Raw genomic sequence first — 115,343 nt, forward strand, 5'->3', positions numbered from 1 at the left:
ATCGGGTTCGAACCGATGACCTATACCTTGGCAAGGTATCGCTCTACCAACTGAGCTAATGTCGCTTAAATCTTTAATTTGGAGCGACATATCGGGTTCGAACCGATGACCTATACCTTGGCAAGGTATCGCTCTACCAACTGAGCTAATGTCGCGTCAATCTTTTTAACAAGCTTAATTGCTAAGTCAACCAAAGGTATCGTCTTTCACCTTTCGCAACTGAGCTAATGTCGCTTAAATCTTTTAATCTACAGCATTTGGTAATGCTATAAATTGATATTTGGAGCGACATATCGGGTTCGAACCGATGACCTATACCTTGGCAAGGTATCGCTCTACCAACTGAGCTAATGTCGCTTTATTTTTCCAGCCACTTTTGCTTTTTAACATTGACTAAAGGTATCGTCTTTCACCTTTATCAACTGAGCTAATGTCGCTTTGAAACTTAACACCAACGAGACCGCTAGTAAAAAGTTGAGGCCGCATTATAGGAGAATTTCATCTCTTCGCAACCCCTTCTTGAAAATATTATGCTGTTTGCTCAAATTTTAAATACTTTCTCACGATAAAACTGCAATTCAGCGATGGATTCTTGAATATCAATCAGTGCCTGATGGGTGCCACGCTTGCTAAAACCCTTCATGACTTCTGGCTGCCAACGCTTAACAAGCTCTTTAATCGAACTCACGTCAATATTTCGGTAGTGGAAGTATTCTTCTAACTCGGGCATATGACGATTCATAAACCGACGGTCTTGGCCAATACTATTACCACACATAGGCGATGCACCTTTAGGCACATATTGCGACAAAAATGCAATTGTTTGCTCAATGGCGTCTGCTTCACTGTATTGACTGGCTTTAACTCGCTCAATTAAGCCTGACTCACCGTGATGCTTAATATTCCAATCATCCATCACCGAAAGTGCTTCATCACTTTGATGAATAGCAATAACTGGACCTTCTGCAACAATATTAAGTTGAGAGTCTGTCACTATGGTCGCGATCTCAATGACACAATCCACACTGGGATCTAACCCTGTCATTTCCAAATCAACCCAAATTAGATTGTTTTCATCCGCAGCCATAAAGATACCTTATTAATCCTGTGTGCCTAAAATCAGGCTTTTTTGTTCTAGACCGTGTATCATACTGCTTTTTTAACAGACACAAAATAACCTTCTACTGTTGATGACAATACTGTGAGTAAAAAGAAACCATTAAGTCAGGGTCAGCGCCGCCGCATGCGCGCCAATCAAGAAAAACGATTGCAGAGGCGTGCCGATGAAAATCAAGCACCAGAACTACAAGATAGTTCACTTGGTCCAGAACTGCTTGGCACCGTGATTTCACGCTTTGGGCAGCACGCGGATGTAGAAACCGAAGCAGGCGAATTAGTTCGCTGCAACATTCGTCGTAATATTCAAAGCCTTGTCACAGGCGATAAAGTCATCGCGCGATTAGCGCTTGAACAATCAAGCACCATTGCCGGTGTTATTGAAGCTGTACATCCTAGACACTCTTCATTGTCGCGCCCAGACCTCTATGATGGCATTAAAATTATCGCCGCCAACATAGACCAGATCTTAATCGTTTCCTCTGTGGTACCCAGCTTTACCACACAAATTATCGATCGCTACTTAGTCGCTGCAGAAGACACGGGGATCAGCCCGGTCATCATTCTGAATAAAGTGGATCTCATTACTGATGAAGAAGCCGCATCTATCGATGCTGCATTGGCTCGGTATCAAGCTATCGGCTATTCCGTTTATCGCGTCAGCAGTAAAACCGGTGAAGGGGTTGAGCAAATACAAGGCTTGCTAAATGATAAAGTGAGTGTATTTGTTGGACAATCAGGCGTGGGGAAATCGTCGCTTATCAATGCCTTGATGCCAGATGCTGAGCTTATAATCGGTGATGTGTCTGAAAACTCTGGCCTTGGCCAACATACAACGACCACGGCTAAATTACTCCACTTCCCAAGTGGCGGTGATTTAATTGACTCACCAGGCGTGAGAGAGTTTGCCTTGTGGCATTTACCTGCCGAGAGAGTCGGCTGGTGTTTTGTGGAGTTTCGCGACTATTTAGGTACGTGTAAATTCCGAGATTGCAAACACAAAACCGACCCTGGGTGCGCGATTACTCAAGCGTTTAATGCAGGCGAGATAAGTGAAGATCGTTATAATAATTATCATCGCATCATTGATAGCTTAGATGAGCAGCGACATGCTCGTCACTTTCGCAGCGAAGACGATTAACCCTATTTGACCCAAACGCGTAATATAAACGCTATGCACTATATGAAAGGATAAGAGAGTGGACAAAGTTAAAATTGCCCTACAGTATATTTTGCCCAAACACCTTGTTTCGCGACTTGTAGGTAAACTTGCCGCTGCCGAACTTGGCACTATCACCACCAGCGTGATCACTTGGTTCATCAAGCAATATAAAATCGATATGAGTGAGGCTGCTCGCAGCGAACCATCCGCCTATCGAAGTTTCAATGAGTTCTTTACCCGAGAATTAAAACCAGGTATTCGTCCTATTTGTCCTGATGACGACTATATTGTACATCCTGTAGATGGTGCGGTAAGTCAACTTGGCCCCATCAAAGAAGGACGAATTTTTCAAGCTAAGGGACATGAATATTCGTCACTTGCACTTCTAGGCGATCAAGCGGAAGATGCTAAACGTTTCGAAGATGGCGATTTTGCTACCATCTACCTAGCGCCCAAAGATTACCACCGGATACATATGCCGATAAAAGGCACCCTATCAAAAATGACCTATGTGCCTGGTGAACTCTTTTCAGTTAACCCATTAACGGCGGAAAATGTACCCGGTTTGTTTGCACGTAACGAGCGTGTGGTCGCCATTTTTGAAACCGAAATTGGCCCAATGGCCATGGTACTTGTTGGCGCTACCATCGTTGCCAGTATCGAAACGGTTTGGGCAGGAACAGTCACGCCGCCAACAGGTAAAAAAGTGTTTACCTGGGATTACCCAACAGACGGCCCGAATGCGTTAACTTTGGATAAAGGCGCTGAAATGGGACGTTTCAAATTAGGTAGTACTGTGGTTATGCTATTTGGTAAAGATGCACTTGATGAGTTTGCCGATGGTGTCGAGCCAAAAGCGGTCACCAGAATGGGGCAAGCATTCGCTAAAATAAAGGATTAACAACTCAATTGAACAAGCCGTCGAATCAACATTCAGGTTTAATTGAATTACATATTGCTGTGCTGCTATTTGGTGGCACAGCATTATTTTCTAAACTTATCCCGCTTTCGGCGCTTGATATCACCCTACTACGCTGCGCTGTCGCAGCCGTTGTTCTCGCCCTTATCGTTAAACTAAGTCAGCAATCACTAAGTTTAAAAAATTGGCGAGAATACGCTATCGCGGTTGCACTCGGCATTGTGGTAAGTTTGCACTGGGTGACCTATTTCGCCTCAATGCAGATGTCTTCTGTCGCTATCGGCATGATCGCCTTTTTCACCTACCCGGTTATGACAGTACTGATTGAACCTGTGATTAATCGCACCCGAATTGAAAAGGTCGATATTTTAAGTGGCTTAGCTGTTCTCATAGGGGTCAGCTTGCTTATCCCTGAAGCCAGTCTTGGCAATGAAGTCACTCTAGGGATTGTCATTGGTGTTATCTCAGCTTTTTTATTTACCGCCCGCAACCTGATGCATAAACGTTACTTCTCCCAATATAGTGGCGCAAAAGCAATGTGTTACCAGACCGCTGTCGCCGTGTTGTTTCTGGCACCTTGGCAACAAGCGCCGCTTGCATCCATTGAAACATCGACTTGGGGGCTAATTCTATTACTTGGCGTGATATTTACTGCCGCTCCCCATGCACTCTTTGCCGCCGCACTGCGACAATTAAGTGCCAAAACCGTTGGCCTAGTCTCCTGCTTACAGCCATTTTACGGTACCGTACTCGCACTGCTTATCCTCAATGAAGGCGTTGATACAAAAACCATTATCGGTGGCTTACTAGTCGTTGCGACCGCTATTTTTGAAACTCAGCGTGCCCATCAACATCAGCGTTCTAAAGGCTAACAATTAGGTTTACTGACAAGCCCATTGAGCGAGTACCCATTGCATAAGATCTTTCGCACAAACTTCGCGCCCTTATTGTATAAACTCACCGACTTAGCATTTCTTTATTAAGCCAATAGTATAAACTTGTATGCAATCACTTTAGTTGCCATACAAATCATCAATTATGTTGCGGCTTTTTATCGTTTTATTCAGTTTATATAGCTCCACCCTACTAGCTAACTCTCCTTTACAGCTAGACAAACGCTTGGGCGTGACACCTCAAAACCAGGCCAATGTGTTATCAATTGATGATCAAATCGCCCAACTGCAGCTGCAATTAAAAGAACAGCAAATGCTCGCGAGAAGTTATCAAGCAAGTATGGATAACTACCCTGAGCAAAAACAAAATCTTAAACAGCAGCAACAGCAAGCCAAAACGCCGCAGCAGTACAATCGTCACCAAGTGTTAAGTCAACAAGCATCTTTGGCTTATTTGCGACTATCTGAACTAAAGGAAATAGACAGTAATTTAAGTACTGAGATCACTGCCCTATTGCAACGTCATGATCAGCTTCCAACGCTCATCAACGACACTAGACAGCAGTTAAACCAACATAAAAAAACACCTCTTGATAGTGGCAATGCGGTTGATAACCGCCTGCTAACCATACAACGTCAGTTGCTAATGCAAACTGTCGATACCCTTGAGCTTGAGCTAGCGAGCAGCCAAAAAAGAACCGATTTAAGCCGCTTGCAGCAACTTGTGGTGCGAGAACAGCTGGCACAGCAAGAAAACACCATTGAATCGATCAACTACCAAATAAGCCTAGAAAGGCAGCAGCAGACCAATGCAACGATCGCCGCCATTCAAGTGGCTGATGATCATTTAGATGATCCGCAGGTTGTGTTAATAAACCAGCAGAATCAACAGTATGCCAAGCAACTGCAACAACTGACACTCGATACGAATGAAGTCGTAAAACAACAGGAGCAGGCAGAAGCGCAGTATCAATTACAAGCCAAGCAGCTGACCAATATTCAGCAGCAAATTGGTCTAATTAAGCTCAACTCTGCCTTTGGTGAACGCTTTTTACGCATTCTCCAATCACTACAAAGACCACCCAGTTTAGATAAACTCAATAACAAAATTGCCAATGCCCGATTAGCACGCTATCAGATAGAGCAAGATCAAACCTTGCATACTCAACTCGATGATATTGATGCACTCGATAATGAAGTGGCTGATAAATTGCTATTGGCACAAAAGAAGCTGCAACAACAACTACTGGATAACTATGATCTGTACGTCAGTGAGCTGGCTGATCTTCGGATTGTTTATGAGCAGCTCAATCAACAATATGTGCAGTTAAAGAATACCCTTAATGAACACCTATTTTGGATTGCTAATGCCAATAGTATTGATAAGGCTTGGTTTGCCGATCTAATCCAAAGTAGCCGCTGGTTTATCCAGCAAGCGCCATGGCAACAACTGCGCGAATCCATCGATGAACAGAGCCAATTCTGGTCATGGTGGGTGATTATTTTTGTGCTGTGCTTAGTCTTTCAAGATATTCTGTCACCTAAATTCAGTGGCAGTTTAAACCGCAATATCGCCCATGTCGGTAACGTTACCCAAGATAAATTCAGCTATACATTAAACACACTGTTTAGCACCATAGGCTATAGCATCATCAAGCCAATACCTGTGGTTCTTGCCGGCGCCATCTTTTATCTATCTTCACACAACTTTGTCTCTGCGATGGGCATGGCGATTCTCGCAATCGGCTTGATGTTTTTGCTATACCGCTTCGCATACTTACTGGCCGATGATAACGGATTGCTGATTGGCCACTTTAAGGCCCATGCAACCACGATTAAAGCTGGTCAGCAAAAATTACGTTCTCTTACTTTTATCGCCATTCCTGTAGTTGGCGTGCTTGGCTTTACTGAGGTGTTAGACACATCGCTGATTAGAAATAGCCTTGGCCGTGGGGCTTTTATTCTGTTTGCCATCATGTTGACGCTCTTTTACAAAGATCTACTCAATGTCTCTAAGCACGACTCTCATTATCATCAAGATGATAAAAACAAACGCCTGCTGCAAAAGCTGCTTTGGGCCATATTACTGCTGACACCATTAGTGTGTGCGGTGCTAGCATTTAGAGGCTACTACTACACCGCATTCCAAGTGTTACTGCAGTTACAGCTGTCGCTTATTTTATGGTTAAGCTTCATGTTGCTGTACCAACTGATTAAACGTTGGATGTTAATTGAACGCCGTCGTATTGCCTTTGATCGCGCTAAAGCCAAACGGGCAGAGATCATCGCCCAGCGGGAAAAAGAGGAAGAAACCGTTAACCCTAATAGCGAGCAAATGGAGTATGAAGAGCCGGTTGTTGATCTAGAAACTATCTCTAGCCAGTCATTAGGGTTGGTAAGATCCATCTTATTGCTCGCTTTTCTGGCCAGCCTAGTTGGCCTATGGACTCAAACCCACACGGCACTATTTTCGTTTTTGGACGGCATTACCCTGTGGACCAGCAACAGTGTGGTCGACGGTATTACCGAAACGGTGCCCATCACCCTCAAATCCCTGCTGCTTGGATTAATCATTGTTGGCTTCTCACTTATGATTGCCACCAATCTACCGGGTTTACTTGAGTTAACGATCCTACAAAGGCTTGATCTAACCCAAGGGACGGGCTTTGCAATCACCACGGTGAGTCGTTACTTGGTAGTGTTTATTGGCACGCTAACCGGGTTTTCTACCTTAGGGGTGGAATGGTCCAAGTTACAGTGGCTTATTGCGGCACTTTCCGTTGGTCTCGGCTTTGGCCTACAAGAGATCTTCGCCAACTTTATCTCTGGTCTGATTATTTTATTTGAAAAACCGGTACGTATTGGTGATACCGTCACTATTCGCGATTTAACTGGTACCGTCAGCAAGATTCAAATTCGTGCCACAACCATTATCGACTGGGATCGTAAAGAGATCATTGTGCCTAACAAGGCGTTTATTACTGAGCAATTAATTAACTGGTCATTATCAGACCCCATAACCCGGGTGATTGTTTATGTTTCCGTGGCTCGGGATTCTGATCCCGCCCGTGTTGAAGCATCATTGTATCAAGCCGTCAAAGAGTGCGATGAAGCCTTGCTGACACCAGAGCCAGAAGTATGGTTTGCAGGGTTTGGTAAACATACTCAAGATTACGAAGTCCGCGCTTATGCCAAAGATATGAATACCCGTTGGCCACTGCGTCATATCCTGCATAAGAAAATCAGTAAGAAACTACAGGAGAACAACCTTGAGTTGGCTTACCCACAACTGGAAGTGCATGTAAAAAATCCGCAGACAAAAGATGCTCAGAGCATTTTGCGTAGTTGATTAATAAACAAAAGGTGAATTAGACGTGCTTGTATTTGCTCACAGAGGCGCCAGTGGCTATGCACCCGACAATACGCTTAGTGCAATGCGTAAGGCCATTGAGCTCAATTGCCAAGCCATTGAATTAGATGTGCAAAATGCCGCAGGCGATTTAGTGTTGTTTCATAATCGCTGGCTTGACGACGAAACTAACGCCAGTGGATTAATTGAGTCGTTAGATAGTGCTGGATTGTCTAACGTGCAAATTAACGGTGAACCTTTAGCAAGCTTATGGCAAGTATTAGTGCTATTTCAAAAGCTGGACACGCTAATCAATATCGAGCTCAAAGGGATGAACACCTTAACGCCATTTTTACAGCTCTACCCCAAAATCATTCAAACCCTTGGCTATAGCCACGATAGGTTACTGATTTCATCATTTAACCATAAATTTTTACAGCACATTAAACAGCACATTCCACAAGCTCAGATCGCCCCGCTAATTGAAGGTATCCCACTTGATAACGCAGCTGTCGCCAGCCAATTACAAGCAGTGTCTATTCACTTAGATATCAACTTTATTGATGCAGAAATCGTGGCTGATGCCCACCACAGAGGCCTTAAAGTTTACGTTTATACCGTGGATAAAGTTGAAGATATAACCGCTATGCATCAACTTGGTGTAGACGGTATATTTAGCAATTATCCTGACAAAGCTGCGCAAGTTATCGCATCTTTGCCCCCAAACACTGAGGGCTAGTGAACAGCTTCAGTTGTATTTAAGCTCGCTTATTTACCGTAGCGTCATCTTAAAATCACGATTGATGATTTTTTTGTGCCCAGATACCGATAAATATAAAAATAGCGACTAAAATCAATAATAAGTACAGTGATGACAGCTGACTCAGCATGCTAGCCAACCATGGCGTCGCAGCAATGATTAACAGGCCAAAGCCAAATGCATTAATGAGAATAAAAATAGCCGTGCGTAAGATGAAATTTCTACCGATCAGTTTTCGGCGTAATGCGCGATTAATATCGCCGCCAAAAACAACTAAAAAACACGCAATAATGGCAGTAGAAATCTCAGTTAACCAAGGATATAGCTCTTTAGCTAATTGATTAATTAATGAAAGAAAGTGCTCCATAGGCCGGTCCATGTATCTAAGTCTAGGGAAAGAATATAGGGGGAGACAAGATGGGACACAAGCTACTATTGCTTACTAGTGATAATCAGCGCTATCGTGAGTTACTCAGTTCCTGTCATTTACCAAACCTAACCTTGTTGGGAGATGAGCCTGCAAGTATTTATCAAGCGGACATCTGGCTAGCCGAACCGCCACTTGCTGCCCCATTGATAGGCCATGCCAAAAACATCAAATGGATGCAGTCTACTCATGCTGGCGTAGACTCTTTGGTTAAACCTCGGCAACGAAGAGACTACCAACTTACCAATGTAAGAGGTATTTTTGGCCCATTAATGAGCGAATATCTTTTTGGGTATTTACTTGCCCATCAGCGACATCATCACAAGTACAAAACCCAGCAAGCGGAAAAAATCTGGTTACCGGCTAATTTTAAATCGTTACAAGGACAGCGATTACTGTTATTAGGCACCGGCAATATTGCTAAGCATCTAGCACAAACAGCCAAACACTTCGGTATGCTTGTTACCGGAATAAACCGGGGTGCTAAACCGACTAAAGGCTTTGATGAAGTCGATACCTTGGCAAACCTGTCCCAGCACCTCCCCCAAGCCGATGCTGTTGCCTCTATTTTGCCAAGTACCCCCTTCACTCGCGATGCGTTAAATGCACAGACCTTGAGTCTCATGAAGCAGGATGTGATCTTATTTAATCTCGGCCGCGGTGATGTGTTAGATCTTGACGCACTGTATCAACAACTTAAATCGACCCCTTCGCAACAAACAGTATTAGATGTGTTTAATCAGGAGCCTTTACCTCAAGAACACCCTATTTGGAGCTTAGATAATGTCGTAATTACCCCGCATATCGCCGCGCCAAGCTTCCCCGAGCAAGTCGTGGAAATCTTTGCTAATAACTATCACAAACTGATCAAAGGCGAGGCACTGTCCCATGAAGTCAACTTCGAGCGTGGTTATTAGGTAACATCAAAGGCAAGCGAATTCGCTTGCCTTAATCACCTTTTATGGCACGGTGAATTCACTCAGTAATGATCACAATCTCATTTGTCAGCTGAACTTGAAACCCATCACAACTTTTAATAACACAGCTAATGACTCCGGATTAATTACTATAACCGAGAGTTATTAGCATTGAGAATCGTTTTCATTTATACTTACAGCATCGAAATCAACAGAGTGTTTAAGATGTACGTTTGTCTTTGCCATGCAGTAACAGATAGCCAAATCAAAGAAGCCGTTAGCCAAGGTGATATGACCCTTGCTGATGTGAAAAAACGTCTTGGTGTTGGCAGTCAATGTGGTAAATGTACCAAAATGGCTACTCAAGTCATTGCCGCCCAGCTTGATGTCGAACCTAATTATTACGAAGTGGCATAATCCAGCACCAATATATAACTGGGATATCAGCAAGTATTAACCTAACTCAGTCACCTCTGTGGATAGTTTAAACACTTGATTTAGTCTTCATTGCACTATTGAGCCACTAAAAAGCCACCCACAAAAAAAGCTGCCTCGGCAGCTTTTTTGTTAGCGGTGAAAACCTATATACTCGGCTCACCTTCTCCTAGCTCAACGCGGTCAACTCGCTGCAGGCCTCTAGGTAATTTAGCACCACGACGGCCACGCTCACCACGATAATGCTCTAAATCATTAGGCTTTAAGGTTAGCTTACGTTTGCCTGCCCAAAGGGTGACTGCGGTGTCTTCTGGCAATACATGTAAATGTATCAGCAACTCTTCGCGACTCTTAGCCCTATCACTAGGGATGCCGATAATCTTATTACCCTTACCTTTAGCCAATTGCGGCAGTGCATCTAAGGAGAATAGCAACATACGTCCTTCATTGGTGATGGCCAAAATGGACTCTGCTCTCGATTTATCCACGCGTTGAGGCGCCAACACTTTTGCATTGGCCGGTAAGCTCAATAATGCTTTACCCGCCTTATTCCGCGACACCATGTCTTTGTAGGCGCCAACAAAGCCGTAGCCTGCATCGGATGCTAATAAGAAGTATTGCTGCTCATCACCAATCACCACGTGCGAGATGGTTTCCCCTGCCGACAAATTAAACCGTGTTGTGATAGGTTCGCCTTGGCTACGTGCAGACGGCAAAGTATGCGTATCGGTCGCAAATGCCCGCCCTGTTGTACCAATAAATACACTAGCATTGTTGCTTCGCCCGGCTGCCGCACACAAAAAGCTATCACCGGCTTTATAGGACAAGGCACTTGGATCAATATCATGGCCTTTGGCACAACGTACCCAGCCTTTTTCAGACAGTACCACTGTTACCGCTTCTGCTGGGACTAACTCCTGCTCTGTTAACGCCTTAGCTTCGCTACGCTCAACCAGTGGCGAACGGCGATCATCACCGTATGTTTCACCATCTTGCTTAAGCTCTTTCTTGATCAACGTCTTCATGCGGCGATCTGAGCTCAACAATAGCTGTAACTTATCTCGCTCTTCTTCAAGTTCGCTCTGCTCTGATTTAATCTTAAACTCTTCAAGTTTCGCTAAGTGACGTAACTTTAAGTCTAAAATAGCATTCGCTTGTAACTCGGTTAACGAAAAGCGCGACATCAACTCGGCTTTAGGATCATCTTCATTACGAATGATTTCTATCACTTCATCAATATTCAAAAATGCAATCATTAACGCATCAAGAATATGCAAGCGAGCTAGCACTTTATCTAAACGGAACTCTAAACGACGACGCACAGTGGTCATGCGGAAGGTCAACCACTCGGTCAGTAGCTGCTTGAGACCTTTCACTTGAGGACGACCATTAAGCCCCAGCACATTGAGGTTAACGCGGAAGTTTTTTTCTAAATCTGTCGTCGCAAACAAGTGGGTCATTAGCTGTTCTATGTCGACACGATTTGAACGTGGAACCACCACAATACGCACAGGGCTTTCATGGTCTGACTCATCACGTAAGTCGGCCACCATAGGCAGTTTTTTCGCCTGCATCTGCGCAGCAATTTGTTCGAGCACTTTGCTGCCACTGGCTTGATGCGGCAGTGCAGTAATAACGATTTCACCGCTTTCATTATGATAAACCGCTCGCATCTTAATAGAACCACGGCCAGTATCATAAATTTTAGCGATATCTTTGGCCGGGGTAATAATCTCTGCTGCAGTCGGATAATCAGGACCTGGTACCAGCTCCATTAATCTTGCTAAATCAGCTTTAGGGTTATCAAGCAGCTCAACGCAAGCATTAACGAGTTCCCTGGCATTATGAGGCGGCACATCGGTCGCCATACCTACGGCGATACCTGTAATACCATTGAGTAAAATATGCGGCAGCCTTGCAGGTAGAACCGTTGGCTCCTTCATGGTGCCGTCAAAGTTTACCCCCCAATCAACCGTACCTTGACCGAGTTCAGTAAGTAATACTTCAGAGAATTTAGATAGGCGTGCTTCGGTATAACGCATCGCAGCAAAGGATTTGGGATCATCGGGTGCACCCCAGTTTCCTTGGCCATCAACTAAGGGATAACGATAAGAGAACGGCTGAGCCATTAACACCATAGCTTCATAACAAGCACTATCGCCATGGGGGTGGTATTTACCTAACACATCACCGACGGTACGAGCCGACTTTTTATGCTTCGACTGAGCTGATAATCCAAGCTCGCTCATGGCATAAACGATACGGCGTTGAACCGGCTTTAACCCGTCACCAATATGTGGCAATGCACGATCCATAATGACGTACATTGAATAATTTAAGTATGCATTCTCAGTAAAGCGTCGCAGGGGCATTTGCTCCACCCCATCTAAGCTTAAATCTATCGCATCACTCATTAATAAATACCCTGTTATTTAGCCGTATCAGACTCAGAATCTTGGCTTTTTTTGTAATAAAGGCGATAAATATTGCCTTTCAAGTCATCCGAAATATACATTGCACCATCAGGCGCGGTCACAAGCGAGTGTGGCCTAGCGACTGGAAACTCACCATCAAGAAAACTCACAACGGTACTGCGCTTAACCACTTCGTTATTTTCAATGGTTAACATCACCACTTGGTAACCAATTTTGCTAGAACGATTCCAAGAGCCGTTTTCCGCAACAAACATCTGTTGTTGATACTTCTCAGGAAATTGCTTACCACTATAAAAATGCATACCCGTAGGTGCTACATGTGCAGGTAGCTCATACTTAGGTAAGGTAATTTTTAGATTTTCTGGTCGCTCATAAGCAGGCTCTTCCACCGTGCTCGCATGTAAATAAGGAAACCCGAAGTGGGCACCAACTTGCTCTACACGGTTTATTTCATCCGGCGGAATCCTATCACCCATCCAGTCGCGGCCAAGGTCAGCAAACCACAGCGCGTTGTCTGTCGGTGACCAATCAAATCCGATAGCTCGACGAATACCAGTCGCGATTTGTTCGGTTTCACCGGTTTCCACATCAAGGGCAATAATGCTCGCAAATGGGTCTGGCGCTTCGCAGACATTACACGGCGCGCCAATTGATACATATAAACGGCCATCGGGGCCAAAATGCATGGCACGGCGGCTATTATTGGTTTGCTCTGGCAAGCGGTCATATATTTCTTTACCGCGCCCTGGACGGCGTAAACGGTTTTCAATATCTATGTAGCGTAAAATTTTCTCTTCAACCGCGACATAAAGATCGCCATCTCGAAAAGCAATAGCTTCGGGATTATCTAAATTTTTAGCTATCACATAACGCTTGTCTACGCGACCATCTGCATTATTATCAACTAAAGCGGTTACTGTGCCTTTTTTGTAAGAACCAACAAACAGCGTACCTTTATCGCCTAAGGCTAATTGTTTGGCATCCCCCACTTCTGAAGCATATAAAGTTAGGCCAAATCCTTTTGTCACGGTGATCATCATTGGTTGGCCTTTTGCCAATGCCACTGCGGGCGCCCCCAGCAACATGCCTACCGCCAACAAGATACCGCTTTTACAACTTGTAGAAATCAATTTCAACATCATCAAATACCGCGCAATAGATATTATAACTGCGCCAAATCACCCTTCTCTTCTAACCAAACTTTTCTATCACTAGAACGTTTTTTAGCTAACAACATATCCATTAACGCTAACGTATCTTCCGCATCATCAACTGTCAGTTGAACTAGGCGTCGTGTATTAGGATCCATGGTCGTTTCTCGCAATTGTAATGGGTTCATCTCACCCAACCCTTTAAAGCGAGTCACTTGGATCTTTCCTTTTTTCTTTTCAGCCGCAAGGCGATCTAAAATGCCTTCTTTTTCTGCTTCATCCAGTGCGTAAAACACTTCTTTACCAATATCGATACGAAACAGCGGTGGCATGGCGATATAGATATGGCCATTTTCCACCAGCACTTTGTAATGCTTCATAAACAATGCACAAAGCAAGGTAGCGATATGTAATCCATCCGAGTCAGCATCCGCCAATATACAGATTTTGCCGTAACGTAACTCTGAAATATCTTCACTATCGGGATCGCAGCCTATCGCCACCGAAATATCATGAACTTCTTGCGACGCTAACACTTGTGATGCATCCACTTCCCAAGTGTTTAAAATCTTACCTCGAAGCGGCATAATTGCTTGAAACTCGCGATCACGTGCCTGTTTCGCACTGCCGCCCGCCGAGTCACCCTCCACCAGAAACAGTTCACCGCGCATTGGGTCTTGGCCGCTGCAATCAGTCAATTTTCCTGGTAAGGCAGGCCCTGAGGTGACTTTCTTTCTTGCTACCTTTTTTGCCGCTCTTAATCGTTTTTGTGCATTGTTAATACACATATCAGCCAACAACTCAGCTTGATCTGTATGTGTATTGAGCCACAAACTAAATGCGTCTCTAACAATACCAGAGACAAAGGCTGCACTTTGACGACTAGATAGCTTTTCTTTTGTCTGTCCCGCAAACTGTGGATCTTGCATCTTAATTGATAGAATAAAGCTGCTGCGGTCCCAGATATCTTCAGGGGTTAATTTGATGCCGCGAGGGATGAGGTTGCGGAATTCACAAAACTCTCGCATCGACTCCAGCAACCCTTGCCTAAAGCCATTAACATGCGTCCCACCTAAGGGGGTTGGAATCAAGTTTACATAGCTTTCATTAAGGTAATCGCCGCCTTCAGGCAGCCATGTAATTGCCCAATCGACCGCTTCTTCATTACCTTTTAAACTGCCGACAAAAGGCTCTTGCGGTAACATCACAGCGCCATTTACCGAGGACTTTAAATAGTCGGTTAAGCCGCTTTCAAAAAACCACTCTTGAACCTCCCCTGTTTGCTTGTTGTTAAACTTGATCCGCAGTCCCGGGCAAAGTACCGCTTTGGCACGCAACAAATAAACCAATTTAGGGATAGAAAAGTTAGCAGAATCGAAATAACTCGCCGTTGGCCAAAAGTGCACTCGCGTACCGGTATTGCGTCGACCGCAGGTTCCTGTAACCGTTAACTCTTCAACTTTATCACCATCAGCAAAGGCCATTTCGTAGACTTGACCGCCGCGCCTAACGGTGATCTCAACACGGCTAGACAGCGCATTAACAACCGAAATACCTACACCATGTAAGCCGCCTGAAAACTGGTAGTTTTTATTAGAGAATTTACCACCAGCATGTAATTTGGTGAGAATCAATTCAACACCTGGAATACCTTCCTCAGGGTGAATATCCACCGGCATGCCACGGCCATCATCCGTCACCTCAAGCGAATTGTCTTTATGCAACACCACTTCAATTTTTGACGCATGGCCTGCTAAGGCTTCATCGACACTGTTATCGATAACCTCTTGCCCTAAATGATTTGGGCGACTGGTATCGGTATACATACCTGGGCGACGTTTAACAGGGTCTAGTCCATTTAGGACTTCAATTGCATCAGAGGTATATTGGTTTGTCATAGCACACACAATTTATCGTTATTCAGGCCATGTTGCGGCCCTACATGTCTATTTGTCAAGAAACAGGAAATCACAAATCTCAGCCATCTTATCAGAATATCCGACAAAACTGTGGTCTCCACCTGATTCAACAACTAACTTACAGCAATGATACTTATCTACCGCTTGGCGATAATCGAGTACTTCATCACCACTTTGTAGTAATACAAAAAAGCGGTCAGGATGCACAATAACTTCAGTATTAAACTCAGCCACTTGCGCTTTATGTATTGGCAGCACTTGATAATGCTCATCGGTATACGGGTTATGCTGCGGACCGATAAACTCATCAAACAATTCAAACGGTTTAACCGCAGGGTTAATTAGCGCGGCTCGACCGCCATATTTTTCAGCTAAATAACTAGCAAAATACCCGCCTAAAGAAGAGCCAATGTAGCATACCGGTTCACCGACTTGCTTAGCTTTCTCGACAATATCAATCAGCATATTCATGGCTGACTGAGGGCAAGAAGGTAATTGGGGCTGAACTAAATGAAGATTGGGAAAATGAGTATGGATATACTGCGCAGTCACTAAGCCTTTGTCTGACAAAGGCGAACTATTAAAGCCATGAATGTAAAGCAGCATAGGTCCTCAGAGATTATCAATATCGTGCTCTATCATACAGCTAAGCAACGGTTGTTATTATCTTCTTCAGGTAAATGCTAACACTGGCAGGCTATTTCACCAAATTATCCGCAGGTTAAGCCTAGGCCGTGTTGAGCTTTCACGGTTAAATTTTTTCGAGATACAAGTTTTTTAATCACGATGAGTAGCAAGTGGCTAATTGTTTGCCGCCTAGCATGCTAAGCTAAAATCAGCTCGAAAGTTCTGTCTCCCCTAATAACCACTCGCCTCGTTATCAGGTGAAAACTTGTTACCTGGAACGCGATAAACATTGGTTAAGATATCGCCATTGGCTTTTAGCTCAAGTAAACGGTAGCCAGGTTGTTGGGCATCCAGTGCGAAATAAGAAGACTTAGGCTTAAACTGGATACAGGTCGATGGCGTCGCCATCAATTTAATCGCGCCAGAACCACCTTGGTAAATATCATCGAGCTGTTGGTGAACATGTCCCCATAACAAGCCTTTCACTTGGGGGAACTGACTCACAAAGGCTAAGAACTCATCACCATTGTCCATACAGTGCTGATCAAGCCACTTACAACTAACCAAAATAGGATTATGGTGCATTACCAGTAAGGTATGTTTTTCAGGTTCAGCAGCAATGGCCGCAGCAATAAGGTCCATTTCCGCGTCTGACATATGCCCGCCTGGCTTACCACGCACTGTGGAATCGAGCATGATAATTTGCCATTGGCCGACAATAATGCGTTTATCACCAAATACTGACTCGCCCTGCATATTTAAATGCATGATGCGGGGATCATCATGGTTACCGGGCAAGTAATGACAAGGTAAATGCAGTGGTGCGATAGCATTGACAAAGTTATGGTATGACTCAGCAGAGTAATCTTGACTGATATCCCCTGTCGCCAACATCAAATGGGCAGGATAGTCGACGGCTTTAATGGTATTGAGAACCGCATCAAGGCTATGGGCGGTATTCACGCCTAGCAGCTGTGCTTCTGGATCGGCAAACAAGTGAGGATCGGTCACCTGCACCAGCCTTACACTGCCACTTTCAGCGATAGGATAAGAGATAGCCTCTTTCAAAACATCAAAACCTTAACTGTTAGATGGATAAACAACGCGTGGATGATTGTCTATCTTTAATAGTTCTTCAAGAAAAGCATTTACTTGGTACTTTTCATCCCGATGATACATACGTATATTTGGATAATCATATACCGGACGCAAACGATAAATCTGTCGACTAGTTAACACTTCTGCTAATTTAGCATCGTGATAGATGCGTACCGTCACCTTTGGTGACGCTATATACTCATTATCAGCCACTTTTCTCGATAGCTCGATTAACTGGGTATATTGAGTGTTTTCCAATAATCGCACATCAAGCTGACCAAAGTCCCCTGCCACACACCATGAGTCTCCCGGCATGACCTCTGCGGGTAACCAGGCTAAGATATTGAAATAATTACGACCACACAAAGCAAGAAACCGATTGACATCAACGCGGTATTTTTCTTTTTGGGTATATTTCAGTTTCAAATTGACTCACTTATTCTTGAGCGAAGCATAGTTTAATTGCAGCCATTGTAACCCAATCACAGTAGAAGCATTATTGATTTGCCCGCTTTTTACCATTTCATAAGCATGCTCTCGACTCACAACATGCACTTGAATATCTTCATGCTCATCAGCTAATCCATGGGTACCAGTGGCTTGACTGGCATCAACTTGCGCATAATATAAGGAGAACTTTTCACTTGTGCCACCGGGACTGGCAAAAAATTCGCTAATTAAACGTAAATGGCTTCCAACAAGCCCCGACTCTTCCATTAATTCTCGTTGTGCGACCTGCTCGGCTGTTTGCCCCTTATCAATCATTCCGGCCACCAGTTCAAATAGCCAAGGAGTTTTATTGGCATCAAACACCGGAATTCGTATCTGCTCAATCAGCACCACTTGGTCAGTAACAGGATCATAAGGTAACACCACAACCGCGTGACCACGCTCAAATACTTCACGACGTACGATGTCGCTCCAGCCACCATCAAAAAGACGATGCCTAAAACGATACTCCTCCATAGTAAAAAAGCCTTTATACAGCGGTTTTCGCTCCAACATTTCTACATCTTCACTACTAAACTTGTTTTGCATAAGTAAACTCCTGAACTGGTTCCCCGTGCTACTTTACACTCAAATCGGTCCAATACCGCAGAATATGCCGTGCAAATTGAAAAAAAGCAGACATAAAGTCAAAAACTGTTACACTTCGTAGTTGACTTAAAATTGGTTAATTTCTTAATATCTTAACTCAATAAGTTTAGATGTATCGGGAAGCGTCGGGAAGCGCAAACCGCTTGGCCTACAGAAGGAAATAAGGCTAAGCATCACTTAACTCTATTTAAGTATATTGCTCCTCCATTAGGGGGGTTATGTCTAAGAAGGACAGCTAATGAAATTTAAGATCCGCTCTTTATGTGCAGCCATTACCCTTGCTGCCTCGGCTACTGCCGTTCAAGCCGACGATTTACTGCAGATATATCAACAAGCGCTAACCAGTGACCCTGTTGCACTGCAAGCCCAGGCTCAACGTGATGCCCTTTATGAAAAAATCGAAGAAGGTCGCGCACCACTATTACCTACATTAAGTGCTAATGTTGGCTATGGAAAACGTTGGACCGATGTTGACGCTAGTGAATATGGCAGCGGACTCAATGCTGGCGTCACGTTAAATCAAGTGGTCTACGACCATAGTGCGTGGGTTGGACTTAGCTTAGCAGAGCTGGCCGCTTCGCAAGCAGACGCAGCATATGCATCAACGCTACAAACGCTGATTATCCGTGTTACAGGTGCCTACTTTGATGTCCTTTCAGCCAAAGATAACTTTGAATTTAAGGGTGCTGAAAAACGAGCGATTGAACGCCAATTAGAGCAAACTAAACAGCGTTTTGCTGTTGGTCTAACTGCGATCACCGATGTCCACGAAGCCCAAGCTCAATATGACTTAGCCCGCGCTGATGAGATTTTAGCAGAGAACCAGCTCATCAATAGTTATGAAGCACTGCGGGAAATTACCGGTATTGCCCATGAGTCTATTGATATTTTAGATACCGACCGTTTCGGTGCTGTTAAGCCTTCACCTGCTAACCCAGAAGAATGGTTGAAAATGGCAGAAAGCAGCAGTGTTGATCTACTAACCACGCGTATTGGTAAAGATATTGCCCAAGAAACCATTAGCTTGTACAAAGCGGGCCATATGCCTTCGCTTAACTTGAGTGCAGGTTATACCACCAATCTTGAGCAACGCAACCAAAATGGCGGCTTAGGTGACTATGACAATGCCAATGTCGCACTTGAGCTAAGTATTCCTATCTTCCAAGGCTTCAAGGTCACCTCACAAGTGAACCAAGCACAATACCAATATGTGGAAGCCAGTGAGAAAATGGAACAAACCTACCGTAAAGTTGTAAAAGATGTACGTAACAACTTTAATAACGTAGGGGCGTCGATTAGCTCGATCCGCGCTTATGAGCAGTCTGTAATCTCTTCAGAAAGTGCGTTAAAAGCAACTCAAGCAGGTTTTGAAGTCGGTACGCGTACAATCGTTGATGTTCTTAACCGTACCCGTGATTTATATGACTCTAAGCGTCAACTATCTAATGCACGTTATGGATACATCAACTCGATTTTGGCGCTAAAACAAGCAGCTGGTACGCTAAGCGAAGATGATGTCATCGCCATTAACAACGGCTTAAAGGCTCCTGAAGCGGTTCAATAACGATTAAGCTTCACCTAGAAGCCATACGCTTCATATAAAAAACCGCCATAAAGGCGGTTTTTTTATAAACTCAATAACACTTAGAAAGTCAGCTCAACACCCGCAAAGTAGCCTTTAAACTGGTTATTGGCGGTGACGCCATCAAAATTACTGACGTCAAACTTAAAGTCACGGTAGCCGACGCGAACTTTAGTATCAAAACCTGTGCCATCAAACTGCCAGCCTAAGCCCAGCGAGTAATCATACACACTGGTTTCATCCACACCGATCATCACATCGGCAAATCCGTACAAGCCAAGGCCTGGGATACCTACCTGTGCATCGGCATAGGCCATAACAATACCCGTGCTTAAATCTTTTTCGGCATAACGTACGCCAACACCATTTTGGTCTAGCTGATTAACTCGATAAGAGCCGTGCATTTTTTTGTATGCCGCCCCTAAGTCAAGCGCTACCATGTCATTATCAAGCAACTCATAGTAAAGAACAAAGTCAGTATTGCTAAGATCAGTATTGGTTGAGATATTGCCACCAAACTCTTGACCATCAAACTTCATTACATTGTTACCAATTGATGCTTTACCACTAGCATCTAAGCGATTTTCACGTAATTTAAAGTTAGGTAAAATGGGAATACCATGTTCAATCGCAACCCAGACGCTACCTTGAGAGTCTGAGTCATAATTGAAACCTTGCTGAGGCTGTCCATTTTCAGCAAACGTACCACTAGTATCTGCTTTCCAATAATCACCACCCACCTTAAAGCCGATCAGTGATGCTGCTTGAGCAGAGGTTGCTACCATACTGCCTAACAAAGCACATGCTAATATCGTTTTTTTCATTACTTAACCTTGCGTTAATAAGTTAGTTAAATCAATCACCGCGGCATTTGCACGCGAGATATAGTTTGCCATCACTAAAGAGTGATTAGCGACAATTCCAAAACCTGATCCATTTAAGATCATTGGGCTCCATACCGGTTGTTGGGTCTCTTCCAATTCACGAATAATTTGTTGCAAACTCACCGTCGCGTTTTTCTTAGCCAGCACATCGGCAAAATCCACTTCTACGGCTTTCATGAAATTCAACAATGCCCATGTCGCCCCGCGGGTTTCATAAAACACATCATCAATTTTCCACCAGCTGGTTTTAATTTGTTGGCTACTAAAATTGGGCGTAGACTGGCTCGCTACACTGTCCCCCGCTAAATCTGTATTCAGCCTATCTTGACCCACACTTGCTGATAAACGTTGCGACATGCTACCTAAACGCTTTTGAACTTCTTTTAGCCACTCATTGAGATTGTCAGCTCTAGCATAAAATTGTGCATCAGGATTATTACTATCAAGCATGCGAGCGCGATATAGACTAAGCAACTTAATCGCATCTCGATACTCACTCTCTGCACTAGGTATCAACCAGCTGGTATGCTCAATATTAAGCTTTGAATGGGCCGCCAATAGGTCAGCATCAGCGGTAGATTGTGATTGCGAGCGACTGAACTCCTTGCGCATAATCAAGGCTAAATCTCTTACCTGCTCTATGGCACCAAATTCAAAAGCTGGCATGTTATCCATAAATACAGAAGGTGGCATGACGTCATTCGATAACCAACCGCCACTTTTATTTAAAAGAGTCTCAACCGTCATGATTAATGAGGTCGTGGTTGCATAACCCACCACCTTTTCACCATTTGGACTTTGATAATGCTGCGTGTCTAATACATCCGGCTCAACACTCCACCAAACACTGATCAGATAGCCCACAAAAAATATCACGGCTGCAATGCCAGCGCCTTTTTTCCATGTCATCTGCATAACCCAACTCCTTAATGATGGTGATGATGGTGATGGCCCTCACCTTGCTTGGCCATCTCTTGCTTACTCACAGGTAATGATATTGGTAATTGGCTACCGTCATTAAAATGTAGAACAAGTTCAACATTTTGCCCCACAGGCAATTGATGCTTCAGCCCCATCAGCATCACATGTTCACCCGACTCATTTAAAGTTAATCTGCCGTGCATTGGTACACTAAAGCTTTCTACTTGGCGCATTTTAACCACACCATTTTCTTCTATAACTGTATGCAGCTGTGCTTCTTTAGCAAAAGTGACATCAACACTCACTAATGTTAAGTCGGGTCCATGATTTTCCAGCGTAAAATAGGCGGCAGTGTTAGGTACACTCGGTGGCATCGCCCGAACAAATCCCTCTACCAAAGCGACATTGGCCGAAGCCGAAAATGAAATACAAGATATCAACAAAAACTTAAACAGCTGTTTGAATTTTAGTTCCAATGTCTTAAACTCCTTTTTAGACCCATTTGCCACTACGGAATTTTTGCCAATGAGTACGATTCAAATTAAGGACGAACACGGGGTAAGGATCATCACGATCAATCGCCCTGAAAAACGTAACGCGCTAAACTTAGAAATGTATACCGCCCTGAGAGAATACCTCATACAAGGTGATGCAGACAACGCAATTAACGCCTTTCTTATCAAAGGACAGGATGATTGCTTTACCGCGGGTAATGATGTGGCCGATTTTCTAAAAAATAGTGACTTAGGGCCAGAACATCCCGCATTTAAATTCTTATTTAGCCTGCTGGATCTCAAAAAACCATTGCTTGCTGCGGTATCTGGTCCGGCTGTAGGTATCGGTACGACCTTGCTTTTGCATTGTGATCTTGTTTATGCCGACGAGAGCGCAAAATTCCAATTACCGTTTACTAATCTCGCGCTTGTTCCCGAGGCAGGATCGAGTCTATTGCTGCCTCATTTAATCGGTCACCAACGAGCCGCAGAGCTATTATTATTGGGTGAGAGTTTTGATGCGCAACAAGCGAAAACTTTCGGAGTAATTAATGATGTGGTTGCCAATGCGCAGCTTCAAGAGGTCGCCCTACAGCAGGCGAAAAAAATTGCCGCTAAACCACCTCAATCAATTCAGGCGACCAAGGCCTTGATGCGCCCAGATACAACCGCCTTACATGCAAAAATGACCGCAGAGTTAAAAGAATTTGCTGTACGCTTACAAAGCGATGAGGCCAAAGCACAATTCAAAGCATTTTTAAATCGTTAGCAACAATATCGGTCCAGAGCTAGTCAACTTGGCTAGCTTTACCGACTCCCCATGCCGCAAGTATTAATAAAGCCACCGGCCAAATTAACGAAAAACCCGCAAACATCATTACTAAAGCGACACATACACAAACAGCAGAAATCAACGCCACCAGGCTAAATGCTAACGTCACCCAAATGAGAACAATTAAGAGTACGCCGGACGTCATTGCGATACTCCACAGGCTTAAATCCTGTATATAAAGTGACTCTACACCGAGGTAAAGTGTGGGTAATTGCCAGTATTCGACGGTTGCAAATAACAAAGCAACAGCGATTAACAATAACAATATGGTTAGAAAACCATTGCCAAACTTATTCAATAGAATCCTTTTCACTTTCTAATCCATTAGCCAATTCATTGGTTTAATACTTACTTGGTGCTTGCCACTTCGGCATCACCAAAGCCAACACAAAATACACAAGTAATACGAATGCTGGGTTCATAAGTGTGGCGATTGCCCATGCCACTCGAGTCCATTTACAAGACCAGTCAAATTTATCAGCCATCGCTGCCGCGACACCACAAACCAATCTTTTTGGGTCAGCTAACCGTGCAACAACGTCATCAATACTCATTTTTCTCTCCCGATTCTTTTATCAATACCGACTTACGACTCTACAAGCCTAAACCACCTTAATGTCATTAATATGCTGGCACTAACGATGAAACCAATCACAGGTAACAACAGTAAGGTGGCCAAATCTGTCATCAAACTCATGCTTACTCCTTAACCATTGCACTTGTAAGGACAGCGTCTTGTTCATCTTCACTTGCAGCGACTTCAACATTTTGAGATTCAAATAAAGTCTCAGAAAGTTGTGCTTGGATTGACAAGCTCAATTCACGTTGAGCAACGTTCATCACTTCCTGCATTTGTGAGGCTAAGTTGTTTTCTAGACCGGCGGTCATTTCAGCAACTAAGTTATCATTGGCTTGCGCACTGAAACTGCTAGCTAACAATCCTGTTAATGTTAACGATACTAGTGCGACTTTCTTTACTGTTGAGTTAATCATGGTGTTTTCCTTTTCCATTAATGATTGATTACAGATTAACTAATACAAAGGGTGTGCCAACTTTTATAAAAATATTTAAACCATTGAATTTAAATAAAAATAAGCCTTTTAAGTTATAATTTGGAAATTTTGGGGGTTGTGATGATTTTCACCTGTTAGTGAAAATCGCTACCCACTAGTCATTTTCACTAATCAAACCTTTTTCATCGCAAATGAGGTAAGCAAAATGGCAATAAAAAAGCCCCAACGGCTAACCGTTGAGGCTTAATAATTACCATAAAACAATGAAATTATTGCTTATTCATCGCTTCCCTAGCTTTATATACGACTTCAATCCCAGGCTCTGTACCATGGCTGTTTTCACTTAGGTAACGGCGCCATGCTCGCGATCCAGGCTGGCCTTGGTACAAACCAGTCATATGACGGGTGATATGATTGAGCTTACCGCCATTGGCCAAATGTTTCTCTATATAAGGAATCATTTTCTGCAAAACGTCATCTCGGCTTAACAGCGGGGTATCAGCGCCACAAAGCTGACTATCTACCCCTGCCAGTAAATAAGGGTTTTGATAGGCTTCGCGGCCAACCATTACCCCATCTAAATGAGTTAAGTGAGTTTGACATTCGGCAAGGGTTTTCACCCCACCATTAATAGAAATGTTTAGCTGTGGAAAATCCTGCTTTAATTGATATACCCGCGGGTAATCTAACGCTGGGATCTCCCTATTCTCTTTCGGGCTTAAACCGTTCAACCAGGCTTTACGCGCATGAATAATAAATACATCACAGCCAACCTCTTTAACCGTATCGACAAATGAGGTTAAAAATTCATAGCTATCTTGCTCATCTATCCCAATTCGAGTTTTTACTGTTACAGGGATATCAACAACATCCTTCATGGCTGCAACACACTGAGCCACCAGCTCAGGCTCAGCCATTAAGCACGCGCCAAAACGACCATTCTGTACACGATCGGATGGACAGCCGACATTGAGGTTGATTTCATCATAACCTCGCTCTGCTGCTTGCTTGGCACACACGGCTAAATCATGCGGATTAGATCCCCCAAGTTGCAGGGCAAGAGGGTGCTCTTCTTGGTTATATGCTAAATAATCACCTTTACCATGAATGATTGCGCCAGTGGTTACCATTTCTGTATATAGCAGCAGCTGCGACGACATTAAGCGAGCAAAATAACGATAGTGCTTATCAGTCCAATCCAGCATTGGGGCAATCGAGAAAGTGCGATTGATTGCAGTATCCGAAGGTAGTGACGACATAAAACCAAGTTCCAATAAGTTACACAAACACCGAAAACCGGCGCGGCCGCGCATTTTACACCGCACAAGGTAAAATGAACACTGTTTGTCCTGTATTTGCCCAAAAGCCTTGATTACGGTAATACTATTGGTTAACCAATTACGCAGGATTCAATATGTGTGGACGCCTTAATATCATAGCAGACCCACTTGTTCACATCGTCAGTGATGCGCTTGGTGTAAACTTTAATACCCAAACAAGTCTAGATTTAAGGCCCAGCGAGTCCATTGCAGCTATCGCTGCCAAAGCAGATCAACTCGTTCAAGTAAACTGCCATTGGGGAATTCAACCAAGTTGGTCTAAAAAGCTCATTATTAATGCCAAAGTTGAAACTGCTGCGACAAAGAAAACCTTCTCCCATGCGTACCAATATGAGCGCCTGGTGATCCCCTGTAGTGGCTGGTTCGAATGGTCGACATTGAACAACTCCAGTGGCAAGAACAAATACCTGTTCACCCATAAGCAACACAAACCGCTATTTATGGCGGGACTGCAACTTTATGATGAAAAACAGCAAGCGAAAGTCGTCACCCTAACAACATCACCCAGTGAGTTATGCGGCCAGTACCATCATCGTATGCCGCTGCTCATTCCCTCTTTTCATTGCCGTGACTGGTTAGCTGCAGACCCAAAATCTGACTCAATTGACTTTACCACGCAAATGAAAAATTGGCTCACAGTAACGGCGGCTTAACCAACGCCGCACAATCCAAACAAGCTTAACGCGCATAACATCATCCTGAGTATTGCACTTGTCATCTATGTTGATGCAATTGTCACTTGTACAGTAAAGCGAGTAACAGCTTTCAGCGCTAATGCTATACAAATCAATAAAGTGGTCACATTTGCTTGCAATGATTAGTGTTATTACTTCACTTGTATGTGCTATGGTAAACAGCACTCAAACAGCTTTCCTGTAAAATTTCGCCTAAGCTTAGTGTTCGGCCCAATAACACTGATGCCGGCAAACAATAATGGATGAGGCTTTCAAACCCATGAATGTAAATTTTATTAACCCGTTTCTAGAATCCCTGCTCAATGTACTCAGTACCATGGCCAATATGACCTTAGTCCCCGGCAAGCCAAACTTAAAAACCGGAAATATTGCCAAAGGTGATGTGTCAGGGTTAATAGGTATGGTGGGGCCACAAACCAAAGGCTCTATGTCCATTACGTTTGAACAAGACCTCATTTTTGAAATCATGCAGAATATGCTGGGTGAACGACCAGTAAAAATTGACAGTGAAGTGACAGACTTAGTCGGCGAACTCACCAATATGGTAACAGGTGGTGCAAAAAATTTATTGGGCCAAAAAGGTTATGAGTTTGAAATGGCTACACCTGTAGTTGTTGCAGGCGTGGGCCATCGTATCGCGCACAAATCAGAAGGTAAAAAAATTATCATGCCTTTTATCCATGATAAAGGAACAGCCTATATCGAAATCTGTTTCGAATAACTTTACCAAACCAATAAAGAGAGGCGCTGCCTCTCTTTATTTAAAAAGGTTGATTCACCATCACCCAGAATTGATTACCTTCTTCACCCACGGCTAACTCAGTCCGCACAACCACACTTTCAACTTCGAAACGCACACCCGCACCTAATGTCCATTTCATATCCTTGTGTAATTCATCCATCGAAAAGTCATCAGCAACCTGTCCGGCTTCTGCAAAGACAGTCCACTGCCACCACGGGATATCATAGAGGTTAAATACCGGCAGCGTTTGCAAAGGCTGCCATTTGGGTAACATCCGATACTCTCCACGATACAGCAACGCACTACGACCAAAGAATCGGCCACCACTATAACCACGTAAATAGTTAAAACCACCTAGCGTGATCCCAGAAAATGACGGCGGGCGATGAAATTCGCCATCGCTTTGCTCATTCCAAGTTGGCGTGTCTGCGATGTAAAAATCAAGCGCAATAATTTGATTATTAAACCAGTCATTTTCGCCTAACGCGAAAAAGGCACTTTGTTCAAACTCCCACGTGGTCCAACTTTGACGATCATCTGCGCCAAAATCACGGGTAAAGGTCAAACTTGTGCGGCCACCACGGGTACTATTCTTGCCATTATCACGATTATCCCAATCAAGCTTTAACTTCACACCACGGGATTGGGAGGGTAAATACTCATAACTTTGTAGTTCTTGAGTTTCACTAAACGGGGTTATCTGAATACTCGTCACCCCAGACTCTAACGGATTCCAACTTAATGCCTGAGTTTGAGGCATTAAACTGGCCACCGCCCCATGAGCGCCTCGCCCCCACGGCAACACATATTTCATATGCAATTTGGCATAACTTTCTTCGCCTTGGGTAACAATGCGCTGCGCCGCTTGATGACTAGGTTCATGATGAGCAGGCAAGTTCTGCTCATCAATAAAATAGATACCTTCTTTGTAACTTGCGCGATAGTACTCTGCCGAAAATAACCAGCTATCCAGTGTTGGTAACTGATAATTATTCGCCCCGAGAAAGGTCACCCAAGAATCATTTTTACTGTATAAACCTATACCTAACAAAGAGGCTTGTGCTTGACCTGCATGTTTAAGCACCCCTGCACCACCAATGGTTGTACTTAGGGTTTCAGTAGAAAACACAAAAGGAACGGCGACGAACTCAGGATCATAACTATGCTTATCACCAATAGAGTCACTGGCAGAGCTAACATTAATAGGCTCGATTGCATCGGTATTAACTTGGGCATTTTGAGCCCAAGCAGGCGATAACATCAACGAACAAGCAACGCTAAAATAGGTTGCCAACTGGACAATCTTCAAACTACTTATTCCTACCGGTATTCACTCCCTTGCTAAACGCCGGTACAACAGAAAAATTACGTTACTTTGTTAATCCATGCAAACAGCAACACGTGGCGTTAATTTAGTGACTAATTCATAGGCGATGGTACCAATATGTTCAGCAACCACTTCTACGGGTAAATCGCTGCCCCACAATTGTGCCGCATCCCCAACCTTGTCACTGGCATCAATACCTAAATCCACAGTCAACATATCCATGGAAACTCGACCCACTATGGGCACTAAGCGGCCATTAACCCAAACCGGAGTTCCCTCTGGGGCATTTCGTGGATAACCATCTCCATACCCAATGGCAACAACCCCCAATAAAGTATCTTTCTTTGCCCGCCAATAACTACCATATCCAACCGGTTCACCCGCTTTATGTTCTCTCACAGCAATTAACTGACTCATCAATTGCATAGCAGGTCGCAAGCCATGATTAGCGCCTAAATCACCAACAACGGGGGACACACCACATAATGCGATCCCAGGCCTAATCCAATCAGCTTGCGTTTGAGGCCAATATAGGGTCGCCGCAGAATTGGCAAGAGTTCGCTCTCCATTTAACCCCTGTGTTAATTGTTCAAACTTGGCAAGTTGATCAGCGGTCATCGGATTTTTAGGCTCATCGGCACAAGCAAAGTGGGTCATCAAGTGAATCGGTTTCGCAACATTTGGACACGCCAGCAACCGAGCATACATCTGCTTAAATTGCGACACACTAAAACCCAATCTATGCATGCCAGTATCAATTTTCATCCACACAGCAACAGGCTTGGTTAGCTTTTCATTTTCCAGCATCTGCAGTTGCGATTCATGGTGCACGACAGTATCAATATTATGAGTCACCAACTGATGCAGATCATGTTGACGGAATATACCTTCAAGCAGGAGCAATTTTGCTGTCACGCCACCTTGGCGCATTGCTAAGGCTTCTTCAAGGCGAGCAAGGCCAAAACCATCAGCCATTGAGACACTGCGGGCAACATTAAGTAGGCCATGACCATAACCGTTGGCTTTTACCACTGCCATTACACGGCTATTAGGTGCCAGCTGACGTAAACGCTGCAAATTGTATTGCAACGCATCACTGCTTATTTCTGCTCTAGGAAAGGGTTTCAAACATTAACCTTAAATTGATAAAGGTGCCCTTAGGGCACCTTTGGTTTAACTAATAGCTTCAATCTTCTAAACGAAGGCTAACCGATAACAGCACCCATTAGGACGATATGAAACAAAATTAATCTGCTTTAACTATATGGCAGGCTAATCTTCTTCAAATTGTGGGCCTGCATAGTTATCAAATCGAGAGAACTGCCCTTGGAAAGTCAGTCTAACACGCCCAATTGGACCGTTACGCTGTTTACCAATAATAATCTCTGCAGTGCCTTTATCTTCAGAATCATCGTTATACACTTCATCGCGATAAATAAACATGATCAGGTCGGCATCCTGCTCAATAGAACCAGATTCACGCAAATCTGAGTTTACTGGGCGCTTATCGGCACGTTGCTCCAATGAACGGTTTAGCTGAGAAAGTGCGATAACAGGGATCTCTAACTCTTTGGCCAAGGCTTTTAATGATCGAGAGATTTCTGCAATCTCCAAGGTACGATTATCTGATAGCGCTGGAACTTGCATCAGCTGCAAGTAATCGATCATGATCATCGACAAGCCACCATACTCACGGGCGATACGACGTGCTCGGCTACGTACCTCGGTAGGAGTTAGGCCTGAGCCATCATCAATGTACATTTTGCCTTGTTCTAGCATAATTCCCATGGTGGAAGACACGCGAGCCCAATCATCATCATCCAGCTGACCTGTACGAATTTTAGTTTGGTCAACTCGGCCGAGTGAGGCCAACATACGCATCATGATCTGCTCAGACGGCATCTCCAAACTAAAAATCAATACCGGCTTATCTTCGTGCAGCGCCGCTTGCTCACACAAGTTCATCGCAAAGGTTGTTTTACCCATCGACGGACGTGCTGCAACAATAATTAAATCACCTGACTGAAAACCTGCAGTCATGTTATCTAAATCGCCAAAACCACTTGATACCCCGGTCACACCATTATGGGGGTTATTATAAAGCTCTTCGATTTTATCTACGGTTTTTTCAAGGATCGTCTTGATCCCTTCAGGGCCTTCATTGGCATTGGCCCTTTGTTCTGCAATTTTAAATACTTTACTTTCAGCTAAATCCAGTAGCTCACTTGAATCACGCCCTTCAGGGTTAAAACCAGCATCGGCAATTTCATTGGCAACTTTGATCATCTCGCGCACAACCGCGCGTTCACGCACGATATCAGCATAAGATAAAATATTACCCGCACTAGGCGTGTTCTTAGCTATTTCACCTAAATAAGCAAAACCACCAGCATCTTCAAGCTGATCTTCAACTTCAAGCTGTTCTGATACGGTAATAAGGTCAATGGGTTGCCCTGCTGCCACTAAGGATTCCATGGCCGTAAAAATCATGCCGTGAGCACGAGAATAAAAGTCGTCTTTAACCACTTTCTCGGCTACTTTATCCCATGCATCGGAGTCGAGCATTAACCCACCCAGTACAGATTGTTCAGCCTCGATAGAGTGCGGCGGCATTTTTAATGCATCGACCTGCATATCTCTTTGTTTTTTCTTAGGTTGAAAACCACCCTGCTGTGACATTTACTCTCCAGAACCCCAACAATTAGGCAAAATATGATATAAAACCATTCCAATAATAACAGGCGAATTGCACGCCCAACACTTTTTAGCCAACCACAAGGAATTACTATGCGCAATGCACTGTTTCCAGCATTGATGCTGTCATCTGGTCTACTGCTGACACCTCAGGTTGCTCAAGCCGATGAAGGCCAATGGCAACCCTATCAAATGCCTTCTATCGCACCTCAACTAAAAGCACGCGGTATTGATATTCCAGCGAAGCAGCTTGCCGATCTCAGTCAGTACCCAATGAATGCGGTAGTCGGATTGGGTTATTGTACCGCCAGTTTTGTTTCGCCCCAAGGGTTAGTTGTGACCAATCATCATTGCGCCTATCGCGCTGTACAATTTAATAGCAAAAAACAACATAACTACCTAGCTGAAGGTTTTCTAGCAAAAAATTTCGAGCAAGAGTTATCCGCAGGACCTAACGAGCGTTTATACATAACCGAAGCGGTCACCGATGTCACCAAGCAGGTCAACGCTAACATCGGCACCGATCCACTTGAACGCTATGAAAATATTCAAGCTAACCGTAAGGCACTGATTAAAGAGTGCGAACAAGACCAAAACTATCGCTGCTCAGTACGCAGTTTTCACAATGGCTTAGAGTATTTCTTGATTAAACAACTCATCATACGTGATGTTCGTCTAGTATATGCACCGCCTGAAAGCGCCGGCGCATTTGGCGGCGACGTTGATAACTATGAATATCCGCGCCATGTGGCTGATTTCACCTTTTTACGCGCCTATGTAGGACAGGACGGAAAGCCTGCAAGTTATGCTAAAGACAATGTCCCCTACAAACCCAAAAGCCACCTTAAAATTAATACCAAGGGTGTCAAAGCGGGTGATGGCGTATTTGTCGCTGGGTACCCAGGCTCAACCAATCGTTACCGTTTGAGTAGCGAATTATCATTCGCCAGTGATTGGTTATACCCCACCCTTGCCAAACGTTATCAGCTACGCATTGATACCATTAAGCAAATGGGCGCTAACGATCAAGATATCAGTATTAAATATGCTGGCACATTGGCGGGCATGGCTAACCGGATGAAGAAATACAATGGTTTGCTAGATGGTTTTAAAGCCACTGACATTAATGGCATTAAACAAAACCGTGAAAACGATTTTCGCGCTTGGCTAGCAAACGATCCTCGCAATCAATCATTCCAACAGCAGTTTGACACTTTAGAAGAGTTATTAGTTAAACAGCGACAGCAGCGCCAAGATAACTACTATTTCAATAATGCCCAAAGCAGTAGCTTACTCACCACGGCAAATCGTCTATACCGTCTTGCTAAAGAGAAGCAAAAACCCGATGCTGAGCGCGAAGAAGGCTATCAACAACGGGATATGAAGCTGTTTAAGGCTCGATTAAACCGTCTTGATACAAGTTTTGATATCCGTGTCGACAAAGCCTTATGGTTACAAGACTTAACCGCCTACTTTGCACAACAAAATCGCATCGCACCTTTAGATGCTGCGCTAAATCAGCATCACAGCGGAACCCAGCTAAGTGAGCAGCTAGACACATTCTATAGTTCAACCTCATTAACCGATAGCAGTAAACGCCTTGCCTGGATGGATGCCGATGTTGAAGCCTTTGAATCGAGTCAGGACCCTTTCATTCAACTGGCAGTTGCCTTGTATGACACCAAGATGCAAGCAGAATTAGAAAGCAAAACCTTAACCGGCCAACTCTCTAAGGCTCGCCCTGAGTATATGAAAGCCGTAATTAGTTATTATCAAGCTAACGACTGGCCAGTGTACCCTGATGCCAATGGCACACTACGTATTAGCTATGGCATGGTCGACGGCTATCAGTCAGCAGATGCGTTATATAAACAACCCTTCACCACCCTTGAAGGATTGGCTGCAAAACACACCGGTATCGCGCCGTTTAATGCACCTGAAAAACTATTAACGGCTATTGAGCAGCAACGCTATGGTGACTACAAAGTTGACAGTGTATATCGAGATCCAGCCTCTTGGTTATGCCGCCTATTTTCTTGTATGGCTAAACCTGAACGATTTGACACGGTTCCAGTCAACTTTCTCTCCAGTGTCGATACAACTGGTGGTAATTCTGGCTCACCGGTATTTAACGGTAAAGGCGAGCTCGTTGGGCTAAATTTCGACTCAACCTACGAAGCTATCACTAAAGATTGGTTCTTTAACCCAACGATCACTCGAGCAATCCATGTTGATATTCGCTACGTGCTCTGGATGATGGAAGAAGTTGATGGTGCAGATAATTTGATAAAAGAACTCGACCTGGTCGGTAACTAATACCAATCGCGAGTGGCTAATGCTGCTCGCATGTCTCCATTAATCTTCAACAAATAAAAAAGCCGCACTCAACAGAGTGCGGCTTTTCTAATACTTTGCTTAAAGCAAATGATTAGTCTTCTGCAACAACAGAAAGCTTAACCACAGCTTTAACTTCAGTGTGAACTTGAACTTCAACTTCGTATTCTCCAGTAGTACGTAGTGCACCTAGTGGAAGACGAACTTCGCTCTTAGCAAGTTCAACACCCGCAGCTGTAACTGCATCAGCAACGTCACGGTTACCAATTGAACCGAATAGTTTGCCTTCGTCACCAGCTTTAGAAGCGATAACGATAGTTTCAAGCGCAGCGATTTTCTCAGCACGCTCGTTTGCAGCAGCTAGATCAGCAGCTAACTTAGCTTCTAGTTCAGCACGACGTGCTTCAAAAACTTCAGTGTTAGCAGCGTTAGCAACAACAGCTTTACCTTGTGGTAAAAGGTAGTTACGAGCGTAACCAGCTTTTACTGAAACTTGGTCGCCCAAGCTACCTAGGTTAGCGATTTTATCAAGTAAAATAACGTTCATTATTAATTTCCTCTAAATTGATGCGCTATTACTGATGTAAATCAGTGTAAGGCAGTAGAGAAAGATAACGAGCACGCTTGATAGCGCGAGCTAGTTGACGTTGATATTTAGCGTTTGTACCAGTGATACGGCTAGGAACAATTTTACCACTTTCAGTGATGTAGTTCTTTAGAGTAGCGATATCTTTGTAATCGATCTCAGTAACGCCTTCTGCAGTGAAACGGCAGAACTTGCGACGACGGAAATAACGTGCCATGTGACAGTCTCCTAAGTTTTCAATTCGACATTTTCAGCGTGTAATACCAGGCGATTTTGACCATTTCGACCTTGTTGTAAGGCGATGAATCCTTGCACCTCGATATCCACACCGGTTTTCAGTTGTTCTGAAACGCTTTCAAAGCGTTCGCCACTGAATATCACTTGCATTTGGCAGTACACATTTCTGAGCATTTCAGCTTCATAGCACTGCGATTTGTGTTCCAGCATAATCACACTATGGGCGATACCTGCTGGGCTTTTAAAACTTCTAGAACGTTTAATGGTTCCAGACAACACCAAGTGATTGGTGGCCACAGAAAAACTTACTCAGCTGTTTTTTCAGCAGCTTCAGCAGGCGCTTCGGCAGCTGGACGCTCGCCTTCGCTTGAAGAACGACGTGAATCACGCTCGTCTTTCGCTTTAGCCATTGGAGAAGCTTCAGTGATGGCACCTTTAGTGCGCATAACCATGCTACGTAGAACAGCGTCGTTGAAACGGAAAGCTGTTTCTAGCTCTTCAACCGATTCTGCAGTCGCTTCTACGTTCATAAGAACATAGTGAGCTTTATGCAATTCGATGATTGGGTAAGCCAGTTGACGACGGCCCCAGTCTTCTAAACGATGGATTTGACCGCCAGCTTGGGTAAGAATACCCGTGTAACGCTCGATCATACCTGGCACTTGTTCACTCTGATCAGGGTGAACTAAAAATACGATTTCATAATGACGCATTTTTTGCTCCTTACGGTTATCTAGCCTCGTTGTTGGCTCAGTCAGACCAAATGGAGGCAAGGAACTAAATAAAGTGACTGAATTAAGCCGCGGAATATTACATGTATCGCCAGCAAAGTTCAAGCAATGTTAAATCGATTTACTCAAATTAATTGCCCCTTGCTTTCAACAGGTCTACCAACCGATAAATACCGATATAGAAATACCTTATAAACTAAAGTCGTGGTTGAGGTTTTGGGGCAATGTTAGCAATAGCGCAGCGAGTAGCATCCAGCCAATAGTTAAAGGCCAACTAAGCGCAATTTGTCACGACAAAGCGCGCTTTTATTCATTGAGTAACAAGCGCATCAGACTGACTGCTACAATAAAAAGCCATTTACCACTTCGAAAAAACTCACCACCAAAGAAGGCCAGTCCAAGTAAACATTTAATAAATAAGGTGAAATTATCATTCGCTACCTATGTATTAGAATATTGCAACTTACTCCTTTGTGGAGCTTTACTCGAAAGGGCGTTAGTCGGTATGATGTGAGCTGTTTTTGCGTCATTTAAACCAATAATAAACACCAAGAATTATAAAACATGTTAAGACCCTTAGTTGTTGCCGCATCTTTATCTGCAAGCCAAGCGGCATGGGCATTAGTGCCGCCAGATTATCAGGAACCACCCAGTGATTTTTCCGCAGAAATAGAAGCCGGTTTACAGGTCAATACAGGTAACACCGAGTCAAGTAGCTTTAATGGTCGCACCAAACTGGTTTACGATACCGACAGGTTCAAGCAAGAAGGCACATTTAAGGCATACTTCGCCTCTGACTCAGAAAAAACCACCGCCGAGAAATATGATATCCAGCTACAGTCTAACTATAAATTAGATAGCGGCTATGTATTTGGTCGGGGTGATTTCACCGATGATCGTTTTGGTAGTTATACCCGAATTATTACTTTTTCGTCTGGTTACGGTTTTGACGCAATAAGCACTAGCGCCACCAGCTTGAGCTTGGAAGTAGGCCCTGGTTATCGTTATAACCTGCCACAATCTACCGAATCCATGCCAGACCCTGACGCAGACAGAGAAATCATTCTACGTTCAGCCGCTAAATTCGAACAAAAGATCCAAGAATACACTAGCTTTACCGCCGACTTAACCGCGGAGGTTGGCGAGGATAACAATACCCTGACATTAGATTTGGCCTACAAAAACACCTTATTCCAAGATTGGGCATTTAAAATAGGCATGAACGTAAAGTATACCGAAGTGGTACCTGAAGGCACAAAGCAAACCGATACCATTACCACCTTTAATCTACTTTACACTTTCCAATGATAAACGAGTCTATCATGCATATTTAATATCAGCCCCCGAAAATAGTGACGTATACGAGCCTCAAAAAGCTAAAAAGGCTACCAATATCGGTAGCCCTGTTTTTGTCATTTATACCATTGCGCTATTTACTCATAATCTGACGCGTAAGTTTCTTCATAAGTATGAGAGTAAAGCTCAAATAGGTTACCAAATGGATCTTCTAGATAGACCATTTTTGCTGGCTTGCTGTCATCTTCTGGATGATAGCGCATAATATCCATTCTAACTTTACCACCATATTGTTCTGTACGTGCGATAGCACCTTCAAAGTCATCAGTTTGTAAGCAAAAGTGGAAAATCCCTAAGCGTGAAAAATCAACCTCGTGACGCTGTTGGCGTTGCTTCATTTCAAATAACTCAACCCCTATGCCATCAGTTGTTAGCAAGTGCGCAATATTGAAACCTTGAAAACCTTCACCAAATACCGCAATGCACATACGACCAATAGCAGTTTCGCGCTCCTCAATCACTTTTGTGTTGTTCATGACGATTTTAAGTCCCAACGCTTTAGTGTAGAACTCAACGGCCTTATCCATATCGCCAACCATAATACCTACGTGATTCATCTTCATAATCTGCTCCCAAAATTCAATCTTTATTCATGACGCTGTTTCGATGAGCAAAGTATATGTCTGGCAAATAATTAAATAAAATTATCTATTTTTATAAAATCAATAACTAAATTTTATTAAAATTAAGAAAAGACAAACACAACAGTCAGCAGGTTTATGGCGATAGACATACAAACTAAGACACCCCCTCAAGCTCATTAGGTCTAAATAGAGTAAATTATCCTTTGACCTGTCTAATACTTTACAGTTTATAGTCAATAGCATGTGCTAGAGGGCCTAAACCTATGTACCGGATTTCCCAGTTAGCAGAGCAGGTAGGGTTAAGTCGATCAACCCTGCTCTACTATGAAAAACTTGGCTTAATTAAAGGGGTCAAGCTCGACAATGGTTACCGAAGTTACACCGACCGTGACTTGCAACAACTGCGGCTATTACAGCAGTTACATGCTGCTGGGCTCACGCTAAAGCAATGCCAAGCGTGTTTATCGGGCAAGGTCGATCGTGACATGTTGCTTGACAGGCTACATATCCTAGACAAGGACATTGCGGAAAAGCAGCAAGCACGAGAGTTGCTTTCATCCATGTTGGGCTTGAAATCAATGCGAAAATGGCATGAAACCGTCGAGCAACTTGCCCCTTCAGCGCACCTAGATTGGTTACAACAGCAAGGCTTTAGTGAAAAAAGTGCCCTAAGGCTTAAATGGATTTCTAAAGATATGAATCAACATGAACAATATATGACCGACTTCGAAGCCATTTTTGAAAACCTAGACAGGTTAGGGCCTGGTGACGAAAGTGACTTTTGTAAAGCCCTAGCAGCTATCTCATACCACAGTGGGGAGGCGCTTGAAATTGGTTGCGGTAAAGGCGTATCTACCGAGCTACTGGCTAAACACTCAGACTTTACTATTCTGGCGACTGATAATGACGAATACAATTTAAGCTGCGTCAAACAAAAGCTTGGCAAAGATAACATCGCACATCGCGTGAATACCGCTTGTTGTAGCATGCTAAACCTGCCATTTACCCAAGGCCAATTTGATCTGCTTTGGTCAGAGGGTAGCGCCTATATCATGGGAGTAGAACTTGCCCTTAAAAAGTGGCGACCATTTTTAAAATCCGGCGGCTATCTGGTTATTAGTGATTTGGTTTGGTTCACGGACAAGCCAGCAGCTGAAGCCGCCAGTTTCTGGCAAGCAAACTACCCAGATATGACCAATGCACAGCAAAGAGTTACCCAAATGACTCAACAGGGATACCGGCTAGTCAGTAGCTTCCCTTTGAGCCAACAAGCTTGGGCAAACTATTTGGCCCCACTGACTCAAAGAGTTGAAAAATTAAAACAGCAAGATATGAAGTCAAACGCACTGAACGATATTGCTCGTGAATTGCAAATACATGAACAATATTTAGGTCAATATGGCTACCAAATGTTCGTACTGAAAAAACAGGACAAACGATGAATATAAGAGCAGAAACAACTGAAGATATCGCAGCAATTGACGCGCTAACCTATCGTGCCTTTGAAAATCACCCCCATCATAAGCCCGGCGCAAAACCCAGCGAACACCTGATCATCAACCAGCTTCGCCAAGCCAATGCGCTAACGCTGTCACTGGTTTACGAGGATCACACAGGTATTGTTGGTCACATCGCGTTGTCACCTATAACAATTAACCATGCTGCAGATCAATGGTATGGGCTAGGGCCAATTTCTGTCGCACCTGAGCGCCAAGGACAAGGTATTGGTTCAGCCCTAATCCAAGCAGGGCTAGAGCAAATCAAAACTATGGGAGCCCAAGGTGTGGCTCTATTGGGTGAGCCACAATACTACGGCCGATTTGGTTTTAAGCAGCTCGACGAATTAACTCTCCCTGGCGTGCCGGCTGAGTACTTTCTAGCGAAAGTCTTTAGTGCCGAAATTCCAACAGGAAGTGTCAGCTACCATCCGGCGTTTTTAGTTACCGACTAAAAAAATGGGAGCTCATTCATTAACAAACATGACATGCACCTCAACAACAGAGCCTCATTAATAATACGCTAAATTGTTGCGCTAAATTGCCGCACTAAAAACCAACATGCCGATGCAGGTACTCCCACATCGGCATGCTAAACAAACCCATATAAATCACTTACTAAACAACAATCACTTCAGCTGCTGCATTAAGTAGGCATAAACCATTGAACTCAATTCCGCTGCTTGATTATTATCTGCTGCTCCCGCGTGACCACCTTCGATATTTTCATAATACAACACGTCTATTCCCATCCCCTCCATTTTAGCAACCATTTTGCGAGCATGTGCAGGATGTACTCGATCGTCACGAGTTGATGTAGTAAAGAATACCTTCGGATACTTAGTATTTGACTTTAGGTTATGGTAAGGCGAAAAAGTCTTGATGTAGTCCCATTGTTCCGGAATATCAGGATTACCATACTCGCCCATCCAACTGGCACCCGCTAATAATTTGTTATAGCGTTTCATATCAAGCAAAGGCACCTGACAAACAACTGCTCCATAAAGCTCAGGTCGACGCGTGAAGGCTGCCCCCATTAATAAGCCGCCATTGCTGCCACCTTGAATGCCAAGGTGCTGGCTAGAAGTGATATTTTTATTGATCAGGTCTTCAGCAATTGCTTCAAAATCCTCATACGCTTTATGACGATTTTGCTTAAGTGCTGCTTGATGCCACGCGGGGCCATACTCACCACCACCACGAATGTTAGCAAGTACATAAACACCGCCCTGCTCTAACCAATTTTTGCCTATGGTTGCAGAATATGAAGGTCGTAATGCTACTTCAAATCCACCGTACCCATATAGTAAAGTCGGATTCTTACCATTACGCTTAAGATCTTTGGCCATCACAACAAAGTAAGGCACTTTTGTACCATCTTTTGAAGTCGCGAAATATTGCTTCGTCTCAAATTTATCAGCAGCAAACTGCTGTTTCATACCCTTTATTTTCTCAGCTTTCATAGTAACAGCATTAAAACTGTATAAGCTGGAGGGCTCTAAGAAACTGGTGTAGTTGACAAAAAACTTATCACGGACAACATCAAATACACTAATAGTACCGTTAGCATCGAACGGAGCTTGCATACTTTTCCATTGACCATCTTTTGCTTGTGTATAGCGTACAAGTTTGCCTTTAACGTCTTCCAACCAAGTGACAAATACGGCACTCTCGGTAAACTCAACTTGTGAAATAGACGCCGTAGCCGTGGGTTCAACTAACAATTTAAAATCTGGTTTTTGAGCAATAAGCTTCTCAACTGGCGAGTACACGATAGAACCTTGCTTGAAAGTATGTCCAGCAACTTTTAACTCGCTTTTCAATTCAATATAAAGCTCTTGGTTAAAGTAGCCCTTTAACTCTGCATCCTTTGGAAGTGGTAAGGCTATCAATTCACCATTGCGATAAACATAGTGATCAGCGGTATAAAAAGTCGATGCCTCTGTGACCAACTGTAATGGCTTAGTCTCGTCAAACAACACATAACCTGAAACCGCTACAGAACTTTGCTCACCACTAAATACGGTTTTTGCTTCTGACAATGGCGTCCCGCGTTTCCAAAGCTTAACCACTTTAGGATAGCCAGAGTCAGTCATGCTGTTATCGCCAAAGTCCGTACCTACAAATACGGTATCTTTATCTATCCAACTCAGGTTAGATTTAGCTTCCTTTAAAAAATAAGGTTGCTGCGACTCGTTAACAAACTCTAATGTGTTTAAATCAAATTCGCGCACCTCAATGGCATCTGCACCACCACGGGAAAGATAAACAAAGCAGCGATCGTTGCTTGGATAACGACAATTGATCCCCTTGTATACCCAATTAACACCTTCAACCGCACCTAACTTATCAACATCTAGCACTGTTTCCCATTTAGGTTGATCTTTTTTATATTCTGCCATCGTCGTGCGACGATATATGCCACGTACGTGATTTTCATCTTTCCAGAAGTTATACACATAATCACCGATGCGCTCGGCGTAAGGAATACGTTCTTTATTATTTAAAATGGTTAAGCTATTCGTGACCAAGTTATCAAAGCCTTCATAGGCCTTAATCTCTTCTGCTGAACTGGCATTTTGTTGCTTGACCCACTCCATTGACTTTGCGCCTTCAACATCTTCTAACCAAAGGTACTTGTCCTCTTCAGCACCTACAGTGGTGGAGCCAATTGCAGCGAATAAGCATAGAGATAATATTTTATTTCGCATGTAAACATCCTGTTGTTTTAATTTGCTCCTTAAACTACTGCAAAATACTCATGAATAAAATAGGATCATTTGCTAGAGCGCTGCAGTCCTGTAACAAAGCATGTCCATGAGCCATATGAAATAGCATTTAACCCGAGAAAACCGTTATCTCGTCTGCAACTTTGGTCCACTTACCTCCCTTCATGTCTTTTAAACTATCTGGGAAATAGACCAGTAAATATTCATCACCTCCATTAAAATCCAAAGCTCAGAATACCTGATAGTGAGCGACCTACATCCACAAAAATGCCGATGCAGGTATTCCCGCATCGGCATGCTCTTTTCTACTGAGGCTAGCTTCAAATAGCCAAAACTAAATTGTCAGTTAGCCTAAACGTTGGCGCACAGCTTCAAACAAACAAATCCCGGTAGCAACTGATACGTTCAAACTCGATACACTACCAGCCATCGGAATTGAAGCCAAAGAATCGCAGCTCTCGCGCGTTAAACGACGTAAACCTTTGTCTTCAGCTCCCATTGCAATTGCCAATGAGCCTTTCAAATCTGCTTTGTACAAGTCATGCTCAGCTTCACCAGCAGCCCCCACAATCCAAACACCTTTTTCCTGCAAAGATTTCATGGTGCGTGCTAAGTTAGTCACTTGATACAGCGGCACAACTTCTGCTGCACCGCAAGCCACCTTACTTACTGTTGGTGTTAACCCCACTGAGTTATCACGTGGCACGATGACACCATGCACGCCAGCTGCATCGGCATTACGTAGACAGGCGCCCAAATTATGCGGATCAGTCACGCCATCAAGAATTAACAAAAACGGCTGCTCCTTAGTATCGAGCATAGCCAATAGATCGTTGTCATTAAGCTGTTTAGCCGCTTTTACCCGCGCAATAATTCCTTGATGTTGGCCACTTTGAGCCTTGTCATCTAACGCCTTACGAGAGGCTTTTTGAACCGACACACCATAATCAGCCGCCATGGCCAAAAGTGGATTAAGACGCTGGTCATCCCGACCTTGCAACACCCACATTTCAATCACTCGCTCAGGGCTATTTTTTAATACCGCTTCGACGGCATGAATGCCAAAAGTGATGTCTTGTTTTTTCATTAACTGATTTCTCTTATCTAACTCTGATTATTTTTTAGCGCTGCGTTTTTTAACAGTTTTACGCTTTTTCGTTGCCGGTTTGGCTTTGGTTGCGCCGCGGGTCTTACTGGCGGCAGACTTACCACTGCCACCGCGTTTGGGCTTAGGTTTACTTTTGCCACGCTTACTACCAGCGTCCGCCTCTTTATTACCTGACTTACCCAGTTTAGCGCCCTCTAGATTAACTCGCTCTCTCGCACTTAGCGGCTTATTACTGCGACGGCGAGGTTTACGAGCATCGTCACCAACCATCATTAAATCAATCTGACGATCGTCTAAATTAACCCCAGCAACTTTTACAGTCACTTGATCGCCCAGCTGATAAATCTGCCCAGAGGCTTCGCCCACTAAACGCTGGCGCATATTGTCATATTGGTAATAATCACTACCTAGACTTGAGATATGTACCAATCCATCAATAAATAGATCATTTAGACGGACAAACATCCCAAAGTGAGTCACAGAGGCAATGACCGCTTCGAAAGTGTCGCCAACGTGATCTTGCATAAACTCACATTTGAGCCAATCACTGACATCACGGGTTGCCTCGTCAGCTCGACGTTCAGTTGTCGAACATTCTTCCCCTAATAAATCCAGCTCTTCGATGGGGTAATGATAGCCACCATCTGGTGTCCATTTATCTTTGGCATCACCCCGCTCTTTAGCCAATAAATAACGAATCACTCTGTGTAAAATTAGATCCGGATAACGTCGAATCGGCGAGGTAAAATGCGAGTATTGCTCTAACGCTAAACCAAAGTGCCCTTCGTTGTCAGGGGTGTAAGTCGCTTGGCGCATTGACCGTAGCAACATCACTTGAATAAGTTCAGCGTCGGGTCGCTCACTCACCTGCTCCATCAAAGCTTGATAATCAGCCGGCTCTGGTTCAAGCCCCCCACCGAGTGATAAACCACGCTCTTTTAGAAAATCTTTGAAATTAGTTAATTTCTGCTCTGACGGTGCCTCATGCACTCGGTAGAGCACCTCACCCTTATGCTTCTGCACAAACTTAGCGGCCGCCACGTTGGCTAAAATCATACACTCTTCAATGATTTTATGCGCTTGATTGCGGGTGCGAGGCTCAATGCGATCGATCTTACGATCGGCATTAAAGATAAATTGTGTTTCCGTGGTTTCAAAGGCAATAGCGCCGCGTTCAGCGCGAGTTTCATCCAGGGTTAGGTAGAGTGACTGTAAAGTCTGTAGATGCGGATATATCGCAGTTAACTCCTCTGTAACCTCACCGCCTTCTAACATAGCAGCCACTTGGGTATAAGTTAAACGCGCATGGGAGTGCATCACCGCGGGGTAAAACTTATAACCGGATAACTTACCTTTGGCGGAAATAGTCATCTCCGCCACCATGCACAAGCGATCTACATGGGGGTTAAGCGAACATAAGCCGTTTGATAACTTCTCCGGCAACATGGGAATCACTTGCGATGGGAAATACACAGAGTTACCACGTGCACGTGCTTCTTTATCTAACGCAGATTCAGTACGTACATAATGACTCACATCAGCAATAGCAACCCATAAACGCCAGCCGCCGCTTTTTTTGGTTTCAGCGTATACCGCGTCATCAAAATCCCTCGCATCTTCACCATCAATGGTGACCAATGGTAAGTGGCGTAAATCAACTCGGCCTTGGATGTCTGCTTCACTGACTTCATCAGGTATTTTGCGCAGTTTCTTTTCGATTAAACTTGACCATGTATGGGGCAAGTCATAATTACGCAGCGCAATTTCGATTTCCATCCCCGGGGCTAACTGCTTACCTAACACTTCGGTGACTTTACCAGCGGCTTTGACATAACGTCCTGCGCGGCGAGTCACTTCGACCACCACCACATCTCCATGGCGAGCACCGGCTTTATCTTCACTCGGAATTAAAATCTCTTGGGTAATACGTTTGTCATCAGCAATAACAAAACACATGCCCGAATCGACATAAAAACGGCCAACTAATGCTGCGCTGCGTGCCTGAACGAGTCTAACAATACGTGCTTCGCGGCGACCCTTTCGATCAACACCGGCCTTTTGTGCCAGCACTTTATCGCCATGGAAATACAGCTGCATATCGCGATTACTAATAAATAAGTCGTCGCCACCCTCATCTAATTTGAGGAAGCCAAAACCATCTTTGTGCCCTAATACGGTACCACTAAGCAGATCCATGCGCTCGGGCAACCCATAGGCTTTTCCACGGGTAAACACTAGCTCGCCATCACGTTCCATGGCGCGAAGACGGCGCCTTAGCGCTTCTATTTGCTCTTCAGACTCAATCTGCAGCGCTTGCGCGATCTTTTCTCGATTTAGAGGAGACTTTTCTGAGCGCAAGTACGCTAAAATGTACTCGCGACTGGGAATGGGGTTTTCGTACTTTTGTTGTTCACGCTTTAAATGCGGATCTTTTATCATTCACTATCCATTTTTAAGCCTATTCTTCAGGCTATTATCTAGGTCTTAGATGCTCCTGCTTTGCCCTAGACACTGCACTAGCGGGCATTTTTTGTTCAAGCACCTTCAATAAACTCAAGGCTTCCTGCTTGGTTGCCTCGTCACTAAATACATCATTATATAACCAGTGATAAGCCATCTCATAGTCACGTGGACTACCATAACCTTCACCAAACAAACGCACTAACATCATTCTTGCTGGCAAATCACCGTTTGCCGCTGCAGGCAGTGTGTACTGTACTGCGCGTTGTTTATCTTGAATTACAAACTGGCCATCATGATAATACTCGGCAATTCTCACCATCGCTTCGGCGCTGCCTTGCTCTGCAGCGTCACGTAACATTGAAATGCCACGGGGAGGATTGGCCTTTACACAAATGCCGTAGTTGAGCATTTCAGCCCATAAATATTGATATAAAGGTTGTTTAAGCACTTCTGCTCGCGCCTCAATATCTTGTACTAACTGACAATCATCGCCTTTTACACGGCTTAGATATGCCTTAGAGCGGATCAATTCAATCAGTTGCTCTTGGCTATAAATATCGACAGCTTGGCTCGCTGCCGATGCCGGACTCATCGACATCATGAGTATGCTAATTAAGAATAAACGTAACATATCAAGCTCTCTGCTGAATGTGGTCAATCTGCGCTAGACAAGATCATCGGCTTATCTAAACAGTATACCTGATCTTATCGGCAGCGAGACCGAGATCTTAATATCCAACAGGATAAAGATTTGCTCACTCAGTCACTCAACTATTACTTATCTTTGTTGCAATAAAAAGCAGCAATAAAAAAGGCCGCTTGAAGCGGCCTTTTCGATTAACTAAACGGATTCACTAGAATCATGGTCTCATTTCGATCTGGACCCGTTGAGATAATATCGACTGGCGTTTCAAGCAATTCTTCAATGCGCTTAATATAATTGATCGCTGCCTGTGGCAATTGATCAATAGATGTCGCACCAAAGGTTGTTTCGCTCCAACCTGGCATAGTTTCAAGTACAGGAGTGACTTGCTCATAGCCTTCAGCCGCTAGCGGCGTAACTGTAGCAACACTGCCATCTGGGTACTGGTAACCTACACAGATTTTCACTTCTTCTAAGCCGTCAAGTACATCAAGCTTAGTTAAGCAGAAGCCGCTGATGCTGTTAATCTGCACAGCACGCTTCATCGCAACAACATCTAACCAACCTGGACGACGCTTACGACCTGTAGTTGCACCAAACTCGTGACCTTTAGTGCCTAAGTGGTCACCAATTTCACATTCAAGTTCAGTTGGGAAAGGTCCAGCACCTACACGAGTGGTATATGCCTTCATGATTCCTAATACATAGTCTAAGTGACGTGGTCCAAAGCCAGAACCTGTCGCTACACCACCAGCAGTAGTGTTTGACGAGGTTACAAATGGATAAGTACCGTGGTCGATATCTAGCAATGTGCCTTGCGCGCCTTCAAACAAAATAGGTTCACCGGCTTTACGTGCCTGATCAAGTAACTCAGTCACATCGGTGCACATACTCTTTAGGTAGTCTGCAATAGCTAGTGCATCGCTTAGCGTTTGCTCATAGTCAACCGCTTCGCAATCATAGTATTCAGTTAGCATGAAGTTATGGTATGCCATCACTTCTTTTAGCTTTTCAGCGAAAAGCTCTGCATTGAATAGATCGCCTACGCGAAGACCGCGACGAGAGATTTTGTCTTCATAAGCTGGACCAATACCACGGCCCGTTGTACCAATCGCTTTATTGCCGCGCGCTTTTTCACGGGCAACATCGAGTGCACAATGGAATGGTAAGATCAGCGGACAAGCTTCAGAGATAAGTAGACGATCCTCAACAGGAACGCCACGATCTTTAAGCATGTTGATCTCTTTCATCAGAGCGTCTGGCGCAAGCACCACACCATTACCGATAATGCATTTAACATTATCACGTAGGATCCCTGATGGAATTAAGTGAAGAACGGTTTTATCGCCATCGATAACCAAAGTATGACCAGCATTGTGGCCACCTTGGTAACGAACGACATATTTGGCCTGTTCGGTAAGAAGGTCAACTATCTTACCCTTTCCTTCGTCACCCCATTGGGTGCCGAGAACTACGACGTTTTTGCCCATTATTTGCTGCAAGGTAGTGGTTAAAACGGGATTCTAGCAGATCTTAGGGGGTTATAGGCAAGTAATTTATGAAAAAATAATCAATATTACCACGCCTGCAGTGACCAATCCGCCACCAAGTCTTTGCAGAAGCCCCTGATTTTGATTCGAAATTTCTTTTAAATATGCCCGCCAACGGTTCGGAAATAATAGTGGACCAATTCCCTCAATTATTAGCACTAAACCCAGTGCAACCATGAATAATTCAACAGACATAATTGTGCGTTCCATTATGTGAACAATAACCACATTGGTTATCTGAAATGAAGCTTAAAAATACCATAAAGCCAACAAATCGGGTTAGTAGATTTAGCTCACCTAAATCGCCAATAAAGGCATGGTGCTAGGCACCATATATAGCTATGTTGCAATAGCACAACTGCACTAATACCTAAACCACAGGCATAAAAAAACCCAGCATAAGCTGGGTTTTTGAATATCGAAGCGAAATATTAACGCTTTGAGAATTGTGGCTTACGACGTGCTTTACGTAGACCCACTTTCTTACGCTCAACTTTACGAGCATCACGGGTTACGAAACCAGCAGCGCGTAGAGATGGACGTAGAGCTTCATCAAGTTCCATCAGTGCACGAGTGATACCGTGACGGATTGCACCTGCTTGACCAGTGATACCACCGCCCTTAACAGTTACATAGATGTCTAGCTTTTCTGTCATTTCAACTAGCTCTAGAGGTTGACGAACAACCATACGAGCAGTTTCACGACCAAAATATTCGTCAAGTGGACGTTGGTTCACGACGATGTTACCACTACCTACTTTAGCGAATACGCGAGCAGTAGATGTTTTGCGACGGCCAGTGCCGTAATACTGAGTTGCAGCCATTTGCTTAATCCTGTTTAGATATCAAGAACTTGAGGTTGTTGTGCAGCGTGGTTATGTTCTGTACCAGCGTAAACTTTTAGTTTACGGAACATGGCACGTCCTAAAGGACCTTTAGGTAACATACCCTTAACTGCTTTCTCGATGATCATTTCAGGCTTATGATCTTGCAGCTTTTCAAAGGTGATTTGCTTAATACCACCGATGAAACCAGAGTGCGAGTAGTACACTTTGCCTTTCGCTTTATTACCAGTAACCGCAACTTTCTCAGCATTGATAACGATGATGTAATCACCAGTGTCAACGTGAGGAGTGTACTCAGGCTTGTGCTTACCACGTAGGCGAGCAGCAATCTCAGTAGCGATACGACCTAAAGTTTTACCTTCAGCGTCAACAACATACCAGTCGCGAGTAACGGTTTCTGGTGTAGCAGTAAAAGTAGTCTTCATTTACAAAAACCCAATGTTAAAATTCTGTCTCACATGCCGTTATTAAATATGAAATAACAACACAAAAAGTGCCATTCTACGCCCCTTCGAGCAAAGAATAAGGCTTTACAACTTCCGCCTAATTTGACGGAGTAACGAGGGCAGGTCGCGAATTATAGACAAAGCTGAGTTAAAAATCATCTAATTTTTTATCTAATTTATTGGATTAAACCAGATAACGGCCAGATTTAGGCGCAAAGCGGGGAAAACCATAGATATCGCTTCCCCGCTACAGTCAGGATTAAGGTAAATGCTCTAGCGCCAGATAGTCGTGGGACTGCATTTCAGTTAGGCGAGAGCGGCAACGCCTAAACTCAAAAGTTAACAAGCCTTCAGTATAAATTTCTTCAAGGTCAACCGCCGCTGAGATGATTAATTTGACGTTTCGTTCGTAAAACTCATCAACCATAGCTAAAAACCGCCTTGCGATATCATCCCCTGTGAGTTGCTCGCCCATTTGCTCAACATTACTCAGCAGTACCGTATGATACTCACAGGCCAACTCCATATAATCTCGCTGGCTGCGCGGGCCATCACACAAAGCCCTAAAATCTATCAACAGTACACCCTGCGCTTGTTTACGAATAGCAATATCTCGGCCGTCAACAGATATCGGCTTAGTAACGACTTCGGACTCTGGCGCTAACTTATCAAAATACTCCAATAAGTTTTCATCCGCTTTCGCATCTAATGGGAAGTGATAGATTTCCGCTTGCTCTAGGGTTCGTAAGCGATAGTCGATACCAGAGTCCACGTTCAGCACTTCACAATGTTGATTGATTAACGCAATAGCAGGTAAAAATCGCGCGCGTTGCAACCCATTACGGTAAAGCTCGTCGGGAATAATATTCGAAGTCGCCACTAAGGCGACCCCATGACTAAATAATGCTTCGAATAACGTCCCTAGAAGCATTGCGTCAGTAATGTCAGAAACAAAAAACTCATCAAAGCAGATAACTCGATACTGCTCTGCCATACGTTTGGCAATAATAAGTAGTGGATCGCGCTGACCCTTTAAATCATCAAGGTCGGCATGAAGCTGATGCATAAACCGATGAAAATGAGCACGTAATTTTTGCTCCGTAGGTAAGGCATCAAAAAACGTGTCCATCAAATAGGTTTTACCCCGGCCCACTCCACCCCACAGATACAAGCCTTGTACTGGTTTTGGTTTACTGGCAATAAAAGGTATCCATTTACTTATACCGCCAGTCGATGATTGAGCTGCAATTAACTCATCATAAACTCGTTGTAAACTCTTCACTGCCCGCTCTTGCGCGCTATCGTGGGAAAAAGAATCTTTCTGTAGGTCTTGTTGATAATGTTGCCAGGGGGTGAGCTGCGACACGGTTTACTATCTCTTTTATCCTTAAAACAGCCTAAATAGTATCATGGCTTGCTGCTGCAATGTATTATTGTCGCTCGCTTTATCTATTTGCATTATTTAAAGAGGATATCAATTTATGGAATGGGCACTCGTCATCGCAGCCTTTATATTAGGCTTGGCCTTAGGTTATGTCGCAAGAACCATTTTCGCCCGCAAAGGTGAAGCTCAGGCTAGCAGCAAACAATTAGAACAAACCCGTTTAGAGCTCAGCCAACATAAGCAAGAAGTTCACGATCACTTTGATGAGCAATATGCACAACTAAGCGCGTTAACAGAGCAATTAAACAAATTTAATCAACGCTGGAATGAGTCCTCAACGACCCTATCCCCAAATGGCAACAATAAAAAGCTGCCCACATTTGCGCAATCAAGCGACTCACAATCCACTACCAAAGATGATGAGTTGACAAAACTTGTTACGAATAATGCAGCAAACAATTAACCTTTGTTAATAAAGATGAACTTTACTATTTATTCAATAGTCCACTCGGGTAAGTAACAAATTAAATGGCTTGATTTGAGGTAATAATGCCTTATATCTACAGTAATAGTCATTACCCGAACCTTGGAGTCATGAATAAATGAAAACAAAATTATCATTACTTTCAGCTGCGGTATTAAGTGCCTCGCTTACCTTAATGCCGGCAGTTTCTCAAGCCGCCATCCCTTTAGCAGTCGATGGCCAACAATTACCTAGCTTGGCTCCCATGCTAGAAAAAACCACCCCCGCTGTTGTGGCTGTCGCAGTATCAGGCACCCATGTTTCCAAACAACGCGTACCTGACGCATTTCGCTATTTCTTCGGCCCAAATGCGCCAAGGGAGCAAGTTCAAGAACGTCCTTTTAGAGGCTTAGGTTCAGGCGTGATCATTGATGCTGAAGAAGGCTACATCGTGACTAATAATCACGTGATTGAAGGCGCAGACGAAATCCAAATTGGTTTGCATGATGGCCGCGAGGTAGAAGCGAAACTGATTGGCGCAGATGCCGAATCTGATATTGCGTTGCTACAGATTAAAGCTAAGAACCTGGTTGCGGTAAAACGCGCAGATTCTGACGAGTTACGCGTAGGTGACTTCGCCGTGGCTATCGGTAACCCCTTTGGTTTAGGACAAACGGTGACATCTGGGATTGTTAGTGCCATGGGCCGTAGTGGCTTAGGTATTGAAATGTTAGAAAACTTCATCCAAACCGATGCCGCAATCAATAGTGGTAACTCTGGTGGCGCACTGGTTAATTTGAACGGTGATCTAATTGGTATTAATACCGCAATTGTGGCACCTAATGGCGGCAACGTCGGCATTGGTTTTGCCATCCCTGCCAATATGGTTAACAACTTAGTCGAGCAGATCATCGAACATGGTGAAGTACGTCGCGGTGTATTAGGCGTCACCGGGCAAGATCTGACCTCAGAGCTTGCTGAAGGTTTTGGTATCGATACCCAGCACGGCGGTTTTGTTAACGAAGTCATGCCAGACAGTGCGGCGGACGAAGCTGGTATCAAGTCAGGTGACATCATCGTCAGTGTTAACGGCCGTTCAATCAAGAGTTTCCAAGAGTTACGCGCTAAGATTGCCACCATGGGCGCGGGAGCCAAAGTTGAGCTAGGTTTGATTCGCGATGGTGACAAAGAAACCGTAACTGCAACATTAGGCGAAGCCAGCCAAAACTCTGAAACAGCAACGGGTGCGGCAGATATTCACCCCATGTTAGCGGGAGCGACCTTAGAAAATAATCGCAAAGGAGTAGAAATCACCGAAGTCGCCCAAGGCTCACCAGCCGCGGCAAGCGGATTACAACAAGGCGATATTATTGTTGGCGTTAACCGAAGTAAGGTCGACGACCTTAAGGCGTTACGTAGCGAGCTGAAGGAGCAACAAGGCGCCGTCGCCCTGAAGCTAAAACGCGGCAATAGTAACCTCTATCTTGTATTGAGATAGACTCATGTAGTCAAGGGGGAACCATTTCCCCCTTTTGTTTTGAGTCTGGAAACAAAGATAACTATCTCACTAACTCAATAGTCCCTATAGCATAATCATGATAACCTTATGGCAATTTTTCGCTATTTTCTGCAGACATGAATATCAAAGGCGCTCTTCTCTATATTAGCAAAGCGGTAGTTTTCGGCCTCATCATGGCTGCCGTCATCTTAATTGCAGCCCCTTTACTGACTGGAAAAAATGGCGGTATTAGTTTATTTGAACGCCAAAGCTACCAAAGCAACGAACTGTCTTTTTCCCAAGCGGTACGCCGTGCAGCACCGGCTGTCGTCAATATCTATAGCCTAAGCGTCAACCAATCTAGACCATTGAACTCTGGTGCCCTGCAAGGCTTAGGTTCTGGCGTTATCATGAGTAAAGAAGGTTATATCTTAACTAACTACCATGTTATTAAACGCGCAGATGAAATTGTTGTCGCCTTACAAGATGGCCGAAAATTTACTTCTGAAGTGGTTGGCTCAGATTCCATCACCGACCTTGCGGTATTAAAAATCGAAGGTGACGGTTTACCTATTGTGCCCATTAACCTCGCGGTTCCAGCTCAAGTTGGCGATGTTGTTTTAGCTATCGGTAACCCCTACAACCTTGGCCAAACCATCACCCAAGGTATTATCAGTGCCACAGGTCGCAACGGATTGAGCTCAGGATTTTTAGATTTCCTACAAACCGATGCCGCGATTAATGCCGGTAATTCGGGTGGTGCCCTCATTGACACGACCGGCCAATTAATCGGCATCAATACCGCCGCATTCCAAATCGGTGGCGAAGGCGGTGGCCATGGTATTAATTTCGCCATTCCGATCAAACTCGCCCACAGTATTATGGGAAAGCTGATCAAAGACGGTCGAGTGATTCGTGGTGCGTTGGGAATTGCAGGTGAACCTGTGGGCCCTGTCATGGCACAAATACTCAACTTGCCCGATCTTACTGGCGTCATCGTCACTCAAGTTGATCGCTATGGCCCTGCGGATAAAGCCCAGCTTAGACCGCGTGATGTGATCACCAAGTATGAAGGTGAGGCAGTACCAGGCGTAGAAATGCTTATGGATAGAATTGCTGAAACCGCGCCAGGCACCCAAGTGACTATTACCGTGATTCGCGGTGGTACCTATTATGATGTGCCGGTAACCATTGGTGAAAACCGCGGCGAGCAATAATAACGATACAATTTAGCAAGTCAGTTATTACTGGCTTGGCTAAATTGAAGTAATTAACGCTTTGGGCGTAACAAGCCAAACCAAAAAGCCAGCTCTAAGAGAGCCCCCGTTACAATCAATAAAGCCGCACCTTGGCTCATTCCTGCTATGTAACATGCAAAAGCAGCAAAGAGTATTGCCAGCAACAATAACATTCTCATCAAGCTTGTTTCTCCCTAACAAAAGCTAAGCCTAAGCCTAGCAAATAATGCAGTCATAGGCTGCCGATAAACATGAAACTTGCTTCATGTTTAGCTTAATACCAATGTGCCTCATTCATTGGTGGTAATAACGAAATGAAAAAAGCCATGCTGAATGATGAAACAGCATGGCTTGAGCTTGGGAGTGTTTAGGAGTGAGAGGTTACAGCGCTATTTGTGAATCACCGGCATAGCAGCTGCACGGTCGGCATAATCCGCATGACAAGTACCACAAGAGAACTCAGCTGTAGACCAAGGCATCTGGAACTTACCGTCTTCGGTAAATTGTTTAGCATCTGCTGATAGGTCAATGGTAAATAAGTGCGACTTCACATCACCAAATACCACATCAGCGTTACCCATTTTCGGGCCTGTCGTCACCGCACTTTTCGCAAGCTTTGGCATATGACAATCAGTACACTCTGCAACCATTCCGTGCACCGGCGCAGTAAACTCAGGGTTGTGGCAGGTCGTACAATCTTTTACCGCACCAGCGTGAAGCCCATCAGCATTGTCCATATTTTTGGTAGACTTATGGGAGTCATGGCAGGTGGTACAGCTCATGTCTTTTTTCGGGCCGATTTCATCACCAGCTTTATAGCTACCATGGTCCTCGGGCACGACACCTAACATTTCATCACCGGTTTGATGATGCTTCGACAAGCCACCACTCGATACAATTCTGCCGCCGACTTGGCTGCCATCTGGGAAGGCTACATTGTATGGGCTAATAAAGCTTGGGTAATCTTTTTCACCGTCTCGGGTATGACACTCGGCACACGTGACAGCTTGGCCATACGCCATGTCAGCGCCTAAAAACGCCTCAGTGGTGCGTGCAGAGGCAATTTTAACAATGTTACTGCTTGACGGTGCTTTAACATGTTCACTACCTGCACCATGGCACGCCTCACATTGTACGCCGCCAGCCGCAAAGGTGCCTCCCATACCAGGTAGATCATCTTGTCGATCTAAATTACGCTCATCGCCCTCTTCTGTCGTGGTGCGCTTCCAACCTGTGGTATGGCAATTACCGCATTTATACTGATAATCAAAATCACCCGCTTTGTAATCCCCCATCACATCAGGATCATCAAAGTGATTATCTGGAATATTGAGCTCGCCATCACTGTTGCGAATATTGTATTGCACGTTATTGCCAGTGACGATGTAGCCATCTGCATCTAACCAACGCATCTTCCAATGATACCCCCCAACAACATAGGTGACATCGTCATAGCTAGTTGGCGCGCCTAAGGTATTGTTGGTGGTGCCGTCTCCATCAGGGCCTGCAAACTGTAATAAATCTATGGCGCCAGTAATGGTGGTTTCTGGTGTATAAGGGAAGCTTGGTTGCTCACCATTGGTGATTTTTTGAATCTTAAAGTTATGACCAGTTTTTAAGAAAGAGTCTTTATCGCTATGACAGCCTAAACAGGTTTGGGTACCAACATAAGCTAACTCATTGCTTAATACGACAACGGTAATTAACGCGCTAGCTTCTCCACCATTACCATCTGAAATGGTATAGGTCATGGTGCTTGTTCCCAATGTTTCAGGTTCAAAGCGCACTTGATTGTCTTCAATGCTGGCACTGCCAGTACCTGAAGTCATTTCAACAGCAGTGATCGTTAACGTATCACCGTCAGCATCGGTATCATTTGCCAGTGCATCAATAAGAATTGAGCTGCCAAGCTTAACTTCAGCATCGGTTGGATTTGCAACCGGAGGTGTGTTTTCTGGTGGCGGTGGTGGGGTGGTGTCATCATTATCACTACCGCAAGCGACAAGCATTGTGACCATACTTGCAAGAAGTAGCTTTTTACATGGAATTTGTGCGTTCATAAGTTCATCCTCAAATGGGCTATCTCAATCACCGACATTTGCAGGGAAAGTGATTGATATGTCTCTTCGGACATGAACTTAGTATTTACACTATGCCTCTAAAGGGATAGATAACTGGATTTCACAGCCAGTTAGGAGTTGTGAACTTTAGTTATCAGAATAAAACTAAACTTATGATCTTTAACAATTAAATTATTCAAGATAAGTTATGATTTTGTAGAACAAATTGACCGGTATTTGTCAAAATATAGATCTTGTTCTCATTTTGCATCACTAAACCAGCCTTCTTTAACTGGCGTAAATGAAAATTGAACTTAGTATGATCCTCTACACCGACTAAACGGCACAAGTCCATAAACTTGAGCTGCTTATGGGTTGCTAATTGCTTAAGAGTTTGCCGACGTAAACCATTTGCCAATGCCGAATACACACTATCAGGATCGATATCTGAGCTGGCTTTCAGCAATTGTTTTTCCTGAATACTGCGCTTAATGGTGACAATCAATTCTGCACTATTAAATGGCTTAGTGATCACGCTATCAGCGCCTTTTTTCATCGCATCGACCGCCGTATCAACAGTGGCATAAGCGGTCACGATAATAACTGCCATAAATGGATTTAACTGGCGTAGGTTAGAAATCGCCTCAACACCTGTCATGCCAGACATGACCAAGTCCATCAAGGCAATATCAAATGTTTGTTCTTCACAGGCTCTTATTGCAGCTTCCGCGCTAGCAACATCAACAACGTCATAGCCCTCTAAGGCAAGAATATCGACCATGTTTTGCCGTAAATGCTGATCATCTTCTGCAATAAGAATTTGCGTCATCTTGTTTACCTTTTAAAGCTGATGTGAATACGGGTACCGATATCAACCGCACTATTTATTACCATCTCACCATGATGAGCACTGACGATTTGCTCACATATCGCAAGCCCTAAGCCGGTTCCCTGACCAATTGGCTTAGTTGAATAGAACAGCTCAGTCGCCCGCAAAAGCGTACTCTCATCCATACCGGCGCCATTGTCTATCACTTCTAACCAAACCGTTTCGTCATCCGCGCCGACATTGATATCAATACGAGATTTAACCTCACTGGCATCTAAGGCATTATTAAGCAAATTAATCACTAACTCTTCGAGCTTCACCCGCTGGCCATGAAGCGATACCGATTCAGAACAGTTGACCACTACCTGATAAGCGGCAATTTTATGACTAAGTAACTGCAGCGCGCTACGAATCACGTCACTAAAATACACATTGCTATTACGGCCGGTGTCATTACGGGCATAAGCCAGCAACTCTTTACTGATTTCCGCTGCGCGGCCAATGCCTAAACGAGCCCTGTCAATGTATTCTTCTAACCCTTGCTGCTCAGGTGGCAATTTACGCTGCAATAGATCCAGTGCCAACGTTGATGAGGCTAATGGGTTATTAATTTCATGGGCGACTCCCATGGCAAGTTGGCCAATAGCCTTGTATTTGTCCGCTTCAATAGCGCGGGTTAACTTCGCCTCAGTCGCCAACTCTTTTTCGAGCTCGAAGATTTTCAGCGCTTTTATCAAAGTCAGCAAAATAAACGCTGCAGCTAAGGTCCTGAAGATAGGTACGCTTTCATGCAGCTCTGTCGGCACTAAACCTGCCAATACGCCATAAATGATCAAACCGGCACCAGTAGCGACGAAATAACGGCCATAATGATGCTCTTCTTGGCGCAGCTGGTTACCGTACAGCGCCATACCAATACCTGCTAAACACGCACTACCAAAACCAAGTAAATAACGGGTATAGGTTGCAACTTCTGAGAAAGTATCCGCGCCCTGAAAACCGCCAAGCGCAAAAATACCCAAGCAAACACTGTACATCACCACTATCGCGAAGGTTGCCAGTCGGCCTATTTTACCAATGAGCTTGCCTTGAATAGCAAACAGCAACCAAGCAAAGATAAGTAACCCCGCAAAAGATAGTGAGAGTTTTATTAACCTCAGCCATTCAACGATATACTGATATTTACTATTTATTTCATGGCTAAATAAGATCACATACAATTCTGACCATTCATGAAACGCATGGGAGAAGCCGAATAGGGCTAGTGCCCATAGCGTGGAAGAGATGGCTAACTGGCTATATTTAAAATGGCGAAACACCACTACGCAGCCAATAGCAAAAAACACTAAGCCGTAAAAAAGATATATGTTGAAGGTGATAAATGTCGCCATCGCGCCACATTAGCAACTTTATGGCATCGATGAGGTGATCAAAATTACAGATTGGCCGCAAACAACCTTTTACAGGCAGGTTATTTGATATGTATCAAAACAAAAAAGTCGCACTCGTTAGTGCGACTTTTTAGCTTCAATCAACGACCATTATTTAATCCGGGTCACTTGGCCGCCAATGCCTTTGAACTTATCTTCTATATGCTCATAGCCACGATCTAAGTGATAGATACGATCAACAATGGTATTTCCGTCTGCCACCAAACCAGCAATGACTAAGCTAGCTGATGCCCGTAAATCCGTTGCCATCACCTGAGCACCATTGAGTCGCTCGATGCCATGAATAATACATGTGTTACCTTCAAGCTCCATATGGGCCCCCATACGGATAAGCTCAGGAACATGCATAAAGCGATTTTCAAAAATCGTTTCTGTTATCGTTGCCGTGCCTTCAGCCAACACATTCAATACACAAAACTGCGCTTGCATATCGGTGGGAAACCCAGGGTAAGGCACAGTTTTAATATTCACGGCTTTTGGTCGCTTGCCGTGCATATTCAGTTCAATCCAATCTTCACCCGTGGTAATTTCTGCGCCAGTATCTTCGAGCTTGGCCAGAACAGCCTCAAGGGTTTTAGGATCGGCATTGACACACCGTACTTGACCTCTTGTCACAGCAGCTGCCACTAAAAAGCTACCAGTTTCAATCCGATCTGGCATCACTCGATAATGGCACCCCATCAGCGACTCAACACCTTGGATCCGGATTGTATCAGTGCCCGCACCTTCAATTTTTGCGCCCATGGCAATTAAGCAATTCGCTAAGTCAATCACCTCAGGTTCACGCGCAGCATTTTCAATGACAGTCTCACCATCAGCCAAACTTGCCGCCATCAGTAGGTTTTCTGTGGCGCCAACGCTGATCATATCCATAAAGATATGAGCACCTTTTAATCGGCCATCGACGCGAGCTTTGATATAGCCCTCATCCACTTCGATTTTAGCGCCCATCTGCTCTAAACCTTGCAGGTGCAAGTTCACCGGACGAGCCCCAATGGCACAGCCACCAGGTAGAGAAACATCCGCTGTCCCATAGCGTGCCAATAAAGGTCCTAAAATCAAAATAGAGGCACGCATCGTTTTAACAAGATCATAAGGTGCACAAAACTCGTTAAGCGTGTCAGTCGAGATTGTGATATCACCCTGACTGCTGCGACTAACCTTGGCACCCAAGCAGCGCAATAATTCACAACTGGTATTCACATCTCTTAAATTAGGCACGTTTGATAACACAAAATCAGTTTGTGCTAGCACGCCTGCCATTAAGATGGGTAACGCGGCATTTTTAGCACCAGAAATAACCACTTCACCTGATAGTGGCTGACTGGCTTGTATCGTTAACTTATCCAAAATAATTCCCCAACCTTACATGTTGAAGATTTTTTCACGCTGCCACTGCTCAGGCGTAAACGCCTTAATCGTAATAGCATGCAACTCACCGCTTGTTACATGCTCCATAATTGGACCGTATATGGTTTGCTGCTGCTTTACTCGGTTCATTCCATCGAAACACTCACCCACCGCAATAATCTTATAATGGGTACCTTCTTGGCTAACTTTTACTTCATCTAGTGCCAACGCATCGGTGAGCAATTTTTCTATCTCTTTACATTCCATGGGGAAAAACCTTTATTGAGCTTCTTCTGGGAAGAAGGCTTGTAAGTCATATAAATCTATCAATTTCTTCGTTTGCAGTGGTATCGACTTAAACGATAGCGGTTTGCTAAGCGATTTCGTAGCAAGTTGCGTCAGCATCGCAATACCTGCACTGTCGATATACTCAAGACCACTGCAATCAATACATCTTGTGTCTGCGCTAATAAGCTGCTCACGTGAAGGCCATAAGGTTATCACGTCGTCGTGTGCCAGTCGCCCCAGCAAATAACAATATCCATCACGATTATTAAATTGCGCCATCGCGACTAACTATCCTTGGCTTCTAATACAACATGCTCATCTGTTCGAGCGCGCAAATCAGCAATCACACTGTCGATACCGTTCTGGCGAATTAAGTTACTAATCTCTTTACTTTTAGAGGCCAAAAGACTGACCCCTTCAGCCACCAAGTCAAAGGCTTTCCAAGTATCATCTTTTAATCGACGGACCCGAAACTGCACCTTAATAGGTGGTCGATTAGCTTCAACAATTTGTACATGTACATCAATCATTTTTTGACCGTCAAAGCTACGAGCTGGCTCAAACTTGACTTGCTGATTGGTGTATTCCGTAAACGCTTGCGCGTAAGTTGCCACCAAATACGCTTTAAACGCATTAACAAATTGTTTGCGCTGCTCAGGTCTCGTCGACCGCAAATGCGACCCCATCACCTTATAAGACGCATACTTATAATCGATGTAAGGCATCAACTCTTCAGATACTATCAACTTAAGGTGGTCAGGATCGGCCTGAATTGTGTCAAAATCCTGATGAAAGCGGGCAAAAGTTTTATTAGCCACCTGCTCCACCATAGTATATGGGTTAGAGCGGTCTATCTCCGCAGCGGTTGCGGTTGCCATGCTTATTACACTCAACCAAATTGCAGCTATCATCTTCATCATACTACTCATGTATTCATCCTTTAACTTTAGTCATCCTTTGACTTTACGCTATACAAAAACTGTCCGATCAAATCTTCCAATACTAATGCTGAGTGAGTGTCATAAATTCGGTCGCCATTAGCTAACATTTCAATGTCTTCGTCAAAAAAACCTGGCGTCAATCCAAGGAATTGCTCACCTAAAAGCCCAGAAGTTAAAATCGATAAACTGCTGGTTTCTGGAAACTGATCATATTGACTGTCAATCGCTAACTCCACCACTGGTAGTAAGCTTTGCTCATCAAGGGTAATCGCTTTAACTCGTCCCACAACCACACCACCGACTTTCACCGGAGAACGAACCTTCAGCCCGCCAATATTGCTAAACTCAGCATACAAGGTGTATTGACTTTGCCCGGTCTTAACATCGACATTTGCCACATTAAAAACCAATACTAAAAAGGCCGCTAACCCAGACAGTAAAAACAAGCCAACTAAAATCTCTATCTTGCGCGTTACCATATTCAACTCACCACTCTACTTGGTTATAGATACCATTAATTACGGTATCTCGCTTGTTCCCTAAACAATAATTAATTAACTGCCGAACATCATCGCGGTCAGTAAAAAGTCTAATGCCAATACCGCCAAACTCGACTGCACAACAGTTTGTGTTGTTGCCTTACTAATGCCTTCCGGGTTGGGAATAACCTGATAGCCGCGGTAAAGGGCAATCCAGGTCACAACAACCGCAAACACAACACTTTTAATCAGGCAGTTCACTATGTCCTGTCGCCATTCCACCGACGACTGTAAAATTGACCAAAAACTACCAGCATCAATACCTTTCCACTCGACACCGACTAAGTGCCCCCCATAAATACCAATGGCTGTGAACATTAGCGCTAACAAGGGCAGACTTATTACCCCAGCCCAAAAACGAGGCGCAATGATCTGTCTAAGTGGGTCAACCGCCATCATTTCAAGACTAGACAGCTGCTCGGTACTTTTCATTAAACCAATTTCAGCGGTTAACGCAGACCCTGCTCGGCCGGCAAACAATAATGCGGTAACCACTGGGCCAAGTTCACGCAACAAACTCAGCGCCACCATCGGGCCTAAACTATCTTCGGTGCCAAACCCCACTAATATATTGTAGCCCTGAAGCGCCAATACCATGCCAATGAATAGACCGGAAACTAAGATGATCACCATCGATTGGACGCCAACAACATACAGCTGACGAATGAGCAGAGGCAGGCCTTTTTTAACGTTCGGGACGCTGGCAATGGCTCCCCACAACATCAATCCTGCCCGGCCAAAGCCCGCAACAAGCTCTATGCCATACCGCCCCAATGCTGCAATCTGATTAATCAAGCTCACCTAGCATCTCCTTGCGATAGTCTTGGGCTGGGAAATGAAACGGTACAGGTCCATCCGGTGCGCCACTAATAAATTGTTGCAACTGAGGGTTGTCAGCCGATCTCAGCTCATCAGGGGTTCCGTGAGCAACCACTTTTTTATCCGCTAACACATAGACGTAATCGGCGATACTTAATACTTCCTGCACATCATGTGATACCACCACCGAGGTTAAATTCAATGCATCACTAAGCTCTCTAATCAGCTTTACCAGTACCCCCATAGAGATGGGGTCTTGCCCAGCAAAAGGCTCATCGTAAAGCACTAGCTCAGGCTCAAGCGCAATTGCTCGCGCTAATGCAGCGCGGCGCTGCATTCCGCCAGATAGCTCATTTGGCATCATCTTGGATGCACCACGTAATCCCACCGCTTCTAGCTTCATTAGCACAATGGTACGAATAATCTCTTCGGGTAAACCGGAATGTTCTCGCAGCGCAAAGGCGACGTTGTCAAATACGTTCATGTCGGTAAATAAGGCGCCGCTTTGAAACAACATACTCATACGCTTACGTAAGGCAAAAAGTTGCTTACGGCTAGATTGATGAACGTTGATACCATCAAAATGAATCTGGCCTGCATCAGGAGTTAGCTGCCCACCGATGAGTTTAAGTAAGGTGGTTTTGCCTATGCCGCTAGGGCCCATGATTGCTGTCACTTTGCCTTTAGGGATCGACAAACTGACGTCTTCATAAATCACGTGGCTGCCGCGACTAAACGCCAAGTTTTGTATCGATATCAATGGCTGTGCAGATGTTGTCATTGTCAGATCCATTGCCATGCGCTGATTGAAGATAAACAAAAAAGAAGAGGCGAATTGTACGGAATTGATGCATTGTGCACAACTGAATCCAGACTATCTTACGCCAATACTTTCATTTTCCCTCATTTCCAGCGAAAATGCGCCTCATATTTGTCAAATCGAATGGACTTAAATGTTATTTAATATTTTCATGCTTATTGCAGGGCTTGGCGCGTTGGTGTGGAGTGCCGACAAATTTGTTTATGGAGCAGCCGCATTTGCTCGTAATCTTGGCCTGCCTCCAATGTTAATTGGCCTCACGATTGTCGCAATGGGGAGCTCGGCACCAGAGATGTTTGTGGCAGCAACAGCATCAATGGAAGGCATGACAGATACAGCCATTGGTAACGTTTTGGGCTCCAACGTAGCTAACATCACCTTGATTTTAGGTATCACTGCGTTACTTGGTGCCATCTCGGTAAGCTCACAGACCTTAAAACGTGAAATTCCCATGATGCTTGTAGCAACCGCAATTGCTGGGTATTTTTTACATGACGGCCAACTGACTCGATTAGAAGGCGGGTTACTGTTAGTCCTATTTTTCATGTTGATGGGCTATTTGATCTGGCACGCTGTCACTAATAAGCAAAAAGACACACTGGCAGAAGAAGCAGATAATGAAATCCCTAAAGATGTGCCGACGCTAAACGCTATTTTTTGGGTAGTAGTAGGTATGATATTGCTGCCCTTGTCAGCCGATTGGATGGTACAAGGCGCTGTAGGTATTGCTAAGGCATTCCAACTTTCAGACTTAGTGATTGGACTCACCATTATCGCAGTCGGCACTAGCCTACCTGAGTTAGCGGCTTGTGTTGCAGGCGTTTTGAAAAAAGAAGATGATTTAGCTATCGGCAATATTGTAGGGTCAAACCTATTTAATATTCTCGCTGTACTAGCAATACCTGGGCTTATTGCACCCGGAGCCATAGATGCAGCAGCTAGTACGCGAGATTTTTATATGGTCATGGCCACCAGTACCGCATTAGCTGTATTGATCTTGCTCACAGGTAAGCAACGTCAATTAAAGCGCTGGCACGGTGGTGTATTACTATTAACTTTTATTGCGTATCAAGCGGTTATTTTTCTATCCTAGATACAGCGCATTCTTTCACTAACCGTATAAAGCATTAAACAAAGAGAATTTTATGGTAGAGGCAAATCAGCTCCGACAATGGGGCCGCAACGTTATCGATATAGAGCGCGGCGCACTGGATAATCTATACCAATATGTAGACTCACCAGAGTTTGCGAGTGCGTGCCAGCTAATCATGTCATGTACCGGTAAAGTGATCGTCATGGGAATGGGTAAGTCTGGTCACATCGGCAATAAAATCTCCGCCACTTTAGCCAGTACGGGAACCCCCGCATTTTTTGTTCACCCAGGCGAAGCCAGCCATGGCGATTTAGGGGTGTTGAGCGAAAATGATGTCATCCTCGCAATCTCAAACTCCGGTGAGGCGGGTGAAATCTTAACCTTAATGCCCGTCATTAAGCGCACGGGACTGCCAGTTATTGCCGTTACCGGTAAGCCAAACTCAACCATGGCAAAACATGCTGTGGTGCATCTGTGTATTGAAGTACCAGAAGAAGCTTGCCCATTGGGACTCGCGCCAACATCAAGTACCACAGCCACGCTAGTCATGGGCGATGCACTGGCAGTTGCCCTGTTACAAGCGCGCGGCTTTACTAAAGATGACTTTGCTTTATCTCACCCAGGTGGCAGCTTAGGTCGAAAATTACTATTAAAAGTCAGTGATGTTATGCATCAAGGCCAAGAACTACCCAGTGTGCAACAACAGATTTCAATCACCGATGCGCTGTATGAAATCAGCAAAAAAGGCCTAGGTATGACCGCCGTTGTCAATGAAGACAACCAACTCGTTGGCATCTTCACTGATGGTGATTTGCGCCGAGTCATCGATGCGCAAGTTAACTTACGCAACACCTCAATCGAACAGGTGATGACCAAAGGGTGCGTTACCGTTAGCGATAACATTTTGGCGGCAGAAGCCCTTAAAGTCATGGACGAAAAAGATATTAATGGCCTGATTGTGATTGACGATAAGCAGCAGCCCATTGGCGCACTCAATATGCTCGATATGGTAAAAGCAGGAGTAATCTAACATGTCACACCAAGGATTCTATGGACCCATTAGCGAACATGTATGGCAAAAAGCCCAGCAAATAAAGCTGCTTATTTGTGACGTCGACGGGGTGTTTTCCGATGGGCTGGTATTTATGAGTAACTCAGGTGACGAGCTCAAAAGCTTTCATACTCGAGATGGTTACGGTGTGCGCTCATTGCTTAACAGTGACATTCCTGTTGCTATTATTACCGGGCGTAAATCAAAAATCGTCGAAGACAGAATGACAGCTTTAGGTATTACCCATATCTATCAAGGCATCGATGATAAAATGGTGCCATATCAAGAGCTGCTCAATCTCTATAATGTCACGCCGGAGCAAGTCGCCTATATTGGAGACGATATGGTTGACCTACCGGTAATGCAGCAAGTTGGCTTATCAGTATGTGTTGCAGATGGCCACCCCTATGTCAGGGAACGTGCCGATATGGTAACCCATATTCGTGGCGGTCATGGCGCGCTAAGAGAACTAACCGACCTATTATTGTTAAGCCAAGACAAGTTTGATACCGCCCACGGTATGAGCATATGAATAGAGTCACTATCGCCATTATCGTTTTTTTCGGCACTGCGCTTATTCTATACTGGCAGGTGCAGTCAAAACGCAGTAGCGACACCTTACTTCAAGATGGTATTGATAGGCCAGACTATGTGGTCAACGATCTAAAAAGTGTGGAGTTCAATGAACAAGGCGAAATAAATAGCCGAGTATCAGCCTCACACATGGAGCACTTTGAAGAAGCCAACATGACCTACTTTACCGAGCCCGTCTACCTGCTTTATCCTGACGAAGGTAAAGCCCAATGGCGTTTACGCTCAGCCACTGGCACCTTAGATAAAAACAACGGTCATGTTACATTAGAAAAAAATGTTATCATTGACGCTATCAGCCCTGAAGAGCCGATACAAACTATTGAAACAACATACCTAGAACTCGATTTAAACACCATGATCATGACGTCAGACCGGACGATTAATATTACGGGCAATGACTTCATCATTACAGGCGAAGGCTTATATGGTGACTTAAACAAACAGACAGTAAAGCTGACGAGTCAGGTAGAAGGTACTTATGAAACTAAATAAACTCATCGCTGCCACTTGGCTATCGCTTCTAAGCCTGCAAGCGATTGCTGTTGAGAGCGACCTACAGCAAGAAGTTAAAATTGAAGCAGCAAGCCAGGAAGCAGACATTAAAAATAACCAAATTATTTTTAATGGCCCTGTCGAGGTGACCCAAGGCTCAATTAAAATTAATGCCGATGAACTACGAGCATTCACTAAAGAGCAAAGCAATGGCAAAGTATTAGTGGCCACAGGCACACCTGCAACCTATTCACAGATTATGGAGGACGGCCGCCCCGCCAAAGCCAGCGCAGCGGAAATTCGCTATGAGTTGGCGACCCGGACGCTCACCTTAATTGGCAACGCCACCTTAGAGCAAGACGGCAGCCAAGTCACAGGTAATCAAATTCGATATAACATCGAGCAGCAACAATTGATTGCTGAAAGCACCGGCAATGACAGAGTGATCACCATTATTCAGCCCGAGAACTATCAAGAACTCAATGAGCCTGATAGCAAAACTCAGGAGCAACAATGACAGATAAAACCCTAAAAGCGGTTAATCTAGCCAAGAGTTATAAAAGTCGTGCCGTTGTTCAAGATGTTAGTTTAACAGTCAAAACTGGACAGATTGTTGGTTTATTAGGCCCAAATGGGGCCGGTAAAACCACCACGTTTTATATGGTGGTGGGCTTAGTACAAAGCGATAAAGGTCGCATCTTTATTGATGATGACGATCTCACTTTAGACCCTATGCATTTGCGTGCCCGTAAAGGCATTGGCTACCTTCCTCAAGAGGCAAGTATTTTCAGAAAGTTATCGGTTAGAGATAACATCATGGCGGTACTGCAAACACGCAAAGAGTTAAGTAGTGCACAGCGCGAAGAGCAGCTGGAACATTTATTAGAAGAGTTCCACATTACTCACATACGTGATAGCCAAGGTATGGCACTATCTGGAGGTGAAAGACGTCGGGTTGAAATTGCTCGTGCACTTGCGGCTAATCCTAAATTTATTCTTTTGGATGAACCCTTTGCTGGGGTCGACCCCATTTCAGTTATCGATATTAAGAAAATTATCGAACAGCTAAAAAATCGTGGTTTAGGCGTACTGATCACCGATCACAATGTCCGCGAAACCCTCGACGTTTGTGAACGCGCCTATATCGTGAGTCATGGAAATCTGATTGCAGAAGGTTCACCCGCCGAAATCTTGGACAATCAACAGGTCCGAGCGGTGTACTTAGGTGAACAATTCAAGCTATAGTTAAACCAGAGTTAAGCTGCAAGTAATAAGATAATTGGCAGCATAGACAAATTATGGGGCGAAGAGAAACCCCTTATAAAACAAGCAAGCTTTCTCATTTTATAATTACAATGAAGGGAATAGCAGTAAAATGAAAGCGTCACTCCAGCTCAAAATGGGTCAGCAGTTGACTATGACTCCTCAGTTGCAACAGGCGATTCGCCTTCTGCAACTTTCGTCATTGGAGCTACAGCAAGAGATCCAACAAGCATTAGAGTCTAATCCACTGCTAGAATTAGACGAAGAGCAAGCCGACGCAAGCGACAACAGCCAAAATGACAAGAGTGATAGTACTGACGACTACAGCGCCAGCACTGATGACTCAAGCCCACAAGATAGCTCTTCTGTTGAAACATCTGACGCATTAACCCAAGACTCCATGCCGGACGACTTACCGGTAGACACCACTTGGGATGAAGTTTATACCGCGGCACCCAACGCCAGCTCAGGGGCTATGCGCGATGATGATTTGCCTTTCCAAGGTGAAACCAGTGAAGGTTTATATGAACATCTAGAGTGGCAGAAAAACCTGACTCCGTTTTCAGATAATGACAATGCTATAGCAACCGCCATTATTGATGCTATTGACGAACGTGGCTATCTCACACAAACCTGTGAAGATATTCTCGATGCCATGGGCGATCCTGAAATTGAATTAGATGAAGTGGAAGCAGTACTTAAGCGTATTCAACACTTCGATCCCATCGGCGTCGCAGCAAGAGATTTGAGTGAATGTCTGTCTATTCAATTAGCGCAATACAGTGACAACACGCCACACATTGACAATGCTAGACTACTTATTAAAGAGCATTTAGATTTGATTGCAGGCCGCGATTTCCGCCTGCTCATGCGTAAAACTAAGCTCAAAGAAGACGACTTACGTGAAGCCATCGCGCTTATTCAATCATTAAATCCACGCCCTGGGCTTACCATAGCGCCAAACCGCGATGAGTATGTGATTCCCGATGTAACAGTGACTAAACAAAAAGGTCGCTGGGTCGTGGAGCTTAATCCCGACTACATGCCAAAAATTAATGTTAATCAACATTATGCTTCAATGGCTCGTAGCACCAAAAACCAAGCTGACAGCCAATTTATTCGTGGTCACCTTCAAGAAGCAAAGTGGTTCCTTAAAAGCCTCGAAAGCCGCAATGATACCTTATTAAAAGTGGCAAATTGCATTGTCGATTTCCAACAAGGTTTCTTTGAATTTGGTGAAGAAGCAATGAAGCCTATGGTGCTTAATGATATTGCTGAAGCCGTAGAGATGCATGAATCCACCATCTCCCGTGTCACCACACAAAAATATATGCACACCCCACGCGGTATTTTTGAGCTAAAATATTTCTTTTCAAGCCATGTCGGTACCGATGATGGTGGCGAATGCTCATCAACAGCAATTCGCGCTTTCATTAAAAAATTGGTCGCCGCAGAAAACCAGAAGAAGCCATTAAGTGATAGTAAAATGGCACAATTACTGGCTGAACAAGGCATCAAGGTGGCCAGACGCACCATCGCTAAATACCGTGAAGCGATGTTGATCCCGCCATCGAATCAACGTAAGAGTTTATGATCGTTAAACTGAACACTGGAGGACCTGTATGCAAATTAATTTGACTGGACACCATGTAGAGATAACCGATTCATTGAGAACTTATGTTCAAGAAAAGTTCTCAAAGCTTGAACGACATTTCGATCAGATCAATAATGTGCACGTTGTTTTAAACGTAGAAAAAATGCAACAGAAAGCTGAAGCGAAAGTTCACCTTTCAGGCGGTGAAGTGTTTGCCACTTCTCATAATGCTGATATGTATGCCGCCATCGACTCCCTGATAGACAAGCTTGATCGTCAGGTAATTAAACATAAAGAGAAGCTGACAAAACATTAACGATGGAACTAAGTACCATCCTGCGGCCGGAGTGCACAACCTGTGCCACACCGGGCAGTAAGAAAAAGGTACTGGAACTTATCAGCGATTTAGCTGCGGTCCAGTACCCTACCCTCTCTTCACAAGAGATCTTTGAAAGCCTGTTGGCGAGAGAGAAAATGGGTAGCACAGGTATAGGTAACGGTATCGCCATTCCCCATGGCCGTTTAACGAATATTGAACACCCTGTCGCAGTATTGATTAAGTGTGCGGAACCCATCGCATTTGACTCAATCGATAACCAACCTGTTGATATTTTATTCGCTTTGTTGGTGCCATCTGATCAATGTGAACAACATCTAAGTACACTGGCCTGCATGGCAGAAAAACTTAATGATAAATTCACACTCAAACAGCTCAGAAAGTCCCATGATGAAGCAGAACTTTATCAGGTGATTATGCAATGAAACTCGTAATGGTATCCGGACGTTCCGGCTCAGGTAAATCAGTGGTCCTTCGGGTCCTTGAAGATTTAGGTTATTACTGTGTAGATAATCTACCTTTGCCGTTAATGGACTCACTACTCGCGCAACTTAAAGGGCGTAGTGAACTGGTTGCCATCAGCGTTGATGTTCGTAATATGCCAGAGCAAGAGGTTGAGCTTGAAAAACAACTGGCCAACCTGCCTGCTGACACCGAATTATTGAGTTTCTTTCTTGATGCCAGCGATGAAGTGTTATTAAAGCGCTACAGTGAGACAAGACGACTCCACCCGCTATCTCATGCACAATCCTCCCTAAAGGAAGCCATTGCACTGGAAGGAAAGTTGCTTAGCCCTGTCGCCGATTTAGTCGACCACTACATCGACACGTCTAACCGCAATATTTACGACTTAAGTGATCGCATTCGTGAAATCTTACTTGGTACCATAGATAAAGAGTTGGTCATCAACTTTGAGTCATTTGGGTTTAAGCATGGGATGCCAACAGAAGCGGATTTTATGTTTGATGTACGCTTTCTGCCCAATCCCCATTGGGAACCCAATCTAAGGCCGCTTACCGGTCTAGATGAGCCAGTACAACACTTTTTGAGTCAACAACCACTAGTCAATAAATTTATCTGGCAAATAGAGAACTTGTTAGCAACTTGGTTACCGCATTTAGAACGCAACAACCGTAGCTATCTCACTATCGCCATTGGTTGCACTGGCGGCCAACATCGCTCGGTGTATGTAACAGAACAATTGGCAAAACTATTTAGTGACTCCAAGCACAACGTTAAAGCCAGACACCGCGAACTCTCCAATGGCAAAACTTGAACGACAGCTCACCATCTGCAATCAACTCGGCCTGCATGCCCGCGCAGCGACTAAATTGGCGGTACTTGCCGCTACATTCGATGCCGAAGTCACTTTGATTCAAGGTGATAAACAAGCATCAGCCGCTAGCGTGCTTGGCCTACTGATGCTGGAAAGCGGTAAAGGAAAAACCATTACTCTACAAAGCGAAGGTAAGGATGCCCAAGCAGCACTTGATGCAATCAGTGCACTCATCGACGCGAAATTCGACGAAGCGAACTAAACCTCACTTTAGTGCGATAAACCGCAAATAACTCATCGCACTTTTAATACCAATCGGCATAAGAAAGTGATCTACTCAGCGCTATTTTTGGCAAACCAGTTCGAAACGAATAACTTAAATAATAGTTGGTTCTATTGGGAAGTTATTCAACGAAGAAGTAGACAGCCAAAAAGCGCCCAAAGGGCGAGTTTTAGCACTTCTAATAGCGTGTAAACGAACTTGAAAGTAGAGTACTATGCCCTTCATTCGTTGCATTGTCTCAGAAGCGCTAAACTCTCGCTGAGCGATCACATCTTTATGCCGATTGGTATAATTTGTCTCTACAGCGTCACAGTCTTGAGTTAACATAGTCTGTCGGCACAAATTTTGATAGTAGGATCAAACACTCCTATAGTTAATGCTACTACCATCGTCGCCTCAAATCATACAGCGCGTTTACTATCACCAACACACTCATCGAGGGGGGGATCAATGCCAATAGAAGTGTTAGACAACGAAACAAATGATCAACGCCTCAATCAAGTTACGCAAGCATTGGGCAGCGGCATGTTTGTGCATGTACGCAACATGCTGCATGACATGGCAGCCTCCGATATTGCGTTTATTTTAGAGTCCTCGCCGCCAAAAACGCGCCAAGTATTGTTTCAACTGATCGACCAAGAGCACACGGGTGAAATCCTTGATGAATTAGGTGAAGAACTAAAAGATACCCTAATTACCCAAATGGCTCCTGAGCGTGTCGCAAAAGCTGCACAGAACATGGATACCGACGATCTTGCCTACATATTGCGTAGTTTGCCTGACAGTGTATTCAATCAAGTCCTGCAGTCGATGAGCTCTCAGGACCGAGCTCGGGTTGAGCAAGCCCTATCCTATCCCGAGGATACGGCTGGTAGTTTAATGAACACCGATACGGTGACGCTACGACCCGACGTCAACATCGATGTTATTCTGCGTTACTTACGAATTCGTGGTGAGCTCCCCGAAGCCACAGACACCTTATATGTAGTCGATAAGCACGATAGCTTGTTGGGCGGGATTAAGATTTCAGCATTGCTAACCTGCGACCCTAATGCCTCCGTTAGAGACATCATGGAAGCAGATCTCGAAGGTATTCCCGTTGGTATGTCAGATACGGAAACTGCCCAGCTGTTTGAGCGCCATGACTGGTTATCAGCGCCGGTAATTGATGACGACAACCGCCTACTCGGCCGTATCACCATCGACGATGTGGTTGACGTAATTCGTGAAGATGCCGAGCACTCCATGATGGGGATGGCTGGTATGGATGACGACATGGATACCTTTGGTCCCGTCGTCAAAAGTACCTTTAGACGTTCACTATGGCTCACCATCAATCTGTTTGCCGCATTACTTGCAGCCTCTGTCAGTAACATGTTCGAAGGCACCTTGGAGCAGTTTGCGACCATCGCCATCTTGATGACCATTGTCCCGAGTATGGGTGGCGTCGCCGGCAACCAAACCTTGGCACTGGTGATTCGTGGTATTGCCTTGGGGCAAATCGGTCAAAGTAACTCCAGATGGCTAATCGGCAAAGAGTTAGCCATTGGTTTCCTCAACGGTATTTTGTGGTCAGTATTAGTATTTTTAGCCGTATGGGCCTGGAAAGGAGATATAGCCCTTGGCGGATTAATTGGCGGCGCAATGCTGATCAATATGACCGTTGCTGGGTTTGCAGGCGCTTGTATTCCTCTGTTACTGAAAAAGCTCAATATTGACCCTGCCTTAGCCGGTGGTATGGTACTCACGACGGTAACAGATGTGATAGGGCTTTTTGCCTTTTTAGGCCTAGCGACCATTTTCCTGTTAAATTAAACGCTATCGCTAACTAGCTGTAAAACTACGACTATACTATGAAGATAACCTACTGAGGGTAATATCTTTGAGTCACCAAGGTTCTACATCGCTTGTTATAGTACTGACAGTATTACTGATCGTTGCTTTTGAAGGCTTCCAGTATTGGTCCGCCAAAAGCAACGATTGTTATATACAAGTGTTGAAGTTGCACAATCAACACCTGATGCTGCGACGCCACGAAAAAGACTACCTATTACGTAACCAAATCGAGTACAAAGAAACTTGGGAAAAGCAGCTTGCAGCTGTTAAACAAGCAACTGAACAATTTGGCCACTGCCTGACACCCAATGCAGCCCCGCAAATCGCCAGTTTAAAAAGCTCACTCAGTCAATATGAAACCGATTTCCACCGGCTTGTTACCGAGCTGAAATCGGCTAACCAACAAGATCTGCAAATACTCAATCGCTTGATGAACGAGCAAGAACAACTCGAACTACTGGGGCGTGATGATAACGTCAATATTTATGCGCAAACACTGGCAATTAGGCAGCACCTATTTACTTATATTACCTCTGAAAACCCCATTTCGCTGCAATTGCTCAGCAACAAGGTACAAACCTTGTCGCAATGGGCAATCGATAACCAAGAAATGACCCAGCTCATTAATCTGTATAGTGATACCATCAAAGAGTTACAAATCTTGCTACAAAGCCGCCAGTATACCCACGAGCGCGGTACCATGGGGTCAATGCGCAAACATATTCATGCCTTTGAAGATAAGTTGGCCCATTACCAACAAACTCTGCAGCCACAGCAAACGTTATTATGGCGTGTCGCTTTTTACTTGTGCTTGGTCATTGGGTTAACCATCATACGTATAAGACAGGCTTAGCTGGGGTCCACCTGCTAAGCCCGCTCAGTCATTATTGGGCGCGGGTTTCAAAACCATACTTGGCTAAAATCGCTTGCCCTTTGGCTGACAAAATATACATAGCTAAACCAGCAGCATCAGTCTGATAGTCATCCACTAACGTTAACCCATAGGTCGCCCCTACCGATAAGTTCGCTGGTACTTTGATAATGTTTAAGCTTGGTACTTCTTTTTGCGCCAGCACAGCATTGGTGCAATAAGTTAAAAAGATATCAGCTTGATTCTCACCCATTACCCAACCGTAAGGGTTTCGGCCTTTTGGTGGCTTAGCCGTATGTTCTCCGCCCGTTAACTTTAATGCCTTTTGCTGCAGCTTAGCTTCCGCACCTGATTGAACTTGTTCTGCTCGCGCAAACAACTTCCAGGCATAATCACCAGCAGGATCGGCTTTCGGTGTCGAGGTACCCAAACGAATATCCTTATCCAACATCACCTGTAACAAACTATTGGAGTCAACTTTTACCTGGCCCTGAGCAATGGCACATAATTTGTTCCCAGCAAACTCAACCACCGCTCCGGCTTTGCCAGCATGATGTAATGTGGTCGGATGCTTCATATTCGCTGAGGCATAAAGATCGACTTTTTCACCTTTTTCAATCCGTTTCCGTAACAGGCCTGATGGCGCAAAATCAGCGTTTACATCAACGTCTACTTGTTGTTGGTATTGATTGATAACATCTGACATAGCGGTTTTTAAACTACCAGCAGCACGGAACTCTACTGGCGCTGCACTAGCCAGTATTGGGCAAGTTAGCAGCCCTACAATCATCCAAGATTTCATTATTTTTCCCCGAAGTAAATTAGCATCAGCCATAGTAAGCCTTAACCAATAACGCTGAACAAGAGGGGGATGAGAGTTTTACTCTACATTGAGAGTAAGTTAACGCAGATAAAAGACAGCTGAGACAAACTGTCCCAATCATGACAAATAAGCCGCAGCAAAGCCGTTAATTATCTCTTCGCTGCAGCTTAGATGAATGATAAATCTAACTTGCAGAAAGCGGACTTAAAACAATTTCCACTCGGCGGTTTTGGGCGCGGCCTTGTTTGGTGTCATTGGAGGCGATCGGTCTAGCCTCCCCCATGCCATGTGAGGCAATACGATGACTCGCAATTTGTTGAGACATCAGATAATTAGCTACTTCAGACGCGCGCACCTGAGATAAGCGCAAATTATAAGACTCCGAGCCGCTGCTATCGGTAAAGCCCATGATATTGAGTTTGGTTTCATCATACTCTTTGGCCACCAATGCCACACTATCAAGTACTCGCTTGGCGCTGTCGTTAAGATCGCTTTGATCAACACCAAAGGTGACTTCATTAGGCATATTCAAAATGATGTTATCACCGCTTCGAGTGACACTCACTCCAGTAGATTGCAATTGCTCACGTAATTGCGCCTCCTGCACATCCATGTAATAGCCAATACCACCGCCTAATGCTGCACCAGAGGCTGCACCAATTAATGCACCTTTGCCGCGATCACTCTTGCTTGAGGATGCGACACCAATAGCCGCACCAGCAATCGCACCGATCATCGCACCGTTAGTGGCGCGCGCATTTTGGGATTCATTTGTGTAAGGATTAGTTGTCTGACAACCTGATAGCAGAGCCGCAACAAGCACTGCCGCGCCAGCGTGTTTAAATTTGATCATGTTAACTCCTAGTTCCCCGCTAAAACTACGCTCGGAAAACTAATAACTTGATGACAAGAAAACACCATTGTCGCACAGCGAATGCTAGCCTTAAAGCCAATAGCAAAGCTTAATTGCACTCAAGATACAGTTTGCTACACTCTCAGTTCTAAAACGTCACGTCTAAAAAGTCACGTTTCAACAGTCACACCTCAAACGGTCACGTCTCGAAAAGCAACATAGTTACTTCCAAACCAGTTAATGGCGGTACCAACAAGCACACCCGAAGCCATCGCCAATATCTGGAAAGCCACAGTCACTGGAAAGCGATGAATTAAGGCATAAAACACCGCCAAATTACACCCCGCCGCAACCAAGGCCACCAGTAAAACCAACATCCACTGACGCTTATGGCTATATTGACGGCGTGCTGAAAATGTCCATTTACGATTCAGCTGCCAAGTCATGAAAAGCGCGCACAAAAAAGCCACAATACGCGCCGCGATTAACGGCATGCCAATCACATAGGTCAGCAACAGAAACAGTGTCATGTCGGCCAAAAAAGCACTACCACCAACCAACAAAAACTTGGCGACTGGCTGCGAGATTATCTGGGCAATGGTTAACCTTGGCATTGCAATAACTGTTTATCTTTGGTGCTTCGAGTAAGCTGACAATGACCTAAGTCCAATTGTGCTACCTGCTTTTGAGGCACAACCAACCAATAGTCTTGCCCAGTTAACTGCGTCAATTGTTTTGGCGCAATGGCGACGCTTTGCCCCTCACTATAAAACCGTGAAGAAAATGGCCGTTTGCCGACATAATAAACTTGGGTTGCTTCAGGAAGATCGCTTAGCAACCATTTATCGCTCTTCAATTTTGACGGCCCCGTATTTAACACCACCACTGTCGCGGCCAATAACAGGGGTATCGTCGCCGCAATAATAGCTTGGCCGGGCATCGCTTTACCTTGCCACGCACTGCTCAGTAATAGGGCTAACGCAGGAATACCAGGCAGTACATAAGCGGGTAAAATATTTCCCGCCAAGGTAAACAACACCATAGGTGCGAGCATCCAGCAAATCAGGAACTTATGTAGCGGCGCTAGGCCAGTTTCGCTGCGTTGCAGTCGCCATAATGCCCAGGGTAAAAATAGGCTCCAAGGCATTGCCGCAACAACAAAGAACAACCAGATAGTACCGCGAGGCTCATCATGAGCCGAGCCGTATAAGTCGCCAGTCCAGCCACTATCAACAAACCGGAGCCAATGCTCACCGACAAGAAAGTATTGTAAAAAACCTGGCGTGGCTTTTTCAGCCAACATATACCAAGGCGCCGCTATGGCCAACATGAGTAACAGACCAGAAATCAAAGGCACTTTACGCCACAATTTCCCCCACAATTTCACTGGGCCGTAGCACCATAGTAACCACATAAACACAGCAATTCCCATGAGTACGATGACCACAGGCCCCTTAGCCAACAAACCAATCGCTAGTCCACTAAACCCTGCATACCCCCAACGGTAATCACCCTGCCAGCACAAATAGAAACCTATCATAGCCAAGGTCATACCCAGTGTCAGTGCCATGTCCGTCATCACCGCACCAGCGCTAATATAGAACACCACACAGGTACTCAATATGATTGCACTTTGCAGAGCACTAATCGCTAGTTTTCTGGCAAATCCCGCCACTAGCGCCAACGTCAATACGGCGGTGAACCAATGGGGAACGCGGGCGGCAAACTCGTTAACACCAAATAGCTTTAAGCCCGCCGCACTCATCCAAGTATGCAGTGGCGGTTTCCCCCAAAAAGGCACGTTATAATCGAACAGTGGAGTGAGCCAATTGCCAGTTTCAACCATTAGACGGGCCATCTCACCATATCTCGCTTCGGTCGTGTCCATTAAGGGATAAAAGCTTAAACTTATTAAGCGAACCGTAAGTATTACCACCAATAGGATTAATGCAGGCCAAGCTAAACGAGAGGTGACATTCATGACTTGGCCTTTAGGTAGCGGATATTATCTGCTTGAGACGCCGCTTTATCTATTTGTTGAGTCTGTCCTTGTTGTTGGCTTTGGCGATATTGCACATCACCGATAAGGTAAACTGGTCGCTGCTTAACTTCCATAAAGACGCGTCCCAAGTATTCGCCAATCAAGCCTAGTGCCAATAGCTCAATACCAGCAACGCCAAGCTGTACCACCATTAGAGAAGGGTAACCTGCGACAACTTCTCCCCAGATAACCGTTTTTGCAAACACCCAACTACCGTAACCAAAAGCCGCCATCGCCGTTAATAGTCCTAACCATGTGGCAATCCTTAGCGGCTTAATACTAAATGAAGTGATGCCATCCATTGCCAAACCAAGTAATTTGCCATAGCCCCACTTACTTGTACCGACAAAGCGAGGGTCCCGATCGAAAGTAAGCGTCACTTGATTGAATCCAGGCCAACTTAGCAGGCCTTTCATAAAGCGATTGCGTTCTGGCAAGGCATTAATCGCATCGACAACCTGACGACTAAGCAGCCTAAAATCGCCCACATTTTGCGGAATATCCGTCTGTGACATGCCGTTGATCACCCGATAAAAAGCCGCAGCGGAAAAACGTTTTAACCATGACTCTCCTGCTCGGCTACGACGGCGCATATTGACCACATCCGCGCCTTCACGCCAAGCAGCGATCATCTCTGGAATAAGCTCTGGGGGATCTTGCAGATCGGCATCAAGCAAAATAACCGCTAGACCTCTCGCTTGCTCTAAACCTGCAGTGGTTGCCGCCTCTTTACCAAAATTACGGCTAAGACGAATACATTGATATTCAAAGCTCGCAGCGGGTAGCAGCTGTAACGCCTCCCATGTACCATCGGTGCTGCCATCATCAATAAACACCAACTCAGTACTCAATGATAGCCCAGTAATCACCTGATCTAACCGGCTGATCAATTCGAGTAAACCATCACGTTCGTTGAACACTGGAATGATGATTGACAGGCTCACTTCACTGGCTGACTGCTGCTGATTCTGACATACTTTCATCGTCACGCTCATAATGTGGAAATTAGTGGCGCCATCATAAGTTAGTCAGTGTGAACAAAAGCTCATTGACATTTTTTTCACTTTTTACTGTCATAATAGTTGCGATAAATCATTAAGGTAACAGTATGGATAAGACGCAAATTTTAGTGGTCGAAGACAATCCAGATGTCGCAGGTATACTCGCTGATTTTCTCGAAGCGAAAGGGGCTGAAGTGGATTTTGCCAGTAATGGAGAGCTGGGATTTGAGCTCGCTATTAACGGCCATTTTGATGCCATTATCCTAGATCTTATGTTACCCAAGATGGATGGGTTATCAGTTGCTAAAAAGCTTCGCCAACAAGGCTGTCATACACCAGTACTGATGCTAACCGCTTTAGATGAAAAACAAGATTTACTTAAAGGTTTCGCCGCTGGAGCGGATGATTATTTAGCTAAACCTTTTGACTTTGATGAGCTTGAGGCCAGGTTAACAGCACTAATTAATCGCCACAAAGGGCAAGTAGCACAAAATATTATTAGCTATGGACCACTGCAAATTAATACCGCCGAATACTCGGTCACTCGCTCTGGGAAAAAGCTTGTACTGACGCCTACTTGCTACCAAATATTGCTGCTGTTAGTTAACCGTGCACCGCAAGTACTTAAGCGCGATGAAATCGTCCATGAATTATGGGGTGATGCACCACCTAGCAATGATATTTTACGCAGTCATATGTACCAACTACGCAATCAAATCGATAAACCTTTCGAGCAGCCAATGATAATGACTGTCCCTAAAGTCGGCTTCAAACTAGAGATCAATGAACATTAATGACAACCAGCAGCGCAGAGAGCCTTACTCGTAAATTTGCTATCTATTTCACGTCAATCGCTTTGATGGTTGGCGTGATCATCTATGGCCTTTCTCTAAGCATGCTTTACTGGTTAGAAGATGAGGTTAACAGACGATTACTGGAAGCTGCCAGTGTTACAGCCATAAATGACTTTCAAATAGGTGCGACCGCGCCGCTGGTTATGACTAACAGTATCACCGCCTACAATGACTTTGCTCAGCTGCCAGAAAAATATCAAATGCTCGATACACTGCCCCGAGGCTTTCTTGATGAAATTACGGGAGAGAACGAGCAAGGTGACATTTTCGTTTATCGCACAGATTATGTGGCCGAGCACACCAAATTTCCTTTGATTCTGATTATGAATGCCGATACTGCTGAGCTTACTGAGCACGAATGGCAACGCATTAGTGTCTTTGTATTTGGCGTCACCAGTACGCTATTTTTATTATTTGGTTATGCGCTAATCAAGCTCACTAAACGCCTCATTCAACCAATCAGCCAATTAAGCGATCAATTGCATACTGGCAGACCCAAACAACGGTTTCACGTCCCTAATGACGCTGTACAAGAGTTTCATCAATTAACAGCCAGTTTAAACAGTTACCAAATTCAAATTGAACAGTTGATTGAGCAAGAACATACATTTTCTCGCTATGCAAGCCATGAGCTGCGCACCCCACTAACAATAATCCATGGTGCCAGCCATCTGTTGCAACACAACCAAGCACCAGAATTCCAGCAGCGCCAGCAGCAGCGGATCATTAAAGCGGCTAATGATATGCAAAATACCGTTGATGCTCTGCTCAGTTTAGTGAAACAAGAAAGCCGCCAATCAGCATCACAATTAACTAGGCTACTCACCGAAAGTGAGATACTTAAGTTCATCGATACTGCGGCTGAGCTAGCGCAGAAGAAATCGGTATCCATTGGGCTTAATATGCTGGCAGAGCCCGAAATTACGCCACCGGAAGCGGTATTGAGAATGCTGATCTCTAATTTGATCAATAATGCGATTAACGCCAGTGACGGAGGAGAAATAACAATCACCGTGGCGGAAAACTATATCGATGTGGCTGATCAGGGTCGCGGCTTATCAGAGACCGAATTACATCAGCAAGGACATGGGCTTGGACTATTAATCGTCAATGCGCTTTGTCAGCGCTATGGATGGCAGTTTGATTTATCCGATGCACCGACCGGAGGCTGTGTCGCGCGTTTAACCTTTGCTAGCTGACTAACTTCAACACGCCCTAGACAAGTAATGAGGCACAAACCATGATGTTAGTGCCCCCTTTTAGATGATTTAACGACGTTTCTGTAGTTGCTGAGCGGCGGTAATTTCATCATCAAATAGTCCCTGTTTAACTGCGTCAAGCAAACGCTCACGCATTTCAACCACTTTACCTCTAGGGACTCGCAAACGGGTACATCCTTGATGAACCTGCTCGAGCGACAATACTTTTTTGCCTAACTTCAAAGTTAAAATTCGATAATCATCATCACAGTCATGGGCTTCGTGTACTTTGGTCCGTTGGCGACATTCCTCCAACGTTAACTCCCACAAGCGCTTTTTTACTTTATTCCCCGCACCATGATTTATGAGCGCATACTCCTGAAAGCACGCAAACTGACTTGCTGCATTATTGGCGTTACTCATCATTATCCCCCTGCATGAATAATTGATTGTTTGCCATTGTTGTTATTTTTTGTTGCTACAAATAGGCTCACCTACCTATTTAGATATAATTTATATTACGTCTATATGACGCTGTCTATGATTGCACCATCAGGACGTGACCCACCTCAACCAGTTTGTACAAAAAAACACACAAAAGTAGAACAAGAGTACAACTTAACAACTTCGCCTTCGGCAGGCTTAAACACAAGATATTGAATAAAAACAAAAAAGGCACCTTTCGGTGCCTTTGGCTTTTGCAGGGAGAACGCTTATGGAACATCAGTGCTTAGCAAGGTTCTTACGCTAAGCACTGAATATTTTTACAAGCTGTGACCGTGATGTTCCATCACTTTGCTTGGGCTATGACAAGTTGCACAAGCTTCTTTAGCATCTTTAGCCATTTGTTTATCAGGTCCGAAATATGCACCATTGCTTTCAAGGTGTGCCATCGCTGCTGGCGACATATATTTCTGGTGACAGCTCATACACGCTGCGGCGTCTGGCGATGCATACCAAGTTTCCACAGTTTCACCCACAGCTGGGTTCTGCGTGCTAGGTACTGTGTGCGCTTGACCCGCATTACGACCAAGCTCAAAGCCGTAGTTACTACCACTCCATCCAGCAACTTCAGCATGACAAGTCATACAATCCGTTTTCAAGATAGTGCCACTACCACCATGACCGTTGTCATGACCAGTTGCCTTATGCGCTTTATACATAAAGCTGGTCGACTTAAGCAGCGCTACACCGTTTGCAGCATTACCGTTGCCTTTTAGCGACTTATCATTAGTATGACAAGAGATACAGTTAACGCCGTTTGAATCATGGTAGAACTCTTTACTATGACAGCCAAAGCAGGTCGCTTCGTCTACAATAGCGCGGCGTGAGGCAACTTCCGCATCAGGGTCACTGAGCACAGTGCGATAAGCGTCGGTTTGCACATAGGCAGGGTAGGCATCTTGCGCTGCACAGTCAGTACGTGTTGTCGTATTTTCTACAAAACACACTTTCAATACAGGCAGGATCTCAAAGGTTCTGTCTGCAACATCAGCTGGGAAGTTGATGTTAACACTCACTGATACTGTGTTATCTGCATTCCAAGTTGCTTTAGTGCTGTCTTTAATATCGATACGACGCTGACTATAAGGGGCTTGATCATAATCTGGATAGTCCTTGTCAACATCCCAGCTTACAACCATATATGGCTTGCTATAGCCTTGCTTATACACTTCATCCTCAGCAACTAAATTACCCTCTGGATCAGTGATCTGCATGTTGAAACTAATGTCATTGTTGGCATTAATCATCACATCAGAAACACTGACGGAGTAATCTTTGGCAGCCTCATAAGGATTACCATGTTTGGTGTGATCGATACTGCTGTGACACGAAATACAGCCAACACCTTCTGGTGGTACAAATGATGCACTATGTTGTGCCGGTCTATCGGTATGGCAACCCACACATGCATTCGCATTGGCATTAGCCATCCACAAGTCTTTGTCTGCTAATTGCTCATCCTCTACATGACAGGTTTGACAATCCATGAAAGGCTTCGTTGGGAAGGCCGGATAATCAAAGGCGTGATCGCCATGATAACCCGATACGGTGTAAGGCATTGGAACGATGTTGCCATCGGCATCACGGCCTTCACGATTTGGCCCCATGTGAATAGCATGCACCATGTGACCCAATTCAACAGAAACCGCATTAGGATCGGTAACCAGCCCGTTATGACAGGACTGACAGTTTTCCATATCTAAACGGCGACCACCATGGGCCTTTAAGCTATCTGGTTGGTGACAAGTGTAACAAGTCTCTAAGGTCACCAATTGGCGAGTTTCAACGCCTTCGGTGCCATTAGTACTCGGAATCCAATCATAGTGGGCATTTTCAGCCAACTCATGACCCGAGTCATATTCAAATTGCATTTCTATCGCGATACGCTGGGTTAATGCTGGGTCAAATACGACACCTGCAGGATCTGCAGCCGACGCTAGATTTGTAGTAAATGTGTAGGTATAACGGCCATCTTTATGGTCGACTAGGCACTCAACACAATCACTGATTTTCTCGAAGCCTTGCTCAAATGTGGTACCCGCATCATTGGTCGCTTCATTTAATAAAGAAAACCACTGCTTAAGCTCAGAATCAGCTTGCAGCTCTAACTGAGCAAGCGAAAAGCGGAAGTCATGAAATGGGTTTTCTCCACTTAGTCCATGTAAACCGACGCCTTGGGCATTTTCTAATTCAAAATCAACGGTAATGATACCGTCGGCATAGGCCGCATTCGTTATGTTGGCGAATGCTGTCTCAGCCATATCGATATGGATACCCGATGTACCAGGCTCACCATCGCCACCAGGCTTACCATCTTCGCCATCTTTACCGTCTTCACCATCACTACACCCTGCTACGCCCACAGCCATCGCGGCTGCAAGCACTAACCATAGTTTATTTTTTTTTGTATTTATCATCACTCATCATCTCCGTGGTGTCGCGTTCTTTCAACTACGAACAGAGATAATTTACCCCAAAAGAGGTATGGAAAATTTGAAGGCGGTCAAGGAATTTTTCAACAAAAGATAAACATCAAAATAAAAACAATTAAACAACTCACACATCAGCAATACATTTAATCTCAACAATGCAACTGACAATACCAACAAACATTTAGCGAAATATTAGCTAGAGCATTTTGCAAATGATTTAACAAAACATTCAATCAGACATAATGATAAAGAGGACAAGTAGCGAGAGATGATGCTGAACAGAGCAGGTAGGTTGCTGTTAATGTAATTACTATTAATAAATGGTGAGCGAGTTCATGCGCTTTGGTTACGGGTGTGCCGCAGCCAGTTCCGATAAAACACTATCGTAATCTAGGCTTAGCACGAGCCATACTTTCGAAAAACTTACAATTACGTTTTTTCTCATTATAGGCGCGCACCACCTTCCACTCTTCAAAGAGTGCAATGAAAAAAGCGACTAACGTCACCAATAAAATTAACGCACCAATTGAGGTGATCACTTGCGCAGCTAATGCAGCACTCGCTTCACTGTTTGGACTGGTTAAACCTATCATATATTCGCTCGCCTAATTACCAGAATAAGTTGTGACATATAAGTACAATCACTAACTAAGAAAAAGCACAGGGGTTGGTACTTATATAGCGACTAAACTTGATAAAATCTTAATGGCGAATAATTAATCGAATATTAAAGAATTAGCTTGTTAGATAAGGCGTTACAAATAGGCACAATATAAGCCCATGAAATAAAACACTTTAAATTAGCCAGAGACAATATACATGCTAAATATGAATCTGATGATTAATGTTATAAATTGAGACATCGATCTTTATTGTTATTTTCAAAAACAAAAGACAAAACAACTGCTCAACGTTTAAATATCAATTTATTTACCCAGAAATAAATAAAGAATCAGTTCAAAGCTAATATCTCTTTCTTCCATGCTGATAATGTTTAACGCTGATTGTCACGCATCATTTTCAACATGACTGGGGTCGATAATGCCGCTTGCCTATCCAGTAAAAAAGCCACATAGCTGTAGCGTTTACCTAAATATTTTGCACCTTCCACTGTTTCATTTAACAGCTGTCCATGGGCGACCTTATCACTATTAAGAAAGTCCGCGAGTTTGATGCCAAAATCACTACGAGCCTTATAACCTAATGCTTTATTCAACGGATTTTCCAGCAAGGTGAACATTAGCCACATCAGGTAATCTTCAGCAACAAAACGTCCACCAATATATGAGGTTAATAAAAACAACCAGCCTTCATCGTGTTTAGCCACCAAATCATTAACATCCAAATCACTCTCAATGATCTCACCTCGTAATAGCGCCATCATCGTTGACTCTGTAACTCGAATATATATGGCATGCCCTAACAAAATATCATCATGTTGATAAAACAAAATCTCCGTCGAAGCATGGGCAACAATCTTAGCTAACCAAGACTCCGACCACATTTCTCTTTGCCGAGTTAGATTTCGATGATAGTGGCAAATCCAACGCAGACGTTGTGGTAAGTTGTCGACCTGCTTGAAAGTTTTCTCAAACAACATTTCATCGTGGGGAATATAAGGATGGGCTCCCATTTGATGGTTGGTCGTCATCTGTTTATCTAACATCTGCTGAAAAGCATTGAGTGAGGGAAGTTGCTTTAAATGAAAATCAGGTTGGGTCAGCAATAAGTGCGGTTCATCACCAAAAAAACTCATTAACGCAACTTGGCGGCGGATGTTAGGACTAACTTTCCCACGCTCCCAACGGCTGATGGTTAATACATCAATCTCATTAAACAGTGGGCTATATTGTTGTAATACCTGTACTAAGCCTTCTTGTGACAATTCACGTTCAACGCGTTTTTGAAACAAGTATTCATCGATCCCTGTATAGCGAGATTTATCCATTTTACCCTCGAGCACTGACCCTAAAGCTGAATATTAGCTGTATAGCATTGTAAGTTAAGTATAGGCATATAAAAGAAATTTTTTTAAAAGCTTGCTCTTAATACCCAAACCTTGCTTTGGTTAAATGTTGCCCAACATAATGATTCACAACTTTAGAGGCATCTATGACTGCAATCAAAACCGTTCTTCTTACAGCAAGTTTGACACTGACACTCGCCGGGTGTGCAAGCACTGACGATAACTCAAGCGGTGAGCATCGCGGTCTGAAAACTGGCGCTGCTGGCGGTGCCTTGGTCGGCTTGGCGTTAGGCGCTGCTGCAGGTGATGCCAGTTTAGCCGCTAAAGGCGCAATGGTGGGCGCTGCAACCGGTGCTGCTGCAGGTGCCGCAGCAGACTATCAAAATGACCGGGAAGACTATCGTAACGAAAATGCCAATAAAAACATTAATATCAATGGACTGCCAGCCAATGCGTCTACACAGCAGGCGTCTACCAACGCAACTTGGTCTGAACTTGATCATTTTAGTGGGCAATGGCGGGTAAATATCTGGGCTACTGACAAAAATGGTGAACGTATCGAAGCCAGCGGCATTGCTAAGGGTAGTCTAGCTAAAACGACCGCGGCACAGTTACATATCGATAATTTACAAGTCGAAGGTACCGAGCAGCAGATAAACGGTCAGGTACAACTAAGTTATACGCCGCAAGCCGGTTATAACCTCAATACCAGCTTCAACAATAATCCTGATATGCACTTTGCTGGTGAGTTTAACCAAGCAACGGCTAGATACCAGTATTACCCGGTATCTGTTGCCGGCAAAACCCTCAATGGCGATGCCAGAGAGAATATGCGGATTGAATTACGCTTTGCAGGAACAGATGTCATTTTGGTTGACACTTATAGCCAAGTAAAAGGTCAAGATGTTCAGATCCAGTCCTATCGCTTTACGCGTCAAAGCTAGTAGCTGACTTTTTGCATCAATGAACCAAAGAACTAAACCGAGGGGCCGATATCACGGCCCCTAACAACATGTGACTATTCACCTGCAACAATCCATCTACGACGGTCAACCTGTAACTATCCACATATAACTACCAACATGACAATATCAAACTAGTTCATCTTAGTTTGACAGCATCACTTTAAATTGACTTTGTAGTTCCTCTTCATCTTGGCGGCCATATTTCACCAATAGGTCATGCTTTCCATCGCCATTAAGATCTGCGCTGGATAACATCTCACCATCTTGCGGTAAGGTAATATTGATTTTATTACTACGAGAAGAAAACAGTTTACTTGAGTCTTCACCGACATAAAAACGTAACTCATCTTCACCGTCAGACAAGAGTAAATCCTTTAATCCATCACCATTTAAATCAACCAACTTCACTACCGGTGAACCACTTTGACCAGAGGTTAGGCTAAAGCTCAACTCAACCTCTTTGCTGGTATTGGCTTTACTAGCATAGGTGTTGCTGCCGTTCATTTTAAATAGATGCACATCCTGATCGATGCTACCCGATACTAGCGCACCGATAATCTGCGATAAACCAATATCAAAGCCAGCCACCATTACCTCATGAATATTGTCTTCGTCTACATCGACCAATTCAAAGCCAGTTAACGTGCCGTCAGCTCGGATCACGCTAGTTGGTTTTTTGGGAAAGCTGAGTAAGCCCGATTTGTTCTCCCCTAGATATATTTCATAATCATTTACGCGGTCTAATACGCCCGAGCTTTTGGTATAACGCACCACTAAATCAGCCATGCCATCAGCGTTAATATCTTGCAGCTGCTCAACCTTACGATAGATCAAATCACTTTGATCCAATGACTCACCATAGGCATCACGCTTATTCCACCAATCCATACCACTAATTGCCAAACTCACAGGAACGTACTGGGCAATAGTGGCAAATTTACCGTCGGCTTGCTGAGGATAAAACTCAAACTCGCCTTCACCGACTTTAACGATGTCATCTAAGCCATCCAAGTTTAGGTCAACAAAATAGACTTTCGCAGCACGATAGCGCGCACCGTCGCTAAAATGCTCCACTTGTGGACTAATAGGTAGGGCAATGGATTGATACTCTGCATTATCGCCACTGACATACAACTGAGCTTGCTGCAGACCAGGAATAAAGAAGTCATCTTGAGTATCTTGGTTAATATCAATCACAAAGTCGCTTTTAGTAATAAACTCTACGCGCTTTTTGAGGGTGATAGGTGCGATGTCTTGCAGTTTTTCAAAGCTGATTTTACCCGGTTGCAAAACAGTTTTATGTAGGGCCTCGCTAGATAAAAAATACAGATCATGCTGATTGCGCTCAACATCTTCATCGGTGACATCAAACGCGTAAAAATCATAGGGTACTTCAATACTGTAGGCTTGCTGATAGCCTTTTTCAGCATCTCTTTCAAATATCGATAACCATCTTTGCTGCTTTTCATCCACACCAAACAAGACTAACTCTTTACCCTCTGAAGCGGTCAAATCCAGCGGTAATATGGCATGGGTTAGTTTAAAATCGACATCTATCGTATATGAATCCAGCGCCACCGCGGTGTTATTGCTCGCGGCCATAGCTGAGAAACTCATACCGCAAGTTAATAACCATGCGGAAAATCTGCGCCATTTTGCCTTTTCAATCGGCATAAGAACTCCCTGTGATAATTTAAAGCTAATAAAGCATTAGCCTTTAATCTATCGACTTTGAAAAGAATTGAAAGTTCAGTTAATGGCTTGTTACAAAGTAACTGATGTATGCGGCACGGTTTTCCAAGCGCGAGTCATTTCCCGCCGCCCTAGCGCGCCAGGATAGGGTTTAACCGTAAAACCGACCGCTTTTAAATTACGCTTAAACTGACCATTAGCACAATAAGACACCAACATAGCCTCATCTTCCAACATCGGCCAAAGATGAGTAAAGTTGTCAGCACTCCAAAGTTCTGGCTGTTTACTCGGCGCAAAACCGTCGTAATAGACTAAATTAAAAGCACGATTATCTGCACTGAAATCGGCTAGCTTGCAGTGCACTTTATGCAAAATAAATCCGGGGACAATTTCAACATCTTGGCCCCATGGCGCCATATGCATGCGCAGAAAACAGTCCTGTAATGCTTCCCCCCATTGCTCGACATAGTTGAGCTGAACAATCACCTCAATAGGGACGGGATAGGCTTCGATACTGGTGTAATGAATAGGTTTTTTTATTGAGTGTTCGCTACCTAACGCCGCCTGTAGCGTAAGTGCAGCATTCATGCCTGTACCAAATCCTAGTTCTAAAATACCAATGTATGCTACATGGGGTAGTAATGCCTGATAGCCAGCATCAATATACACGTGCTTCGACTCACTGAGCGCGCCATTATGGGCGTGATAACTATCATCAAATTGCCGGCTCATCAGGGTGTGACTACCGTCTTTAGTCATCAATACATCAAACACATTGGCCGGTTCGCTTACTTTATTCATTAACCACTCTTTAAATATCGTTGCTGCGACTTCTGCAGCCTTTAGGATTGTGCCATGGGCACATCAGTCACATCCAGAGATAACTGCTGCTGTATCGCCTCAATCACCGCAGAACTGAGTACCATGGTCAAATGCAGTGGCACCCAAAATAACCGATTGCTTGCAGCAGGCCATATTGAACTGCGGCTAGGAATAATAGTGAAATCAACAGGGGTGCGATAAGAGCACAGAACGATGCCATCTAACTTGTGATCATTATCTGCAAGGTTTTGTAATAATTTACTATTTGGTCTTAGCTGTTGCATCGCTAATGAAGGGTAAGGTAAGTAAGCGAGATAGCTGCCATGATGGGGTGAGGCGATAGTAATTAAATGACTTATACTGCCGGATATTGCCATATGTTGGGCGTAATAACGACACACTATCCCGCCCATACTAAACCCAATCAACACAACAGGCTGATTACCATAAGTTTGCTCTATATGTTGTGCTAATTGCTCTGCGGCATGGGCGATACCTTGGCGGCCATCAAAAGGACTTAACGTCGGCGTTGAGCACCTATGTCCATACTTTTGTAAAGCGCGCTTCATACGCCCCATTACGATACCTGTATTAAAAATGCCGTGCACTAGGACAATATTCATTAGCAATGTGTTCCCACTTAATCAGTGCCAACAACCAATAATGACGAGTTATCTGCAAATTTTTGTTATGATGCCCGCCATTAATTAAGTCTCACAGTGATGGGGCTAATCTTGACCAACACAATGAGCAACTAGTTTATGTCGATCGCTACTTATTTAACAGCCGCTTTGCAACAACGTGCTGACTTTTTTATTGAGGCAGAGCGCAGCCAAACTGACTGCTACAGAGTGTTTCATGGCACAGTAGAGGGCGTTAATGGACTCAATATTGATCGCTATGGACAAGTATGGCTAATCCAAAGTTTCCACCAAACCATAGCAAATGATGAGTTAACGCAGATAACCGAGCTACTGCAACAACATATCGATTTGCCGGTGATCTACAACGATCGCTCGCAAAAAAACTCACGCATTCTCAATCCTCTGAGTGATGATCTTGAGCAAATTGCCGCGCAGGCAACGGTCATGCACGAAAATGGCATCAAGTTTACCTCTAAGCTTCGTCACGAAGGCCAAGACCCGTTGCTGTTTTTGGATATGCGTGCAGGTCGTGAATTTGTACAAGCCAACAGTCAAAACAAAACGGTGCTCAACCTGTTCTCTTACACGTGTGGTATCGGTACTGCCGCTGCCGTGGGTGGCGCAAAGCGAGTGGTTAACGTTGATTTTTCATCCTTTGCATTAGCAGCGGGCAAGCGCAACGCAAAACTAAACCAAGTGGATGATGTTTGTGAGTTCATTCAAAGTGATGCATTTCCTGCTATGCGTCAATTTGCCGGACTAAAAGTGGGCGGAAGACGTAATCAAAAACTACCTCGCTACCCCAAACTGCAGCCCACTCAATTTGATTTAGTATTTTTAGACCCACCCCGCTTTGCCAAAAGCCCATTTGGTACCGTGGATCTGATCAATGACTACCAAAGCTTGTTTAAACCTGCGATGTTAGCAACCCAAAATGACGGCTGTATCGTTTGTTGTAATAACGTCGCTAAGGTCGATAAACAAATTTGGTTTGACAGCTTAGTGCGCTGCGTTGAAAAACAAGGACGACAAGTTAAATCATCTCAATGGCTTGACTGCCACAGCGACTTCCCTTCTTTTGATGGCAACCACCCATTAAAAATGGTGGCTTTGACCTTGTCTTAATAAGCGGTTTAAACACGCACTAGCATGCCCCTTTCGCGGTTACATTTTTTATTCAAGGCAAAGTGTTAACCGCGGTCTCAACAATGTGGCCATAAAGACGAAGCCAAGCGACTGATCGCAATAAAAAAGGTGAATTTGCCAGCCACATCGACTATTTAACACTTGCCCCAGTTATTAACAAAAAATTTACATTGACCAGATTGACTTTACGCTTGTTCTAGTAAATCATGCCTTATTGGTACACATTTTGTGTGACCACTTTTATATGACACTGAAATGGATTTTGAACACGGTGATTTTTCGCCTTGCTTTAACATTTAGCTTCGGGTCGCACTAAGCGGTAATGCATCGCCCTCAAGCTGACAATAATAATAACAGTGAGATTTATAGGCATGCTACCGACAGTCAAAATGGTGAATACGCCCCCCCAACAGCAACTCGTATCTGTGAGTACTAACCACCATGCATTAGCCATGTTGTTAGTGCTATTCGTGCTACATATATTAACCTTACGCAATGCCACCAACGTTGAAAGCTTTCATGCGCTCAACCAACTTGGTAGTTATATTCCTGATTGGTTACTGCTTAGCATTACTGATATCGGTGAAGGCTTAACAGCTGGTGCATTGATGCTGATATGCCTTATCTACCGACCGCATTGGCTATTCAAAGTGCTCGCGGCTTCTGCGTTATGCATGATTAGCGTCTACTGCTTTAAAACCTATTTCGACGCTCCTCGCCCACCAGCACTGGTTGACGTCAGTCACATTGTTGGTCGAGCTGAGTATGAACGCTCTTTTCCATCAGGACACACCACAACCGCATTTGCATTCGCCGGTGTCGTTTGGCTAATGGCAAAGAATTGGACAACTAAATGTCTGATCCTCACGCTCGCTTTTATGGTGGCTTTTTCTCGAATTGCAGTGGGTGCTCACTGGCCAGAAGATGTGGCATTCGGCGCGATACTCGGCTGGCTTTGCGCCTATATTGGCTGCACTCGAGTGCCACTTGCAACGCTGAGCATTAAACGCCTATACCAGATCATCTTGGTTATCGCTGTCGGTGTCAGTGCCGAGGAAATTTTAGAAATTGGCCAAGAGTCGATCTCGTTGATGCTATTTAATCGTTATGTGTTAATCACGGTGTTACTGTCATTGGCAGTTTATAGCTATAGAAAAATTGTTCTACAACGCTGATCTTCGCTCTTTATAAGTATCAATTTTTTGTGCAAGTTTTAGGTGTGAATTTGTCTAAATGCAGGACAAGTTCGCCCCCAAAAACGCAATGCAAATAACAACTCAGATACCACCTCAGGTAACAACTCAAATAGTAACAAAACATGTTTTTAATACAGCTAGGTACGAAATATAAAACCTAATCTAATAAACCACACGAAAACACCTACTAAAAATGCGATCAACACCAACTAAACGTCTACTTTTACGCCTCATAATTTCTCAACAAACCTTCAATAATCTATGATTTAACAAGCAAAAGCCCACATACCATTTGGCTACAATTGATGATATCTATGATCCAAGTAGCAATTTTGTGTAAAATTTAGACTGTTTTGATTTTTAAACTCAAATTTATCTTTACTTCCCAACCTTTCAACACTACATTCGCCGAAAATAGACTTTAGTGAAAATAACACTTAAGCCGACAAGAACTTACCAAACCATTAAAAACACATTTAAGAAGCAGAAAAAATTGGCAACCATCACCACTAAAGATGTAGAAAACAGTATCGCCACCCCAGTCATTGGGTTAACGTTTTTTGCTATCGCATCCGGCTTTTTAATGAGCCTGCTACCACTATCGTTACCCTACTTTAATTTGCCGCAATCACTGACACCTTGGTTAGCTAGTGTGTTTTATTTTGGCTTGCTGTTAGGGGCTACGTGTATTCAGCGATTTATCAAAAAGCTTGGCCACCGTCGAGCGCTAGCGCTATTTTTAAGCTTAGTGGCAGCGACGGTGCTCGTCATGATTGCATTGCCACACCAAGTCACCTGGCTACTAGCAAGGTTTGTTGCGGGTATGGCTGTAGCCGGCGTATTTGTTGTGGTCGAATCATGGCTACTTATGGCCAATTGTGCCAAACAGCGAGCTAAGCGCCTTGGCATCTATATGGCGGCTCTTTATGGCGGTAGTGCGGTCGGCCAGCTAGCGATTTCAGTTTTTGGTACCCAAGGCCTATTGCCATTTTGCGGCGTGCTTACACTGTTATTCGCAGCCACACTTGCACCACTACTGATCCATAAAGGTCAACCAAATAGCCTTGAGCAGCAAAGCATTAGCCGTAAAGAAGTGCGCTATATTAATCGACCAGCCATTATTGGGTGTATTGTTTCAGGACTATTGTTGGGCCCCATATACGGCTTAATGCCCTCATATTTGACCCATGTAAGTCAATATGGGCATTACACGGGTTTATTAATGGCGTGTATTATTGTTGGCGGAATGGCGGTTCAACCGATTGCCAGTACACTTTCTACTCGGATGAGCAAAAGCCTGTTGATGGCACTATTTTGTTTGCTCGGCTGCGCAGCGGTACTCGGCATATTGGAATCAACCAGTGTAATGATGCTCGCGGCAAGCATGGCACTACTTGGCGCCTGCAGCTTTGCACTGTATCCAATTGCTATCACTTTAGCCTGTGATCATTTGCCGGCAGAAAAAATGGTATCAGCCACGGAAATGATGTTGCTATGTTATAGCGTCGGTTCAGTGCTAGGACCACTAATGGCCACCACCTTTACAGAGGCGAGTAACGGCTTGATTGTGTACTTAGGTGTGTGCTTATTGGCAACCAGTATCTATATGCTGTTTAAAAGCGCTGAAACCTTGCCGTCTGGACAAAAGCCTATTGCCGGTTAAATGCCTGTTAGCTTATACCGCTTGGTAGACAACCCCTACCAAGCGAGTACAGCCTTTGCTGACTAGCGATAAAATCATTAACCTATTTATGTTTTTTGCTATACCAGTTAGCCAAAGGCTGTGCACTGAGCCCATGAGCAACAATACTCATTAATACTGTCACTGCCACCACGGCATACACAGTTTCAAGCCCCTCCATAGATCCCATTTCATGCACAACAATCAATACGTAGAGGATAGATGCGATGCCGCGTGGGCCAAACCAAGCAATAAACGCCATAGTCGATAGATCAAGCTTTGCTCCCAATAGTGATACCATCACAGGTAACATTCGTAATACCGTCAAGCTCAACAACGCATATAACACCACATCCACCGTAACGTAAGCTAACGTCATAGGTGCAAAAGCCAAACCAAAAATAAAGAAGCTTACCAACACCAACAGTTCCCCTTCGCTTTCGGCAAAGTTCTCAATGTGCTCACGAGCCGCCTCACTAGTATTACCGGCATATAGCCCGGCAAAAAATGCAGCAATAAAGCCATTTCCTGACAAAGTTTCAGCCAGATAGAACCCTAATATGGCCAAGGCAATGGGGATCAGGTTTTGATAGCTAGATTCAGCAAGTTTGGCAGCATTAGCCTTGATAAGTAGCTTAGCACCGATAAAACCAACCACCCCACCAACCAATGCGCCAAACACGATCTGCTGCCCCACATAGCTAATCCATTGATTGTCTTGCGCCTCACTTAAACCACTCATAATAAGCGCAACAACTGTCAGTAAAATTGGGAAGATAATACCGTCGTTCAAGCCACTCTCAACGTTAATACTTGAGCGAATATGTTTAGGCACTTTAGGATCGGACACCACTGCTTTACCTAAGGCAGCATCGGTAGGCGTTAATAATAACGCCAGTAACAATAGCGATGTATGAGGTAACTCAGGGAAGAAATAACCCGCAACAAAGGTACCCAGTACGACAGTGATAGGAAGGCCAACAAACAACAATCTTGCAGGAATGTGCCAAGAACGGCGCAGTAAAGATAAGTCCAACAAAGCGGCATCGGAAAACAGCACTAACACCAGTGCAAGCTCCGCAACTATCGTCACAAATTCGGCGTCAACTTCTACTTGAGTAATCCCTAAGCCCAACGGTGATAACAATAGCCCGAGCCCAGTGAAAACCATGGGGCCAGAGATATTAAGCCTTGATAAGCCTTTAGATATATAGCCGTAAAACAGTACAATCAGTGCGATTACTAGTATGACAATATGCTCGTCCATGTCACCCATCCTGTTGGTCATTGTTCAATACGCATCATTGCGTAACGACTCTAACCTAACAAAAAAAGCCGCACCATGCTGCAAGCAAATCATAGTATTATTGACTGCTAACTCAACAAGCCCGCTTTTAGCTTGTATCCATTAACAATGGACTATCTAATTAACCAGCTCAGCAAAAATACTAACCACATACTAAACAGCAGCATGCTTGATAAACTAAATGCAATGGTTGGTCGCAGCAGATTACGTCCATGGATATGCTCAACGGAGCGGCCACCATAGAAGCTGCCAATCTTGTTAGGCAACTTGGCGTTGACGCTGCTGGCTACTTTGCATTAGCGAACTAATGAGCTCGGTGGTATGACTGGCTTCATTCCACCTCAGCAATTGCAACTCACCATTATGGTTTTCGGCAAACAACGTACAGTTTTCTACCCAATCACCATCGTTGGCATAAATGAAGCCATCATTTAATGACAGTTCAGGTTGATGAATATGACCGCAAATCACGCCGTCAACACCACGGTCGCGACCATAACGAATGACAGCATTGCGATATAAGCCGATAGCTTGCTGAGCTTTTGCAACATGTTGCTTGATGAAGCTTGCCAGTGACCAATATGGGTATCCCATATGCTGACGGACTTGGTGAAGCTGACGATTTAAAAACAGTAGTAAATCATAAAGCTTGTCGCCTAATTTAGTCAGTGATGCGCCTACAGAGACTTGAGAATCAAACTGGTCGCCATGCAGCACTAATAACTTCTGCTGTTGTTTAGTCGTATGGATAACTTCACTTTCAACCTTAAAGCCCCACAAATGTAATCCGTAATATTGCTTGAGAAGCTCATCGTGGTTGCCAGGCACATAGATAACCTGGGTACCGTTTTTCGCCATAGACTGTAAGGTTTGCAAAACCAAATGGTGACTTTGAGGCCAATATAACTGTTTTTTCAACGCCCAAACATCAACAATATCTCCCACTAGGTAAAGTGTATCTATCTGAGTGTGAGCTAAAAAATCCAGCAACAATTCTGCCTTACAGTCTTTACTACCTAGATGAAGATCTGAAATCCATATTGCGTTGAAGCGCTGTTTTACGATGGAGCCTTGAAGCCCTGCAATATTGGGTTGGGTAACCGGTGAGTGATACATCTGGCTGGAGGCATCAAATAAGGACGACAATAAACGACTAATATCAGACATAGCTTCACCAAGTTGGTCAATATGTTGGCTAAACTAAGCGTTAAAATTAACCAAATGATGACAAAGGTATGTCGATGGGATGACAGTCGATACCCTCATGTTTACCGACTTTGACTGCTCAATGTTATTGTGGTTCGATAAACTGCCAACTATCAGCACCATCAAAATGCCTAACAGGGATAGCCTGACATTCTTTTGCATCCGCCATTCTAAAATTAATGCCGTATTTGGTGTCAGCAACCTTGTTGGTGGTGAGGTAGTGGGTTGCGCATCCACAAATATCACAATGGAAGAAATCGATACATTTATCGCCCCATTGATAAGCAGTCACGGAATTAGCAACCGCTATAGTAACATCCGCTGGTGCGTAATACCCCCACAAAGCCGCAAATCGAAAACAGATGGAGCAATTACACGACGTCAAACTGCTGGGAGAGTGAGCAAGCGTGATGCGGACATTGCCGCAATGGCAGTTCAATTGCATGATGAGATCCAGTTAAGCTGAAAACATCATCAACTTAACTGGTCAATTGCAAGGCTTCAAGTACGATGATGAACTAGTTGTAACCCAGCACGTAGCAACTTGGTTCTTCGTCTTTAAGGTCTGTTTCGTCACCCTGTAAAAAATCATATTGCTGAGTGACCACTTTCGATGAAGCAGTGTTGAAGGTTTCTACTTCGATGGCCTGATACCCGTGATTGATTTTCGTTTCCATAATATTTCCCGATTTAATAATGGGCTTTGAGGAATAAATCAATTCCCGGATACTTATTCAGTATTTAACTAGCCCTAAAACAACAAGTTATCTTGCATTACAGTTTTATTAAAAGATCGAAAATAAAGGCTGTCAATCAATTATATTGGTCATACTAATGAACCAAAGCAGTACAAACCCAAACCCAGCATAAGACCAAGCCATTGTTTTAAAAACACTTTTAAATTGTATACAAAATAAACCAAACTGAGTAAATATTTAAAAATAATTAATTTTAGGGATCGATATCAGTGTTTTAATTAGCTATTCATCTGCCTTAAAACACAATATTAAAGCGGTTTTTGTCCTTTTAAGAAATAAACGATCGTTTAAAAGCAGCCAGATAATGACAATAAAACAGCTACCATTATCGAGTTAATATTCATTTTTTATGATTAAAAAGGCACAAAAAAGGCAGCGAATGCTGCCTTTTATAAGCGGGTAACTTGTTATTAATAGCCGTGTTGACTCACTTCAGGCCAATGTTTATTCACCTGCTCTTCGATAAATTGCTGCTTCTCTTTGGTTAATTTATCTAAGGCGATATTAGCCGCTTTTTGCGCGCTGGCTTTGCTCGAAATATCTGGGTAATCAACTTGCTTAACTTCTAGCATACTTAATATTTGCGTTAATGCGTTACGAGCATAGCGTACTTGCACAAGTGCTTTATCCAGTAACGCGTTACCTTCATCGGGATTATGGGCGTATAAACCGTGAGAGGACATCGCAAAGTCCCATCGCCACTGTGCATGACGAATCGCCATAATCGCATCATTCATGATTGGCCAACTCGCCCCAGCTTTCCAAGCAGCGCCAGCTTCATAGTGAGCTTTAACTAATAAGTCTTCTACTTCGCGTGCTTTGTGCTCTATCTGCTGCTTACCTTCATTAAGACGCTTAACCAGCTTTTGCTCACTGCTGTGGCAGCTTTGACAAACTTGATCGAAGTGATCAAGTGCTTTGCTCACCTTATGATCAGTATAAGCTTCACCATTAGTCCCTTGAGTTTGTGGCATATGGCAATCAATACACCCCACCCCCTCTTGAGCATGAGTACTGCGACTCCAATGCTCAAACTCTGGATGCCTCGCTTTTAATATCGGGGTTTTTGATACAGGATGGATCCACTCGTAAAAACGGCGAGTATCGTAGTATTTTTCAATTTCATCGGCAGTACTGCCAAAGATCCATGGAATATTGACTTTGTTACTGCGTTCAGGCTGAAAATAATAAGTCACATGACACTGTCCACACACTTGTGAACCCTGCATGGTTTTATTTTGTTTTTCAAAAGGCAGATGCACTTTATTCATCGCATCTTGGGCATGGGGACGCGGTAACGCCAGTGCTGCTTTTCCCTGTACATGGCAATCCGTGCAGTACACCACACTTTTCATCTCTGTGCCGACATCAGTAAAGTTTTTCGCAGCAAATTGCTCTACGCCCATTTCATTCATCAACCGAGGAACATCGGGTGATTTACAGGTCCAACAACTTGCTGATAAGCCTTTTTCTCCAGCAGCTGGTGCTACGCCAGTTCTTAATGTGTGGGTCACATCTGCCACAGCAAAATGATGCCCTCGGGGACTGTGGTATTCTTTGGCATACGCCGAGCCCGCCCATAGAATAATTGCCGCAGGATAACTCGCCAGCATATCACTGCGCTCTGTTTGCTCAGACGTTGCAGCCCAACTCGCATATTGATTGGGAAACTTAGCTTGCATCGCTTTATCTGAGCTATCAGATTGCTGGGCAAAGCTGCTAAAGCTCATTAATGACAACAACCCACCAGTCAACAAAGGTAGCCATGTCAGTCTATTTTTAATCATGTTGTTATTACTCATATACTCAAAAAACAATTAACCCGGGCGTCCATCAACACGCGGCTGAGTTAAAATCGGGGCATAAAACCAAACAAACATGCCGAAAGCTATTGCCCAAAAGCTTCCTGCAATCCAATACCATAACTGCATATGTTCAGGCCAAATCAAAGGCATAATCGATCGAAATACCGCGGCAAATGGCAAAGCTAGAAATGCCAATACCATATTGGGTCCTTGGTAAATATTACGACTAGTATGACCGAGTGAAACCCGAGAAATCATCGACAAACAAATCCCCGCTAACGATGCAATTGCAAACAGATGCAATAGGTGACGATAGGCATTCACATCGTCAACATTAAATGCCAGCGCGATTAAGGTTAGCGGCAAACAGATATAAGCCGTATGCAAAGACCACAACATAGGCTCTTGCAGAGTTTTATGGGGATACCAACGCAGCCATCGAATCAAATGCAAGCCGCCCGCAACCAACAATAAAAACTGTAATGTACTTTGCGAAAATAAGCCTAGTATCGCCTGCGCAACCAATAGAATCATGGCAACAATCAATGGCAGCTCAAGCATTTTGATAGGCTGCGGCTTATCTTGTTTGATACGCATAGCGGTGAAGAAAGGCACCACGCGGCCGCCCACTATGGTGATCAATAACCCCAGCCACCATAACATTGCCTGCCAAATCTGCTGGCTCAAACTAAAATTACGCTCCATCAAAGCATAATAACTGAGCAAATTGATCCCTAAGGCCAACACCAACATGATAGGAAAGCCAATATTACGCCATTGCCTAACGCGGTATACGCAGCGCCAAAGGGTTATCGCTGTGATCCCAATAAATAAGCTATCGAAAATCGCCGGTAGCCAAATAGGAATTTCAACTGGCACCAATAACAACACTCTGCCAAGCAACCAGCAACTGAAAGTCAGCGCAAGTGACCAGCCCTTTAAACTCGGTTGATTAGTCCATGTCTGCACCGAGGTCAATAAAAAACCACAGACGATGGCCAACGCAAAACCAAATAACATTTCATGGGGATGCCACCACAGGGGTACCACATGCGTCCAAAACTGCTGCGGAAAAAAGCTAAACTGCGGGGTAAACCAAGTGACTAGCCATAGCGGAATAAACAGTGCAGCGACAGATGCCCCACCGAGAAAAAATGGCCTAAAACCCAAGCGCCATATCGCTGGCGTTTTTTCTACCTGCTGGGGATCATCAATATTTAGCATGAGACACGTACCCTTGAGTTAAGCTATCCTAATAAAGCATTTTAAATACATGTTTATTTTATCCAGCATGATCAGCGACAACAATCAATATCATAACCAATATGCAAAAGTGTGAACCATAAGCCGTGATTTCGCTATGTGACTGATAATAAATACCTCTTTAGAGATAAAAACAAAGATTAATCACAAACAAAAATCGCAGACATAAAGTACCAATGATGATAAGCACTGACGGCCATGTTAGATAAACTGTAAGAGGAAAAATTAACCGAAAGGTCACTGTTGAGGAAAATAGGGTAGCAGGAGTCGCTGTGGCGGGCTTTAAATAAACTTAAAGCCCAGGCGACATTTAGGTTAGATAGCTTGCACTAGTTAATCAATCAATGGCTACTGTTGCCACGGCCAGTTGCTGGCGCAGCGCATTCAGTGCAGCGACAGAAAAGCCGTCATCATAGAAATAGCTAATTTTGCCTTGCTCATCCAGCAAGACCACTCTGGCATTATTGGGAGACTGATTACCGGTGAACTGTTGCACCAATTCACCGTCTTCATAAATCGTGACTACACCCTTCCATAGCGGTTTGGGGATTCCGGCTCGCATACCGTTATCTATGGTTGTGCTGAACATCCGCGGGAACAAACCAGCGATGGTAGGCAATTCATATACAGCAACTTGAGTTTGCGTCATATCCAATGCAATCAACCAACGGTCAATATCGAACTGGGAGTCTTGTTTATAGCCCACCAGCAGTAAGGTGGGCTCTCCTAATACATCAGCAGGAAAAGTCATTGGCTGACTTTCTAAGCTAGTGCCATTAACGGTAGGAAATGTCTGCCCAGCGACTTGTTGATTCGGATAAACAGTGCTGCATGCAGAGGTGAACCAAATCAATACCGCAACCATCAATATACGCATAAAAAGCCTCAAATATAGTATGTCTATAGTGAGCTATACGCAGCAGTATCAAAAATCGTTCACTCTCGTGACATGACTAAGTCCATTTAGTCATCCCAAATTAACACCTTAGCAGCTAGGTTAACCGCAGCAGCTAGTTTGGCTAGCTTGGGTGCAGTCAGACTTTGCCAAAATATCTTCACCGCATCCTAAGTAGGTTTGTGTTAGATAATAGTTGGTGAACTTTTGCTCAAAATCATCGCTGACAGTCGCGTGAACATCCAAACTCGCTAACACGGCTTGTTGCCAAGCCGGCACCTTAGCTAGTCCGCAAAACAAATCATAACCAGTACGTGACTTAACAATATCCGCTAGATGCAGCAAAGGTAACCAAGCAATATCGACGTTAGTCAGCGCATCAGATTTAAAAAACTGCGTAGTATGAGAAAGTTGCGCTTCTACCTTAATAAAAGCTTTGCGTAAATTTTCCACGCGTTGGTTAAATGTCGCCTCATCTTTACTGCTCATGGTGCCACACTGGGCTAAATAGTGTTTTGACCCCAAGTAACTCCAGGCTCTATCGAGTGCGTAAACGAGGAAACACCTCCTAACGATCCGCTAAGCTAGCACACGCTAGTGAGTGTGATAAAATCCTGCCACTTTTTCTAATTTACCAATATAAGGCGATGCAATGAATCCAATTATCGCAATGTTAAAAGAGCACAATATCAGTGATGCTCAAATTAATGAGCTATTTCAAACACTCACCGCAAATCCTATGGCTGCTATGGCGACGATAGGTCAACTGGGTATCGCACCAGAGAAGCTACAACAACTCATGGCCATGGTGATGCAAAACCCCAATTTAATCAAAGAAGCTGTCAATGAGTTGGGTTTGGATATGGCTAAAGTTGAAGCAGCCAAAGCACAACTTAAACAGTAAGGATACTGTTATATGAGGGCGACAATTGATCGCCCCATTGCCAATTGTTTATAGACTGACGCTAAATTAAGACGCTTCAATCAATCATTATTCTTCAAAACTCTGTAACCATCCTTTTAGCAATTGATTAATCTGCACCAACTCTTGCGCTGAAAGCTGTTTCACCAACTGCTGCTGTGAAGCGACATGGGCCTCAACGGCTTTATCAATTAAAGCCACCCCTTCGGTGGTCAACGCGACAGAAACACTGCGTCGATCAGCTTTACTGTGGACACGCTCTATCAACTGCTTAGCTTCAAGCTTATCAAGTCGATTGGTCATGGCACCAGATGTCAACATCATTGCACCAAGTAGGTCTGAGGGTGTTAGCCTGTAGGGAGCCCCCGCACGCCTTAAGGTCGCGAGTACATCAAATTCCCCCATGTTCAGACCAAACTGTTTCTGACATGCACTCAATTGCGATTCAATATGCTTAGTGAGTCTTAGCAATCGCCCAAGCACAGCCATTGGTGCGGTATCAAGATGCGGCTTTTGCTCTGCCCATTGCCCAATAAGTCTATCTACACCATCCATTTATATAACCCTATAAGCGTTACAAATATCTTTACATGAAGATACTTCATAAGAAGATACTTTACAAATCCAACTTTCAGGTTCAAGATCTCTATTTATCTTTACGTGAAGATAATTTCATTTTATGAGGTACTCAAAATGAATATTCTATTGGCAATGATCCCCGCCTTCTTTTGGGGATCAACCTATGCGATGACCCAGTATACCTTGCCAGATTGGCCGCCACTGTTACTGGGGGCGCTGCGCGCGTTACCTGCAGGCTTAGTACTCTTAGCGATTAAACCTACCACGCCGCAGCGCAATGAGTGGCTAAGTTTAGCCAAGCTTGGCAGCATTAATATCGCCGCATTCTTTAGCCTAATTTTCATTATGGCATTGACATTACCTTCGGCGATTTCAGGTGTGGGAATGGTATCTGTTCCTGTGTTTGCCATGTTATTTCATTGGCTTGTCAGTAAACAGCGCCCAACCTTACTGCAAGCGGGCTCAGGCGCAATGCTAATCATGCTAGCTTGGTTATTATTCGACCCCAGTGCAATCGACCTTAATCCCCTAGGGTTGGGGGCGATGTTAGCAGCAATCGGCTGTATCATCGTCGGCAGCACCATAACCAAAAGTCTCGGCAGTCGTGTGCATTGGTGGACTGTGCTGACATGGCAATTGATTATTGGCGGGAGCATACTTGCAGTATTAGCACTGCTTCATGGATTGATAAGCCCTCAACCTTACATCAACGCACTGCAACAGTTATCAATTCAAAATGTTGCCGGGTTAGCTTGGATTATTGGGCTTAATACGGTACTTGGCTATATCCTTTATGTCTGGCTGTTACAGCGTATGTCGGTGGTGGATTTCACCTTCGGTGGTATTGCGAATCCCGTTGCAGGTATCGTTTTTGGATTGTTATTGCTAGGCGAGTCATTCAGCGCACATCAATATCTACTAATGGCAAGTATGATAATCGCGTCAATATTGCCTTCACTCATACAAAAGCTATTATCAAACAGACGTGCTAAGTCCGAAAAAGCCCAGTGCCTTTAGGTTTGGTGGTTAATATAAGGTTTGGCGGTTAACATATTGCCGAGCTCAGACCCAGCAAAGCTGGGTCTGACTTGGACTACAAACGTGCCGACTTGTTTAAGACTAGCATATCAAATTTATCAGAGTTAAGGAGTATCAGGGCCTGCTCAATCTGCTCATCTTTACCCGCCTTAACAGCCTCAACCGTTGTTGTCACCTCAACATCAATAGCAACACCTACCCGCTGCGTTGGCTCATTAGTAGGAGTGAGAATTCCGATACCTGAAAACTGCGACTGATACCCCCCTGGGATAACAAACCGTGAAACATCCCCGTCAGTTCCTGCCGTTTGGCTACCTAATACCAGCGCATTATCGGCTTGCCTTAGGATCATCAAAGTAAACTCAGCCTGGCTAAAGGATTGTTCATTGCTCAATAGCACAATTTTTCCTTGATAAGGCTCCGAATTATTTTTACCGACTTCAACCTTTTCAAGGATAAAGTCTCCAGGTGTTTGCATATTGGTAAGCTGCGCTTTTGCGACCAGTTTAGGCTGGGCAAATAAATGTTCGGCGAGGGCCCATGCTGCACCGCGAGGATAACCACGAACATCGATGATCAACTGGGGTAACTGTCCATATTGCTGCATTAATGGAGCCACCTGTTCAGGCACCAGTTGGGTCATATTAATGTAGCCCGTTTTTTCATTGATAATATGGTGCTCTGGCAACGGACTAGGAGTCATAACGCTTAAATAGATCTCCTTCATTGCTACAGTGGGAACAACAACTTCACTGTCATTTGCAAGTGTTAAAGCAAGCTGCGGCTGCTCTGTTTGCAATATACGGCTTTTTAGCAAGTCATATCGACTCACATCATTGCTTGCTGCCATCAAAGGCCATAACTTTTTAACCAATTTATCAACAGGCTGGCCGTCGACATGAGTAATCACATTGCCCACTGATAATGGATTAGACTTCGGCGCCAAATTTGCTGTAACAACCCATTTTTGTTCGAAAAACCCAAGCTGTATAGGAGCTAAGCGGTTACCGAACACTTGCGGAAGCTGATTGCCCTGACTGCCATTCAAATAGGCATGACCATCATTTAGCTCACCAAGAAGCATTAACAGTGCTCGCTCATACATCTCTTGACTTGTAGCTGCATTGAATTGGCTAATATATTTACGGGGTATATCCTGCCAAGGGGTTTCCGCTAAGGCTTTATAAGGAGAAAAATATTCAATCAACGACCATAATCTAAACAATGCAAGCAAACGATATCCTGCGTCTTGCTCAACAGTAAAATAGCCGCGCTCATTGTTTACCTCTACCCCTTGGCTACTATTAAAATCAAAATAGTAATGGCTTTCAAACTGACGGTTATCGACCATGTGCCTTAATTGTTGACTGAGTTTTGCCCCTAAGTCGTTTTCATCATCAATCCAGTTCAAATCCACTTGTAGACTAGCTTGTTTAACCCGTGTCACGCAATTAGGTTTACATGTAGATACAGTGCTCATCTGAGACAGCCAATGACTTATTTGTGCATTGGCCTCCGTGGAGGTTTTGGCTGACAACACTTTAGGCATCACTCTAAAAAGCTCAGCATCCATATTATAACCACCAGCAGCAACAGCATTGTGATAGTACTTAACAAGCCCCCAAACTTTGGCAAGTTTACTGAGATTATCAATTTGGCTAGCGGTTAAATCGATGAGTTCGATAGCAGATTTTTTATCAAATTCATTGTCGGTATCGGCGGCTAATAATACTGGTGTATAACGCTTGGCAAGCAGGTAATCTTTACCATCAACGGCCACAGTAAGATCATCAAACCAAGCTTTGCCGCCACCGACGATAAACCCACCGATACTAATACTACTGGTATCTTGATGTAGCTGTGCAGTAACTTGATATTGTTGCCAATCTTGAGTTCCGGTGAGACCTTTTAAAAACTCGAAGCCTAATGCATTCCCCCGTGAATCAAATTGCTGGATGAACATTCCAGCAAGCTGCTTGATATCCTGAGTTCGCACAAAACCGGAAAGAGAAAATGACTCACCAACAAAACTGGTATCTATAGTTTGACTAAAATTACGCTTCTCACCATCACTTTTAAGTACTAGTGCTTGCTTGCCTTGGTGGGCAGTGTTGGTTAAATGAGCAGCTGTTAATGGCTGACCTTGCTCATCTAGCCATCTAGCTACCTGAGTGTCGGTTTCTGAAAGGTTCACCTGTTCAAAATCAAGTTGCTCGAATTCAATCTGCTCATCGATATCAGCTATTGCATTAAAGCTGAGCGCAAGCAAGCTGCAAGCTAAGAGTCGTCCTTTAGCGTTCATTACACATCCTTGTCGTAGAAAAACATTCGATTGACAAGCTAACGCCATTGTTTTTTGCTGTCAAATCATGAACCTGCCTGACAACAATTAATATAACGCACCTGAAAACTATTATTTTGCAATGAAAATACCTATCAAAATGAAACTATCCGCCAAAAAAACTGTTATTGCTAATTCTGCTCAGGTTTTTCAGCTGGTGTCATCTTTGAAGTTACGGTTAGTTCGGACTGAGGTTTAACTGTTGGACTAGTAGATTGGCCTTCAATGGCAGTATTTGGCCCGCTTCGGGACATCATCACTGCATCTTCAAGCGGTAAAATAGATGCTACATTGTCATGGGACACCATCTGCACAGGTAAACCTTCTCCCTGGTACAACCAAAGGTAGCGAGATGTGCTGCTAATGATCCCAACACGTTCTAGAATCAATTTTGTGGGTTTCAAGCTTGGTGCAATATCTTTTACTGTTGGTGCTATGTCCTTTGTGTCAAGCTTGTTGAAGGAGTTGATTGATTGACGTTGCACTTCAGTAATTGGATAAATTAACGTAACCTGATAAGGCTCATACTGCCCTTGGCTGATTTTTCGATAGTCAGCTTTGGCCACCAGCTCTACCATACTAAAAATCAACATCAAGGTGACAATAAGGAGTAATAAAGCAGGATCGATCTTGATCTTTCTTAAGGTATCATTGTTACTATGACGATACTTAGGAAAGCGCCCCATTAACCAAGGGTCAATATAAAATGTAAACACTGCTAAGCCTGAAACCACGACAAAAGTAACAATGAAGGCCTGCGGATGATGAACTGCTGACAGAATAAAATCACTCAAATCTAAATGCAATAACACATTCAGGCCAAAGTTAGCTAATAGGTTGTATGTGTATGCTAGACCAATAACTGTTGATAAAAGATAAAATAGTGAAACGATAAGGCCCGGGTTAGCGACAATATAGGTTTTAAAACTATTAAGGCGAGCATAGATAGCATCATAATAATCTGCATGCTGCTGTGTTTGTTCATCTCTCATTTCAACTTCCATATATCGTCTATCACCCTATTAGTCTTGCCCAATGGTATTGCTATTTCCGTATTAGTCACAACATACCTGATAACCAGCTCAAGGTCATCACGATCAAACACTTAGCTAGCTATCAAGCTTTTTTGGTTTAATAATTTCTAATTTACCATACTGGTCACAGCTAAAAGCTTGGTCAAATAAAGAAATCTGCTACAGTGAGTAGAAAGCTCCCCCTAACACAAGGATAAATAGATGCACGCTCCGTTAATGACGACTCTAGCTATGGCAGCAGCGGTATTGGTGATTGGTTGTACCAACGACACCCAAGAGGTCCAATCCACCAAAGACAGCCAGATGGTAGGCAGCAAAACGTCAGCTGACAAATCAATAGCAAAAGTAGACACTCCCACAACAGTGCAACCTATTGAAGTGAAAAAAGGAGTCTTAATGAATCAAGGGACTGTCAGAAGAATTAATTTAGAAGGCGGTTTTTGGGGGATTATCACCGACGATGGCCGAAAAATCTTGCCACAAAACCTTGCTAAAGAGTATCAAAAAGATGGTTTAAGGATCAGCTTTAACAGCCAAGAGGTGAAAGGGATGATGACCATCCAACAATGGGGCACTCTATCTACGCTAAAAAGCATTAAAGTGATTGGTCAAGTCGACAGCCAAGCGACGGACCCGCACATCTAAAAGTCAGCACATGTTGATCTTTCGAGCTGATTTTTGCGGCAGTTTGTGGGTTACTTATTCAAAGCAGAGGTTTTGATATGTGGCCCGCTACTTGATAAGCCGATTGCGATGTAGCAAAAATCACAGACGCTGTCCGGAGGGTTCAACAACAAGCGTTTTACCCTTTGTTGCGCGCTATTTTGCTTAGCATGCTAGGCGTCAAACAACTAGTTGTCCACCCTCGTCGCGATTAAAGTGCTTGTATCTCAAACAAAATTTAACCTCGAAAGAACAACGCGTCCTAAATGTTCGTATGCGACTAACACCTTTATTAGTTGCTTCGCTGCATTTGCCGAGCACCATAACTTCAATTCATTGGAATCATATTTATAGGGCATAAATTACTATTAAGCATATGACCGACAACAAAGGCCTACTAATCACCCTTTATTGCATATTTAGAGCACGCAAAACATTCAATGCTGGTACCAATTACCTAATTTAACTGCTGGCTAAGAGGCCAATATCACCCGATTTTTACCACTGTGTTTAGCATCATAAAGGGCTTTATCCGCACGATTAATCATGGGTTCAATCGCATCAAGCTGGATGCCTTGTTGATTAAAATTGCCCTCATGACTACCGGCAACCCCTAAACTTGCAGTAATCGATAAATCAATATTAAGCTCACAAAAGCTCGTTATAGCGATAGCCTGACGGATTCGCTCAGCATGAACCTGAGCCTGTTGTTGCGATGTGTTTGCAAGCAATATGATAAACTCTTCACCACCCCAACGCGCACAAATATCTTGTTTACGACACTCAGCTTTTATCGATGCTGCAACTTTTTTCAGTACTTCGTCGCCGATATGGTGACCATATTGATCATTAATATTTTTAAACAGATCGATATCGATCAATATAACGGAAAAATCACCGCGAACGTCAACCACTTGCTCAACGATTGGTGCAGTTAGCTCTTGAAATCCCCGGCGATTATTCAGCTGTGTTAAAGGGTCGGTACGGGCGTATTTCTCGGCAATCAGTTTATCCATTTGAGCAACCCTAAACTGACTGCCTAATATCGAGGCTAATAAAATCGCCTCAAACGCCATCCCCACCTCAATGGCTTTAAAAGTGTAATCGTTATAAGGCACTAACACGCCTGCAACCGCCAGCGTTGAAATGGTGATACAAATGGCTGCGGTGACCGATGATAGTATAAATATCACCGCAAACGGCTTGTTAGCCTGCAGCGCTTTAACCCCCATCGCAACAAACAAAATGACAAAACAGGTATTAAGCAGAAACGCTAATACCATTGAGAAAAACAACTGGTTAAACACAAAGCCCACCAGCATACCAAGTGGTATGTACAAAGTAGTGCGCATCACAAACTTATCAAGCAAGGGAGCATGATCTTTGGTTTGCAGTAAGCATCTTGCAAAGTGTAGCCCCGCAACGCTATAGGTAATCATCAAGAAGATATCTAACCAGTCTTGAAAATAGGGACCAAAATCATAGGTGATCAAGGTGTGCAGCTGACCAGTATAGGACAGACTATTGGTAACAAAACCCAATAAATATAGTCCATAGAGGCCATATTCTCGGCGGCGAATGAAAAAATACAAAACCAAGTTATACAAGGCCAGTGCGATCATAATGCCGTACAGTGCACCATATTGATAACCACTGCTGATATCACGCTTAATCGCTTCATTAACCGAACTAAATTGCACAGGTAGTGCCATGGGACCTTTGGTTTCTACACGCATGATGACCTGGGTCACCCCCGGCGGATAGGCATATTCAAAGGCATAATAACGGTAAGGCATGGGCCGCTTTTCGTACGGGTAACCATCTCCCCCTGTTATGCGCTTTTTAAGCACACCATCTTGTATTAACCAAGTATCGATATAATCAATCCAAGGCGTCTCAACCGATAATCGATAAGCTTTAGCAAAGGTCGCGGTATTGCTAACAGTAAATGTCATCCATACTGGATCGACACTAATACCTAATGAAATTGAATTGCTGCTGCCCTGAAGTAACGGACCTTGTTGAAATCGTTGCTGCGCCTGGGCCAGTACAATTTCACCATCTCGCTCTCTAAAATACTGCATATGGGGACCCACACTCCCCTGACTAAAAGCAGGAATCGTGATGGTATCAGCCTGTGCTTGTTGGCTACACACAATACATAGGCCGTAAAAAACCCATAGCGCAGTTAGGTATACTCCCTGCAACTTCATGTTGTATCTCATTTTTATAATTTTATTGTATTGCGCACCCGACTTTCAGACAAAAAGTAAACACGGTGATGCGCTTTTGTTAGCACTTTGATACTAACATCAAAACCTAAAAAATCGATACCACCTAAAGCTTATTCTTAATCGCATGTAGACAGAAAGCTGATCTTCACTAAGCTAACATCACAAAACGGCTGACTAAAAACGCTTCTCCGGCTAGGGCGCCCGTTATCACAATCCGCATGGCACCACGCTGCTCATTTCGCAGCTGCGCCCGCACTTGGTAATGGTTTGGATGGTTTGCCAACGGCATTGCGCCCTCGCCAATAACCTCAACGCGGGAATTAGGAATCAACTGGATAGCAAGATCATCAATTGTGTGTTTCGCCGCAACCTCAATAGTAAAGTCGACCTGCGACGACAAGCTGTCGCGCTCAACAACTGTCGGGATCTGCAGTTTGATGCCCGCTGGCAACTTAGCTTCGTGATGATGGTGATGAGCATGGTCACCATGTTGCTCGCAACTGTAAGCATAAAAACTGAGAAATAAAATTAATCCGGCCAAGATACGCATACGCTCTCCAATGATGAAATCAAGCGCAGTGAGCTAGCACTGCGCTTAATTTAATTACTTAGGTTAATTTCAGTTAGTTAACGCTGACATACACAGGGTTAGAGTAGAACCACACATCTTGATATATCAGCTTATTGGCTCGGTCTTGGATCTGGTGGTCAGTTTCACCGTCGGCTTTCTCCATCGGCAACCACTTTTGTGGCTCGCCAACAACAGTTAAACCAGACTCGTTATAGTCCAAAGCGGTACCTCGTAAGCGGAAATATTGGTTAGCTTCAGCGCTAAAGGTATAGGACATGGTGTAAAAGCCATCATCATCTAACTGCCAATCTTCAGCAGTAAAGCTCTCAATCACTTTGGCATCAGTATTAGCAGTGGTGGCATAATTCTCTGAGTCAGGGGCAACAAGGCCAGTTACAGTGCCAGCAATCAGATCCACATGATGTACACCTGGGTTTACCGCACTACCAAATATGCCGTCTCCCACCACAATCTCTTGATTATTAAACTGCGGGCTTTGGAAGCGAATCGTTACCGTCACCTCATCGCCTTTAGCAACACTAAAGTTTTGTTGGCCCATATAAGCCGTTTTACCGTTTGCACTAATGGTGAAATCAAGTTGATTGATCAAATCACCCGTCACGCCATACATTTCGCCTGAGCGCAGGGCTGAAAGCACGCCCAGCTCATCATCACCTTGGGTAACATAGGCATAGTTTTTCGAATATTCGCCAGGAAAATAACCACTGGTGTACTGACCGCCACCACTGATTTTGAAGTGGTAATCAGAGTTAGCCACGTTCCAAATTCTGCGTCCCTCACTGAGTAAGGCGTCCCACCAGCCGCCTACATGGGCCAACATAGGATCTGCACCGCCATATAAGCCCGCGCTGCCGCTAGCATAATCACCACGGTCATAAGGATGGAACTGCCCGCCTACCATCCCTTCCATTAAAAAGAAGATATCAGGTGCTAAGGTGTTTAGATCTCGCACATCGGCCAGCGTATAAGTATTAGCATAACGTCGCGGGTGGTTGAGCATGCCATAACTGGTATTGGGATATTGCTCCTGCAACCAAGTTAGCGCCTTTGCTGCATCAGCCGCCGTGTTATAGCGCTGTATCCCTTGTGCTTCCCAGCGGGCAACATCTTGCGGGTCGAAATGCGCTAGGGTATTTTCATTACTGAATTTGTATTCAAATAATTTTACTGCTTCTACAATCTCAGCTTGATCTTCTGCAGTACCAATAATGCCGATGTTGTAATGTTCAAATCCAGGGAAGTCCCACTCAAAGGTAGTAGTGATGATTTTGTCTTGATAAAAACGGCTTTGAAGTGAGCGGATTTCAGGTAACTCATAGTCCACTAAACGGTTAGCATACAGGACTTCGCCAATGTCATTATCTTGGTGATCATTACCGCGCACTCGCATGTGATTTGAGAAGAACACGTAATCAATATCAAACTCATCAAAAGCATGATAAAGAATATTTACCATGGTATCGCGTGCATCGTTTGATACAGCACTATGAACATGTAAGTCACCCGCCATCCATTTACCATCTCGCGGCTCAACCACCACAGAGTCATCCGAGTCTGACGAACAACCAGCCAAAATAGCTAAAGATACGCACAACGCACTGAGTTTAAGTTTCACTTGAGTTAGTCCTGTTACTGCTAAAAGTGCGGCAAGACTAAAGCGGCAATATGAAGGATTTGCGTAGAACAGCTTACAGTTTAATGACAAGGGAAAACAATAAACTTTTGATAATTAAGCATTAAAGCACAAATTACAGACCAAAAACCACAAAACAACAATATATAAACAACGGCAACCAATGTAACAAACTGCAACCAAATTAAAAAATCAGAATTAATCATTTAATTTAAAGGTATTTCAATCCATATAACATGCCAAAGACCACGATAGACTGGCGATAATCAGCTACAAGTACGACATAACTAGATAAAATTACTAGGTATTAATGGCTATATACTCCGCTACACAAACTCTTTAAGTTCAGCCATGCATACTTAGAAATTCTTTTAAGTGTGTATCCCCGAATAAAAAAATAAACTAAAGGAAAGTTAAGCGATGAGTAAAATTAAAAAAACCGCCATCACTATCTTGGCAGCAGCCGGCGTATTAACAGCAGCGACTTCAGCCATAGCAGGGAAGCAAAACGGTTGGATTCTAGAATACACATACATGTCTGGTGGTAACCTCGTTGGTGAGCAAGTGGTAAACCAGTGTACTGGCGCGGTATTTACTACAGGTCAAGTCACCTCAAATAAAGTCCTGCGTGCAAGCGAGCCATGTAGTTACGACATGTCGGACAATCGTTAGTCACTAGCAAAAGAATAATAACGACTATTATTGCCATCAAATCAAAAAGCCCTGTTAACTTGTGGTTAGCAGGGCTTTAATATTTCCAACAATGGCTTACTGTCTAACCCATTGAATTAATTCGTTAGCACTTCTCACCGCAAATTTACGTTCAGTTAGGTTGCCTTGTGGATCAAACAATAATAACTCTGCTGAACCAGCGTGATGCTTAGCCATGAGCTCCTGCCCTTCTGGTGTACCAACACGGGCTAGTAGAAAGTGCACGTTGTCACCTAAATGAGCTCTGGCCTCATTCATCTGTTCTGTCTGGCTATTACTGATGGTCAGTGCCGGATCATAAACAAATACCAATGCTGGCTTACCGGTTCCAATCTGCTCATGGGTCGCCTTAAACCCCTTCGGCATAACGCTCATCAATATGGTTAGCAATAAAACAATAGATGCAATAACAGCTAAAGTAACCCACGGCTTGCGGCGCGGCGGAGTAGAATCAGGAGTCCCCATGATGACCAGTTCCTTTTTAAACGTTAAACAATGCAATTTGTAACGCATTGTAATCGCTCAAACTGAGGATTAACTTAAAATAACAGCCAAGTCGATGGCAACATCCTAACTGTGATGTCATTGCGCTGATGACTTAACCGCCACTAACTTATTCTTTTGCGGCACAAACGCCGGTAGCACTCGCTGCGCGATAAGCTGTTGCGTGGTGTTATCTCTTTCATGGGCGGTCACCACTATGGTCAAATCTAGCTCCTTTATCAGCATGATATACATACCACCGCCGCCTTGGGCCGAAGCACTGGCATAACGTTGGCCATTATAAGTTAAATCAGTCCCCCACCAATAGTAGCCATAACCCTGATTGGATACCGCATCACCGCCACCAAAAATCTCGGCTTCTGGATAAATCAGTCTATCGGTTGCGCGCTTGATAAATGCCGCAGGCACCAGTTGCTCGCCATTCCACTTGCCGTTATTCATCGCTAATTCGCCAAATTTGAGCATTGCGCGCGATGTCATGCTGGCCGAACCGGGCAAGCCTGATACAGGATCGGTCGCCCAACCATAATTGTTAATCCCGAGCTTATTGAGCACTTCAGTCTCGATAAATGCTTGTGCAGAGCCCGGGACCACGGCTTCAATGACCTGCATCACCAACATGGGATCATTTTGATATTTAAAGGTTTGCGATGTTGGACTAATGGGCGCGCTGGTCTCTAAATAGGCTTGTACTAAACCTTGTCCTTTTAACTTAGGGCTGGCTTGACGAAATGCCTCTTCATCGGCTTCGCTGAATCGAATGCCTGAGCGCATCATCATCGCCTTGTGTAAGGTAATGTTTTCAGCCCCTTTGACTAGCCGCGTGGTATCTAACTCTTTAAGAAAGCTAATCAAGGGCTTATCAAGGTCGGCCATGGTAAGGTAACCCATCTGAATCGCGCGGCCTAATACTGTGCTGACATACACTTTGCTCGCTGAAGATTGTGGGTGTGGCAAGTCGATACGCCCACGAGAATAGTAAGACTCAAACAACAATTTATCTTTATGGGCAATCAGTAAACTATCAAATTTACCGTGCTCACCCGCCGCAATCTCTTTGGCTAATGCAACAATAATTTCATCATTACCGGCATCAACACCTAACCGACCAACATCAATACCATCATCATGCAGGGCTGGCGAAGTATCGATATAGGCACGTTTAAGCTCACTGATATCGGTGAATTTAAGCTCGCTGTTGGGCACCCGCCAGTGCTTTATCTTTGCTTCTACTGCGGTGGCCTTAGGTGCGCTAATCTCGCTGGTTCCGGCATTTGCTATCGGCAGCGCGACTACCGCGCCAAGTGTGGTAGTAAGAAGTAGTCTCTTGAATTGTGTATTAAAACCCATTGCTATTCTCCATGCTGAGGCGAGGCATGCTCGCTGAAGTAACTCCTCGTTATCAATTTCCAAGTTACCCGGCACGGTATAAAACACATGAAGTCATGCTGATTTTTGGCTGATTTCTCACTGAATCTTTAGCGAGTCATGAATTAGCAATTGGTAACTCGGCTTTTTTAGGTTTTAATAGAAACAGTTATCGACACGGGGTGGATGAAAAGTTAATGGAAGAGCAATACTGGGTTGGCGATTATTTTATTGATTTGACCCGCAACCAACTCACCCAAAGGCAACAAAGCCAAACGCTGCCACCCAAGGCCCTTGCCGTGCTGACCTGTCTAGCAAAACGTAAAGGTAACGTCGTCAGTCAAGATGAATTACTGGCAACTGTCTGGCCTAATACGGTGGTATCGCCAAACACATTACAACGCTGTATCGCCCAACTGAGAAAAGCCCTCGGCGATGATGGCAAAGTGCAACATTATATCAAAACCCATGCTAAACAAGGCTACAGTCTTGAAGCCGATGTACAGTGGCAAACATCACCGCTGCCAGGCGCCGAACAGGCACCAGAGCCCAGTATCCACAACGCGCAAACAGACTCAGTATCGAAGCCAGAAGCTAAAATAGCTACTGAATCAGATGCTAATGTATCGGTTGCCAACAAACCAGAACAGGTCAAGGTAAAACAGGTTAAGGCAAAACAGCGCCAATACGTAGGCTTGGCGGTCTTTGTGACTTTACTGTTTATCGTTGCTTTTATCGGTTACCAACAAATTGACTCTACTGGGAAAAACTCACTAGTTATCAAGGCAATTAAGCCGTTAACTTCAACGGATAATAGAGAGCTGGCCAGTGTCTACTCCCCCGATGGTCAATATGTCATCTTCCAGCGCTTTCCCGAGGTACTTTGCACCAGTCATCTTTGGGCAAAAAACCTCAACACCCAACAAGAGTTCCAATTAAGTGACCAATTAGGTGCGTATGGCAACCTTGCGTTTTCAGCCGATGGCAACACCTTGGCCTATGTTCAGCAAGACAGCTGCGGACAACCAGTCACGCAAAAGTCATGTTTTAAACTACAAAGTATCGACTTCCAACAGGCGCTGAAGGCACCGCAAACACCCAATACCATCATGGAGTGCAATAACTCAGAAATCCGTTCAGTAAAGTGGCTTAATAACGATGACATCACTTTATTGCAGAAGCACGAACAGCGCTGGCAACTTATCCGCTACTCGATGACCGACCACAGCAGCGAGACAATCTTCTCCCTCGCCGACGGCAACATTTTCGCCTATGACTATTCAGCCAGCCAAAATCTTATCGCACTTACCAGTATTCACAGCGATGGCAGCCGTAACATCGAAACCCTCACCCCTCAAGGACAATTACTTGGCAGTTACCCAATCACCTACCCCGATAGTATCCCCAAATATCGGCCAATTTATGCCAACTTTTCCTCAGTGGACAATCAGTTAGTCTTCAGTACTGGCAAGCAGCTATACACCCTATCCTACCAAGGCGATATTCAACCTGTCAGCCTACCATTGGTTGATGCAATAGGCTCGCCTGTATTTCATCCCGATGGTACCCGCATGTTAGCGATTAAAGGTCACTATGACAGTGACATTATTGCGGTGCCGCTATCACAGTTTGACGCCAATACTGCTGAGAAAAACCAACCAACAAGCATTAACTATCAGGTCATTGCTCGGTCAACTTTTGGTGAAGATCAACCCAAATTTCGCCCGTCGGTTAATGGTAACTCATCTGCTGACACAAAGGCCGCAATAGCCTATAGCTCTAGACGTTCTGGCAGTTCGCAGCTGTGGTTAACGGATAATGCCACCACCAGACTCAGTGATTTCACGCTCGGCAGTTACATTTATAATTTTGCTTGGGCAGAAGATGGCGCTAGCCTGCTGGTTAATGTGTCATCAGAGCTAAAGCAGGTTTATCTCGATGGGCGCAGCGTGGATGCGAACCTTAGTTACCCGGTCACTAAGCTGTTCCATTGGCATAGCAATCAACACACTGTTTTGGCCATGGTGATGATTAACGGGGTGGAGAAGTTTGCTGAAATAGACCTTACCAGCGCCGAGATTCGAATCATTAACCACAAACGAGTGACTTGGGCACAATATAGTGACAATGGACAGTTAATCTATATGGATCATATGGATAGGATTTGGCAGCCTAAAGGAATAGAAGATCAACTTATCGCGCCATTGATCGGCCAAGGCAGTGACAAACGCTTTGTTATCAAAAACAACATCATATACGGCATCAATGATGATTTTCAGCTGTGGTCCTATGGACTTGAAAACCAGCAATTTGCACTCATAGCTCAGCTTCCCGACACCGTTGATGACATTACCGATGCCAAT

General features: G+C 44.2%; 113 protein-coding genes and 2 tRNA genes (1 of these 115 running past the window's edge). 42 read left to right on the top strand and 73 right to left on the bottom strand.

What is annotated here, in order from left to right:
* Window positions 1-79: 79 nt before the first annotated feature.
* From ACHUFW_RS15960 to orn, 3 genes are all read right to left on the bottom strand, one after another.
* Window positions 80-155: transfer RNA gene (locus tag ACHUFW_RS15960), tRNA-Gly, on the bottom strand.
* Between the two features lie 126 nt (window positions 156-281).
* Window positions 282-357 (bottom strand) — tRNA-Gly (locus ACHUFW_RS15965).
* A gap of 184 nt (window positions 358-541) precedes the next feature.
* Complete coding sequence (gene orn / locus ACHUFW_RS15970) at window positions 542-1,087, bottom strand: oligoribonuclease (protein ID WP_394204342.1); 546 nt, start codon at window positions 1,085-1,087, stop codon at window positions 542-544.
* A 114-nt stretch (window positions 1,088-1,201) separates the two neighbouring features.
* Between orn and rsgA the strand changes: the two genes are divergently transcribed.
* From rsgA to ACHUFW_RS15995, 5 genes are all read left to right on the top strand, one after another.
* Window positions 1,202-2,257, top strand: coding sequence for a small ribosomal subunit biogenesis GTPase RsgA (gene rsgA, locus ACHUFW_RS15975; RefSeq protein ID WP_394204343.1), 1,056 nt, complete (start codon window positions 1,202-1,204; stop codon window positions 2,255-2,257).
* A 58-nt stretch (window positions 2,258-2,315) separates the two neighbouring features.
* A complete protein-coding gene (gene asd, locus ACHUFW_RS15980; RefSeq protein WP_394204344.1) occupies window positions 2,316-3,179 on the top strand; it encodes an archaetidylserine decarboxylase in 864 nt (287 codons plus the stop codon).
* An 8-nt stretch (window positions 3,180-3,187) separates the two neighbouring features.
* Complete coding sequence (locus tag ACHUFW_RS15985; protein ID WP_394204345.1) at window positions 3,188-4,069, top strand: DMT family transporter; 882 nt, start codon at window positions 3,188-3,190, stop codon at window positions 4,067-4,069.
* Between the two features lie 166 nt (window positions 4,070-4,235).
* Window positions 4,236-7,439 (top strand): mechanosensitive ion channel domain-containing protein, encoded by a 3,204-nt coding sequence (locus tag ACHUFW_RS15990; RefSeq protein ID WP_394204346.1) that lies wholly within the window; start codon window positions 4,236-4,238, stop codon window positions 7,437-7,439.
* A gap of 25 nt (window positions 7,440-7,464) precedes the next feature.
* On the top strand, window positions 7,465-8,178 hold the full coding sequence (locus tag ACHUFW_RS15995) for a glycerophosphodiester phosphodiesterase (RefSeq protein WP_394204347.1): 714 nt from the start codon (window positions 7,465-7,467) through the stop codon (window positions 8,176-8,178).
* Window positions 8,179-8,233: 55 nt separating this feature from the next.
* Here the strand turns inward: ACHUFW_RS15995 and ACHUFW_RS16000 are convergent, their stop codons facing one another.
* Window positions 8,234-8,566, bottom strand: a complete 333-nt coding sequence (locus tag ACHUFW_RS16000; protein ID WP_394204348.1) for a DUF3392 domain-containing protein — start codon at window positions 8,564-8,566, stop codon at window positions 8,234-8,236.
* Between the two features lie 50 nt (window positions 8,567-8,616).
* Between ACHUFW_RS16000 and ACHUFW_RS16005 the strand changes: the two genes are divergently transcribed.
* Both ACHUFW_RS16005 and ACHUFW_RS16010 read left to right on the top strand, forming a co-directional pair.
* The gene (locus ACHUFW_RS16005; protein WP_394204349.1) at window positions 8,617-9,543 is read left to right on the top strand and encodes a D-2-hydroxyacid dehydrogenase; all 927 of its coding nucleotides are present in this window, start codon (window positions 8,617-8,619) and stop codon (window positions 9,541-9,543) included.
* Window positions 9,544-9,768: 225 nt separating this feature from the next.
* A complete protein-coding gene (locus ACHUFW_RS16010; RefSeq protein WP_394204350.1) occupies window positions 9,769-9,960 on the top strand; it encodes a bacterioferritin-associated ferredoxin in 192 nt (63 codons plus the stop codon).
* Window positions 9,961-10,124: 164 nt separating this feature from the next.
* Here the strand turns inward: ACHUFW_RS16010 and parC are convergent, their stop codons facing one another.
* The 7 genes from parC to nudF all read right to left on the bottom strand — a co-directional run bounded on the left by parC (window position 10,125) and on the right by nudF (window position 18,246).
* Window positions 10,125-12,392, bottom strand: coding sequence for a DNA topoisomerase IV subunit A (gene parC / locus ACHUFW_RS16015; RefSeq protein WP_394204351.1), 2,268 nt, complete (start codon window positions 12,390-12,392; stop codon window positions 10,125-10,127).
* A 14-nt stretch (window positions 12,393-12,406) separates the two neighbouring features.
* Window positions 12,407-13,498: a PQQ-dependent sugar dehydrogenase gene (locus ACHUFW_RS16020; protein WP_394204592.1), complete on the bottom strand. Its 1,092-nt coding sequence runs from the start codon at window positions 13,496-13,498 to the stop codon at window positions 12,407-12,409.
* A 77-nt stretch (window positions 13,499-13,575) separates the two neighbouring features.
* Window positions 13,576-15,462 carry a DNA topoisomerase IV subunit B gene (parE, locus tag ACHUFW_RS16025; protein ID WP_394204352.1) on the bottom strand — a complete coding sequence of 629 codons (1,887 nt, stop codon included), beginning with the start codon at window positions 15,460-15,462 and terminating at the stop codon, window positions 13,576-13,578.
* Between the two features lie 48 nt (window positions 15,463-15,510).
* Window positions 15,511-16,089: a YqiA/YcfP family alpha/beta fold hydrolase gene (locus ACHUFW_RS16030; protein WP_394204353.1), complete on the bottom strand. Its 579-nt coding sequence runs from the start codon at window positions 16,087-16,089 to the stop codon at window positions 15,511-15,513.
* A 252-nt stretch (window positions 16,090-16,341) separates the two neighbouring features.
* The gene (gene cpdA / locus ACHUFW_RS16035) at window positions 16,342-17,178 is read right to left on the bottom strand and encodes a 3',5'-cyclic-AMP phosphodiesterase (protein ID WP_394204354.1); all 837 of its coding nucleotides are present in this window, start codon (window positions 17,176-17,178) and stop codon (window positions 16,342-16,344) included.
* A gap of 12 nt (window positions 17,179-17,190) precedes the next feature.
* On the bottom strand, window positions 17,191-17,634 hold the full coding sequence (locus ACHUFW_RS16040; RefSeq protein WP_394204355.1) for a DUF1249 domain-containing protein: 444 nt from the start codon (window positions 17,632-17,634) through the stop codon (window positions 17,191-17,193).
* 6 nt (window positions 17,635-17,640) lie between these two features.
* Window positions 17,641-18,246: an ADP-ribose diphosphatase gene (gene nudF, locus ACHUFW_RS16045; protein WP_394204356.1), complete on the bottom strand. Its 606-nt coding sequence runs from the start codon at window positions 18,244-18,246 to the stop codon at window positions 17,641-17,643.
* 298 nt (window positions 18,247-18,544) lie between these two features.
* On the opposite strand from nudF, the gene tolC reads away from it, so the two are divergent.
* On the top strand, window positions 18,545-19,870 hold the full coding sequence (gene tolC / locus ACHUFW_RS16050) for an outer membrane channel protein TolC (RefSeq protein ID WP_394204357.1): 1,326 nt from the start codon (window positions 18,545-18,547) through the stop codon (window positions 19,868-19,870).
* 80 nt (window positions 19,871-19,950) lie between these two features.
* Here the strand turns inward: tolC and ACHUFW_RS16055 are convergent, their stop codons facing one another.
* Genes ACHUFW_RS16055 through ACHUFW_RS16065 form a run of 3 tightly spaced genes read right to left on the bottom strand, consistent with a single transcriptional unit; the run spans window position 19,951 to window position 22,169 of the window.
* Window positions 19,951-20,712 (bottom strand): TIGR04219 family outer membrane beta-barrel protein, encoded by a 762-nt coding sequence (locus ACHUFW_RS16055; RefSeq protein WP_394204358.1) that lies wholly within the window; start codon window positions 20,710-20,712, stop codon window positions 19,951-19,953.
* A 3-nt stretch (window positions 20,713-20,715) separates the two neighbouring features.
* On the bottom strand, window positions 20,716-21,687 hold the full coding sequence (locus ACHUFW_RS16060) for a DUF2333 family protein (protein ID WP_394204359.1): 972 nt from the start codon (window positions 21,685-21,687) through the stop codon (window positions 20,716-20,718).
* Between the two features lie 11 nt (window positions 21,688-21,698).
* Window positions 21,699-22,169 (bottom strand): copper chaperone PCu(A)C, encoded by a 471-nt coding sequence (locus ACHUFW_RS16065; RefSeq protein WP_394204360.1) that lies wholly within the window; start codon window positions 22,167-22,169, stop codon window positions 21,699-21,701.
* Between the two features lie 49 nt (window positions 22,170-22,218).
* Between ACHUFW_RS16065 and ACHUFW_RS16070 the strand changes: the two genes are divergently transcribed.
* Window positions 22,219-22,956 carry an enoyl-CoA hydratase gene (locus ACHUFW_RS16070; protein WP_394204594.1) on the top strand — a complete coding sequence of 246 codons (738 nt, stop codon included), beginning with the start codon at window positions 22,219-22,221 and terminating at the stop codon, window positions 22,954-22,956.
* A 19-nt stretch (window positions 22,957-22,975) separates the two neighbouring features.
* Here the strand turns inward: ACHUFW_RS16070 and ACHUFW_RS16075 are convergent, their stop codons facing one another.
* From ACHUFW_RS16075 to dusA, 4 genes are all read right to left on the bottom strand, one after another.
* On the bottom strand, window positions 22,976-23,332 hold the full coding sequence (locus ACHUFW_RS16075; protein WP_394204361.1) for a hypothetical protein: 357 nt from the start codon (window positions 23,330-23,332) through the stop codon (window positions 22,976-22,978).
* 28 nt (window positions 23,333-23,360) lie between these two features.
* Entirely contained in the window at window positions 23,361-23,573 is a 213-nt protein-coding gene (locus tag ACHUFW_RS16080) for a PspC domain-containing protein (RefSeq protein ID WP_394204362.1), read from the bottom strand.
* A gap of 145 nt (window positions 23,574-23,718) precedes the next feature.
* Entirely contained in the window at window positions 23,719-24,012 is a 294-nt protein-coding gene (locus ACHUFW_RS16085; RefSeq protein WP_394204363.1) for a hypothetical protein, read from the bottom strand.
* Window positions 24,013-24,302: 290 nt separating this feature from the next.
* Window positions 24,303-25,292: a tRNA dihydrouridine(20/20a) synthase DusA gene (gene dusA / locus ACHUFW_RS16090; RefSeq protein WP_394204364.1), complete on the bottom strand. Its 990-nt coding sequence runs from the start codon at window positions 25,290-25,292 to the stop codon at window positions 24,303-24,305.
* Window positions 25,293-25,447: 155 nt separating this feature from the next.
* On the opposite strand from dusA, the gene ACHUFW_RS16095 reads away from it, so the two are divergent.
* The gene (locus tag ACHUFW_RS16095) at window positions 25,448-26,026 is read left to right on the top strand and encodes an SOS response-associated peptidase (protein WP_394204365.1); all 579 of its coding nucleotides are present in this window, start codon (window positions 25,448-25,450) and stop codon (window positions 26,024-26,026) included.
* A 301-nt stretch (window positions 26,027-26,327) separates the two neighbouring features.
* Window positions 26,328-26,789, top strand: a complete 462-nt coding sequence (locus ACHUFW_RS16100) for a chemotaxis protein CheX (RefSeq protein ID WP_394204366.1) — start codon at window positions 26,328-26,330, stop codon at window positions 26,787-26,789.
* A 40-nt stretch (window positions 26,790-26,829) separates the two neighbouring features.
* On the opposite strand, the gene ACHUFW_RS16105 is transcribed toward ACHUFW_RS16100, so the two are convergent.
* From ACHUFW_RS16105 to dnaB, 3 genes are all read right to left on the bottom strand, one after another.
* Window positions 26,830-28,119 carry a BamA/TamA family outer membrane protein gene (locus ACHUFW_RS16105; protein WP_394204367.1) on the bottom strand — a complete coding sequence of 430 codons (1,290 nt, stop codon included), beginning with the start codon at window positions 28,117-28,119 and terminating at the stop codon, window positions 26,830-26,832.
* Window positions 28,120-28,188: 69 nt separating this feature from the next.
* On the bottom strand, window positions 28,189-29,265 hold the full coding sequence (alr, locus tag ACHUFW_RS16110) for an alanine racemase (RefSeq protein WP_394204368.1): 1,077 nt from the start codon (window positions 29,263-29,265) through the stop codon (window positions 28,189-28,191).
* A 144-nt stretch (window positions 29,266-29,409) separates the two neighbouring features.
* Window positions 29,410-30,816, bottom strand: a complete 1,407-nt coding sequence (gene dnaB, locus ACHUFW_RS16115) for a replicative DNA helicase (RefSeq protein WP_394204369.1) — start codon at window positions 30,814-30,816, stop codon at window positions 29,410-29,412.
* Window positions 30,817-30,924: 108 nt separating this feature from the next.
* On the opposite strand from dnaB, the gene ACHUFW_RS16120 reads away from it, so the two are divergent.
* Window positions 30,925-33,147, top strand: a complete 2,223-nt coding sequence (locus tag ACHUFW_RS16120; RefSeq protein WP_394204370.1) for a S46 family peptidase — start codon at window positions 30,925-30,927, stop codon at window positions 33,145-33,147.
* A gap of 112 nt (window positions 33,148-33,259) precedes the next feature.
* Here ACHUFW_RS16120 and rplI read toward each other — a convergent pair whose 3' ends face one another.
* The 4 genes from rplI to rpsF are packed head-to-tail and all read right to left on the bottom strand — an operon-like array spanning window position 33,260 to window position 34,701.
* Complete coding sequence (gene rplI / locus ACHUFW_RS16125; protein ID WP_394204371.1) at window positions 33,260-33,712, bottom strand: 50S ribosomal protein L9; 453 nt, start codon at window positions 33,710-33,712, stop codon at window positions 33,260-33,262.
* Window positions 33,713-33,740: 28 nt separating this feature from the next.
* Window positions 33,741-33,968 (bottom strand): 30S ribosomal protein S18, encoded by a 228-nt coding sequence (gene rpsR / locus ACHUFW_RS16130; RefSeq protein WP_011867078.1) that lies wholly within the window; start codon window positions 33,966-33,968, stop codon window positions 33,741-33,743.
* Between the two features lie 11 nt (window positions 33,969-33,979).
* Complete coding sequence (gene priB / locus ACHUFW_RS16135; protein WP_179025686.1) at window positions 33,980-34,285, bottom strand: primosomal replication protein N; 306 nt, start codon at window positions 34,283-34,285, stop codon at window positions 33,980-33,982.
* A gap of 8 nt (window positions 34,286-34,293) precedes the next feature.
* Complete coding sequence (rpsF, locus tag ACHUFW_RS16140; RefSeq protein ID WP_394204372.1) at window positions 34,294-34,701, bottom strand: 30S ribosomal protein S6; 408 nt, start codon at window positions 34,699-34,701, stop codon at window positions 34,294-34,296.
* Between the two features lie 582 nt (window positions 34,702-35,283).
* Here rpsF and ACHUFW_RS16145 point away from each other — a divergent pair.
* Window positions 35,284-36,027, top strand: a complete 744-nt coding sequence (locus ACHUFW_RS16145) for a DUF481 domain-containing protein (protein ID WP_394204373.1) — start codon at window positions 35,284-35,286, stop codon at window positions 36,025-36,027.
* A 125-nt stretch (window positions 36,028-36,152) separates the two neighbouring features.
* On the opposite strand, the gene ACHUFW_RS16150 is transcribed toward ACHUFW_RS16145, so the two are convergent.
* Window positions 36,153-36,638, bottom strand: coding sequence for a VOC family protein (locus ACHUFW_RS16150; protein ID WP_394204374.1), 486 nt, complete (start codon window positions 36,636-36,638; stop codon window positions 36,153-36,155).
* A 284-nt stretch (window positions 36,639-36,922) separates the two neighbouring features.
* On the opposite strand from ACHUFW_RS16150, the gene ACHUFW_RS16155 reads away from it, so the two are divergent.
* Together ACHUFW_RS16155 and ACHUFW_RS16160 are read left to right on the top strand one after the other, a co-directional pair.
* Entirely contained in the window at window positions 36,923-38,101 is a 1,179-nt protein-coding gene (locus tag ACHUFW_RS16155) for a MerR family transcriptional regulator (RefSeq protein WP_394204376.1), read from the top strand.
* Window positions 38,098-38,610: a GNAT family N-acetyltransferase gene (locus ACHUFW_RS16160; protein ID WP_394204378.1), complete on the top strand. Its 513-nt coding sequence runs from the start codon at window positions 38,098-38,100 to the stop codon at window positions 38,608-38,610. Before ACHUFW_RS16155 ends, ACHUFW_RS16160 begins: the two co-directional genes overlap by 4 nt.
* Before the next feature lie 174 nt (window positions 38,611-38,784).
* Here the strand turns inward: ACHUFW_RS16160 and ACHUFW_RS16165 are convergent, their stop codons facing one another.
* From ACHUFW_RS16165 to zapE, 9 genes are all read right to left on the bottom strand, one after another.
* Window positions 38,785-40,866: a prolyl oligopeptidase family serine peptidase gene (locus ACHUFW_RS16165; RefSeq protein ID WP_394204379.1), complete on the bottom strand. Its 2,082-nt coding sequence runs from the start codon at window positions 40,864-40,866 to the stop codon at window positions 38,785-38,787.
* A 364-nt stretch (window positions 40,867-41,230) separates the two neighbouring features.
* Window positions 41,231-41,971: a 23S rRNA (guanosine(2251)-2'-O)-methyltransferase RlmB gene (gene rlmB, locus ACHUFW_RS16170; protein WP_394204381.1), complete on the bottom strand. Its 741-nt coding sequence runs from the start codon at window positions 41,969-41,971 to the stop codon at window positions 41,231-41,233.
* 27 nt (window positions 41,972-41,998) lie between these two features.
* Window positions 41,999-44,431 carry a ribonuclease R gene (gene rnr / locus ACHUFW_RS16175; RefSeq protein WP_394204383.1) on the bottom strand — a complete coding sequence of 811 codons (2,433 nt, stop codon included), beginning with the start codon at window positions 44,429-44,431 and terminating at the stop codon, window positions 41,999-42,001.
* Between the two features lie 34 nt (window positions 44,432-44,465).
* Entirely contained in the window at window positions 44,466-45,086 is a 621-nt protein-coding gene (locus tag ACHUFW_RS16180; protein ID WP_394204385.1) for a tetratricopeptide repeat protein, read from the bottom strand.
* Between the two features lie 206 nt (window positions 45,087-45,292).
* Window positions 45,293-46,588 (bottom strand): adenylosuccinate synthase, encoded by a 1,296-nt coding sequence (locus tag ACHUFW_RS16185; protein WP_394204387.1) that lies wholly within the window; start codon window positions 46,586-46,588, stop codon window positions 45,293-45,295.
* 66 nt (window positions 46,589-46,654) lie between these two features.
* Entirely contained in the window at window positions 46,655-46,843 is a 189-nt protein-coding gene (locus tag ACHUFW_RS16190) for a DUF2065 domain-containing protein (protein ID WP_394204389.1), read from the bottom strand.
* Between the two features lie 236 nt (window positions 46,844-47,079).
* Window positions 47,080-47,472 carry a 30S ribosomal protein S9 gene (gene rpsI, locus ACHUFW_RS16195; protein WP_028774904.1) on the bottom strand — a complete coding sequence of 131 codons (393 nt, stop codon included), beginning with the start codon at window positions 47,470-47,472 and terminating at the stop codon, window positions 47,080-47,082.
* A 14-nt stretch (window positions 47,473-47,486) separates the two neighbouring features.
* Window positions 47,487-47,918, bottom strand: a complete 432-nt coding sequence (rplM, locus tag ACHUFW_RS16200; RefSeq protein WP_220063044.1) for a 50S ribosomal protein L13 — start codon at window positions 47,916-47,918, stop codon at window positions 47,487-47,489.
* Window positions 47,919-48,198: 280 nt separating this feature from the next.
* Window positions 48,199-49,305, bottom strand: coding sequence for a cell division protein ZapE (gene zapE, locus ACHUFW_RS16205; protein ID WP_394204392.1), 1,107 nt, complete (start codon window positions 49,303-49,305; stop codon window positions 48,199-48,201).
* 115 nt (window positions 49,306-49,420) lie between these two features.
* Between zapE and ACHUFW_RS16210 the strand changes: the two genes are divergently transcribed.
* The 3 genes from ACHUFW_RS16210 to degS all read left to right on the top strand — a co-directional run bounded on the left by ACHUFW_RS16210 (window position 49,421) and on the right by degS (window position 52,501).
* Window positions 49,421-49,786: a ZapG family protein gene (locus tag ACHUFW_RS16210; RefSeq protein WP_394204393.1), complete on the top strand. Its 366-nt coding sequence runs from the start codon at window positions 49,421-49,423 to the stop codon at window positions 49,784-49,786.
* A gap of 139 nt (window positions 49,787-49,925) precedes the next feature.
* Complete coding sequence (gene degQ / locus ACHUFW_RS16215) at window positions 49,926-51,284, top strand: Do family serine endopeptidase DegQ (RefSeq protein WP_394204395.1); 1,359 nt, start codon at window positions 49,926-49,928, stop codon at window positions 51,282-51,284.
* 137 nt (window positions 51,285-51,421) lie between these two features.
* Complete coding sequence (degS, locus tag ACHUFW_RS16220; protein ID WP_394204397.1) at window positions 51,422-52,501, top strand: outer membrane-stress sensor serine endopeptidase DegS; 1,080 nt, start codon at window positions 51,422-51,424, stop codon at window positions 52,499-52,501.
* Window positions 52,502-52,911: 410 nt separating this feature from the next.
* On the opposite strand, the gene ACHUFW_RS16225 is transcribed toward degS, so the two are convergent.
* From ACHUFW_RS16225 to mlaF, 10 genes are all read right to left on the bottom strand, one after another.
* The gene (locus ACHUFW_RS16225) at window positions 52,912-54,582 is read right to left on the bottom strand and encodes an Ig-like domain-containing protein (protein WP_394204399.1); all 1,671 of its coding nucleotides are present in this window, start codon (window positions 54,580-54,582) and stop codon (window positions 52,912-52,914) included.
* A gap of 196 nt (window positions 54,583-54,778) precedes the next feature.
* Complete coding sequence (locus ACHUFW_RS16230) at window positions 54,779-55,411, bottom strand: response regulator (protein WP_394204401.1); 633 nt, start codon at window positions 55,409-55,411, stop codon at window positions 54,779-54,781.
* Window positions 55,412-55,416: 5 nt separating this feature from the next.
* A complete protein-coding gene (locus ACHUFW_RS16235; RefSeq protein ID WP_394204403.1) occupies window positions 55,417-56,802 on the bottom strand; it encodes a sensor histidine kinase in 1,386 nt (461 codons plus the stop codon).
* 150 nt (window positions 56,803-56,952) lie between these two features.
* Window positions 56,953-58,212 (bottom strand): UDP-N-acetylglucosamine 1-carboxyvinyltransferase, encoded by a 1,260-nt coding sequence (gene murA, locus ACHUFW_RS16240; protein ID WP_394204405.1) that lies wholly within the window; start codon window positions 58,210-58,212, stop codon window positions 56,953-56,955.
* A gap of 15 nt (window positions 58,213-58,227) precedes the next feature.
* Window positions 58,228-58,479, bottom strand: coding sequence for a BolA family protein (locus tag ACHUFW_RS16245; RefSeq protein ID WP_394204406.1), 252 nt, complete (start codon window positions 58,477-58,479; stop codon window positions 58,228-58,230).
* Between the two features lie 12 nt (window positions 58,480-58,491).
* Window positions 58,492-58,779, bottom strand: a complete 288-nt coding sequence (locus ACHUFW_RS16250; protein ID WP_394204408.1) for an STAS domain-containing protein — start codon at window positions 58,777-58,779, stop codon at window positions 58,492-58,494.
* Window positions 58,780-58,784: 5 nt separating this feature from the next.
* The gene (locus ACHUFW_RS16255) at window positions 58,785-59,429 is read right to left on the bottom strand and encodes an MlaC/ttg2D family ABC transporter substrate-binding protein (RefSeq protein ID WP_394204410.1); all 645 of its coding nucleotides are present in this window, start codon (window positions 59,427-59,429) and stop codon (window positions 58,785-58,787) included.
* Between the two features lie 17 nt (window positions 59,430-59,446).
* Window positions 59,447-59,920, bottom strand: a complete 474-nt coding sequence (gene mlaD, locus ACHUFW_RS16260) for an outer membrane lipid asymmetry maintenance protein MlaD (RefSeq protein WP_394204412.1) — start codon at window positions 59,918-59,920, stop codon at window positions 59,447-59,449.
* A 75-nt stretch (window positions 59,921-59,995) separates the two neighbouring features.
* Window positions 59,996-60,781: a lipid asymmetry maintenance ABC transporter permease subunit MlaE gene (gene mlaE, locus ACHUFW_RS16265; protein WP_394204413.1), complete on the bottom strand. Its 786-nt coding sequence runs from the start codon at window positions 60,779-60,781 to the stop codon at window positions 59,996-59,998.
* Window positions 60,768-61,580 carry a phospholipid ABC transporter ATP-binding protein MlaF gene (mlaF, locus tag ACHUFW_RS16270; protein WP_394204415.1) on the bottom strand — a complete coding sequence of 271 codons (813 nt, stop codon included), beginning with the start codon at window positions 61,578-61,580 and terminating at the stop codon, window positions 60,768-60,770. Before mlaF ends, mlaE begins: the two co-directional genes overlap by 14 nt.
* Window positions 61,581-61,752: 172 nt before the next feature.
* Here mlaF and ACHUFW_RS16275 point away from each other — a divergent pair, with 172 nt between their 5' ends.
* From ACHUFW_RS16275 to ACHUFW_RS16335, 13 genes are all read left to right on the top strand, one after another.
* Complete coding sequence (locus ACHUFW_RS16275) at window positions 61,753-62,712, top strand: calcium/sodium antiporter (RefSeq protein ID WP_394204417.1); 960 nt, start codon at window positions 61,753-61,755, stop codon at window positions 62,710-62,712.
* 52 nt (window positions 62,713-62,764) lie between these two features.
* Window positions 62,765-63,742 (top strand): KpsF/GutQ family sugar-phosphate isomerase, encoded by a 978-nt coding sequence (locus ACHUFW_RS16280; protein WP_394204418.1) that lies wholly within the window; start codon window positions 62,765-62,767, stop codon window positions 63,740-63,742.
* A 1-nt stretch (window position 63,743) separates the two neighbouring features.
* Complete coding sequence (gene kdsC / locus ACHUFW_RS16285) at window positions 63,744-64,295, top strand: 3-deoxy-manno-octulosonate-8-phosphatase KdsC (RefSeq protein ID WP_394204420.1); 552 nt, start codon at window positions 63,744-63,746, stop codon at window positions 64,293-64,295.
* Window positions 64,292-64,849: an LPS export ABC transporter periplasmic protein LptC gene (lptC, locus tag ACHUFW_RS16290; protein WP_394204422.1), complete on the top strand. Its 558-nt coding sequence runs from the start codon at window positions 64,292-64,294 to the stop codon at window positions 64,847-64,849. Before kdsC ends, lptC begins: the two co-directional genes overlap by 4 nt.
* Window positions 64,836-65,366 carry a lipopolysaccharide transport periplasmic protein LptA gene (lptA, locus tag ACHUFW_RS16295; protein WP_394204424.1) on the top strand — a complete coding sequence of 177 codons (531 nt, stop codon included), beginning with the start codon at window positions 64,836-64,838 and terminating at the stop codon, window positions 65,364-65,366. Before lptC ends, lptA begins: the two co-directional genes overlap by 14 nt.
* The gene (gene lptB, locus ACHUFW_RS16300) at window positions 65,363-66,094 is read left to right on the top strand and encodes an LPS export ABC transporter ATP-binding protein (protein WP_394204425.1); all 732 of its coding nucleotides are present in this window, start codon (window positions 65,363-65,365) and stop codon (window positions 66,092-66,094) included. The genes lptA and lptB overlap by 4 nt, the downstream gene beginning before the upstream one ends.
* 130 nt (window positions 66,095-66,224) lie before the next feature.
* The gene (locus tag ACHUFW_RS16305; RefSeq protein WP_394204426.1) at window positions 66,225-67,706 is read left to right on the top strand and encodes an RNA polymerase factor sigma-54; all 1,482 of its coding nucleotides are present in this window, start codon (window positions 66,225-66,227) and stop codon (window positions 67,704-67,706) included.
* A gap of 28 nt (window positions 67,707-67,734) precedes the next feature.
* Window positions 67,735-68,022, top strand: a complete 288-nt coding sequence (gene hpf / locus ACHUFW_RS16310; RefSeq protein WP_028774926.1) for a ribosome hibernation promoting factor — start codon at window positions 67,735-67,737, stop codon at window positions 68,020-68,022.
* Between the two features lie 2 nt (window positions 68,023-68,024).
* A complete protein-coding gene (gene ptsN, locus ACHUFW_RS16315; RefSeq protein WP_394204428.1) occupies window positions 68,025-68,468 on the top strand; it encodes a PTS IIA-like nitrogen regulatory protein PtsN in 444 nt (147 codons plus the stop codon).
* Entirely contained in the window at window positions 68,465-69,319 is an 855-nt protein-coding gene (rapZ, locus tag ACHUFW_RS16320) for an RNase adapter RapZ (protein ID WP_394204430.1), read from the top strand. Before ptsN ends, rapZ begins: the two co-directional genes overlap by 4 nt.
* Window positions 69,306-69,581: an HPr family phosphocarrier protein gene (locus ACHUFW_RS16325; RefSeq protein WP_394204432.1), complete on the top strand. Its 276-nt coding sequence runs from the start codon at window positions 69,306-69,308 to the stop codon at window positions 69,579-69,581. Before rapZ ends, ACHUFW_RS16325 begins: the two co-directional genes overlap by 14 nt.
* A 471-nt stretch (window positions 69,582-70,052) precedes the next feature.
* Complete coding sequence (gene mgtE, locus ACHUFW_RS16330; RefSeq protein ID WP_394204434.1) at window positions 70,053-71,417, top strand: magnesium transporter; 1,365 nt, start codon at window positions 70,053-70,055, stop codon at window positions 71,415-71,417.
* Between the two features lie 67 nt (window positions 71,418-71,484).
* A complete protein-coding gene (locus ACHUFW_RS16335; protein WP_394204435.1) occupies window positions 71,485-72,291 on the top strand; it encodes a hypothetical protein in 807 nt (268 codons plus the stop codon).
* Window positions 72,292-72,322: 31 nt separating this feature from the next.
* Here ACHUFW_RS16335 and ACHUFW_RS16340 read toward each other — a convergent pair whose 3' ends face one another.
* From ACHUFW_RS16340 to ACHUFW_RS16360, 5 genes are all read right to left on the bottom strand, one after another.
* A complete protein-coding gene (locus tag ACHUFW_RS16340) occupies window positions 72,323-73,111 on the bottom strand; it encodes a molybdate ABC transporter substrate-binding protein (RefSeq protein WP_394204437.1) in 789 nt (262 codons plus the stop codon).
* Window positions 73,112-73,316: 205 nt separating this feature from the next.
* The gene (locus tag ACHUFW_RS16345; protein WP_394204439.1) at window positions 73,317-73,985 is read right to left on the bottom strand and encodes a YiaD family glycine zipper/OmpA-like lipoprotein; all 669 of its coding nucleotides are present in this window, start codon (window positions 73,983-73,985) and stop codon (window positions 73,317-73,319) included.
* 191 nt (window positions 73,986-74,176) lie between these two features.
* The gene (locus ACHUFW_RS16350) at window positions 74,177-74,599 is read right to left on the bottom strand and encodes a GtrA family protein (RefSeq protein WP_394204440.1); all 423 of its coding nucleotides are present in this window, start codon (window positions 74,597-74,599) and stop codon (window positions 74,177-74,179) included.
* A complete protein-coding gene (locus ACHUFW_RS16355) occupies window positions 74,587-75,966 on the bottom strand; it encodes an ArnT family glycosyltransferase (protein ID WP_394204442.1) in 1,380 nt (459 codons plus the stop codon). Before ACHUFW_RS16355 ends, ACHUFW_RS16350 begins: the two co-directional genes overlap by 13 nt.
* Window positions 75,963-77,009 (bottom strand): glycosyltransferase family 2 protein, encoded by a 1,047-nt coding sequence (locus ACHUFW_RS16360; RefSeq protein ID WP_394204444.1) that lies wholly within the window; start codon window positions 77,007-77,009, stop codon window positions 75,963-75,965. Before ACHUFW_RS16360 ends, ACHUFW_RS16355 begins: the two co-directional genes overlap by 4 nt.
* A gap of 125 nt (window positions 77,010-77,134) precedes the next feature.
* On the opposite strand from ACHUFW_RS16360, the gene ACHUFW_RS16365 reads away from it, so the two are divergent.
* On the top strand, window positions 77,135-77,821 hold the full coding sequence (locus tag ACHUFW_RS16365; RefSeq protein ID WP_394204446.1) for a response regulator transcription factor: 687 nt from the start codon (window positions 77,135-77,137) through the stop codon (window positions 77,819-77,821).
* Entirely contained in the window at window positions 77,821-79,080 is a 1,260-nt protein-coding gene (locus ACHUFW_RS16370; protein WP_394204447.1) for a HAMP domain-containing sensor histidine kinase, read from the top strand. Before ACHUFW_RS16365 ends, ACHUFW_RS16370 begins: the two co-directional genes overlap by 1 nt.
* A gap of 69 nt (window positions 79,081-79,149) precedes the next feature.
* Here the strand turns inward: ACHUFW_RS16370 and ACHUFW_RS16375 are convergent, their stop codons facing one another.
* The 4 genes from ACHUFW_RS16375 to ACHUFW_RS16390 all read right to left on the bottom strand — a co-directional run bounded on the left by ACHUFW_RS16375 (window position 79,150) and on the right by ACHUFW_RS16390 (window position 83,964).
* A complete protein-coding gene (locus tag ACHUFW_RS16375) occupies window positions 79,150-79,503 on the bottom strand; it encodes a hypothetical protein (protein ID WP_394204449.1) in 354 nt (117 codons plus the stop codon).
* Window positions 79,504-79,844: 341 nt separating this feature from the next.
* Entirely contained in the window at window positions 79,845-82,001 is a 2,157-nt protein-coding gene (locus tag ACHUFW_RS16380) for an OmcA/MtrC family decaheme c-type cytochrome (protein WP_394204450.1), read from the bottom strand.
* Between the two features lie 395 nt (window positions 82,002-82,396).
* Window positions 82,397-82,609 (bottom strand): hypothetical protein, encoded by a 213-nt coding sequence (locus ACHUFW_RS16385; RefSeq protein WP_394204452.1) that lies wholly within the window; start codon window positions 82,607-82,609, stop codon window positions 82,397-82,399.
* Window positions 82,610-83,010: 401 nt separating this feature from the next.
* Window positions 83,011-83,964 carry a helix-turn-helix domain-containing protein gene (locus tag ACHUFW_RS16390; RefSeq protein ID WP_394204454.1) on the bottom strand — a complete coding sequence of 318 codons (954 nt, stop codon included), beginning with the start codon at window positions 83,962-83,964 and terminating at the stop codon, window positions 83,011-83,013.
* 164 nt (window positions 83,965-84,128) lie between these two features.
* On the opposite strand from ACHUFW_RS16390, the gene ACHUFW_RS16395 reads away from it, so the two are divergent.
* The gene (locus ACHUFW_RS16395) at window positions 84,129-84,926 is read left to right on the top strand and encodes a glycine zipper domain-containing protein (protein WP_394204456.1); all 798 of its coding nucleotides are present in this window, start codon (window positions 84,129-84,131) and stop codon (window positions 84,924-84,926) included.
* 162 nt (window positions 84,927-85,088) lie between these two features.
* On the opposite strand, the gene ACHUFW_RS16400 is transcribed toward ACHUFW_RS16395, so the two are convergent.
* The 3 genes from ACHUFW_RS16400 to ACHUFW_RS16410 form a co-directional block, all read right to left on the bottom strand.
* Window positions 85,089-86,621, bottom strand: a complete 1,533-nt coding sequence (locus ACHUFW_RS16400) for an FG-GAP repeat domain-containing protein (RefSeq protein ID WP_394204458.1) — start codon at window positions 86,619-86,621, stop codon at window positions 85,089-85,091.
* Window positions 86,622-86,711: 90 nt separating this feature from the next.
* Window positions 86,712-87,440 carry a tRNA (5-methylaminomethyl-2-thiouridine)(34)-methyltransferase MnmC2 gene (gene mnmC2, locus ACHUFW_RS16405; protein WP_394204459.1) on the bottom strand — a complete coding sequence of 243 codons (729 nt, stop codon included), beginning with the start codon at window positions 87,438-87,440 and terminating at the stop codon, window positions 86,712-86,714.
* Between the two features lie 41 nt (window positions 87,441-87,481).
* Window positions 87,482-88,084, bottom strand: coding sequence for an esterase/lipase family protein (locus ACHUFW_RS16410; protein ID WP_394204460.1), 603 nt, complete (start codon window positions 88,082-88,084; stop codon window positions 87,482-87,484).
* 138 nt (window positions 88,085-88,222) lie between these two features.
* Between ACHUFW_RS16410 and ACHUFW_RS16415 the strand changes: the two genes are divergently transcribed.
* The 3 genes from ACHUFW_RS16415 (at window position 88,223) to ACHUFW_RS16425 (ending at window position 92,110) form a co-directional block, all read left to right on the top strand.
* Window positions 88,223-89,230 (top strand): class I SAM-dependent rRNA methyltransferase, encoded by a 1,008-nt coding sequence (locus ACHUFW_RS16415; RefSeq protein WP_394204462.1) that lies wholly within the window; start codon window positions 88,223-88,225, stop codon window positions 89,228-89,230.
* A 392-nt stretch (window positions 89,231-89,622) separates the two neighbouring features.
* On the top strand, window positions 89,623-90,426 hold the full coding sequence (locus ACHUFW_RS16420; RefSeq protein ID WP_394204463.1) for a phosphatase PAP2 family protein: 804 nt from the start codon (window positions 89,623-89,625) through the stop codon (window positions 90,424-90,426).
* A gap of 514 nt (window positions 90,427-90,940) precedes the next feature.
* Entirely contained in the window at window positions 90,941-92,110 is a 1,170-nt protein-coding gene (locus ACHUFW_RS16425; RefSeq protein WP_394204465.1) for an MFS transporter, read from the top strand.
* An 82-nt stretch (window positions 92,111-92,192) separates the two neighbouring features.
* Here the strand turns inward: ACHUFW_RS16425 and ACHUFW_RS16430 are convergent, their stop codons facing one another.
* From ACHUFW_RS16430 to ACHUFW_RS16465, 8 genes are all read right to left on the bottom strand, one after another.
* Window positions 92,193-93,395 carry a cation:proton antiporter gene (locus tag ACHUFW_RS16430; RefSeq protein ID WP_394204467.1) on the bottom strand — a complete coding sequence of 401 codons (1,203 nt, stop codon included), beginning with the start codon at window positions 93,393-93,395 and terminating at the stop codon, window positions 92,193-92,195.
* A gap of 297 nt (window positions 93,396-93,692) precedes the next feature.
* Entirely contained in the window at window positions 93,693-94,601 is a 909-nt protein-coding gene (locus ACHUFW_RS16435) for a UDP-2,3-diacylglucosamine diphosphatase (RefSeq protein WP_394204469.1), read from the bottom strand.
* Between the two features lie 124 nt (window positions 94,602-94,725).
* Window positions 94,726-95,085 carry a GFA family protein gene (locus ACHUFW_RS16440; RefSeq protein ID WP_394204471.1) on the bottom strand — a complete coding sequence of 120 codons (360 nt, stop codon included), beginning with the start codon at window positions 95,083-95,085 and terminating at the stop codon, window positions 94,726-94,728.
* Window positions 95,086-95,158: 73 nt separating this feature from the next.
* Window positions 95,159-95,317 (bottom strand): hypothetical protein, encoded by a 159-nt coding sequence (locus ACHUFW_RS16445; RefSeq protein ID WP_394204473.1) that lies wholly within the window; start codon window positions 95,315-95,317, stop codon window positions 95,159-95,161.
* Between the two features lie 491 nt (window positions 95,318-95,808).
* Window positions 95,809-97,128 (bottom strand): ammonia-forming cytochrome c nitrite reductase subunit c552, encoded by a 1,320-nt coding sequence (locus tag ACHUFW_RS16450; protein ID WP_394204595.1) that lies wholly within the window; start codon window positions 97,126-97,128, stop codon window positions 95,809-95,811.
* An 87-nt stretch (window positions 97,129-97,215) separates the two neighbouring features.
* Window positions 97,216-98,427 (bottom strand): NnrS family protein, encoded by a 1,212-nt coding sequence (locus ACHUFW_RS16455; protein ID WP_394204475.1) that lies wholly within the window; start codon window positions 98,425-98,427, stop codon window positions 97,216-97,218.
* 376 nt (window positions 98,428-98,803) lie between these two features.
* Window positions 98,804-99,343 carry a hypothetical protein gene (locus ACHUFW_RS16460; protein WP_394204476.1) on the bottom strand — a complete coding sequence of 180 codons (540 nt, stop codon included), beginning with the start codon at window positions 99,341-99,343 and terminating at the stop codon, window positions 98,804-98,806.
* 120 nt (window positions 99,344-99,463) lie between these two features.
* A complete protein-coding gene (locus tag ACHUFW_RS16465) occupies window positions 99,464-99,850 on the bottom strand; it encodes a glutathione S-transferase family protein (RefSeq protein ID WP_394204477.1) in 387 nt (128 codons plus the stop codon).
* Window positions 99,851-100,013: 163 nt separating this feature from the next.
* On the opposite strand from ACHUFW_RS16465, the gene ACHUFW_RS16470 reads away from it, so the two are divergent.
* Entirely contained in the window at window positions 100,014-100,265 is a 252-nt protein-coding gene (locus tag ACHUFW_RS16470; protein WP_394204478.1) for a DUF2999 family protein, read from the top strand.
* Between the two features lie 87 nt (window positions 100,266-100,352).
* Here the strand turns inward: ACHUFW_RS16470 and ACHUFW_RS16475 are convergent, their stop codons facing one another.
* Entirely contained in the window at window positions 100,353-100,838 is a 486-nt protein-coding gene (locus tag ACHUFW_RS16475; RefSeq protein ID WP_394204480.1) for a MarR family winged helix-turn-helix transcriptional regulator, read from the bottom strand.
* A 138-nt stretch (window positions 100,839-100,976) separates the two neighbouring features.
* On the opposite strand from ACHUFW_RS16475, the gene ACHUFW_RS16480 reads away from it, so the two are divergent.
* On the top strand, window positions 100,977-101,879 hold the full coding sequence (locus ACHUFW_RS16480) for a DMT family transporter (protein ID WP_394204482.1): 903 nt from the start codon (window positions 100,977-100,979) through the stop codon (window positions 101,877-101,879).
* 76 nt (window positions 101,880-101,955) lie between these two features.
* Here the strand turns inward: ACHUFW_RS16480 and ACHUFW_RS16485 are convergent, their stop codons facing one another.
* Complete coding sequence (locus ACHUFW_RS16485; RefSeq protein WP_394204484.1) at window positions 101,956-104,202, bottom strand: S41 family peptidase; 2,247 nt, start codon at window positions 104,200-104,202, stop codon at window positions 101,956-101,958.
* A gap of 170 nt (window positions 104,203-104,372) precedes the next feature.
* On the bottom strand, window positions 104,373-105,233 hold the full coding sequence (locus ACHUFW_RS16490) for a hypothetical protein (RefSeq protein ID WP_394204486.1): 861 nt from the start codon (window positions 105,231-105,233) through the stop codon (window positions 104,373-104,375).
* A gap of 243 nt (window positions 105,234-105,476) precedes the next feature.
* Here ACHUFW_RS16490 and ACHUFW_RS16495 point away from each other — a divergent pair, with 243 nt between their 5' ends.
* Entirely contained in the window at window positions 105,477-105,920 is a 444-nt protein-coding gene (locus ACHUFW_RS16495; RefSeq protein WP_394204488.1) for a hypothetical protein, read from the top strand.
* Between the two features lie 491 nt (window positions 105,921-106,411).
* On the opposite strand, the gene ACHUFW_RS16500 is transcribed toward ACHUFW_RS16495, so the two are convergent.
* The 3 genes from ACHUFW_RS16500 to ACHUFW_RS16510 all read right to left on the bottom strand — a co-directional run bounded on the left by ACHUFW_RS16500 (window position 106,412) and on the right by ACHUFW_RS16510 (window position 110,379).
* Entirely contained in the window at window positions 106,412-108,151 is a 1,740-nt protein-coding gene (locus ACHUFW_RS16500; protein ID WP_394204490.1) for a sensor domain-containing diguanylate cyclase, read from the bottom strand.
* Window positions 108,152-108,320: 169 nt separating this feature from the next.
* Window positions 108,321-108,722, bottom strand: coding sequence for a hypothetical protein (locus ACHUFW_RS16505; RefSeq protein ID WP_394204492.1), 402 nt, complete (start codon window positions 108,720-108,722; stop codon window positions 108,321-108,323).
* Window positions 108,723-108,795: 73 nt separating this feature from the next.
* Window positions 108,796-110,379 (bottom strand): hypothetical protein, encoded by a 1,584-nt coding sequence (locus ACHUFW_RS16510; protein ID WP_394204494.1) that lies wholly within the window; start codon window positions 110,377-110,379, stop codon window positions 108,796-108,798.
* Window positions 110,380-110,817: 438 nt separating this feature from the next.
* On the opposite strand from ACHUFW_RS16510, the gene ACHUFW_RS16515 reads away from it, so the two are divergent.
* Window positions 110,818-111,069 (top strand): hypothetical protein, encoded by a 252-nt coding sequence (locus tag ACHUFW_RS16515; RefSeq protein ID WP_394204496.1) that lies wholly within the window; start codon window positions 110,818-110,820, stop codon window positions 111,067-111,069.
* Between the two features lie 96 nt (window positions 111,070-111,165).
* Here ACHUFW_RS16515 and ACHUFW_RS16520 read toward each other — a convergent pair whose 3' ends face one another.
* Window positions 111,166-111,573: a hypothetical protein gene (locus ACHUFW_RS16520; protein WP_394204498.1), complete on the bottom strand. Its 408-nt coding sequence runs from the start codon at window positions 111,571-111,573 to the stop codon at window positions 111,166-111,168.
* Window positions 111,574-111,690: 117 nt separating this feature from the next.
* Window positions 111,691-112,962, bottom strand: a complete 1,272-nt coding sequence (locus ACHUFW_RS16525; RefSeq protein ID WP_394204499.1) for a serine hydrolase domain-containing protein — start codon at window positions 112,960-112,962, stop codon at window positions 111,691-111,693.
* Between the two features lie 215 nt (window positions 112,963-113,177).
* Here ACHUFW_RS16525 and ACHUFW_RS16530 point away from each other — a divergent pair, with 215 nt between their 5' ends.
* Window positions 113,178-115,343: the 5' portion of a winged helix-turn-helix domain-containing protein gene (locus tag ACHUFW_RS16530; RefSeq protein ID WP_394204501.1), read on the top strand. Its footprint extends 69 nt past the window's final position; 2,166 of the gene's 2,235 nt are visible here — the first part of the coding sequence; it begins with the start codon at window positions 113,178-113,180; its stop codon lies off the right edge, out of view.

The sequence above is a fragment of the Shewanella waksmanii genome, assembly GCF_043643685.1.
In the GTDB taxonomy this organism is placed as follows: domain Bacteria; phylum Pseudomonadota; class Gammaproteobacteria; order Enterobacterales; family Shewanellaceae; genus Shewanella; species Shewanella waksmanii_A.

Coding starts and splice junctions, on each gene's coding strand:
- orn (WP_394204342.1), bottom strand. CDS start 1,087: ATGGCTGCGGATGAAAACAATCTAATTTGGGTTGATTTGGAAATGACA.
- ACHUFW_RS15990 (WP_394204346.1), top strand. CDS start 4,236: ATGTTGCGGCTTTTTATCGTTTTATTCAGTTTATATAGCTCCACCCTA.
- ACHUFW_RS16000 (WP_394204348.1), bottom strand. CDS start 8,566: ATGGAGCACTTTCTTTCATTAATTAATCAATTAGCTAAAGAGCTATAT.
- ACHUFW_RS16005 (WP_394204349.1), top strand. CDS start 8,617: ATGGGACACAAGCTACTATTGCTTACTAGTGATAATCAGCGCTATCGT.
- ACHUFW_RS16010 (WP_394204350.1), top strand. CDS start 9,769: ATGTACGTTTGTCTTTGCCATGCAGTAACAGATAGCCAAATCAAAGAA.
- parC (WP_394204351.1), bottom strand. CDS start 12,392: ATGAGTGATGCGATAGATTTAAGCTTAGATGGGGTGGAGCAAATGCCC.
- ACHUFW_RS16020 (WP_394204592.1), bottom strand. CDS start 13,498: ATGTTGCTGGGGGCGCCCGCAGTGGCATTGGCAAAAGGCCAACCAATG.
- parE (WP_394204352.1), bottom strand. CDS start 15,462: ATGACAAACCAATATACCTCTGATGCAATTGAAGTCCTAAATGGACTA.
- ACHUFW_RS16030 (WP_394204353.1), bottom strand. CDS start 16,089: ATGCTGCTTTACATTCATGGCTTTAATAGTTCGCCTTTGTCAGACAAA.
- nudF (WP_394204356.1), bottom strand. CDS start 18,246: ATGCAAAACAAGTTTAGTAGTGAAGATGTAGAAATGTTGGAGCGAAAA.
- tolC (WP_394204357.1), top strand. CDS start 18,545: ATGAAATTTAAGATCCGCTCTTTATGTGCAGCCATTACCCTTGCTGCC.
- ACHUFW_RS16055 (WP_394204358.1), bottom strand. CDS start 20,712: ATGAAAAAAACGATATTAGCATGTGCTTTGTTAGGCAGTATGGTAGCA.
- ACHUFW_RS16060 (WP_394204359.1), bottom strand. CDS start 21,687: ATGCAGATGACATGGAAAAAAGGCGCTGGCATTGCAGCCGTGATATTT.
- ACHUFW_RS16070 (WP_394204594.1), top strand. CDS start 22,219: ATGAGTACGATTCAAATTAAGGACGAACACGGGGTAAGGATCATCACG.
- ACHUFW_RS16080 (WP_394204362.1), bottom strand. CDS start 23,573: ATGAGTATTGATGACGTTGTTGCACGGTTAGCTGACCCAAAAAGATTG.
- ACHUFW_RS16085 (WP_394204363.1), bottom strand. CDS start 24,012: ATGATTAACTCAACAGTAAAGAAAGTCGCACTAGTATCGTTAACATTA.
- dusA (WP_394204364.1), bottom strand. CDS start 25,292: ATGTCGTCACTACCTTCGGATACTGCAATCAATCGCACTTTCTCGATT.
- ACHUFW_RS16095 (WP_394204365.1), top strand. CDS start 25,448: ATGTGTGGACGCCTTAATATCATAGCAGACCCACTTGTTCACATCGTC.
- ACHUFW_RS16100 (WP_394204366.1), top strand. CDS start 26,328: ATGAATGTAAATTTTATTAACCCGTTTCTAGAATCCCTGCTCAATGTA.
- dnaB (WP_394204369.1), bottom strand. CDS start 30,816: ATGTCACAGCAGGGTGGTTTTCAACCTAAGAAAAAACAAAGAGATATG.
- ACHUFW_RS16120 (WP_394204370.1), top strand. CDS start 30,925: ATGCGCAATGCACTGTTTCCAGCATTGATGCTGTCATCTGGTCTACTG.
- rplI (WP_394204371.1), bottom strand. CDS start 33,712: ATGAACGTTATTTTACTTGATAAAATCGCTAACCTAGGTAGCTTGGGC.
- rpsR (WP_011867078.1), bottom strand. CDS start 33,968: ATGGCACGTTATTTCCGTCGTCGCAAGTTCTGCCGTTTCACTGCAGAA.
- rpsF (WP_394204372.1), bottom strand. CDS start 34,701: ATGCGTCATTATGAAATCGTATTTTTAGTTCACCCTGATCAGAGTGAA.
- ACHUFW_RS16145 (WP_394204373.1), top strand. CDS start 35,284: ATGTTAAGACCCTTAGTTGTTGCCGCATCTTTATCTGCAAGCCAAGCG.
- ACHUFW_RS16150 (WP_394204374.1), bottom strand. CDS start 36,638: ATGAAGATGAATCACGTAGGTATTATGGTTGGCGATATGGATAAGGCC.
- ACHUFW_RS16155 (WP_394204376.1), top strand. CDS start 36,923: ATGTACCGGATTTCCCAGTTAGCAGAGCAGGTAGGGTTAAGTCGATCA.
- ACHUFW_RS16160 (WP_394204378.1), top strand. CDS start 38,098: ATGAATATAAGAGCAGAAACAACTGAAGATATCGCAGCAATTGACGCG.
- ACHUFW_RS16165 (WP_394204379.1), bottom strand. CDS start 40,866: ATGCGAAATAAAATATTATCTCTATGCTTATTCGCTGCAATTGGCTCC.
- rlmB (WP_394204381.1), bottom strand. CDS start 41,971: ATGAAAAAACAAGACATCACTTTTGGCATTCATGCCGTCGAAGCGGTA.
- rnr (WP_394204383.1), bottom strand. CDS start 44,431: ATGATAAAAGATCCGCATTTAAAGCGTGAACAACAAAAGTACGAAAAC.
- ACHUFW_RS16180 (WP_394204385.1), bottom strand. CDS start 45,086: ATGTTACGTTTATTCTTAATTAGCATACTCATGATGTCGATGAGTCCG.
- ACHUFW_RS16185 (WP_394204387.1), bottom strand. CDS start 46,588: ATGGGCAAAAACGTCGTAGTTCTCGGCACCCAATGGGGTGACGAAGGA.
- ACHUFW_RS16190 (WP_394204389.1), bottom strand. CDS start 46,843: ATGTCTGTTGAATTATTCATGGTTGCACTGGGTTTAGTGCTAATAATT.
- rpsI (WP_028774904.1), bottom strand. CDS start 47,472: ATGGCTGCAACTCAGTATTACGGCACTGGCCGTCGCAAAACATCTACT.
- rplM (WP_220063044.1), bottom strand. CDS start 47,918: ATGAAGACTACTTTTACTGCTACACCAGAAACCGTTACTCGCGACTGG.
- ACHUFW_RS16210 (WP_394204393.1), top strand. CDS start 49,421: ATGGAATGGGCACTCGTCATCGCAGCCTTTATATTAGGCTTGGCCTTA.
- degQ (WP_394204395.1), top strand. CDS start 49,926: ATGAAAACAAAATTATCATTACTTTCAGCTGCGGTATTAAGTGCCTCG.
- degS (WP_394204397.1), top strand. CDS start 51,422: ATGAATATCAAAGGCGCTCTTCTCTATATTAGCAAAGCGGTAGTTTTC.
- ACHUFW_RS16225 (WP_394204399.1), bottom strand. CDS start 54,582: ATGAACGCACAAATTCCATGTAAAAAGCTACTTCTTGCAAGTATGGTC.
- ACHUFW_RS16230 (WP_394204401.1), bottom strand. CDS start 55,411: ATGACGCAAATTCTTATTGCAGAAGATGATCAGCATTTACGGCAAAAC.
- ACHUFW_RS16235 (WP_394204403.1), bottom strand. CDS start 56,802: ATGGCGACATTTATCACCTTCAACATATATCTTTTTTACGGCTTAGTG.
- ACHUFW_RS16245 (WP_394204406.1), bottom strand. CDS start 58,479: ATGGAATGTAAAGAGATAGAAAAATTGCTCACCGATGCGTTGGCACTA.
- ACHUFW_RS16250 (WP_394204408.1), bottom strand. CDS start 58,779: ATGGCGCAATTTAATAATCGTGATGGATATTGTTATTTGCTGGGGCGA.
- ACHUFW_RS16255 (WP_394204410.1), bottom strand. CDS start 59,429: ATGAGTAGTATGATGAAGATGATAGCTGCAATTTGGTTGAGTGTAATA.
- mlaD (WP_394204412.1), bottom strand. CDS start 59,920: ATGGTAACGCGCAAGATAGAGATTTTAGTTGGCTTGTTTTTACTGTCT.
- mlaF (WP_394204415.1), bottom strand. CDS start 61,580: ATGACAACATCTGCACAGCCATTGATATCGATACAAAACTTGGCGTTT.
- ACHUFW_RS16275 (WP_394204417.1), top strand. CDS start 61,753: ATGTTATTTAATATTTTCATGCTTATTGCAGGGCTTGGCGCGTTGGTG.
- ACHUFW_RS16280 (WP_394204418.1), top strand. CDS start 62,765: ATGGTAGAGGCAAATCAGCTCCGACAATGGGGCCGCAACGTTATCGAT.
- kdsC (WP_394204420.1), top strand. CDS start 63,744: ATGTCACACCAAGGATTCTATGGACCCATTAGCGAACATGTATGGCAA.
- lptC (WP_394204422.1), top strand. CDS start 64,292: ATGAATAGAGTCACTATCGCCATTATCGTTTTTTTCGGCACTGCGCTT.
- lptA (WP_394204424.1), top strand. CDS start 64,836: ATGAAACTAAATAAACTCATCGCTGCCACTTGGCTATCGCTTCTAAGC.
- lptB (WP_394204425.1), top strand. CDS start 65,363: ATGACAGATAAAACCCTAAAAGCGGTTAATCTAGCCAAGAGTTATAAA.
- ACHUFW_RS16305 (WP_394204426.1), top strand. CDS start 66,225: ATGAAAGCGTCACTCCAGCTCAAAATGGGTCAGCAGTTGACTATGACT.
- hpf (WP_028774926.1), top strand. CDS start 67,735: ATGCAAATTAATTTGACTGGACACCATGTAGAGATAACCGATTCATTG.
- ptsN (WP_394204428.1), top strand. CDS start 68,025: ATGGAACTAAGTACCATCCTGCGGCCGGAGTGCACAACCTGTGCCACA.
- rapZ (WP_394204430.1), top strand. CDS start 68,465: ATGAAACTCGTAATGGTATCCGGACGTTCCGGCTCAGGTAAATCAGTG.
- ACHUFW_RS16325 (WP_394204432.1), top strand. CDS start 69,306: ATGGCAAAACTTGAACGACAGCTCACCATCTGCAATCAACTCGGCCTG.
- mgtE (WP_394204434.1), top strand. CDS start 70,053: ATGCCAATAGAAGTGTTAGACAACGAAACAAATGATCAACGCCTCAAT.
- ACHUFW_RS16340 (WP_394204437.1), bottom strand. CDS start 73,111: ATGAAATCTTGGATGATTGTAGGGCTGCTAACTTGCCCAATACTGGCT.
- ACHUFW_RS16345 (WP_394204439.1), bottom strand. CDS start 73,985: ATGATCAAATTTAAACACGCTGGCGCGGCAGTGCTTGTTGCGGCTCTG.
- ACHUFW_RS16350 (WP_394204440.1), bottom strand. CDS start 74,599: ATGCCAAGGTTAACCATTGCCCAGATAATCTCGCAGCCAGTCGCCAAG.
- ACHUFW_RS16355 (WP_394204442.1), bottom strand. CDS start 75,966: ATGAATGTCACCTCTCGTTTAGCTTGGCCTGCATTAATCCTATTGGTG.
- ACHUFW_RS16360 (WP_394204444.1), bottom strand. CDS start 77,009: ATGAAAGTATGTCAGAATCAGCAGCAGTCAGCCAGTGAAGTGAGCCTG.
- ACHUFW_RS16365 (WP_394204446.1), top strand. CDS start 77,135: ATGGATAAGACGCAAATTTTAGTGGTCGAAGACAATCCAGATGTCGCA.
- ACHUFW_RS16370 (WP_394204447.1), top strand. CDS start 77,821: ATGACAACCAGCAGCGCAGAGAGCCTTACTCGTAAATTTGCTATCTAT.
- ACHUFW_RS16375 (WP_394204449.1), bottom strand. CDS start 79,503: ATGAGTAACGCCAATAATGCAGCAAGTCAGTTTGCGTGCTTTCAGGAG.
- ACHUFW_RS16380 (WP_394204450.1), bottom strand. CDS start 82,001: ATGATAAATACAAAAAAAAATAAACTATGGTTAGTGCTTGCAGCCGCG.
- ACHUFW_RS16385 (WP_394204452.1), bottom strand. CDS start 82,609: ATGATAGGTTTAACCAGTCCAAACAGTGAAGCGAGTGCTGCATTAGCT.
- ACHUFW_RS16390 (WP_394204454.1), bottom strand. CDS start 83,964: ATGGATAAATCTCGCTATACAGGGATCGATGAATACTTGTTTCAAAAA.
- ACHUFW_RS16395 (WP_394204456.1), top strand. CDS start 84,129: ATGACTGCAATCAAAACCGTTCTTCTTACAGCAAGTTTGACACTGACA.
- ACHUFW_RS16400 (WP_394204458.1), bottom strand. CDS start 86,621: ATGCCGATTGAAAAGGCAAAATGGCGCAGATTTTCCGCATGGTTATTA.
- mnmC2 (WP_394204459.1), bottom strand. CDS start 87,440: ATGAATAAAGTAAGCGAACCGGCCAATGTGTTTGATGTATTGATGACT.
- ACHUFW_RS16410 (WP_394204460.1), bottom strand. CDS start 88,084: ATGAATATTGTCCTAGTGCACGGCATTTTTAATACAGGTATCGTAATG.
- ACHUFW_RS16415 (WP_394204462.1), top strand. CDS start 88,223: ATGTCGATCGCTACTTATTTAACAGCCGCTTTGCAACAACGTGCTGAC.
- ACHUFW_RS16420 (WP_394204463.1), top strand. CDS start 89,623: ATGCTACCGACAGTCAAAATGGTGAATACGCCCCCCCAACAGCAACTC.
- ACHUFW_RS16430 (WP_394204467.1), bottom strand. CDS start 93,395: ATGGACGAGCATATTGTCATACTAGTAATCGCACTGATTGTACTGTTT.
- ACHUFW_RS16435 (WP_394204469.1), bottom strand. CDS start 94,601: ATGTCTGATATTAGTCGTTTATTGTCGTCCTTATTTGATGCCTCCAGC.
- ACHUFW_RS16440 (WP_394204471.1), bottom strand. CDS start 95,085: ATGCAATTGAACTGCCATTGCGGCAATGTCCGCATCACGCTTGCTCAC.
- ACHUFW_RS16445 (WP_394204473.1), bottom strand. CDS start 95,317: ATGGAAACGAAAATCAATCACGGGTATCAGGCCATCGAAGTAGAAACC.
- ACHUFW_RS16450 (WP_394204595.1), bottom strand. CDS start 97,128: ATGAGCTTTAGCAGCTTTGCCCAGCAATCTGATAGCTCAGATAAAGCG.
- ACHUFW_RS16455 (WP_394204475.1), bottom strand. CDS start 98,427: ATGCTAAATATTGATGATCCCCAGCAGGTAGAAAAAACGCCAGCGATA.
- ACHUFW_RS16460 (WP_394204476.1), bottom strand. CDS start 99,343: ATGCGTATATTGATGGTTGCGGTATTGATTTGGTTCACCTCTGCATGC.
- ACHUFW_RS16465 (WP_394204477.1), bottom strand. CDS start 99,850: ATGAGCAGTAAAGATGAGGCGACATTTAACCAACGCGTGGAAAATTTA.
- ACHUFW_RS16470 (WP_394204478.1), top strand. CDS start 100,014: ATGAATCCAATTATCGCAATGTTAAAAGAGCACAATATCAGTGATGCT.
- ACHUFW_RS16475 (WP_394204480.1), bottom strand. CDS start 100,838: ATGGATGGTGTAGATAGACTTATTGGGCAATGGGCAGAGCAAAAGCCG.
- ACHUFW_RS16480 (WP_394204482.1), top strand. CDS start 100,977: ATGAATATTCTATTGGCAATGATCCCCGCCTTCTTTTGGGGATCAACC.
- ACHUFW_RS16485 (WP_394204484.1), bottom strand. CDS start 104,202: ATGAACGCTAAAGGACGACTCTTAGCTTGCAGCTTGCTTGCGCTCAGC.
- ACHUFW_RS16490 (WP_394204486.1), bottom strand. CDS start 105,233: ATGAGAGATGAACAAACACAGCAGCATGCAGATTATTATGATGCTATC.
- ACHUFW_RS16495 (WP_394204488.1), top strand. CDS start 105,477: ATGCACGCTCCGTTAATGACGACTCTAGCTATGGCAGCAGCGGTATTG.
- ACHUFW_RS16500 (WP_394204490.1), bottom strand. CDS start 108,151: ATGAAGTTGCAGGGAGTATACCTAACTGCGCTATGGGTTTTTTACGGC.
- ACHUFW_RS16505 (WP_394204492.1), bottom strand. CDS start 108,722: ATGCGTATCTTGGCCGGATTAATTTTATTTCTCAGTTTTTATGCTTAC.
- ACHUFW_RS16515 (WP_394204496.1), top strand. CDS start 110,818: ATGAGTAAAATTAAAAAAACCGCCATCACTATCTTGGCAGCAGCCGGC.
- ACHUFW_RS16520 (WP_394204498.1), bottom strand. CDS start 111,573: ATGGGGACTCCTGATTCTACTCCGCCGCGCCGCAAGCCGTGGGTTACT.
- ACHUFW_RS16525 (WP_394204499.1), bottom strand. CDS start 112,962: ATGGGTTTTAATACACAATTCAAGAGACTACTTCTTACTACCACACTT.